Origin of the sequence: Erysipelothrix aquatica (assembly GCF_009828825.1) — a bacterium.
Classification (GTDB): domain Bacteria; phylum Bacillota_I; class Bacilli_A; order Erysipelotrichales; family Erysipelotrichaceae; genus Erysipelothrix; species Erysipelothrix aquatica_A.
In genome coordinates this window covers 346030-461372 of sequence record NZ_WTTA01000001.1, presented here as the reverse complement: position 1 = coordinate 461372, position 115343 = coordinate 346030, and the positions used below count along the sequence as shown (strand labels likewise).

The window sequence follows — 115343 nt, the reverse complement described above, 5'->3', positions numbered from 1 at the left end:
CGTTGCCTCTAAACAATAACGGTCGACTCATCGACAAATTTTGGTTAAAATTCGAAGATGGTATCGTCGTTGATTTTGATGCCGAACAAGGCAAAGAGGCACTCGAAGGTCTTCTCAATACAGATGAAAATAGCCGACGTATTGGTGAAATTGCATTAGTGTCTTTCGATTCACCAATTTCAAATCTAAAAACATTGTTCTACAATACTCTGTTTGATGAAAATGCATCGTGCCATATTGCTCTTGGAAAAGGATATCCGCTAATAGAGAATGGTGGAAGCATGAGTCGTGACGAACTTCTCGAACGAGGCATTAATCAATCTCTCATTCACGTGGACTTTATGTTTGGTAGTGAGGATATGCATGCAGAAGGAACAACATTTGATGGAAATACCGTTACAATCATCAAAGAAGGAAATATTGTTCTGTAGTCTTTAGGCTTGTATTTTAAAAAGAGTCGAGTATAATAATACTATAAATCGATGATAAGGACATGAATGTAAAAGCGTTGAACCAGAGAGTGAAGTGGTCGCTGAAAACTTCTCGTAGACATTTGCATTTACAACCTTTGAGTGAATTTTCGAAAAAATTCCGTAGCTGGCGTTAACAGATAAAGTGCACTATTACAGTGAATGAAGGTGGTACCGCGTTAACACGTCCTTTTAGGGTTTGTTACCGTGGTACTTTTTTATTAGAAAGAGAAGGAAAGTACAATGATTAATATTAAAGAAAATCCAGAATTAAATGTTCTGAATCACTCATCCGCACACTTACTTGCGCATGCCGTGAAACGTCTTTATCCAGAAGCAAAATTTTGGGTAGGTCCAGTAATTGAAGATGGCTTTTACTACGACATGGATTTGGGAGATGTCAAATTAACAGAAGACGATTTACCGAAAATTGAGTCGATGATGCGTAAAATTGCTAAAGAAGACAAACGAATAACACGTATTGAGCTTTCAAAAGCAGAGGCAATGGAAGAGTTCAAAGATGATTCCTATAAACTTGATATCATTTCAAATTTAGATGAAAACGAAACAATTTCAGCATACCGTCAAGCAGAATTTATCGATCTTTGCCGTGGTCCTCATGTTGAGACAACGAAAAAAATGAAATATTTTAAACTTCTCAAGGTATCCGGTGCATACTGGAAAGGCGATGCAAATAATAAAATGTTGCAACGTGTTTATGGAATTACATTTGAAACACAAGAAGATCTCGACAATTACCTAAACTGGCTTGAAGAAGCAAAACTTAGAGACCATAAAAAACTTGGAAAAGAACTTGGCTTATTTATGATGAGTGAGTACGGTCCTGGGTTCCCATTCTGGTTACCAAATGGAATGAAATTACGACAAGCCCTGGATGCTTATTACCAACAAGCTCATACACGTCGTGGTTATGTCTTTACACAAACACCGACAATGTTAAACAAGGACCTATGGGAAGTTTCTGGACACTGGCAAAATTACCGGGAAAACATGTATACTTCGTCAATTGATGATCGTGATTTCGCAATCAAGCCAATGAATTGTCCAGGTGGTATGTTAGTTTATAAAAATGATTTACATTCATACCGTGATCTTCCGATTCGCCTTGCCGAGATGGGGACTGTGCATCGTCATGAAGCGAGTGGAGCACTCAATGGATTATTCCGTGTTCGTATGTTTACGCAAGATGATGCTCACTTATTTATGACGCCTGCGCAATTACAAGACGAAATTATTGAAATCTTAGACTTTATTGAAGAAATCTATTCTGTCTTTGGATTAACATATTCCATTGAACTCTCAACACGTCCAGAAGATAAATATATTGGATCTATCGAAGATTGGGATCGTTCTGAGAAGATTCTTGAAGAAGCATGTATTGCAGCTGGTAAAGAATTCAAAATCAATCCTGGTGATGGGGCATTCTATGGACCCAAACTAGACTTTAAGGTTCGAGACTCGTTAAACCGTATTTGGCAATGTGGAACAGTTCAGTTGGATACAAATCTACCAGAACGCTTTGATCTAACATATGTTGCGGAAGATGGTTCGAAACAACGACCAATCATGCTTCACCGTGCTATATTTGGTTCAATCGAGCGTTTCATTGGAATTCTTATTGAACACTTTGCTGGAGCATTTCCATTATGGTTAGCACCAAAACAAGTCGAAATTATTCCTGTTAATACAGAATTCCACATGGAATATGCAAATGAAGTCAAAGAAATCTTAGAAGCACAAGGTATTCGTGTTTCGGTTGATGGACGAAACGAAAAACTTGGCTATCGCTTGCGTGAAGCTCAAATGCATAAAATTCCAATGCAAGTAATTATTGGTGATAAAGAAATAGAGGAACGCTCGGTCAATGTTCGCCGTTTTGGTGAACGTGCTCAGAATCCATTCAGTCTTGAAGACTTTGTTACTCTTGTTAACGAAGAAGTAAAATCAAAATACATTCATACAATTAACAAGGAAGCGTAAAAGAATCCCTGCTTAGGCAGGGATTCTTTTTATTTGAATAATATGTGAAATTATTTTCGTTGCCACACATACCTAATAAACATAGAAACAATACGTTTGAAAGGTAAGAAGTGTAATTTAAGAATTGTAGAAAAAAACCTTTAAATAGTACATATTTCCGATTTCTGAACTTCATATAAATATCACATGAAATAAAATGAAAATAACTCTAATAACATTTAATTATACTATGTTCTAAATCATATTACCACAACAATCAATGATAGCGATTTCAATGCACTCTAGAGTGCGTTTGTTTGACTTGATTTTAGGCATAATATTGCTTATTATTGTCTTACAAGGAGAACTTGTACGGAGGATAACAATGAAGAAATTCTGGACTATAGCATTAGTCGCATTAATGGTATTTGGACTGACAGCTTGTGCTTCGCCTGAAAAGGAGCAAGAAACAGGCAAAGAAGGTACCGGTGGTGAAATTGCTTTAATCACAGACGTTGGAACGATCGATGACGGATCATTCAACCAAGGATCATGGGAAGGTGTCCAATCGTATGTTAAAGAACATAACGAAGCAAACAAGGACAAACAAATCTCAGCAACTTATTACCGACCATCAACAGCTAATGATGATGAGTACTACAATACAATTAGTAAAGCTATCAAAGATGGAAAAGCTAAAGTGATTGTAACACCTGGATTCCTATTTAATAATGCAGTATTTAGAGCACAGAAAGATTTCCCTGATGTAAACTTTATCTTCGTGGATAGCTTACCTCAAGAAAATGGTGACTCTGAGCCAGTTATTGGAAGCAATACAAACTCATTGCTATATGATGAACATGAGTCAGGATTCTTTGCAGGATATGCAGCAGTTAAAGATGGCATGACTAAACTTGGATTTATTGGTGGATACCGAGTACCAGCAGTTGAAAAATATGGTATTGGTTATCTATATGGAGCAGATGCAGCAGCTAAAGAGTTAGGCGTTGACGTTGAAGTCCGTTACAACTACGCAAATACATTTGAGCCAAAACCAGAAGTTCAAACACTTGCAGCTGGATGGTATGCAGCTGGTACTGAAGTAATCTTCGCATCAGCGGGTGGTGCAGGAAACTCAGTGTTTGCAGCCGCACAAGCAGCAAACAAGAAATCTATTGGTGTTGACAAAGATCAAAGCGCTGACAGTGAAACAATCATTACATCAGCAGTTAAGCAGTTACAAGGATCTGTTCACGCAGCATTGAAAAATCACTACGAAGGTAAATTCGAAGGTGGTAAGGCAACAACTTATGGAATCGCAAATGATTCAGTAGGTTTGCCAGACAAATTTGATCGTTTCGAGACATTTACAAAAGCAGATTATGATAAAATCTACGCAGATTTCAAAGCAGACAAAGATGGAATACGTTCATCAATTCCTACAACACATGCTAATGATTTCAGCGACTTGAAATTAGAAAAAGTTAAAATTGTCTAAACCAACTAGTAATTAGAAAAGCCCCTTCGTTGGGGCTTTTTCTGTTTAAAATTCATTGAAGGAGTGAAACCGATGAATCATATCGTCGAAATGAAAGAAATAACTAAAGTATTTCCTGGCATCATTGCGAATGATCAAGTTACATTAAATATTCGCGAAGGTGAAATTCACGCACTACTAGGGGAAAATGGTGCGGGAAAATCTACGTTGATGTCAATCCTTTTTGGTATGTATCAACCAGATGGCGGAGAGATAATTGTTCGTGGAGTGCCTACGAAAATTTCAAATCCGCATGAAGCGACGGCACTTAAAATAGGGATGGTGCATCAACACTTCAAACTTGTTGATACGTTTACAGTTACAGAAAATATTATCCTTGGTGTTGAACAAACATCAAAAGGTGTAGTAGATAAAAAAGAAGCACGTCAAGCAATTGTTGAGCTTAGTGAACGTTATGGGCTGAATGTAAATCCAGATGCAAAAATTAGAGATATTTCTGTAGGAATGCAGCAACGTGTCGAAATACTTAAACTGCTTTATCGCGAAAGTGATGTCATGATATTTGATGAACCGACAGCTGTACTAACGCCTCAAGAAATTGATGAACTGATGCAAATTATGTTGCAACTTCAAAAAGAAGGTAAGTCACTCGTTTTCATTACGCATAAACTAGGTGAGATAAAAAAAGTAGCGAACCGTTGTACTGTTTTACGTAAAGGTAAGTATATTGGAACTGTCGATGTTAAAGATGTTTCAATTGAAGAAATGTCAGAAATGATGGTTGGACGCAAGGTTGATCTTACAATCGACAAAGCACCTGCAAAACTTGGTGATGTTGTGCTATCTGTTAATGGCTTGTCCATTGATTCCACCCACGGTGGTCATGACGCAATCAAAAATATTAGCTTTGATTTACGACGTGGTGAAGTGGTAAGTATTGCAGGGATTGAAGGAAATGGCCAGCATGAACTTGTTTATGCTTTAGCAGGCCTCTTGCCAATTAAATCGGGTGTCATTATGCTTGGTGACAATGATATTACCAATAAGTCGATTCGTTACCGCAATACTCATGGACTTTCACATATTCCTGAAGACCGTCACCGTGATGGACTCGTATTAGAATATAACTTGGCAGACAATATTGTATTGAAGTCATATTTTGAAGACCGTTTCTCAAAAAATGGTTTTATGAAGTATGACGCCATTGATGTATATTCAAAAGAAATGATCGAGAAATTTGATATTCGAAGTTCAAAAGGACCTCATACAACTGTCCGAAGCATGTCAGGTGGTAATCAACAAAAAGCTATCTTAGCCCGCGAGATTGATATGGGTAGTGATGTATTAATGGCAGTACAACCAACACGGGGCCTTGATGTTGGTGCGATTGAATATATTCATAGACAACTTGTTGCACAGCGTGATGCAGGAAAATCCGTACTTCTTGTATCCTATGAGCTATCTGAAATAATGAATGTAAGTGATCGAATTCTTGTAATGCATAATGGTGAATTAGTAGGAGAGTTTACTCCAGATTCCGTAACACAGCAAGAATTAGGACTTTACATGGCTGGAGCGAAACGAGGAAATACTGATGAGTAAAATCAAAAACTATTTTAAAAACGAACAATCCCACAACTTAATTGCTTCTTTACTAGCAGTAGCAATTGGACTCGTTTTTGGATTTATCGTTATTTTAGCGATTAAACCACAATTTGTCTTAAGCGCATTTGCGTTAATCTTAAAAGGTGGGTTACATGATGGACTTCGTGGAATTGGTAATGTGCTCTTTAACGCAACACCAATTATCATGACGGGTTTATCTGTTGGATTTGCATTTAGAACGGGACTCTTTAATATCGGGGTAACGGGACAATTTACAGTTGGTGCCTTTACTGCAATTTATGTCGGTGTTAACTGGACTTTCTTACCTCCAGGATTCGGCTGGATTGTAGGAATTGTTTTAGGTGCTCTTGCTGGAGCTATATGGGGACTTGTAGTTGGTGCTTTAAAAGCCTATCGAAATGTTAACGAAGTTATTTCGTCAATTATGATGAACTATATTGCAGTTTATTTGGTTAATTTTTTGATTATGCGTACAGCATTTGATGCGCAATACAGTCGTACATTACCGCCTAAAAATGCATACTTGCCAAGAATGGGGTTGGATGCAATCTTCCCAAATTCATCATTGAATATTGGTATCATTATTGCAATAATTAGTGCTATAGTTTTGTATATCGTGCTCGAAAAAACAACATTTGGGTATGAACTTCGTGCTGTTGGATTTAACCGACATGCAAGCCGCTATGCTGGAATTAATGAGACACGAAGTATCATCTTATCAATGATGATTGCTGGTGGTCTAGCTGGTCTTGGTGGAGCGTTGATGTATCTATCTGATGTTGGAATCTATATGACAACCTTATATGGATTACTCAAAGAAGGATTTGATGGAATTGCTGTTGCCTTGTTGGGTCAAAACAATCCAATAGGTATAATCTTCTCAGGTCTCTTTATCTCTCAAATTACATATGGAGGTAATAACTTACAATTATTCCGCCTAGAGCCCGAGATCATCCAAGTCATCACATCCGCAATTATCTATATTTCTGCATTGACTGTATTCTTGCGAGGTGTTATCGGAAAGCTAACACGTGATAAAAAATCAGGAGGTAAAGAATCATGACAATGGCATATTTTGTATTTCAACAAATGCTTTATGTAGCGATTCCGTTACTCATGGTATCACTGGGTGGACTCTTTTCAGAACGCAGTGGTGTTGTAAACATTGCCTTGGAAGGAATCATGGTATTTGGTGCCTTCTTTGGAATCTTAACACTATTCATGTTACAAGGAATGTTTGCACCGCAACTTCTGTTTGTAATTGGAATGCTCGCAGCGATTCTAGCAGGAATGGCAATTGCTGCAGTACATGCATTTGCATCTATCAACATGAAGGCGGATCAAACTATTTCGGGTACCGCGATCAATATGTTCGCACCTGCTTTTGCAGTTGTTATGGCGCGATTGGTTTACTCTGTTAAAGAAATTCCATTTAAAAATGTGTTCTTAATTCGAAAAGTTCCATTGTTAGGAGATATTCCTGTCATTGGGGACTTATTCTTCAAAAATGCGTATATTACAACATATCTCGGACTCATTATTCTGATTGTGGTTGTATTCGTAATGTACAAAACACGTTTTGGATTACGTTTGCGTGCGGCGGGTGAAAACCCTAATGCACTGGATGCGGCGGGAGTAAATGTCTACAAAATTCGTTGGGCAGCTGTATTAATCTCTGGTGCATTGGGTGGACTTGGTGGATTTGCGATTATGATTCCAGTAAGTACTTCATTCTCTGGAACTGTGAGTGGTTATGGGTTCTTAGCACTTGCAATCTTAATTTTTGGACAATGGAAACCGATACCGGTATTCATTTCATCAATATTCTTTGCATTAACCCTTACAATCTCAAATGTATACTCTGCAATTCCATTCTTTACAAATTTAAATATTCCTGAACAATTCTTCAAGATGTTCCCGTATATTGCAACCTTAATTGTCTTATGGTTCTCTTCGAAAACTCAAGCAGCTCCAAAAGCTCTTGGGGATCCATACGATCAAGGAAAACGTTAAACGCTTCGAAAGAAGCGTTTTTCTATTGTATGTTTGTTTTATTTAAACCTCAACATATATAACTTCTATCACAATTTAACTAAACACATACCTATAATGTAAGTGCTATCATTAATTTGGGCAAAGGCTCTAGATGGAGGGAATATGAAAAAAATAATGATTGGTCTATGGTCATTGGTATTAGTTTTAACGTTATGTGCTAACAACCCGCAAATTGTTAGTGCGTCAAATGATACCAATCTAGATTGGATAAGTTTATTAAGTCCGCAAGGGGTGATTGAGGAGAGAATACAAGATGAAACACGCTATATTCAGTTGTCATCTCATGAAGCAAATAATAATAGTGATAAGTCCGCCTTTTTTACGAAAAAGAATGGCTGGAAGATGAATGGAAAAGAAGTCGGAACTTCACTTACTTTTATTCCACTATCCAATCCACAAAAAACACGGCTAAATATTATGTTGTTTTTTAAAGACTTCAATAATTACATTTCTATTGGATATAATGCAAGTGGATGGTTTTGGCAATATGCAGTCGATGGTCAAGGAACGTATGGTAACCTCGGCGGAACATTACCACTTCAAAATGAATCCTACAGCCTTGATATTACATTTAAAGATAATAAGTTTATTTTGAAAGGAACTCAATCTGAAGGAGAACAAACCGTTATTAGTGATTATATGTTTGATGCAGGAATAGTCGATGCTTTAGCTTCATATCAAGATATAGCGATTAGATTGGGGCAATTTGGAAGTGAGTCTTCGAGTATTATGATTAAATCAACAGATCAAACCGATATTCCTAAAGAGATTATTCGTGAACCTCGCGAAACTGTGGATATATATGATGATTATGAATTTAAGTTGGACTTCGAATCAGAATCACTTGGTGAAACGAATGTCCTCTTTCCGATGCTGGGAGATGTTAAGCAAGAAATCGTCACCACCGAGTCAGGCCAGGCACTAAAGATTAATTTTGATAGCACATCAGGAAAACAAATTGCAACGTTTGAACGAGTTGCACTTATGGATAATTACACAATTGAAGCTGATATGACTGTTAAAGGAAAAGCGAATCGATTTGGTTTTGCGATGCGTGCCGTAGACTCTAAAACGTTTGCAACTGTTTCAACTGGAGATGAAACGAATCTCTTTTTTAGTGAGCATTTCGGATCGAAGTCGAGTTATTCTGGAATGGCCGAAGGACCACGTATCGAAGAGGGAAAAACCTTTAAATTATCTGCCAAAGTATCCGATTCAACGTTAGCTCTCTCTGTTGACGGCAAAGAAGTATTTTCAAACATTATGGGAAATATTCATTCCAACGCGGCGGAAATTGGAATCTTTAAAGACCGTGGAACCTTGGAGGTGTTGCTCGATAATGTTGTGATCCGGCATATTCCGCAGCAACGTCCAACAGATCCAATTGAAGGTGGTTCACTCACTACAATAAAGTCTGATGCAATGACAGTCACCATTGACGAAGCATTTCCACGTGTTGTTAAGTATGAACTTAATAATGGTATCATAATGCATGGCCAACCTAGCATTCTAAATACATTGGTGCTTAATGGGATTGACGTAATTCCTGAGGTTTCGATGAAGCGTCTGGCGGAAAATCAGGTTGAGTATCTCATGAAGGTACGAGATGAAGCTCACAAGCTAAATGTCGATCTTACTGCAGTACTTAGCGTGGTCGGGGAGAGCGTTACATTTGAAGTAACAAAAATTCAAAATAATAATCCGACTCCGTACACTAACGAGACAACGGTGCGGACGATTGAAATCCCCAACCACAGTCTAGTATCTGTTCGTAGCAATGAAACGAATGCACAGCTCATGGCGACACGAATGTCGACTGATACTACTGTTTCGGGAGATACGCTTGTTCCAGTAGATTCACAATTACGAAGATACAATCAACCACTTATGTATGGATTCATTTCTAATGGTGAAATTGCGGCTGGAATCTACTCAAATTCACAGTATTCAGCGGGTGGTGGTTCCAATGACTTTACTCGCGTAAATGCACGTGTTCAAGAATATCTGAGTTATAACTCAATGGGACTGCAAAGTTCGCCATGGTATTATCATCGCGATGTGATGTATGACGATGATACTTTAGAATTGCCAGTGGTTAAGGTAGTGCTTAGCGAAGATCGAAATAATGATCAAGCAGTAAACTGGCAAGATGCAGCAATCGCTTATCGAGACATCATGTATGTTGCTAAGGGAGCAGAAGATGTCCCTGATTTAGTTGCATATCGTATTGCAATGAATTTTGGTTCGCACGCACAAAATCCATTTTTAACGACACTGGATGGTATTAAAAAAATCGGACTTCACACAGATGGCCTCGGTCAATCGATTCTACTCAAAGGATACGGTAGTGAAGGACATGATTCGGGTCACCTAGATTATGCGAATATTGGAAGCAGAATTGGTGGTGTCGCGGAGTTTAGAAAACTACTTGATCGATCTGTAGACTATGGAGCTCGTATTGGAATACACGTAAATGCGAGTGAAACGTATCCAGAATCTAAATACTTTTCTGAATCATTACTAAGAAAAAATGTGGATGGTTCATACAATTATGGTTGGAATTGGATTGATCAAGGGATTAATATTGATGCCGCTAAAGATCTTGCAGGTTACCGTCGTGAACGATTTGAAGAACTAGGAAATGTTCTAGGTCCCAACAACAATTTAGATTTTATTTATGTTGATGTTTGGGGTAATGGACAATCCGGTGATAATAGTGCCTGGACAAGCCATCAGTTAGCAAAGGAAATTAATGATCAAGGATGGCGTCTAGGTGGTGAATGGGGATATGCCTTTGAACCAGATACGACATTCTCACACTGGGCTGCTGATTTGACCTATGGCGGTTATAAATTAAAAGGTATTAACAGTAATGTTGCGCGATTCATTTATAATCATCAAAAAGACGTGTGGATTGCTGATTATCCTGCTTATACCGGAGCAGCTATTGCGCCACTGCTTGGGGGTTACGATATGAAGGATTTCGAAGGATGGCAAGGGCGAAATGATTACAACGGTTACATTGTTAATCTTTTTGAGAACAATGTCCCAACTAAGTTTGTCCAACATTTTACAGTGAATCAATGGGTCAATGGTGAAGCGGTTACGATGACTAATCAAGATGGATTATCCTATGAATGGATTCCAGAAATGAAAGTAACGCTAATTGATGCGATGAACAACGTACTAAAAATCGAACGGGGTTCAAATGATTTTAAAAATGACTATGATGGATATACTCATCGTACAATGACATTGAATGATAAAGTCGTATTAAATGGCGAGACGTACCTAATTCCTTGGTCATGGGACGCAACGGGTAAGACACTTTCTAATGCCGATGAAAAACTGTATCACTTTAATAAAACTGGCGGAAAAACTGAGTGGGAACTTCCTTCAAATTGGAATGTAAGTTCGGTGATGTACTACAGACTCACAGAGACAGGGAAAGAATTGGTTTCTGAAATTCCGGTAGTTAACGGGAAGGTGACACTGACTGCCGAGGCTAATATGCCATATTCTGTTTATCGTGGCACTCAAAAGCAAGCCGAGATGACTTATGGTGAAGGAGCTCATGTCGTTGACCCAGGGTTCAATTCACAAAATCTTGATGCATGGACGCAAAAAGGCGACACTGATTCAATAACAATTGAAAAATCACAGGCTTCGAATGATATGCTTGTGATGCGAGATAATGATTCACTTTCGTCGGTATCACAAGTTCTCACTGATCTTACCCCTGGTGCAGATTATGTAGCATATGTTGGAGTCGATAATCGTAGTGATGCGAAAGCAACACTTTCAATTATCACAGAAGAAGATCGAAAAGAAGCGTATACCTATCGCTCCATTGCTGAAAATTATGTCAAGGCCTACGAGCACAATACGAAGTCCTCAACTGTGGAGGGCACAAGTTACTTTCAAAATATGTTTGTCTTCTTCAAAGCCCCTCAAACTGGGGACGTAACGCTTCAATTAACTCGTGAACCTGGGAGTGGTACGACATACTTTGATGGTGTCCGAATAACGGAAAATGAGGGAAATCCATTTGATGAAGCAGGTAACTTTTTCAATGATTTTGAGAATAATGCTCAGGGTATCTATCCGTTTGTCGTTAGCGATATCGAAGGTGTTGAAGATAACCGAACTCATTTATCAGAGAAGCATGATCCGTACACCCAACGCGGGTGGAATAATAAGCGGATTAGTGATGTAATCGAAGGAGACTGGTCACTTAAAACAAATGGATTAACCGGTCGTCAACGACGCGTATATCAAACGATTCCACAGATGGTGCGTTTCGAGCCTGGACAAAAATACACGGTATCGTTCGACTACGAGATGGGTTCAGACTATACTTATGCAGTGATGATTGGTGATGGACTCATCAGTAATCACGAACAGATGCTTGAAATGGTATCAACCAGAGATAAAGAGGGTCCTCAAAGAATGGAATTTGAGATTACGGGATCTGAGACGGGGCAGACATGGTTTGCTATTTATTCGACAGCTACGAAGGCAGATGTCGAAGATGCATCGAATAAAGACATCAACTTCCGTGGGTATAATGATTTCATTTTAGACAATATATCTATAATTAATCAAAGCAATATAACTCCACCATTAACAGAGTATAGTATCGCGCGCCTACGGACGCTCATTGCACAATTTGAAGCACTTGAAGTGTACAAATATACGGTAGATTCTTACACACTTTTGGAAACAAGAGTTAAGCAGGGTGTTGCGCTACTAGCACTAATTGATGAACGTGGCTTATCGAATAAGCCTTCACAAAGTGAAATTGACAGCATTATTATGGAAATTGAACGTGGTTTTGAAAAACTTGAACTACGAGATTTCATTAATCCTATCGATCCTCTAGAACCCGTGAACCCGACGGATCCATCCAATCCAGAACTTAAACCAGAAGGATCCACAAATCAAGAGAACTCAAGCCTTCCTGCTACAGGTGTTGCTACAAATTCAATGGTATTTATATTTGGAAGCATGATGAGTGTACTGGGGATCGTGCTTTGCTTCATTAAATTTGAACGGCGATCTAATCGTAAATAAAAAAAACGCTTCTTCTGAAGCGTTTTTTTTGCGGGTTAGTAACTATCTAGTTTGGTTGAAATGTATCCTTATATTTTCTAGGACTCATACCGATTTCTTTCTTAAAAAACTGAGAAAAGTAGGACGGGCTCGAGAAACCTACAATAGCTGAAATTTGTGATATTGAATAATCAGTGCTCTCAAGCAAACGTTTTGCTTCCGTGATCCGTTTGTTAAGGACGAAATCGATAGGTGACATACCCGAATGTTTTTTAAAGATATGTGAAATATAGTACTTATTTAGAAACGTTAGTTCAGCAAGCTTATCCAGCGTGATTGAATCTCTAAAATTCTTATTGATGTAATTTTCAATGAAGATGCAATCGTTGTTGACGTCTTCACGATTGACAACAACTGTGAGATTCAAGATGGTTCGACGTACAATACTTATAATGAGACTTTTGAGGTGAAGATCTACAATCATTTCGTGATAAGGTTCTTTAAGTCGAGTTTCTGTGACTAAGGATTTTAAAAAGTAGAGAACTTCGTGTTTGTATTCGTAATAGTTATGGACGGAAAAACCGTCATTTTCATACTCAGAAACAAACTCAATGCCATCAATGGCTACAACAATATATTCTAAGGGATCATGCGAATCTGAAAATTCAGTATGTAGGATATTGGGGTTAACAAGGACGAGATCATCCTCGCGAACATTAATCGTAGTGTTATCTTGAAAAATGAAACGACCAGTTCCACGAATTACGTAAAATAGTTCGGTGAAAGCATGGGAGTGCAGTGTTGAATGCCAATCGGCATCAAATTTTGAATGATGAATAGAACGTAAGTGAATCGTATTAATATGATTCATAAGCGATGTGTGGGTCATTGGTCAATCCTCCTAAAATAAGTATACGCTTTCACGATGCAAACACAAAGTGCTTTTTTCACAACATGCATGCCATAACCATAAAAATACCCAATCTTAATGAGATTGGGTATTTCCTTTTATTTATTTTCGTTAATGTCATGGAGTAAGGACAATTTCAAATCATAAAGTTTTTGCGATAAATCCACGTAATACTGGTGCGGATAATGCAGACGCTTTACTTCATCCCACATTGTTTCTAGTTCTCGTTTCGAGTAGACAGCAATATCATCCAAATGAGGGAGTGTATAAACACACTTACCATTCACGAAGATTGGAACTTGAAGTTCTCGTACTTGATAATTCGTTAAGGTCTTTTTCTTCCAAGGTGCTACCGGATCGAAGATTGTTATTTCATCTGTTGGGATGATCTCATCGGCAAGGGCTACATAGTCGGCGAGTGCTTTTTCACTTGCATTATCATAAAAACGGTAGAGTCGTTTATGACCTGGATTTGTGATTTTTTCTATATTTTCTGAAACTTTAATTTTGGGAATGATAGCCCCATCACGTTCCTGTGCAACAAGTTTGTATACACCACCAAGGACTGGTTCAGATTTGGATGTAATTAAGTTTTCGCCAACTCCGAATTGATCAATTGCTGCGCCTTGATAAATTAAGTCATCAATTAAGTATTCATCAAGCGAGTTCGAAGCCATAATCTTGCAATCCTGAAGTCCACTTGCATCGAGCATACGGCGTGCTTCCTTTGATAAATATGCTAAGTCTCCAGAGTCAAGACGAATTGCCTTAAGGCGGTATCCATTTGGTTCTAGATATTCTTTAGCAACTTTGATTGCATTAGGAATACCAGATTTCAAGGTGTCATAGGTATCGACTAAGAAGACAGAGTTGTCGGGATTGTTGCGAGCATATGTCATAAATGCATCCAGTTCATTATCATGAAGTTGGATAAAAGAATGGGCCATTGTTCCTGCAACATATGCACCATATTTATGACCGGCTAGCGTGTGTGATGTTCCAACTGCACCCGCAATAATCGCTGCACGTGCACCATCAAGTGAGGCGTCAAATCCATGAGCACGACGTGCACCAAATTCGAGAACCGTGCGTCCACGAGCCGCATTAACAATACGACTTGCCTTCGTTGTTACTAAGGTTGAATAGTTTATTGAAAGTAACAATATCGTCTCAATGAGTTGCGCTTCGATGACTGTACCGCGAACTGTTACAAGTGGTTCGTTTTGGAAGACGACAGTACCATCCTCGACGGCCCAAACATCGATGTTAAGGTCCATATTAAGTAAGTAATCCAAGAACTCCGGATCATCAAACCCTTGTGTTTTTAAATAATCAATATGTTCTTGTCGGAATTTAAAATTGTTGATGGCTTCAATGAGTTTCGATAAACCATTGAAAATCAAATAACCTCCTTTATTGGGAATTTTTCGTGTGAACATGTCAAAATAGACAATTTCCTCATGACGTTTTTCTTTAAAATATGTATACGCCATTGAAAACTCGTAGAGGTCTGTTAAGAAAACAGAATCTTTAGGTTGAATCATGATGTCACCATGCTTTCTATTTAATTGTGATTGATGTACAATTATAGCATTATTGTATCATTTTTAGGAGCGTATAACATGATTGAACACACTAATCTGGCAAATAATATTCACATCACTAAGATTTATGAACCAAAATTTAAAGAGGTATTGATTAATTTGAAAGTAGTTTTCGAATTAAATGATCAACAAAACACCGTCGCAAACATTTTAAGTAGAATGATGAACGACCGCACTACTGCGACACCTACGAAAGAAGAGTTGCAAAAACGTTTGGACTTTATGTATGGTACAAAAACAAGTAGCAATACATATACTGCTGGTAAGTATCAAGTCATCGACATTGCCGTTAAAAGTATTCATGCGAAGTTTACAGATGAAGCTGTACAGCAAGCACAAGTTGACCTTTTAGCAGATATGTTTTATGAAGTGCTTATCAATGAAGAGACGGTAAACGAAGCCAAAGATGGTCTTCGTTTGCATCATGCTCGCATAAAAGAAAGCAGCGCTCATTATGCGCAACAACAAGCATTTTTGAATGCTGCACTCGATTCACTATTTTCGGTTAACTCATTTGGGACACTCGAAGCAATCGAAACGGTCACAGTTGACATGGTGAAAGCTTTTCACCAAACGCTCGTTGAAGAAGCGTTTAAGTCCATTTATATTGTTGGAGATCTTCACGACATGGATGTCTCACGTTTTAATCAAGGATTTTCAAACAAAATAGAAAACCCACTTATTTATCCCGAAATCACAGAAAAAATGATGACCCAGCATCATGCAGGTGGTCAGACCGAAATCGTCTCATTGTATGCTATAGACATTGATCCATACCATGATTTGTATGCGGCGTATTTAGTATTTGTTGCATACCTTGGACAATTGCCGTCATCACTGCTGTTCCAAAATATCCGGGAAAAACATAGTTTGGCGTATTCAATTTATGCGTCACGTCAACTTTTTGATGGTGTCATGATTGTTGCGACAGGTATCAACGATCGTAATCTTGACAAGACACTAACTCTCATTCAGGAACAATTTGAAATCATGAAGCAGGAATCACTGGATATCCAACCTGCGATTCAATACCTTAATTTAGGTTTAGAGGGTACTACAGAAAATCTTAAACGGATTGCAGACCGTCAATTTAGAAATGAATTATTAGGTGTCGACGAAAGTATTGAGGCACTACAAGAGAAAATAGCAAATGTAACAGTTGAACAGGTGAAAGAAGTTATTGATCACTTGAGTGCGCCATTTACGTATGCGTATCGTGCTCAGACGGAAGGAGACAATAATCATGAAGAAAATTGACAACAGCTTTAATGAATCAGTTTCGACATTTGTAACCGAAAGTGGGTTGTATACCTATATTATCCATCACCCTGGATTTAAACGCTCTGCGGCTGTATATGGTACGCCTTTTGGAGCACTAAATATACAACAATGTAAGGATGGCGAAATTATAGAACACAAGAAAGGTGTCCAGCATTTCTTGGAACATAAATTGTTTGAAGATGAAGCTGGGGACATTCTGTCTCAATTCGCAGCGATGGGAGCAAGTGGAAATGCATTTACATCCTATGAACAAACATTTTATTACTTCGGTCATAATGGTGCGATAGAAGCGCCGCTTTCCTTGCTGTTAGACTTCGTAAGTTCTTTTACAGTGACTGCAGACAGTGTTGAAAAGGAAAAAGGAATTATCGTTGAAGAAATGAAAATGTATGAACAACGACCAATAACGCGCCTTATCAACGAAACCTATCGGAATGCATTACATCAATTTCCATTTATCTATGACATCGTTGGAACGGAAGAGAGTATTAATGCAACGACTCTAGATGATCTTCGTAAGGCCTATGACCTAAACTATAACGATAGCCGGATGGTTCTGGCTATTGTTACTCCAGAAGATCCTGAGATTGTCAAAGAAATTGTTGAACGAAAAACTAAGAACCATATTAAAGTTGAAAGTCAGGTAGAAGATATTTACCCTGATGAACCACTTGAGGTAAAGCACACACGTCGCGAAATTTTCGAAAATGTAGAAACACCTAAAATGAGCTTATCGTTTAAGCTGCCATATACAGGAACAAGTCTTCAAAAAGAAGAGTTTCTATTCGATATGCTCTTAGAAATGAATTTTTCAGAATTGAACCCACATTATCAATCATGGTTAGACGAAGGTGCGATATCACACTCATTTGCATATGGAACTGAGGTTCAAAATGCCTTTGTTTTGATTACTTTTTTTAACGAAGGTACCGAATACGCACGTTTTGAAGAAATAATTAATGCCCAGATGGCACACCTTATTGCAGATCAAGAACAGTTTGATCAACTGAAAAAAAGATACTATGGTGAGATGGTTATGTCGTTATCGAATGCAGATGATTTAGCCGTCAATGTTGCCAGAGAACATTTCCAAGAAATGCACTATTTTAGCTTCCTAAGAATGGTTCAAGGACTTGCATTTGAGGATATTCTTGAAATAAAAACTAAGGTCAAAACCGACAATTCAAGTTTCTTGTTAATGTCCCAAAATCAATAAAAATGGCATTGCCATTGGATCAAAAGCAGTGAGTTTCACTGCTTTTTTGGTGTTTGCAAATCAAAAAAGATTTCTTTAGTCTAAGCGAAAAGGAGGTGACTTATGAATGTTGTCCAAACAGTCGGGTATTTACACCGACTCCCCGAAAAAGCCGTAAACAACACAGTACAAAACTATGCAGACTTTGAACTTGAAGTGACTTCGAATTTTCGACAATCTGATGGAACGTTTTTAAACACAATTCTTCCAATGCGAATTTGGAAGGGTGGATGTCTAGAAATTCTCGATCATGCGAAAATAAACGATATCATGTCTGTGAAAGGACGGCTTGAATTCATCAATGGTGAAATGATGATAATTGCCGAACATATCGAGTACTTACGTCCCAAGTAGTATCTTTACGAAGGTTTTTTTTGTATAATAATGTATAGGTGATAAAATGAAAAACTATTTAGAAATGATGCGTTTTGTTCGAGATTATGGACAAGACCGCGGTGATCGTACCGGAACGGGAACACGTAGTGTTTTTGGCTATCAAATGCGCTTTGATTTACAAGAAGGATTTCCGCTCCTCACAACGAAGAAAGTTCACTTTGCTTCTGTTGCGAAAGAGTTGCTTTGGTTTATTAGTGGTGACACCAATATTCAGTGGCTTGTTCAGAACAATGTACGAATTTGGAATGAATGGCCGTATCAAAAATTCTTAGCGTCTGAGTCCTATAATGGTGAGACCATGGTTGAATTCATTGAGCGAATTAAAACTGATGATGCTTTTGCGAAACAGTTTGGCGATTTAGGACCTGTCTATGGTAAACAATGGCGTGATTTTAATGGGGTTGATCAATTGAATAATGTTATTGAACAAATCAAACACAATCCCAATTCACGCCGCATCATTTTAAGTGCGTGGAACCCTGAATTCATTGAAGAGATGGCGTTGCCACCGTGTCATGCGTTTCTACAATTTTATGTTTCAGAAGACAAAAAGTTGTCACTTCAATTGTATCAACGAAGTGCAGATATCTTTTTAGGTGTTCCATTTAACATTGCATCCTATGCATTATTAGTACATATGATTGCGAAGGTGTGTGATCTCCAAGTTGGTGAATTTGTTCATTCATTTGGAGATGCACATATCTATGCCGATCATTTCGATGCCGTAGAAACCCAATTGGCAAGAGACGTTCGTACGCTACCACAATTAGTGATTCATGGTAATCAGACATCAATCGATGACTTCTCCTATGAAGATTTCGAGATCGTAGGTTATGACCCGCATCCGCTGATAAAAGCGAAGGTTAGCGTTTAATGTACATTATTATCGCTGCCGTCAATCAAAAAAATACGCTAGGGCTAGATGGTAGTATGCCTTGGCATAACAAAGAAGATTTGCAACACTTCAGAAATACGACGTTGCATCAAAAACTTATTATGGGTCGCAAGACATATGAAGGACTCCCTAAGAAACTCGATAAACGTGATATTTACGTCGTGACTCGTGACACAACCTATCCGAATGCGATTCATGATTTACAAGATTTCTTGAAAGCTCATCAAGAAGACAAAGAAACTTATTTTATTGCAGGTGGTGGTGAAATTTATCTCCAAAGTATGGCATTTGCTAATAAATTAATCATTTCTAAAATTGATAATGAAGTTGAAGGCGATACCTTTTTCCCAGCGATTGACTTAGAAATGTTTGCTTTAACTGAAACAAAACATTTTGAGACTTTTGAATTAAATATATACGAGAGGAAACAATAATTATGAGAATGGTCGATATCATTGAAAAGAAACGAGATGGCTTAACGCTAACGCAAGAAGAAATCAAATTTTGGATTGAAGGTGTTACAAATAATACAATACCAGAATATCAAACAAGTGCTTTATTAATGGCAATTGTTCTAAAGGGAATGAATGTTGAAGAAACAACTGTACTTACCGAAGCGATGCTTCACAGTGGTGATATTATTGACTTAACAGCAATTGCTGGAAAAAAAGTAGACAAACATTCAACCGGTGGTGTAGGTGATAAAACTACGATTATTTTGAGCCCGTTAGTTGCCGCTGCAGGCGCAAAAGTTGCGAAAATGAGTGGACGTGGTTTAGGTCATACTGGAGGTACGCTTGATAAACTCGAAGCAATTCCTGGATACAACATCTCTTTAACATCAGACTCATTTATCAAACAAGTAAATGACATCAATGTTGCGGTTGTGGGGCAAACTGGAAATCTAGTCTATGCAGACAAAGTGCTTTATAGTTTGCGTGACGTAACAGGAACAGTTAATGCTTTGCCATTAATTGCATCATCAATTATGTCAAAGAAATTAGCTGGTGGCGCGGATTGTATTCTTCTTGATGTTAAGTATGGCGAAGGTGCCTTTATGAAAACTGTGGAAGATGCACGCCAACTTGCTGAAACAATGATTCAAATTGGTCAAAACTTAGGTCGTGAAGTAAATGCGATGCTAACGAACATGAATCAGCCACTTGGAAATGCAATTGGAAATGCATTGGAAGTTCGCGAAGCTGTGGAAACACTGAAAAACAATGGTCCCAAAGACCTTGAGGAACTTTGCCTCGTTGCGGCCGGATACATGTTATTCCAAGCACAATTTGTAGATTCACCAGAAAAAGGATACGATATGGCTTTGGAAACACTAAGAAGTGGCAAAGCTTACGAGGTATTCCTAAGATGGATTGCTGCTCAAGGTGGTGATATTTCAGTCTTTGAAGATCTTGATACCTTCACACATGCAACTTATTCAAAAGAAGTTGTTGCAAATAAAGAAGGATATCTCCATGATTTGAAAGCTATGGAGCTTGGCCTTGTATCCATGCATCTTGGTGCGGGTCGTCAGACGAAAGAAGACACAATTGACTACAAAGCTGGAATTATGCTTTCTCAAGACGTTGGAAATAAAATTAAAGTCGGGGATGTTCTTGCAACACTATATAGTGAACACGAAATTCTTGAATCGCATGTACAGGATGCAGTAGCATGCTTTGAAATCGATAACAATACAATCGAAAAACCAGAATTAATCGCTGCAATCTTATAACAACGAAATAATAATGAAATGGAGTCACTCATGAACTTTGAAGTTACACTCGAACAATTCAATGGTCCTTTGGATCTCATGCTATACTTGATCAAGGATAAGAAACTTGACCTTTTTGATTTAAATATCCTTGAACTTGCAAATCAATACATCACGTTTATTAACCAAGCACAAGAACAAAAACTTGAAGTTGCGAGCGAGTACATGAGTGAGTTAGCGGGGCTTATTGAATACAAAAGTAAACGCTTATTGCCTCGCGACAAATCAGAATTGGATGCGAATGCTGTAGACGATGCAGAAACCGATTTAGTACGCCGATTAGTTGAATATCAACGTTATAAAGATGTCAGTATAGAACTGGCACAACGATATGAAGAGCGATCGAAGCAATTCTCTAAACCTGTTTCTGCGGGTCTCTTCAAACAGTTGCGTCAAGAACTTAACGACACCATTACTTACGAACAGACACCGTATGACTTAATGAGTGCAATGACAAAAGTCTTGGAGCGGTTTAAAATTGCAAATCCACAAGATGTTTCAATTGAAAGAGTTGAACTCTCGGTTGATGATGTGATTGAGGATTTACGTCGTAAATTTACAAACGATAAAGTGTACAAATTGGAAACACTCTTACAAGAGTCCTATTCACTTCAACATTTACTTGTAAGTTTTTTAGCAGTACTGGATATGCTGCGCATGGGAGAACTCAGAGTAAACTTCCAAGGTGATGATGTCTTTTTAAGAGGAGGAATATAAATGGAAAATCTCGGAATAATCGAGGGGATTCTCTTTGCATTTGGTGATGAAGGCGTAGATCGTGAACAATTAATGCTTGCGATGAACCTTGATGCAGAACAACTCGAACAATTAATACAAAATTATAAAGAAAGCTTAGATGCTCAATCACGCGGACTTGAACTTGTCGAATTTGGTGGATTGCTAAAACTTGTTACCAAAGAAGCGCTTCACGAAGTGATTACGGATATGTTGGAATTCAAGAAAAATCGCCAATTATCACAAGCAGCTCTTGAAACCTTAGCAATCGTTGCGTACAAACAGCCGATCACACGAGTTGAAATCGAAGAAATTCGCGGCGTCAATTCGGATATGATGATGCGTCGTTTAGAAGCCCTAGATCTTGTGAAAGAATCGGGCCGCGCTGAAACGCCGGGAAGACCGATTCTCTATGAAATTACAGACTCATTTATGGATGTCTTTAAGCTTACATCCCTAAAAGAACTACCAGAAATAAAACTAGAAATGTTGGATGAAACTCATGAACTCTTCAAATCAAGCAATTAGATTACAAAAATTTATCGCCCAAGCTGGTGTTGCATCACGTCGTAAAGCCGAAGAATTGATTGCACAGGGTAGGGTTAGCCTTAATGGCAAAAAAGTTACTGAAATGGGAATCCATGTTGTTCCGGGCGATGAAGTCCGTGTTAACGGCAAATTAATCGGCTTAGAAGCTCAAAAGGTTTATTATCTTTTAAACAAACCAAAGGGGATTGTGTCGACGGCCAAAGATGAAAAAAACCGTACGAATGTTACCGACTTTGTACCGGATCATCAGCGTGTTTTCCCTGTTGGTCGTTTAGACCGTGAGACAACCGGCGCATTGATTCTAACTAATGACGGTGAATTTGCGAATTTTATGACGCATCCTCGTTATGACATGCCTAAAAAATATCGTGTAAGTGTTGATGGAAAATTAACACGCGCAATATCAAGGCAGCTGGAATCTGGAGTTATGATTGATGGTGTTGAGTATAAAGGAATTGAGTTTGAAATGGTGACTTACGATTTAAAGAAAAATCGCAGTCAATTTACCGTAACCTTGCATGAAGGGAAAAACCGTCAAATTCGAAAGATGTTTGCTCACTTCAAGATACCGGTCCTAAAATTACATCGATATGCAATTGGATCGTTAGAACTTGAAGATATGAAAATTGGTATGTATCGAGAATTACGTCCATTCGAAGTCAAAAAACTATTATTAACAGCAAAGGGTGAGATTTAATGCAACAATTTTTTGTTGAAACGTTGAGTGCGCCATACCTTTCGCAAGACCAATGGAATCAATGCAAAAAGGTATTGAGAATGCGAAAAGGCGATCAGATCCGAATTGTCGACAATAATGGCCGTGGTATTCTTGCTGAATTCAACAACGATGACCTGACGGAAATTGTTGAAGTTGAATCACTCGAATGGAAACCAAAGAAACGTACACTAAGACTTATTGCATCATTAATACGAAGCGAACGGTTGGAATGGATGATTCAAAAAGCATGTGAATGTGGTGTCGATGAAATTGTTCTTTATAGTGCAGATCATGGCGTTGTTCGTGATTTTGGTAAACGTGCTGACCGAAAGTTAGAACGCCTCAATCTCATTGCTAAAGAAGCATCAGAACAATCGTATCGCCAACATGCTATAAAAGTTGTAAACCTAATTGGAAAACCAGAAATAAAAGAGTATTTATCAGATTTGAATGTCTTTGCAGATATCGGTGATCAACCGCACTTGTTAACGGTATTAACAGATGAGGTTTCGTCCGTTACTGCAATCGTTGGCCCTGAAGGTGGCTTTTCACTAAAAGAGCGCGATTATTTTAAAGACATAGGATTTAAAGAAGTGAGCTTGGGACATAATGTGTTGCGTGCAGAAACAGCGAGTCTCTATATTGCGAACATGCTTTCTGCTGCGGAGGTGATTTAATGGGACTACTTCAAAAATATCATAAGCAAAAACCAGTCAAAATGATGATTCGAAAATATGATTCATTGTCGAAACAATACGCCTTAAACTTGAAGGCTAAAGAACCCTATGATTATCTGAAATTATCATTGTTTGAAACGGCGTTAGCAAATAAAACTACGATTGAACAGACTTTCGAAGCAATTCGTTCAAAGAATCTTGATATGTGGGAGAACCTTTCCTTCAATGAGCGTAATTTTATCGTTAAATGCGACATTGCGACTCAGAAGGCAAAAATGAAGAAGTTCACTTTCGAAGAACAAGCAATTTACATCCCATTTTTCGACAAGTTACTCAATACGTTGTATGATCGTGAAACAGCAATTTTAGAATTACCTCAGTATTTTAAACTGTACAATGATTTTAATGCACGAATTCAATTAGATTTATATGGTTTTGAGCCTTATAAAGCGAATATGTCGTGTGCTCATTGCATTGCCAGTGACGCAACTACAATCGTGCTTTATGATAAAAAACAGGGAGTTTTTTATAGAATCTCTAATGATGAATTCAAACAGTATCCAATATTGCAAGGAATTCCAGTTGAACGTGAACTGTTGGAAACACTTGGACATGTTTTGCTTGAACAATCAAACACAAGTAAATTTTTGGATTTGTTAATCCAACACGAAATGATTTCAAAACGATGTGTTAAAAAAATTGAAAAATTGAAAAAGAAGGACAAGGAAATAGTGCTATGAAAAAACTCAGCGAACTCACAAATATAAAAAGTGATCGAATGATTGAAAAGTTGGTGCTTGATTCGCGTGACGTTGTTAATAACGGAATGTTTTTTTGTCTAGAAGGGTTGACGGTAGATGGTCACGACTATGTTGAAGGGGCTATTGCAAATGGTAATGTTGCCATTGTCCATTCAAAACCGCTTAAATATATAGATGGTATAGATTACATACAAGTTCCTGACGTAATGACAGAATTACATACGATAACGTCGCTTTTCTACGATAATCCATCCGAAAAACTTTATATCTATGGCATTACAGGTACTAATGGAAAAAGTACGACAATGAAGACTGTTCGCAACATTTTGGATCGCTTTGGCGTAAATGCCGGTTACATTGGAACCATTTCGGTGGAATATGGTGACCACAAATTCTCTCCTAGTTTAACAACTCCAGATATCGTAGAGTTGCAATCATACCTTCGTGATATGGTTGATGAGGGTGTTACAGAATTGTGTTTGGAAGTATCCAGTCAAGGTCTCGCTTTACGCCGCATTGAATCCATAAAATTCAATAATGCATCATTTACAAATCTTACACATGATCATTTAGATTACCACAAGACCATGGAAGATTATTTCTTAGCAAAAAAAATGTTGTTCGATAGTATGGGTCCAGAAACGTTTAACGTATTTAATACTGATGACGATTACAGTCAACGTCTGATTGCGATGAACTACCCTCACACGGTGACGTATGGCATTGAGAATCAAGCGGATTATATGGCCAAAGATATTGAATTATTTGACCGTTATACTCGCTTTACCTTGGTGCACCAAGGTGTAGAATATCCTGTCGAGACAAGTTTTGTTGCAATTTTTAATGTCTATAATATGCTAGGCGTTATCGCAATTTTGAATCAACGTGGTTATTCGATTGATACGATTATTCCAGAATTGAAGGACATCGAACATGTCGATGGTCGCCAGACAATTGTCGATGAGGGTCAAGACTTTAAAGTCTTTGTTGACTTTGGTCATGCACCAGACAGTATGAAGAATGTCTACGAATTTGTACGTACAGTGACACCTCCTGGTAATAAAATTATTACGGTTTTTGGCGCTGCAGGTGCACGTGATCATCTAAAACGCCCAATAATGGGAAAAGTAAGCTCCACTTTAACTGACCATGTTATAATAACAGAGCATGACAACCGCAATGAGGAAGTGGTTGACATTACTCAAGATATCATTTCCGGGATGCCCAATGATAATTATGAGTTTGTGCCAATCCGTTATGATGCCATTGAGAAGGCATTGAGAATGGCAAAACCTCATGATTCAGTGGTTCTCATTGGAAAAGGTGAAGAGAAATTCATTTATCGAGCATTCGGTAAAGAAAAATGGATGGGTGACGAAGTCGCTGCATCAGAAATTTTGAGGAAAATGAAAGAGGAGGAATAACCATGGAACTCAATCAATATATCGATCACACGCTTCTAAAACCAGAAGCAACACAATCACAGATTATTGCATTGTGCGAAGAAGCAAAACACTACAACTTTATGAGTGTATGTGTAAACCCTGTTAATGTTGCACTTGCTGCAAAAGAACTTGCAGGAACAGATGTTGACGTATGTACAGTTGTTGGTTTCCCGTTGGGTGCAACACCACTAGCTGTTAAAGCATTTGAAACAAAAACTGTATTAGAAGATGGTGCAACCGAAGTTGATATGGTCATTAACGTCGGTGCATTAAAAGAAGGACGTCTTGATTTCGTAGAAAATGAAATTCGTGAATTAAAGACAATTGTCGGCGATAAAGTATTAAAAGTAATCGTTGAATCATGCTTATTAACTGACGAAGAAATTGCAACGGTGTCACAACTTGTTGTTAATGCAGGTGCAGATTTTGTCAAGACATCAACAGGATTCAATAAAGCAGGAGCGACGATAAATGCAGTACGCATTATGCGTGAGACCGTCAAAGATAAAGCAGGTGTCAAAGCTTCTGGTGGTGTTCGTTCACTTGAAGAAATGAATGCAATGATTGAAGCAGGAGCATCTCGTATCGGATCATCATCAGGTGTTGCGATTATGGAAGGTCTAAAATCAGATAGTGACTACTAAAAACAAAAGATAGGGCAGCCGTCCTATTTTTTCTTGCCACGCAAATTTCGTCACTCTAAAAAGGGATTGATTTGTCGAAGAATTTGCATTTAGTATGCAAATTGAACATCGTAATATATGTATTATTTGGATAGAAATTGGCTTATAAATTAACCATTAGGCAAGAAATAAGAAAAACCCTTAAAAAATGGTAAAAAAAGTGAAATACCTTAAGAAAAGCGTTTCATTCTATGATTTATTATGTTAAAATGATTGAGCAGTCACAGGAAAGTGCTAAATTAATGCATATTAATATATTCATCAATCTATCTCATTCCTACAGATAAAAACTTATTTGTAACCGTGTCAGCTTGCATCAGAAGGGAGGTTAGTCATGTCGAGAATAGTAGTTAAAGAGAACGAAGGTTTGGATGATGCATTACGCAGATTTAAACGTCAAGTATCTCGTAATGGAACCCTTGCTGAGGCTCGTAAAAGAGAGTTTTATGTAAAACCAGGCGTCCGTCGTAAACTAAAATCAGAAGCGGCTCGTAAAGCGCGTCGTAAAAAACGTAAATAATTAATTAACTTGTATCCGAATAGTGATACAAGTTTTTTTTATGATATGATGTAAATAACAAGGAGGATTTCTTTTGACAACTCGAAATTTTGATTTATCGGATAGTAGTATTAGCCTACAGGATTTAGTAGGCGTGGAAAGTAAGACAGTACAAGCGGTTGAAAACCATTATAAAGTAAGAATTAATGAACGAAATAATACCTTAGAAATTTCAGGGGTTGAAGATGATGTAGAGCAAGCGGTTCGTTTTTTTGAGCTTGCGTCTGAGGTCATTAAACACTATAAGCGTATTGATGCTCAAGACTTGGACTACTTGTTTGTGCTTGTTGATAATCGTCAATCTGATCGATTTATAGAGGTTATGGACGATGTCTTGACTCGTACGTTTGCTGGTAAACCCATTCGTGCGAAAACACTTGGACAAAAACAATTGATAGACGGCATGAAGAAAAGGGATATGACGTTCGCAATTGGTCCTGCTGGAACTGGTAAAACATATTTGGCAGTTGCGTATGCAGCAGATCTTCTTAAAAAGAATGAAATTCAAAAAATTATTCTTACGCGTCCGGCCGTAGAAGCAGGAGAAAATCTTGGATTCCTTCCTGGTGACTTAAAAGAAAAAGTAGATCCGTACCTTCGTCCGTTGTATGATGCGTTGGATGATATGTTCTCAGCTGAACGAACGCAACGTTATATAGACAAAGGTATCATCGAAATTGCGCCGCTTGCGTATATGCGTGGTCGGACATTGGATGATGCAGTGGTCATTCTTGACGAAGCCCAAAATACTACTAAAGCTCAAATGATGATGTTCTTGTCACGACTTGGACGTAATTCAAAAATGATCATTACAGGTGATATTGACCAAATCGATTTGCCACGTAACGCCCAGTCGGGACTAAAAGTTGCGAAAGCATACTTGAGTGATATCCCAGAAATAGCATTTGTTAATTTATCGCATACGGATGTTGTGCGACATCCACTTGTCATAAAAATACTTAAGAAGTTTGCGGAAGGAGATCGCAATGAATCGGAAAATTCTAATAATCGAAGATGAGGAAGGCATTCGCCGACTCTTACGGTATGATTTACGTCAAATGGATTTTGAGGTAGAATCTGCGCGAGATGGTCGTGAAGGCTTACAAATGGCAAAGGAAACCAACTATGACGTCATTATTGTGGATTGGATGCTACCGTATCACTCTGGTGTTGAATTAGTTACGGAGTTTCGTAAACTTGGGATGGATTCCATTCTCATTATGTTAACAGCGAAAGATGAAGAGAGTGATATATTAGATGCATTTGAGGCGGGTGTGGATGATTATCTGACAAAGCCATTTTCGCCACGCGAACTGACTGCTCGAATCAAAGCTCATTTGCGTAGAGCAACAACATCATCGAAGAGTCATACTATTGAAGTTGGAAATATAACGGTCCTGTTAGATCAACATACTGTAAAAGTCAATGAAGATATTATTGAACTCACGAAGAAAGAGTTTGATTTATTAATCTATCTCTTGCAAAATGAGAATATTGTCCTATCGCGAGATCAAATTCTATCAGAAATATGGAATTATGATTATGATGGTGACACTCGCATTGTTGATGTTCATGTGTTTAAGTTGCGATCAAAACTAGAAGCATCGGATGTTAAAATAAATTCTTTGAGAGGGGTTGGATACGTTGCGAAACGTGAATCGAATTAATGTTATTATTTTCCTGTTTATTGCAGGGATAACCCTTTATTATCAGAACTTGATTTCGATAGTCGTCCTCATTATTGCTGCAATATGTATGCTTGCTGTGAACAATCTTAAGCAGAGTGATACTGTCCATAGTATTCGCAAGCACGCGGAAAAAGAAAAAAAAGAAGCGCATTATCGTGCAGATGATGCTACAGATAAGCTTGTTAAGTTGATTAATGCAATCCCATCACCGTTGGTCTATATTAACCAACGTGGTGATTTTGAGGTTAGCAACCAATACTTTGATCAAATGCTCGTATCACAAGCACAAAATGTCTATGATGTGAATATTGATTCGCCAATCCGTCAAACGCTTCTTGATGCCTTTCTCAATGAACAACAATTTGTGCGCCAATTCAGCTATAAGGACATCGATTATCAAGTCTTGTCAATTCCACTCTTGACTGAAACGCGACGTTATCATGGGTGTATGCTAATATTCCAAGATGTTACCCGTGTCGTTGAAGGTGAGAAGATGCAAAAACGATTTATTGCAGATGCTTCGCATGAACTTCGCACACCCATTACGTCGATTAAGGGGATGGTTGAGATTATGACACGACCAGACTTTGATGATGATCAAACGCGAACTGAGTTTTTGGATCAAACAAAAAAAGAGGTAGAGCGTCTTGACCGTATCGTTGAAGACTTGTTGCTACAATCCCGCCTACGTGCCAACCAAGTATATCTTGAGAAAACACATTTCAATTTGAAACAGTTTTTTGAAGGTTTGATTTATGATCGTCGTCAAGCGTTGCATCAACACAACATAGAAGTGCAGCTTAATTGTCCATCTGATTTAGAGATTTTTGCTGATCAGTTCCGAATGAGTCAAGTATTCTTGAACCTCTTCAATAATGCCATTAACTATGCTCATGGTGGATGCATTCGTATTGTCTGTACTGCCGAAGGCCGTCGCGTAAAGATTGATTTTTCAGATGATGGTGACGGTATCAGTGAAAATTTACTACCACATATCTTTGAACGCTTCTACCGTGGTGAAGATTCTCGTACCCGAGACACGGGAGGTAGTGGCTTAGGTCTTGCGATATCCAAATCAATCATAGAAGCCCATCGTGGTCAGTTAAGTGTCACAAGTAAAAAAGGAAACGGAACAACTTTCACAGTCAATATCTAGGAACTCATTTGAGTTCCTTTTCTTATGTATTAACAATTCTTCGCATTAATTAACGCACAATTAACAAAACGACAACTTTATTTTCATGAAGGGGGGGTAATATACATGTAGCAGGTTGATACTGCAGGAGGACACCATGAAAAAGCTATTAGTTAGTGCATTAGCTTTATTAGTATTAGTAGGATGTGGAGCACAAGGCTCAAAATCATCAGAATCAATTAAAGTTTATACTCGTGATGGATCGTCAGGAACTCGAGAAGCCTTTGAAAGCATTATTGGACTTGAATCACTCACAAGCAATAGTGCTGAAACAACTTCAAATGGAGATATGGCGAAACAAGTAAGTTCTAGCCCAGCTGGAATTGGTTATGTTTCATTAACAACAGACTTTGAAGCAAATGAATTAACACCAGTTTCATACGAAGGCGTTAATCCAACTGTGGAAACGGTTAACAACGGAACTTATAAGTTAGCACGTCCATTTAGTTTTGTAACACGTGCTGCTGGTGATTTCGGTTCACAAGAGAAAGAGCAACTTGTTGCTGCATTCCTTGATTACCTTGTAAATTCAACAGAAGGACGACAAGTCGTGTTAGCGGCTGGTGGAATTGTTGATGTCGGTGCTGGAAAACCTTGGTCTGAACTCAAAGCAAACCATCCAATCGTTGATCAAGATAACAGTGGTATCACGCTTAAAACAGGGGGATCAACATCAGTTGATAAAACAATCACTGCTGCAGTTCAATCTTTCATTCCGATGGCAGGCAATTTCAAATTTGAGCCAAACCATACAGGTTCAGGAGATGGCTTCAAACGTACACTCGGTGGTGAAAAAGACGGTGCAAACGCAATCGATATTGGTTTCGCATCCCGTGCATTTAAATCCGAAGAAACAGTAGCATCAGGCTTAATGTCTGGAGAATATGCAAAAGATGCAGTCGTTGTTGTTGTTCCAGTAAAGAACGACGCAATCAAAGATCTTACAGCAGCTCAGCTCGTGGAAATCTTTAGTGGGAACGCTAAAACATGGGCAGACATTAAGTAAGCTTAGCAATCGCTAAGCTTTTTGTCAGTAATTGAAATGTAAAAGAAAAGAAGGGTTAGATTATGAATACTCAGTGGTCCGAATCATATCAAAAACGAAAAAAGATAATCGATTTGATATTCCGTTCATTATTTAAAATTGCAGGCATTTTAGCTGCGTCGATGATTGTTTTTATTTTCATCTTTATTTTCCAAAAAGGAATTTCTGTGTTCTTGCCAACTTACGGCGATTCACAGGTTAATTTTTGGTCATTTATATCAGGCTTTACATGGCGTAATGATAAACAAATCTATGGTGTCTTGTTTATCGTTATCAATACGCTCATAACAGCATTCTTTGCGATGCTGATAGCATTCCCAGTATCAGTCTTAACAGCGCTCTTTATTGTAAAAATTGCTCCCAAAGCATTAGGCTCGATTTTAACAACCGTTATTGAGCTACTAGCTGCGATTCCGTCGGTAGTCTACGGGGTTTTCGCGTCTGGGGTTATCGTTTCTTGGGTTGACAACGTCGCGCAAGTGTTTGGTTATTCAACGTTTGGTGGTCGCTCAATGCTTGCTGTTGTTATTTTGTTAGCGATAATGGTTATCCCAACAATGACATCTCTTTCGATAGTTGCAATTAAAGCTGTAAAACCAGAGCTTGAATTAGGGTCGCTTGCACTTGGCGCTTCTAAAACACAAACAAACTTTAAAGTAGTCCTTACAAGTGCTAAGTCCGGTATTTTTGCAGGGCTCATCTTAGGACTAGCACGAGCATTTGGTGAAGCGACCGCGGTATCCATGGTTGCGGGTAATAAAGCCATGGGACCAACTTGGAATCCATTTGATATTACACGTACACTCACATCAACAATGCTCTCAGGTTTAAAAGAAACGACGGGTGTTGATTATGATATTCGCTTCTCGGTCGGAATTGTGCTGATGGTTACGATTCTTCTGTCAAACCTCATCATTCATATCGTTAAGAAGAAAGTGGGGGCAGAAGGACAATGACACAATCGCGTAAAATTAAAGATGGGATTGCTAATTTCTTTACCTATCTTGCATCATCTGCAACATTCTTAATTCTCATTGCAATTTTTGCTTTTGTTATTGCAACTGGTAAAGATACCCTGAGCATGGAAATGTTACGGAATGACTATTGGTCACAAAACTACCTCGTAGAATGGACAGACCAAACACAACAAACATTTACAAAACCTGATCATTTGGGCGACGATGTCGTTTATAGTACGAAATATGGTATTGGTTTTACAAATGAGATCAATCATGAAAAACAACGTCTGATTCGTGTATCATACATCGATGATGACTCAGTGTTTAATCAATCGGTCAACGCAACCAAAGGTCCGAGTTATGGAGAAAGTCTGACAGTATCCATTGGTGACCAAATTGAAAAAATTGAAGGTGTTAACGCAACAGGAACCACAATTCTAATGGGAACAACCTTTGCCGATAAAGCTGAATCGATGGTTATGAAACTTGATTCTACTGAGTCGCTTACATCTCTGTACTACAAAACACCCGGTGGTGGAATTTGGGGATCACTCATCGCAACCTTAATGCTCATTGGTATCTCATTGCTTTTTGCACTTCCAATTGGAATTTTTGCAGCAATCTATTTGACGGAAATTGCCCAGCCTTCAAAATTCAATAGTTTTATTGAACGTTGTATTGAAATGCTGGCTGGTGTTCCGAGTATCATTTTCGGGTTAATGGGAATTGTTGTCTTGTACCCAATTACTGCATTTTTCAATATTAGTGGTTTAAGTATCCTACTTGGTGGTATGACTATGTCTGTAATGCTTTTACCGGTCATTATCCGATCGGTTCAAGAATCGCTCATAGTTGTACCGCGAGATTATCGCTCTGCTTCACTATCCCTAGGCGCAAGCCAAACGCAAACAATCTTTAGAGTCATTCTGCCATCGGCACTGCCTGGAATTCTCTCGGCAATTTTACTTGCTGTAAGTCGTATTATTGGAGAATCCGCTGCACTTATTTACACCATGGGTACATTTATTAATGATGCACCACGTGTGGGTGAGGGTGCTACGACCCTAGCGGTCCACATTTGGTCTGTAATGAGTCATGAACAACCGAATTTTGAATTAGCAAGTGCCATCTCTATTATTATTCTTGCTTTAGTACTTGTTTTAAATTTATCAGTAAAACTTATGAGTCGTCGACTCAATAAGAAGTTAGGAGCTTAAGATGAATAGTTTTCACGTAACAGACCTTGATTTGTTTTATGGCGATAATCATGCCCTCAAGAGTCTAAGTATTGATATTAAAAAACAAAAGGTAACCGCATTTATTGGACCATCAGGTTGTGGGAAATCAACGTTTTTACGCACATTTAATCGTATGAACGATCTTATTCCCAATGCGCGCATTGAAGGGACCATCGAATTTGATGGAGCAAACATTTATGCGCCCAAAACAGATGTTGTTGAATTGCGAACAAAGGTTGGGATGGTTTTCCAACATCCAAACCCGTTCCCAATGAGTATCTATGATAATGTCGCATACGGATTACGGGTTCAAGGGATTAAAGACCGTAAAATTCTTGACGAAGTTGTTAAGGAATCATTGCAAAAAGCGGCACTTTACGATGAAGTTAAAGATCGTTTAAATCAGTCAGCACTTCGTCTCTCTGGGGGTCAACAACAGCGTCTTTGCATCGCACGTGCGATTGCACTCAAACCTGAAGTTATTTTGATGGATGAGCCAACATCGGCATTAGATCCAATTGCTACTGCAAAAATTGAAGAACTTATAGTAGAATTAAAGAAAGACTTTACAATTGTGATCGTTACGCACTCAATGCAACAAGCAGCACGTATTAGTGATATGACAGCATTCTTCTTATTAGGGGAAATTGTAGAGTATGATGAAACGAAGAAATTATTCCATACGCCTAAAGATAAACGTACGGAAGACTATATTACGGGTCGATTCGGATAGGGAGGTCCACAATGAGAATTGAAGACAAAATGATTGATTTCGAAAGCGAATTGCTAGAAATGGCATCACGTGTCCGTAAATCAATGTCACAGGCAATTGAAGCATTAAACACACACGATAAAGAACTTGCGTTACATGTTATTGAACGTGATGATCAAGTCAATTACTACGACGAAAGCATTAACGACTCAGCAATCCAAACATTATCGTTAATGCAACCGGTCGCACGCGATCTACGTTTGCTCGTAGGTGGTATTAAAATTGCGACTGATCTTGAGCGCATCGGTGATTATGCGAAAAATATAGGTCGATTTGTGATTAAAAGCAATGTCGACAAGGAATTTCTTAATGAAGAAATTACAGAATTAGGTAATATTTTCCTTGATAATTTCGATAATGTTATTGAAGCCTTGAAAGCACTGAATGTAAAACAAGCATACGCAGCTGCAGAGTTGGATGATAACCTTGACGAAGCATTCGCAAAAGTTATGATGAAATTTGTTGATATTGCGGAAAAAGAAGGCCGTTTCCCAATTGAGACGACAGGAATTCTAAGAAATATTGAACGTGCTGGTGATCATGCTAAGAATATCTGTGAGCAGATAATCTATATCGCCAAGGGTCAACACGTTGATTTTGGATAAAAACTACCGGATGGTAGTTTTTTTCTCACCTTCGAGCAAATATCGGTTCTAATTTAAGTTGGAGGTATAAGACAAGAAGTATGTAAATGATGATATTGACCCTAGATACAATGAATTTCGTACTCGCCAACACTTGGTAAGATGTTAATGGTGGGAAGATATCGTCTGTAAAATATACATCTTGTCTTAAGTAAGGGTATCGGCGCCGAATTAAACCACTTAACCAGTAGCATTTACTACTGGTTTTTTATATAATGAACATACTAAAAACAATTGGAAAAGATAACATCTTAAAGTGTCAAATAGACATTTTCAGTGGGTGTTATCTTGTTTCAATGTGTTTTAGCCTGTGATATAATAGATTAGGATGTGATAATTATGCAAATAAACTATATTAATAACAGTTCAGAAGCGTCATGGCGAGCCTATCAAAAATATTTAAAGCCAATTCTGAAAGAAACGTTACGTTTAACAGGGAATCAAGAACAGGTGAGTGTTAACGTCGTGTTGGTTGACGATGCTGAAATTCATACATACAACAAGGATTTTCGTGATATTGATAGACCAACCGATGTGCTGAGTTTTGAAGATGGAGAAACTGAAGATGGAATCTTCCAAATGGGAGACATTATCATTAGTGTTGATGCAATTCGACGTCAAGCAACAGACTATGAACATACACTCAAAAGAGAGTTCTGCTTTTTAGTTGCACACGGCTATCTACATTTACTCGGATATGACCATCATACTCCTGAGGAAGAGAAAGAAATGTTTGGGCTTCAAAAGGAGATACTCAATGACATCGCTCCAAAAAACGATTAAGCGCGGGGCATCAAAATTTGGTGCGGCATTCGCTGGAATAAAAGCTGGGCTTTTATATGATCGAAGCATTTTGCTTCAAGTCGTTCTTGGTGTAATTACTGTCATTGTTTTTACACTTCTTGATATAAGTACAGTGGAGTGGTTGTTTGTAATTAGTGCGATTTTCATTGTCTTAATTACAGAGTTTTTGAATTCCGCAGTGGAAGATTTATGTGACTTGCTCATTCAAAGTTACAATTTACATGTAAAGGAAATAAAAGATATTGCAGCAGCGGCAGTACTTCTAGCAGCAATATACGCAATTATAGTGGCCAGTGTTATTCTGGCGGGGAGAATCTTATGAAAGAAGAATTGATTGAATTAGCATTTGGTGCAATGGAAAATGCATATGCGCCATATTCCAATTACCATGTTGGATCATGCATTCGTACGCGTGATGGGCAAACATTCATTGGTGCAAACATTGAAAATGCTTCGTATGGAGCAACGAACTGTGGCGAGCGATCTGCCGTATTTGCATGTTACTCACATGGTTATCGTGCAGATGATATTGTAGGGATTGCGATTGTAACCGATGGCGATATACTTGCGGGCCCATGTGGAATATGTCGTCAAGTACTTTCGGAACTTCTTCATGAAGATACGCCAATTTATCTGTCAAACCGTAAAGAAACACAGACAACGAATATGCAAAATTTATTGCCGATGATGTTTGGAAAGAAGGACCTTAAATAGTGAGTTTTAAATCAGGATTTATATCTATTATTGGACGACCTAATGCAGGGAAATCCACATTAATTAATCAACTGGTAAAACAAAAAATTGCAATTGTTTCCGAGAAAGCACAAACGACACGCGATGCAATTATTGGGGTACTAACAGAAGAAGAATATCAACTTGTATTTATTGATACACCTGGAATTCATAAACCAAAGCACGAATTAGGATCACGCATGAATCGCGCATCATACGCTCACTTTAAAGGTGTTGATGTAATTTACTATATCATCGATGGGACCGAGCCTTTTGGTAAAGGTGATCAGTTCGTTATGGATAAATTGGCGACAGTTAAACTTCCTAAATTCCTTATCATCAACAAAGTTGATGCGATGAGTGAAAATGACTTGATTGCGAAAATCAACCAATTTTCTGAATTTGGGTTCACTGAAATTATTCCGATTTCTGCGAAAGAAAACAATAATGTCGACAAGCTGTTAGAAGTCACACTTGAATATACGGAAGAAGGGGTTATGTATTACCCTAAAGACCAAGTAAGTGCCTATCCTGAACAATTTATTTACGCAGAAATTATTCGTGAAAAAATCTTACAATTAACTGAAGAAGAAATTCCACATTCAGTTGCTGTAACGATTGAACGTATTGTGAAGAAAAAGAATTCGACACTTATTAATGCGGTAATTCTTGTTGATCGAATGTCTCAGAAAGGAATAATCATTGGAAAACAAGGGTCAATGATTAAAGAAATTGGATTGCGTGCTCGTGAAGAGTTAGAAACAATTATCGGCGAAAGTGTCTATTTAGAGACATTTGTTCGTGTTGAGAAAAACTGGCGAAACCGCAGTCGAATGCTAAATCAATTAGGTTATATCGAAACTGAGTATGAGTAACCAATCGAGTGATATTGGTTTTGTATTAAGTACGACACCATATAGAGAATTTGACTGTATGGTGCATTTTCTTGGGGAAAAGTCAGGTTTGATCAGACTTGTTGTTCCAGGATACTATAAACCCACTTCAAAACAAGGAAGTTTGGGGTTAGAATTTTCAAAAGTAAACTATCGGTTTAACTTTAAAGAAAACAGTTTAAATCGAGTCAGAACGGGAGAACTCTTAGAGAGTCATCACCAATTACGACAAAATTTTAAGTGGTTACTGCAAATGTCTTTGATTTGTGAGATAATCATTCGGACCTATGATCCAAGTCATCATGACATTTTCTATGCAAGAATGGATAAAATTATGGGAAGTGACACGACGCAGACGCAGATAATTTTAGCAATCACTGAAATAATTAGGCTCCAGGGAGTTTCTCCCAATGTCGATGCGTGTGTCCGATGTGGGGATACGGGAATTAATACATTCTCCATTGATTACGGGGGTTTTCTGTGTGCTAAGCACAGTCCGTCGACACATAAAGATTCAAAAATGGTATTGGTTGCATTAAAAGGTCTGTTTGATAATCAAGATGTTGAAGCATATCTCAATTCATTTGATACTACGCCACTATTGGAGAGACTTGTGCGCTATTTAGAATATCATTCTGATATGACATTAAATAGTTGGCAACTCATGTTAAATGTTTAAATATTGAAAGGTGATATTATGAAGAATAAGAATTTTGAAACAGTCGTTAACCATGTACGAACTTCGGGATTTGTTTTCCAAGGAAGTGAAATTTATGGTGGTTTAGCAAATACATGGGACTTTGGACCATTAGGAGTTGAACTCAAAGAAAATGTAAAGAAATTATGGTGGGAGTCCTTTGTTTCACGCAATCCTTATAACGTTGGAATCCAATCTGCGATTCTAATGAATCCGCAGGTTTGGAAAGCAAGTGGCCACTTAGATACATTCAATGATCCACTCATGGATTGTCGCATCTGTAATACACGTCACCGTGCAGATAAACTAATCGAAGAATTTAGTGATGTAGAAATAAATGCGGGAATTATGACTTTGGAAGAAATGGAAAACTATATCGAAACACATAAAGTTCCATGTCCAAAATGTGGTGGACACGATTTCACGAAGATTCGTCAGTTTAATTTAATGTTTAAAACATTCCAAGGCGTTATCGAAGATAGTTCAAATGCTATCTATTTACGTCCGGAAACTGCGCAAGGAATGTTTGTAAACTATCGAAATGTTCAACGCTCAATGCGTAAAAAATTACCATTCGGTATTGCTCAAATTGGTAAATCTTTTAGAAATGAAATCACACCAGGTCAGTTTATTTTCCGTACACGTGAGTTTGAACAAATGGAACTTGAATTCTTTGTTAAACCAGGTGAAGATATTAAATGGTATGAGCACTGGCAAAAATTTGCAATGGATTGGTTGGTAAGTCTTGGTATAGATCGTGATAATTTACGAATTCGCGAGCATGATGCTGAAGAATTATCACACTACTCGGTAGCAACTTCAGATATCGAATACCGTTACCCATGGGGCTTTGATGAGCTTTGGGGTATTGCTGATAGAACTGACTTTGACCTTAAACAGCACCAAGAACACTCAAAAGTAAGCATGGAGTATCATGATCCTGAAACCAACGAAAAGTATATTCCTTATACTGTTGAGCCATCATTAGGAGTGGAACGCTTGATGCTGGCACTTATGTGTGAAGCATACGATGAAGAAACGCTTGAAAATGACGATACACGAATTGTTATGCATTTCCATCCTAAAGTTGCACCAACTCAAGTAACAGTATTGCCACTTTCAAAAAAATTAGGTGAAAAAGCGACTGAAGTGATGCATGAATTAATTGGCGATTTCGCATGTGACTATGATGAAACTGGAAGTATTGGAAAACGCTACCGTCGTCAGGATGCAGTTGGAACACCATACTGTATTACAGTTGACTTTGACTCTTTAGAAGATAACCAAGTTACAATTCGTTTCCGTGATTCGATGGAACAAAAACGTGTTACGATTGATGAAGCTAAATCAATCATGAAACAAGAAATTTACGGGTGATGTAAATGCGGCGAATGCCAGAAGAACTCATCAACGATATCCGCTCAAAGAGTGATATCGTTGATACAATTTCACAGTATATGACGCTGACGAAAAAGGGCAAAAACTATTGGGGAGTTTGTCCTTTTCATGATGACCACGATCCATCGATGTCGGTTTCTCCCGATCGTCAAATTTACAAATGCTTTGTATGTGGTGCAGCAGGTAATGTGTTTTCATTTATAGAAAACTTTGAACATATTACCTTTATTGAATCAGTGACACGGGTTGCGAGTCGCCTTAACATAGACGTCTCAGAGTACCAAACGGTCAATGTTGTACCGAAGGACCCCGAAAAAGAAAAGCTTTATGAGGCACTCAAAGAGGCGCAACAATTTACTGCATTACAATTATCAACTAAAGATGGTAAAGAAGCACACGAAAAGTTGCAACAAAGAGGGTATACTCAAGCTACGATTGACCGGTTCGGCATCGGTGTAGCACTTGGTAATAATCAAATATACAATTATCTATCCGCTAAAGGATTTGACGATGAATTATTGATTAAAGCAGACCTTATCCGAATGACAGATGATGGTTTTAGAGATGTTTTTTACAATCGGATTATGTTCCCTTTGCACGATCCATATGGGAAAACAATTGGGTTTAGTGCTCGAGCTTTGCATGATTCAAATTCCGTCAAATACATCAATACGTCCGAAACTGAAGTGTATACCAAGGGAAATATGGTCTATAACTTTCATAATGCGAAGGAATATGCGCGAAAAGAAGGATATTTAATCATTACTGAAGGGGTAACAGATGCGATTTCATTTAGTACCATAGGCGTTGAGAATGTCGTGTCCCTATTAGGAGTAGCTTGTACTCCACAGCAGATTAGAATCTTGAAACAAGCAACTAACGACATCGTGTTAGCGTTTGACGGGGACCGTGCCGGTCTTGAAGCGACATTTGCCATTGGACAGAAGTTAAGAGATGCGCAATGTACAGTGTCAATATGGTATAATGATACAGGTATGGACCCAGATGATGCGATACGAAATCTTGGTCCGGAAAAAGTGAAAAGCGGTCTGGTAGACCGCATTGGTTGGCTTGATTTTCTAATTAGTTATGCAATTGGAAATTATGGTCTCGAATCATTTGAAAATCGTAAGCGTATTGTAGAATTTATGCTCGAACATTTACGGACCGAAGATGAATTGACCCAAAGTTACTACACGAAGAAAACTGCAGATATGACGAATTTTGAAGTAAGTGTTTTAAATCAACAATTACAAGCAAAAGTTCAAGCACCAATCCATCGACAGACACCCCTAGTTGTTCAGAGTAAAGACTATAAAGTACTGATACCTGAGCGCGCTATCTTAAAGCAAATGTTGGAGTCGAAAGAAGCAGCATACCAATACCGTGACCAACTTGGATTTTTGGTCAATGATATCGCAACTGATTTTGCATTAATTATTCTTGATTTGTATCGTAAAAACGATGCAATTGAAATCGCTGATATCTTATCACATGATATTCAAGAAAATATGAGACAATTTGCAATAGAAATCGATTCGAGTGATGTTGTTGGTGACTACGATGTTCGCAGTCTCGAACAGAACATAGCGCTAATTCGCACTGAATTGAGTCGCCTTGGGATTCGAGGGCTAAAAGATGAAGGCCGGAAGCAACTTCAACTTGATGAGCAACAAAGGCTACTTGAAGCTGCAATACGATTAAAAAGAGAGAATAATAATCAAGGAGGAGAGAATTAGTATGACACGTAAAAAAATGAAAACACTTGATGAAGTAAAAGAGTTTTTTATCAAAGAAAATGAAAAACAAGGTGCCTTACTGAATGCTGTTGTTGAAAAATCGACAAGTCATTTATCACTAAGTGACGAAGATAACGAGGAATTGTTCCAATGGTTTAGCGATAACGATATTCGTTTAGTAGATGAAATCGGTGAAGCAGAAATTTCTGAAGAAATGATCGAAGACGATGATGAAATTGCTGAAGAGTATCTTGGTGAGGATGGCGAAGATGGCGAAGGGCCATTCGACGATTCAATGAACAAAGTTGACCTCAGCTCCTATGAAAATGAATTAACAAGTGCCAACATGGTTCGTATTAATGATCCAGTTAAAATGTATCTCAAAGAGATAGGCCGCGTTAACTTACTCGATGCGAAAGATGAGCCAGAAATTGCACGTCGACTCCAAGAAGGGGAAGAAGCACGGGTTCTCATTATAAATATTTATCGCGAGCGCTATGCACCAGATGTAACCGATGAAGAATTTGATGAATTATTAACGACTATTAAAATTGAAGAAATATTTGAAATCCTGAAAGAACATTTTGTTGATGATGAAGCAAACCTTGCTTATATCGAAAACTGTGAAACTACTTATTATGACGGGCTCGAAGCACGCCGTATTTTGATTTCAGCAAACTTACGTCTTGTCGTATCGATTGCTAAAAAATACGTTGGTCGTGGTATGTTGTTCCTTGACTTAATTCAAGAAGGAAACATGGGGCTTGTTAAGGCTGTTGAAAAATTTGACTATACAAAAGGCTTTAAGTTCTCAACATACGCAACATGGTGGATTCGCCAAGCAATCACACGTGCGATTGCTGACCAAGCGCGTACTATTCGTATCCCAGTTCACATGGTGGAGACTATCAATAAATTAACACGGATTCAACGTTCATTAGTCCAAACATTAGGACGTGAACCAACAGCAGAAGAGATTGCCGCTGAAATGGAAAATATGACACCTGATAAAGTACGCGAGATTCAAAAAATTGCACTTGATCCGGTATCACTCGAAACCCCAATTGGTGAAGAAGATGATTCACATCTTGGTGATTTCATTGAAGATAAAGATGCGATGTCACCCGATGACTATGCAAATAATCAACTCTTAAAAGAAGAAATTAATATGGTTTTAGAGGGTCTTACTGAACGTGAAGAAAAAGTCTTGCGTCTTCGTTTTGGTCTTGAAGATGGCCGTACTCGTACGCTTGAAGAAGTGGGTAAAGAATTTAATGTCACACGCGAACGGATTCGTCAAATTGAGGCAAAAGCGCTTCGTAAATTGAAACATCCAACACGTTCAAAACGTCTTCGTGACTTTGTTGACAAACGATAATTTATGAAGTTATCGCAACGATTACAAAGACTATTAGATATGGTTCCTGAAGGATCACGAATGGCAGATATTGGGACTGATCATGGGTTACTCATGATCAAATGTCTTGAAGATGGCATTTGTGACTTTGCCTATGGACTCGATATTGCCCCGATGCCTTTGGATGCAGCACGTCAAAACGTCGTGAAATATCATTATGAAGATGTGACGGAGCTTGTTTTAAGCGATGGTCTCAAATCATTTAAAGGGCTTGCAAATTGCTATGTCGCTGCTGGTATGGGAGCGGAAACGATTTGGGAAATTATCAAAGATTATCCATTTAAGGATAACGATGTGATTTTGATACAGTCTAATACTAAAAATGCATGGTTTCGGGATATTGTGTCACAATCGGGGTTTACGATTGTCGACGAGGCGTTCCTAATGGAACGCGACATCCCAGTCTTTATGATGAAGCTCCAAAAGACCGGAATTGCTGTCAAACTAAGTTATGAGGAGATGACTCTCGGTCCAATTCTTATGAAGAATCTGGATACTGACTACAAGAAATATCTGATGGGACGTAAAGATCATCTAGATCGCATCAAGCAACATGATTCGACGCTTGAAGAAGAATTTCAATTATTAAACAAAATTGTATAGAAAGGAGTGTTAGTATGAATAATATCAATAAAGCACTAATTAAGAAAAATGGTTTTAAATCATTAACATCAGTTCAAGAAAAGGTGCTCGACCAAATCTCAAAAAAACGTGACTTGATTGTAAAATCGGACACGGGTACAGGGAAAACACATGCCTTTCTATTTGCGATTTTAGAACTTATTGAAGTAGATTTAGAACAAACACAAGCAGTAATACTCGCGCCGACACGCGAACTAGCAATGCAAATTTTCGAGTTTTCGAAAGATATCATGGAAATCGATGATCGATATACGATCGATTTAGCCATTGGAGGTATGGACAACTCACGTTTACGCAGTAAACTTGAAAAACAGCCCCATATTTTAATCACAACACCAGGTAAACTTTTAGATATACTATCTTGGAATGTTATTCGTATGGACTATATCAAAGCTTTTATTGTTGATGAGGCCGATATGATGCTGGACTATGGATTTATCGAAGAAGTAAACACTATTGCCTCACGAATTAAAGATGATGCGGTATTTATGTTATTTAGTGCGACAATTCCACAAGGATTACGTGCATTTATTAAAAAATATTTGAAAAATCCAATTGAAGTTGTTTCTGAGGAAGAAGTTTTAAAACCTCGAATTGAACATATTTTAATTAATCAACGTCATCGTGATATGAATGAGGCGGTTCTGGATGTTCTTGGAAGCATTAATCCATTACTTGCCATTGTATTTACAAATACAAAAACACAAGCAACTGAGATTGCTGCATATTTACGTGATTATGGTATTGATTGTGTTGAAATTCATGGTGATGTGAGTGACCGTGGACGTAAACAAGTTATTAGCCGAATTCATAGCAAAAAAGTTCGTTACATCGTTGCAACTGATTTGGCGGCTCGTGGTATCGATTTACCAGAGATTAGCCATGTTATTAATGCAGGATTGCCAACCCACGATTTGGACTTCTACACACACCGTACAGGCCGTACAGGCCGTAGTGGTCGTGAAGGGTTTGCGATTAGTATCGTTGGACCTAAAGATCAAAGTTCGGTCACACGTTTGATGAAAACCGGTGTGAACTTTGAATATAAACGGATTCGTGATGGTCAATTGGATGATGTCCGTCCTTGGTATAATATTCAGAAACGTACAAAACAACTTGATCCTGAAGTTGTTCAAATTCTAAACCGTAAAAACGTTAAAGTTAAACCGGGTTATAAGAAAAAACGAAAACGTGAAATTGAATCACTAATGCAAAAGAAACGTAGAGATATGATTCGAAATGAGATTCGTGAGCAAAAGAAAGAACGTGCTAAAGAACGCCAACGTGAACGTGAGACTTACGAAAATTCATAGGAGGTAGTTATGGATCGTCGAAGACAAAAAGATAAAGTCAAAAACTACAGTGGTAGTAGTGAACATTTGAAAAAAGATCTCAATATCAAAAAAGTCATCGATGTCCGTTTGCAGATATTTATGATTTTATTGGCGGCAATTGCCGGAGGTTTGATTTATCGTCTTTATACGATTCAAATTGTTCAAGCAGATCATTATGCAAACCTATATGAGAAATACCAAACACCACCACTTTACTCTCAAACAATGCGGGGCGAAATGGTGGACCGGAATGGTGTTAACTTAGTGTCAAATCAAGCTAAAAAAGTTATTGTCTATGACCGACCAAGGAATACATCTGCTGATGATCAATGGGATGTTGCAAAACTGTTTGCCAAAACTTTTAATATCAAACATTCATTGAATGAAGATGATAACAAAGTACTATGGCTAAGACTAAATGACTATGGTGAAGATTTAGTTACTGAAGAAGAATACAAGTCCTATACAAAAGGAAACATGAGCAAGGAAGAGTATGATGAACTTATAAAATCACGTATTACTCCGGATCATTTGAATACACTTACAGAAGAAGACAAAGCGACATTTGAAATCCAAGTAAAGATGAATAATGGTCAACTGGGTCAGTCGTCTATAGTATACGAAAATGCAACCAACGAACAGATTTCATATCTTGCTGAACATTCAAATGATTTTCCAGGGTTTAGCTATGATACAGAATGGGAACGTGTCTATAACGAAACGGTTGATATCAAGAATTTATACGGATCACTTGGAGATATTCCCGAACAAAAACTTGATTCCTACATTGCAAAAGGATATCAAGCAGATGATGAGGTCGGTGTTTCGGGACTCGAGTATCAATATGAAAACGAATTATCGGGTATTGATACACAGTATGAGTATCAGTCAGGAACAAAACAATTGCGTTCTGAAGGGCGCAAAGGTTATGGTTTAAAACTTGCCTTGGATACGGATCTACAGAAGTTCGTAGAAGCAGAGCTTACCAAAAGAATTACGGACGTTAATAAAGATCCACAACGTACAGCTATGGATCAAATGCACATGATTGTTTCAGACCCACGGACAGGAGATATTCTTGCAATTGCTGCTATGAAAGAAAATAATTCAAGTGGTGAGATGAAGTATTGGAATGATATTCAAAGTACAATGCTTTCAAATGGAACTTTTGCTGTCGGTTCGACTGTCAAACCGGCAACGGTGTATATGGGTCTATCCGAAGATGTAATTCAACCGAATGAATTAATTCTTGATGCACCGATGAATATCGGAGGACTCATTCGACATTCATGGAAAGATGGAATTGGCAATGTTGATGCACGTTCGGCGCTTCAGATGTCAAGTAACATCTACATGTTCAATGTCGCAATTCGCCTTGGTAATGCAACATACGTACCTGGAAGTTCATTAATTTTTCCAGATGGACCAGCAACATATGACTTAATGCGTTCATACTATTCACAATTTGGCTTAGGAGTTCCAACTAATGTTGACTTCCCACGTGAAGAAATTGGATACATTGGATCACGTGAAGCTGATAGTAAATTACTCGAACTTGCTATTGGTCAATATGATACCTATAACGTCATGGAATTGAATCAATTTGTTGCAACCATTGCAAATAATGGAACGAGAATGAAACCACGTCTCGCGACAGGCACGTTCAACCAAGATACCAAAGCAATGGTCAGTGAAAACACTCCTCAAGCATTGAGTACGCTTGATGATCTCGAATCGTTGCGTGTTGTTCAAGAGGGTATGAGACTTTATATTTCCTCTGGAGAAGGGTATGCATCTGGAAAAGAAAACTACAAATCAGCCGGTAAATCTGGAACAGCTCAAATTAGTTCTGATGGCATCGAATTACGAAATAGTACGTACATCGGATATGCTCCGTATGAACAACCAGAAATCGCAGTAAGCTGTATTGCACCGAAATCTGTAACTGAAGCACAAGCTACGCGACAAACAATCGCTAACGAATGTGGGTATGCAACGCATGCTGTTATGGATTACTATATGGCACGTAAATCACAATAATTTAGTATAGGCATTGCAAATAAAGTATGGTATAATGTCTAGGCTATGAGTAAATGGAGGTAATTATGAGAGCACAAGCTATTTTAAAATGCACAGAGTGTGGCGAAGAAAACTACTACACATCACGTAACAAAAAAGTCCAATTAGAGCGTATGGAAATCAATAAATATTGCCCACGTGATCGTAAACACACTTTACATAAAGAGAAAAAATAAGTCGTAAATCGACTTTTTTTCTATTATGAAAATAACAAAACAAGTAATGGGGTATGTTGAGACCAATACATACTATCTTGAGATTGACAATAAGGTAGTTGTAATTGATCCATGTATGGACCCGAAAAATAACGCTCAACGTTTATTAAAACCACTAGAAGGTAAAGAAGTCATTGCAATTTACCTTACGCACGGACATTTTGACCATATATCTGGTGTAGATGCAATTACTGAAATATATAAGTGTCCAGTCTTTGTATTTCATGAAGAAGCACACTATTTAACGAACCCCAATGTTAATCTCTCAAATCAAATGCCTGAATGTGTTGTTCTGACTTCAGATTTTGAGACGTTTTTTGAAGAGCCACAAACTGTCGGACCGTTTAGTTTTGATGTCATCAAAACTCCAGGCCATACAAGTGGTTCAGTGAGCTTTATTTTTGAAGAGGATGCTATTGTCGGTGATTTTATATTTAAAGGAACCATTGGACGTACAGATTTACCTACGGGAAGTATGGCGATGATGAACAACTCTTTAAAGATGTTTATTGAAATGTTTGAGGATGGGCAATTAAATCTTTATCCTGGACATGGGGATATCACTGATTTAGAAACCGAGACATTAAGCAATCCATTTATTCAAAAACTAAAATAGCCAAAAGGCTATTTTTTATTTTAGGTGAAATTAAGAAATATGTGTATTTAGAAGTATGACTAAAATAGAGATACAATTCGACCAACTTATTAAACAGTGTGTCCAACATCGAATCAGTGATATTCATATTTATGGGTCGGAATCACAACAAGAGATAGTTTTACGTAAGCATAAGCATATGATAAAGAAAGTAGATGACATTGATCCAAGAGCGTTATTTATCTATTTGAAGTTTATCGCAGGTTTTGATATTACAAACCCAAATCCGCAGACGAAGGTATTCCATTACTATATTGCTGAACAAGAACTTCAAATACGGTTTGCAGGCATTCACAATTCAAATAAATACAGTGGTGTTGCTCGAGTTTTAAACATTAATGATAGTAATCTTTGGACTGACTTATGTCCCTTTGAAACGATCCGTTGCAAAATTCATGAAATCATACAAAATAATTGCGGGATACTCTTGTTTGTTGGCCGAACTGGAAGTGGGAAATCAACGAGTATGTTTTATGCACTATCACAACTCAGGACTAAGCAAATTTATACTTTAGAGAATCCGGTCGAACGGATCAACGAACGGTGGATTCAAATCGATACAGAATGTGTTGGGACTCATCTAACGCAACTACTGCGACATGATCCTGACATTATTGTGCTTGGAGAACTAAGAACAGTTCTAGATATATCCGAGTTAATACGTGCAGGACTCAGTGGGCATATGATTGTCGCAACAATGCACGCATCAACGCTACAACAGGCATTACGAAGACTTGCTGATTTGGGGGCATGTGTGGAAGATTTACGTGAATTACTGGAAGGCGTTGTAGTACAGGAAATGAAGATGAATGCTAATGGAGAGGTGAACGTTGTCTTTGAAATGTTTGATAAAGAAAAAATTAGAGAAAATCTATGAACAACACCGATTGAAGATGCAGAGTGAAGAAATCTTGGAGTCTTTAAAAAACGGTATGAATGTTCAAGATATCAATACACAGTATGGGTGCGACTTTACTTCACTTGAGACACTCTATGAGTGCTTGGACGCAAAAGGCGAGGGCGTTGTTATAAATCCCTTTGTTAGTTTAAAATCTTATGTATTTTGGATTAAACTCAAGCAAAAAATTTACAACGAAATTGCGCAGAAAATAGCTTATCCAATTCTTCTTCATGTAGTGTGTCTTGTGATGATTAGCATTTACTCTAACCAGATAAAGTACCAAATAAGCGGTCTTTTGGAAGATAGTGCATTGGGTAGTACTGGTATCGAAAGTGTATCCAATCTATTTAAAATCATTTTAGTAATACACTGCATCGTGTTTGGAATAATTTCATGTTGTTATTTTAGTCTTCGTGTTTATCCAACACTGACTTTAATCTTAATTAACAAATTATCTCGGACATATCGACTTATGGGCACGATACGGATTATTAATATTTATAGTAATAGCACACTATTTGGAATCTCATTTCATGATACGTTTTCATTACTAAAAACTTCGAACTGTGAGATTTTAAAATGGTATGGGTATCACATTCTAGACAATTTAGAAGCTGGGAAAAGCATCCAAGAAATATTCTCGCATGAAATTTTTGACAAGGATTTAGGTAGATACTACGTGTTCAAACAAAATGTTTTAAAACAAAAAGAAGGGCTCGATTTCTACATGCGACACGCTACAAAGAAACTTAGTAGATGCTTTGGACACGTAATCATGACTTACAAACTGCTTGTATATGGTTTTGTGATATTAACGGTGTACGGATACTATCAAGTAATGTTGATTCCAATCAACTTGATGGAGGGATTATGAAAAAAGGATTTACATTGATAGAAATGGTCTTGGTTATGGCGGTTATTGTTGTGTTGTTATTGCTAACAATGCCTAATATTCAGCGAACATTGAATGTAATTAATGAAAAAGGATGCGATGCACAACTAAAAATAATCGATGCTGCTATTTTACAGTGGCAATTAAAACATGATGGAGTTCCTGTATCCATTCAAGATCTCGTAACAGATGAGTTTATAACAGAAAGGCAGACACGATGTTCTGATGGAAAAAATATTGAAATTGTTCACGGTCAAGCGACAATACAGTAATGGATTCACGATGATTGAATTATTAATTGTACTGAGTTTTGTTGTTTTTGTTACAACGATGGTCAGTCATCATCAAATTTTCAAGGAATTACCGTATGCAAACAAAGGGATTCTCACACATCAAGTTGAGGCGATGTACAAACTGAGACGTAGGTATGTTACTGCTGATATTTGGTTTAATGCTAACGGAAATGTAAATCATGCTGGAGATTTTGATTACAACAACAAAAAATGTACGATACAACTTGGTTTTGGACGGTATCGTTGTGTATAAAGGATACTTAATGCTTGAGCTTCTTTTGGCAATTTTGATACTTGGAGGTGTATTAAAGTTAATCGTCGATGTTTTCAAGCTGGCTTCACGTTAGTTGAGTGCATGATAGGTTTTACAGTGTGGGGACTCATCACCATTTTAATTCATCAAACCCTCATATTAATGGTAAAAATTCACCGTCCAACAATATACCCAATTTCAGTATTTAAACTACAGCTAACGCAACTCATAAACCGTTCAAGCAATGTTAATGTCGAGAATGGTATCTTATCTTTTTCTTTTGATGAGAAACAATTTGATATTTCATGCAAGGATTCTCGTGTAGTCAAAGAACCAGGATATGAAATTTTAATTGATGAGGTAACAACATGTCGAATTGATAGGAGTCTTATGAATGTGTGCACAAAAGATAAATGTGAAGCGATGTCAACGCGGCATGATTTTAATACATAGTCTTATATTTTTGACAGTTGTTTGTTTCTGGATTAAACGGGAAGTTTACATATCCAAAGAGTATTATGAAACCGTAAGCTACATGGAAAAGATTGAAAAGCGACTAAATATTGAAAGAGTAGTCTTTAATTTTTTTAGAAAAAATCCTGAAAGCACCGCATATGAGAATTATGGAAACCAACTTACTGCTGAAAAAATTGATGATAAAATCTACATAAATATAAATGGAGATATCCCATATAGATTAGAGTATGCTATAATGAAAGACGAAAGTTTCAAACTTTACATAACGGAGGAATAAATATGATTTCATCAAACGACTTACGTTCTGGAATGTCAATTTCACATGAAGGCAATCTTTATGTAGTTATTGATACATCACACAATAAAACAGCACAACGTCAAATGATTATTAAAGCAAAAGTACGTAATATGCGTACAGGTTCAGTAACTGAACTCAGCTTCATCGGAGGAGACAAGATTGAGCAAGCGCACGTTGAAAAACGACCTATGCAATATCTGTACGATGCTGGTGATATGATCGTGTTCATGGATAATGAAACATATGAACAAACAGAAATCGATAAAGCTCGACTTGAGTGGGAATTGAATTTTATGAAAGAAAATTCAGAAGTAACAGTTGTAGTTTATGAAAGTGAAATTCTAGGAGTTACACTTCCAGAAAAAATTGCGCTTACAATTACACAAGCAGAACCAGCAGTTAAAGGTGACACAGCTACTAACGCGCAAAAAAATGCAGTTCTTGAAACAGGATATGAAATCCGTGTTCCATTATTTATCAGCGAAGGTGAAGTTGTTGTCGTAAATACTTCTGATGGAAAATACTCAGGACGTGCATAATTAATTAAAAAAGACCTTTATTACACATAGATACAGGTCTTTTTTTATATTTGTAAAAAAAATATTAAAATCATTACATGAGAAAGAGTATAAGTGTAGACAAATAAGTGTTGAGTTCATATAATTACAATGTACTTCAGGGCAGGGTGAGATTCCCGACCGGCGGTAGACCCCGCGACCCATCAATGATGGTTGAATTGGTGAAATTCCAATGGCGACAGTATAGTCTGGATGAAAGAAGTTGTTTTTTCATGTCGCCTTGAGTCTTATTTTTTCACAAGGAGGACAAAAATGAAAAAATTAAGCACTCGAATTATGGTGAAGATATCAATACTTACAGCAATGTCGGTGATATTTTACTATTTTGAATTTAGGGTTATCCCTGGATCGCCATTAAAAGTTGATTTGAGCGATATACCAGTCTTAATTGGTGCATGGTTAATGGGACCACTTGCAGGTTTTATGATTGCGTTTTTGAAAAACTTAGTTCACTTTCTGACAATTTCAAGTGATGGAAATATTGCTGGAGAACTTGCAAACTTTGGATTTTCGGTATTACTCATGCTTCCGGCGGTGTTCATTAAAACCAATCATAGATTCAAGAATGGGATACTAATGATTATTTCTGTTGTCGGCGTTTCTCTCATTATGAACGTGTTCAACTACTATGTAACATTTCCTTTGTATGGGTTAGATCAATCGAATGCATGGGAAATACTAAATGCTGTTTACTTACCATTCAATATCGTTAAAGGTACCATACTTATGATCTTGTTTGTGCTTATCAAACCAACACTAAAAAGAATTCAATAGGACTCCGGTCCTTTTTTTTATGAATGCATGAAAAAATTTGTTATAATATATAAAGGTCATGAAGCAATTAAAATAACTTATGTAACTAATCCAATCATTAGTGACTTTTAATATGCTATAATTTATCAAAGGAGTGATACTGTCATGAAATCTCGCGTTCAAAAAAATCAAGCACTACATGAGGCATTGTCTTCAAATGCAGAGAGTGGAATTGAAAATTCAAATCTTTCACAATTTGCTAATCGATTAAATCAAATTGATGATCAGTTTAGAAAAATGGATGAAAACGAACCAAAAGTCGACCATGAACCAACTCGGGCGCGCCAACATATTCCAACACAAAGTGAACCAGTTGAACCCAACACATTTGACACATTTGAGAATACCTATTTAAAAGAATTTTTAAATGAAGTTAAAGAGTACAATGTTAAAAAAGGGTATCGTGATGAAGGCAATACACAGTCCAATATCTTTAAAGAACTTGATATTGATACCGAAACAATTCAAAAAATCAACCCAGATATTATGCAATCGGTTATCAATGAAATTGATCCAAGTCTAAAATCGGATACAAATGTGCTTGAAGAAACTCGTGTTTTCCGTGTTGAGTCACTTCAAGATGAACATAGTGTTCCAGATTTAGAAAAAACAATTTCAATGGCCGTTCATGAGATGGCGCAAGATGTTGATACTCCTGCGGATAATCAAGTGGCTAAAACACAAATTCAAGAACCTGAAGTGGAGCCTGCTGTCGAAGTATCTAGAGACGATTATGTTGATGTTGCACCAATTGATGAAGTTGTTGAATTGGATATCGATATGATAGACGATAAATATGAAGAGAGCCTCGATGAGGTTGGATCATTTAATTTTGACTCAGAAAAATTCAAGCGAGAATTATTAGACCAAACGCAAACGTTACAACACAAAATTATAGATCAAGAACGTCATATTGAGGAAATCAGTGATACGATGGTTAAAACGAATCGTATGATGAATGTTGTTATTTCACTTCTTGTCTTAGCAATTTTTGTTGTTATTATTTTAATATTGATTCAAAAAGTATAATTAGAGGTGAAAAAGTGATTAATATAGCAATTGATGGGCCGAGTGCATCGGGAAAAAGTACAATAGCAAAGCGGTTAGCAAAAGATTTAGGATACACACATATTGATACTGGTGCGATGTATCGTGCAGTAGCATTTGAGTGTATTAGACAAAACGTGGATCTCGAGGATGAAGTAGCTTGCTTTGAGGTTGCTATGAAAACAGAAATAGAACTTTCGCCAGAAGGTTCTATATTTGTGAATGGCGAAGACGTGAGTAATAATATTCGTACTGATGAAGTTTCTCAAGGTGCTTCAAAGGTATCGAAATTTGCAAGAATACGTGAGCTACTTGTTGCAAAACAACGTAAAATGGCTGAAAAGAAGGGATTTGTGATGGATGGTCGAGATATAACCTCCGTTGTACTCCCAGATGCTGAGATTAAAATTTTCCAAACTGCGGACGTTACTGTACGTGCTCAGCGAAGATTTGAAGAGTTAACAAAAAAAGGATTCGATGTAGAGTTCGATGCCTTATACAAAGAATTAGTGGATCGAGACTATCGTGATATGAATCGAGAAGAATCACCATTAATTAAAGTTGAAGATGCAATTGAAATTGATACAACCTATCTCAGTGTTGATGAAATTGTAGCGTTAATTAAGAAATATATAGAGAGTAGGTAGTAAAAATGATAGATGGAGTTGTTGCGATCGTTGGTCGCCCAAATGTAGGAAAATCCTCATTGTTCAACCGTATCATGGGTGAGCGATTATCAATCGTTCATGACGAAGCAGGAGTCACACGTGACCGATTATACGGAAAAGCAACATGGTTAACTAAAGATTTAAGATTTATTGATACAGGTGGAATTCAAATCGAGGGGCAAGCATTCGCTGACGAAATTCAAATGCAAGTCGATATCGCTATTGATGAAGCAGATGTAATTGTTTTTGTCGTAAGTGGAATGGAAGGTCTGACTAATGATGACCAGCATATTGCCCGTTTATTACGTGAAACGAACAAACCTGTTATTGTAGCTGTCAATAAAGTTGATGATATTCAATTTCAAGCAGATATTTATGAATTCTATGCACTTGGCTATGATGAGCCAATGGCAGTAAGTAGTTTGCATGGAATTGGTGTTGGGGACTTACTTGACACAATTATTCGAAAACTCCCTGAAAAAGGTCTGACAATGTATGAAGATGAATTAAAATTTTCAATTATTGGTCGTCCTAATGTTGGAAAAAGTTCACTTGTGAATGCAATGCTTAACCAAGAACGTGTAATTGTTTCTAATATTGAGGGAACAACTCGTGATGCAGTTGATACACCGTTTAGATTTCACGATAAAGATTATGTCGTTATTGATACAGCGGGAATTCGTAAGCGTGGTAAAGTATACGAAGACATTGAAAAGTATTCAGTCTTACGTGCGATGAGTGCCATAGAACGGTCAGATGTGGTTTTATTTGTATTGGACGGAGAGCAAGGAATTCGTGCCCAAGATAAGCACGTTGTTGGTTTTGCACACGATGCAGGAAAACCTATCATTATCGTCTATAACAAATGGGATACAGTCGATAAAGAGGAAACACTAATGGATGATGTGCGTAAACAAGTTGCTGGTGAATTCTTATATCTTTCATATGCACCGATTGCGTTCGTATCGGCTCTAACCAAAAAGCGTGTTCATACATTGCTACCTCTTATTGATCAAGCGTATGAAAATAGTAAACGCCGTATAGGAACAAGCGTGCTTAATGAAGTTATTCAAGATGCAATTCGTTTAACGCCACCTCCATCACACCATGGAAAACGTTTAAAAATTCTATATACATCACAGGTTGCTACAGCACCACCAACGTTTGTCGTGTTTGTAAATGATCCAGAGTTGTTACATTTCTCATACAAACGTTATCTAGAAAATGCTTTACGTCGTGCGTTTAACTTTGATGGTACGCCGATTCGTATTTTAGTCAGGAAGCGAGGAGCATAATGAAAATTGGGATTATTGGTTCAGGAAGTTGGGGAACCGCATTAGGACAAGTTCTTGCTGATAATCAACATGAAGTTCTCATCTGGGGGCGTAAGCTGGATGAAGTTGTTGATATACATTTGTACAGCCAAAACGAAACATATTTTCCAGGTATTAAATTGAATGAATCTTTGGATGCAACACAAGATTTTGAAGAAGTAGAAAATGCCGATGTCGTATTACTCGCAGTACCGACAAGTGCTGTTGAAGAAGTCGCGAAGCGTTTGAATGAAACATTAACGAGACCTGTCACAATTATTAATGTCGCCAAAGGGTTTCATCCTGAGACTCATGAGCTTTTAATTGATGTTATTGAACGAGTGGTTGATGCTGATAAGCGTCTTGGAGTTGTGAGTCTAATTGGCCCTTCCCATGCTGAGGAAGTTGTATTACGTGATTTGACAACAATTAATGCGGTATCTTTAAATCAAGATGCTGCAGAGCTTGTACAGAATCTTTTTTCAAACGATTATTTCCGTGTCTATACTAATAATGATGTGATTGGTGCACAGGTGGGTGTTGCAATCAAAAATATCATTGCGATAGCAAGTGGCTGCTTGCAAGGATTAGACTATGGGGATAATGCTCGTGCTGCTTTAATGACACGTGGTCTTGCAGAAATGACACGTTTTGGAGTTGCATTAGGTGGAGAAGCAGAGACTTTCTTAGGACTTTGTGGTGTTGGAGATTTGATTGTAACGGCTACAAGTCAACATTCACGAAATTTTCAAGCAGGGTTTATGATTGGAAAAAACAACTCTGCCCAAGCATTTTTTGACACAAATGACAAGACTGTAGAGGGTGTTTTTGCAGCTAAAGTTGTCCATAATATGGCGAAATCAATGAATGTATCGATGCCAATCACAGAAGAGGTCTATAAAGTCGTCTTTGAAGGCAAAGAACCAGTCACTGCTATTCGTGAATTAATGCAACGCGATTTAAAAGCAGAGTAGCTTTAACTTGTGTTTTAAGCAGTATAATGATATTATTTCAATATGAAATGGAGGTTTCAATATGAGTGAAACATACAACAAAAAGTTATTAGGGGAAGCAATTGCAACAAACCTAGACGTAAGTAAGAAACAAGCTAATGAGTTTATTGATGCATTCTTAGATGAAGTCAAAAAAGTCTTAGAAGAAAAAGGTACAGTTGATCTTGCAGGGTTCGGTAAATTTGAAGTTCGTCACCGCGCGGCACGTGATGGTTTCAATCCACAAACAAAAGAAAAGATCCGTATCGAAGCTTCATACAGTGTAGGGTTCAAACCTGCAAAAGCATTAAAAGACGCAGTTAAATAATAATTAATTGAGGAGCGATGCTCCTCTTTTATTAATAGAAATTTGGAGATTAATTTATGATGCCATATCTTTATTTTAATCCCATAGGTATGGGTTTTATTCTAATTGCTGCAATTTTATCATTAGTTGCACAAATGTTTGTAAAATCTAACTATAGCAAATATAGCAAAGTTAAAACTATGGGATCAATGACGGGTGCTGATGTAGCACGCCGTATACTTGAATTGAATAATATTACAGATGTTGAAGTGGTTCAATCAAAAGGTGGGGTCTTAAGTGACCATTATGATCCTACTAAGAAAATTGTAGCCCTTTCACCAGATGTATATAAAAACAATTCAATTGCTTCAGTGTCTGTTGCAGCCCATGAAGTCGGGCACGCTATTCAACATGCGGAAGCATACGCTTTTATCGGAATGAGAAACAAGTTATTGCCTTTGGCAATTACAGGTAACAGTATTTCAATGATTGCAATCATGATTGGGATTTTTGCGCAAGATACTACGATTTTCTATGTCGGAATTGGGGCCTTGTTATTGATGGCTGCATTCCAGCTGGTTACACTTCCAGTTGAATTTAACGCTTCTGCAAGAGCCTTGAAAATTTTAGATCAACAAGCAATTTTAACCCAAAATGAACTTCCTGGAGCTCGTAAAATGTTATCAGCAGCAGCATTAACATATGTTGCAGCCTTAGTAGCGACATTAATGTCGGTGTTAAGATACATCGCAATTTTTAATAGCAGAAAAGACTAGCATAAATATGCTAGTCTTTTTTTTATGATTAGGCGATTTGACAGCATATTTAAGAAAGAGGTGATGTGATGAAACGATTCCACAGTATCTTTATCATGTTAGTTTGTTGCATTTTTACTCAATGTAATTCGATGAGGGTTGTAGCGGAACGTCAGAGTTTTATGCATGAAGTGTCAAACATCCAATTGAATGAAACAGGGTTAGTCATCAAGGGGTGGGCATTAGTACGAAATCGAACTCACTTACTGAATGATAAAACACATTCATTTAAATTGGAATTAAGAGGGAATGCGCATTCAATATGGGAGTCAGGTGCGGTTGAAGACGTTTCTCTAACGGATTTGATGGAATATCGCGGTTATCCCAAGTGCAACTTTTTCGAAAAGTATAAAATGGATTGCAATTACGACTATGAGAATGTTGGGTTCAAATTTGAAGTTCCACTTTCAAAACTAAAAATTGACAATTACTCAATACGAATTCATATGAGTGTAGCAAGCACAGGCGAAAGTTTTTCGAGTCGAGTCAACTATCTAAACAAAAGTGACATTGTGCACAAATCTAAAATGTTATCTTATACACTAAATAGTGATTTTAGATTTCAAAATATTAAAATCATACATCCCACAGTGGTTGCTAGGGCTAAACCATATTTGAATTTTCAAACGCCAACTGTTCAGTATGAAAAATGCTCACAAAACTACGGAAGGGATAGCTTTTACATGCATAATACTTCTTTTAAGAAAATTAAGAGTGTACGGTCAAACGGTCTGGTAAAAGCAATCGAACTTGGTGTTCGTTTGGATAGATGTGATGGTTTGCGTAATCGTGTTGTAGAAGGCGATGAAAAGATAGCTTTCGTACAAAGTAATTTTGTATCGTACCCGCAAGATAAAGGCCTAACGTTGAGTGTAGTTTCACTTAAAAGTGATCCTGTAATCATAGCTCCTGATTTAACGGTGCTGCAGTATGACACGATTGATGTAATGCATGATGTAACTGCTAAAGGCTACGATAGAGAATCAGTGACGCATCAGGTTCAGCCAAGTCAATCATCAGTCAATACGCGCATACCCGGCAAACGAGAAATAAAGTATCGTTTTGATAATCATAGTGTCACTAGAACAATTTTAGTTCTCCCAATCAAGAAGAGATATCGCTATGTATCGAATGATAACATAAACCAACTTATCTTATGGAATCAAAAAGAATTTAAAGATGAGCTCCAAAAGTTGGTAAAATAAAAACTCAGCCGAAGCTGAGCTTTTGTTAAGCGTTTTCTTTATCAAGTGCGGCTTGAGCAAGAATGTTTAAGTAGTTCCAAGGGCGGTCAAAATGTGGTTGGAAGAAGAAATCAACATATGCAAGATCTTCGATCGTCATTTTGTTTTGAACTGCCAAGGATAATGTATTTGCGGATTGTGTTACGTCATATTTTGAAATAACTTGACCACCAACAATACGTCCAGTTCCTTTTTCCCAAACAAGTTTCATCATAACTTCTTCAGTTGTAGGCATAAATTCAGGACGGTAGTTATCTTTAACAACAACAGAATCAACTTCAAGACCGAAGTGTGGCGCTGAGTTTACAGTGACTCCAGTTGATCCAATGTTGTAACCAAATAAGTAAAGACCAGAAGTTCCTTGTGTGCCTCGGTATTTTACTTTGTTCTCGACGATGTTACGACCTACAAGTGATCCCATACGTACCGCATTTGTTGCAAGAGGGATGTATGCATTTTGTCCATTAGGATTGTAATGAACAGCAACATTATCACCAGCTGCAAAAATTTCTGGGCGGCTTGTTTGCATGTATTCGTTAACAATAACAGCACCATTTGGTAATGTATCTACTTTACCTTGGATTAATTCATTGCTTGGACGGAATCCAACACAAAGAATGACCATGTCTGCTTCGAATTCACCTTCTGATGTAACGACTTTATTAACTTTACCGTTTTCATCAGCTTTGAATTCTTGAACAACTTGATTCAATGCGATGTTTACGCCACGTTCTGTAAGGTCTGCTTCTAAAACGTCTGTAAACTCAGGATCAAGATATTTATTTAAAATACGATCAAGACCATCAACAAGTGTTACTTGTTTTCCTGATTCAACAAAAGCTTCGACGAGTTCGATTCCGATGTATCCACCACCGACAACAACGATTCGTTCAGCATCTTCTTTGCGAGCGATGATTTCTTGAGCTTGGTTGTAGTTTTTACATAACAAGATATTTTCAGATTGGATACCTGGGATTGGTGGCGTAATTGGCCATGATCCTGTTGTTAGCACCAATTTGTCATATGACTCAGTAAATGATTCATTTGTAAGCATATTTGTTACACTTACAGTTTTTGTGTCAACATCAATGTTGGTGACATTGTGTTCCATATGCACGTCTGCGCCAAGACCTTTTAATTCTTCTGGATTTGAGTAAAAAAGTTCTTCCGCTTTTTTAACAACGCCTCCAACATAGAGAGCAATTCCACATGATAAGAATGATACGTTATCATTTCTTTCGAAGACTTTAACTTCTGCTTGTGGTGCTTCTTTCAAAATTGCTTTAACTGCTGATGTACCCGCGTGTGTACATCCGATTACTACTACTTTCATACATAAACCTCCTATATGTACTTTTCAATTATACGTGAGCAAATTGAGAGAAGATATACTTTAAAAGTGAAAAGTAGTGAAAATCGTTGACAAAAATAACAAGCAAATCTATAATTGTGGTTGCAAAAGATTTGCAACTGGAGGGAATATGAAAAAAATACTGATCATCATAAGCTCTATGCTTATGTTAGCAGGGTGTTCAGCGGCACCACAAAGAGCGTCTTTGGATGTCGTTACAAGTTTCTACCCACTTGCAGATTTCGCTACACGAGTGGGTGGTGAGCATGTAAACGTCTATAATATTCTGCCGAGTGGTGCAGATGCTCACAGTTTTGAACCAACACCCAAAGATATGCAAAAAATCTCAGAAGCAGATTTGTTTATAGTTCATGGTCTTGGATTTGAAGCTTGGACAGATTCAGTGCTCAAGAGTGCGATTGTGAAAAATACGAAAGTATTAACAAGCGGTATGTATAGTGAAGTCATCGAACGTGAACAGATTCACAATGATAAAGGTGAAACGGGACATGAAAGTCATGACCATGATCACGATGACCACGATCATGGTCCGATGGATCCTCATACTTGGTTAGATCCGCTTAATGCACTCCGTCAGGTTGAGGCAATCAAGGAAACATTTATCGCTCTTGATCCAGCGCATGCTGAAGATTACACGGATAATTTTGAGATACTGAAAAAAGAGCTGGAAGACTTGGATAATGCCTACCGAACTGCATTAGATCCGTATGAAGGTAATACTATTGTTGTTGAGCATGAAGCTTTTGGTTATTTAGCACACGCATATGGATTAGAACAACGCGGCGTTATAAATGGACTTCTTAGTGAAGAACCGACACCTCGACGTCTTCAACAATCAATTGACTATATTAAGGAAAATAATATATCTGTATTATATGCGACGCCTTCTGGTTCTTCAAAAACACTAGGTGTCATCCAAAAAGAAACGGGTTCTCACATTTTGGAGCTCTATACCTTAGAAAGTTTGACCCGAACACAGATTGCGGAAGGGGAGAACTATACAACTATTATGTATAAAAACTTAGATTCGTTGAAGGAGGGATTATCTTATGGAAAATAGTCCAATAATAATGGTGCGTAATTTATCATTTTCGTATGATAAACGGTCCGTATTAAAAGATGTTAGTTTTGACATCAATCAAGGAGATTTCTTAGCGCTTGTTGGCGCAAATGGTTCGGGTAAGTCAACATTGATGAAGCTCATGTTGGGCCTTCTAACACCCCAACAAGGTTCAGTTGAAATATTTGGATCCAATATTTTGAATCTCAAAAATTTTGCGTCAATCGGATATGTCCCGCAAGGTGGTCTGGGTACAGTTTCTAACTTTCCAGCTACCGCTTTGGAGGTTGTATTATTACGAATCAAGGGGGGTAACTTTTTCAATTTTTCAAACAAAAAACGTAAAAAACAGGCGATGGATGCATTACGTCACGTTGGACTTGAATCAAAAGCGAATGATTTAATTTCAAATCTTTCAGGTGGTCAATTGCAACGTGTTCTTATTGCACGTGAACTCATGATGAATCCGGAAATTATGTTTCTTGATGAACCTACAAGTGGATTGGATAGTCAATCGATTGCGACACTTTTCGAATTGCTCCAACACATAAACAAAAAGCACAATATAACTATAGTAATGGTTACGCATCAATTGAATCAAGAGAAATTACCCATTAATCGTGTACTTACAGTATCTGATTATGATGTAAAGGAGATATAGAATGTTTCAGTATGAATTTATGAGAAATGCCTTTATTATTGGTGGCATTCTGGCAGTTGCTATTCCATTAATTGGGGTCGTCATTGTATTTAAACATATGTCGATGATCGGAGATGCATTGTCACATGTATCTTTGAGCGGTATTGCGTTAGGACTTATTTTAAATGTTAATCCATTAATAGGTGCGATTGTGATGGCTCTGATTGCGACATTAAGTATCCAAATTATTCAAAATCGTTTTGGGAAATACACTGAGTTAGCGATTGCAGTAATCATGTCTTTTGGGATTGGATTATCAGCAATTTTGATGGGATTTGTAGACAATCCGGCCAATTTTAACAGTTTCCTTTTTGGAAGTATCGTGGCGATAGGCGGAAGTGATAATATTTTGGCCATTATTCTATCAATTGTACTGATTATTGTATCCATATATTTCTATCGTCAATTCTTCTTTATCGCCTTTGACGAAACTTCTGCACATTTTTCAGGAATTAATGTCAAAAGAACAAACATAATCTTCTTAATTTTAACTGCTGTAACAGTTTCTGTCGCCTCTAGAATAGTTGGAGCGCTTATTGTTTCCTCTCTCATGGTAATTCCGACTGCAACAGCAATGCAAGTCGGAAGGAGCTATCGTCAAACAATGTACTATGCAATCCTATTCTCGCTGCTGTCGGTATGGGGTGGTCTTGCTGCATCGTACACATTCGATATTGCACCTGGAGGAACCATCGTTATGGTTGGTATTCTGATTCTACTTGCAGTCATCATTCCAACAGCTATAAAGCATCGACTTAAGTCATAATGGCTATGATATACTATAAATATAAGTGTAAATTACAGTATGATTTACACTTTTTTATTAGGAGGTTACCATGCGATTTTCAAGTATTTCACCGATCACGTTTAAGATTGCTGTGAAAGGCCATATCTTTAAGCGACATGCTCGCAATTTTTTTGATTCTAATCGTTATGCTAAAACATTTTCCGATGTATTGTTACCATATAAAATCTATAGTCATAAGTCATTAATAATGAGAAAGCTAGGAAATACTAACCTACAGCTCCAGTCTAATAAAAAAGTCAATCTAGGCATCGCTGCACCAAAAATCACGAATATTCTAATTCGTCCCCAAGAAACGTTTTCTTTTTGGAGTCTTGTTGGACCACAATCTTGGCGAAGAGGGTATCTTGAGGGTGTGACCATATCAAACGATCGGATATCTCAGGACTATGGTGGTGGCATGTGTCAATTCACCAATTTATTACATTGGATTGTCTTGCATACACCTTTAACAGTTACAGAATATCATTCACATGATCGTTTTGATTTGTTTCCGGATTATAAACGCCAAGTTCCTTTTGGAATTGGAACCTCCATTTATTACAATTACCTTGATTACTGTTTTAAAAACGAAACAGAAAATACATATCAATTATGCGTATGGTGTGATGATACGTATTTAAATGGTGAAATCTACTGTTCAAGTCCGCTCCCCATGAAATATCACATCCGATGTGAAAATGAGGTCTTTGTTATGGAGGACGGGGTTGTTTACCGAAAAAATGACATTTACCGGGTCATGAATGATAAAACTACAGGAATTCAATTAGAAAGAGAACTACTAAAAAGAAATCATGCACGGGTTATGTACGATTATGATTTAATTCCTGTACCTGTTGATGGGATGACTAATGAAGTTGCAAGTTAGGACATTATTTCTAATGCGTTAGATAAGTGGTAAACTAGGAAACATCCTTGATTAATACCAGTGAATTAGGTATAATTGATTCGATATAAATCGTTGAAGAGGAATAGTAATAACACCCCTTAATTTACAGAAACTTAGGATGATGAGACCTAGGAATTAAACTGTTGTGAATTCACCTTGAAGAGAAGCTAATCACTTCCGTGTTGTTTGCGTTAAAAACTTTAGAGATGTATACATTAGTATAAATCAGGATGGTACCGCGCTTGACGTTCCTGGACGTGTGGTACTTTTTTATATTTTAGGAGGAAGTTATGGACTTAAAAGAAATTATGGAAAAAGGTCTTGCAGCAATCGGACAGGCACATTCATTAGAAGCATTGAATGATGTACGTATCGAATATTTAAGCAAAAAAGGCCATCTAACCAAAGTAATGGGAACAATGAAGGATCTCTCAAATGATGAGAAACCGCTGTTTGGAAAGCGCGTCAACGAAGCTAAAGAAGCGATTGACTCAGCACTTAAAGCGAAACAGCAACAATTGGAATCGGCACGGTTAGACGAACAAATGAAAGCTGATGCAATTGACGTAACTATGCCTGGAACACTCTTTAATATTGGAACACAAAACCCAATCATTTCAATTCAACGAGAAATTGAAGAGCTATTCCGTGAAATGGGGTATCAAGTCGTTGAAGGGGATGAGGTTGAATTGGATCTCTACAACTTCGAACGTGCCAATATTCCTCAAGATCATCCTGCTCGTGAGATGCAAGACACTTTCTACATCGATGAGCATACGTTACTTCGTACGCATACCACAGCCATTCAAACACGCACCTTGGAAGCATATGCACCTCATGTTCCGTTAAAAGTAATTTGCCCTGGAAAAGTTTACCGACGTGATGATGATGACGCGACACACTCCCACCAATTTGTTCAAATTGAAGGACTTGTTGTCGGTCATGGTATTACACTGAGTGACTTAAAAGGAACTTTATCACTGTTTGCGAAGCGTATGTTTGGGGAGTCACGTGTGATTCGTTTCCGTCCGTCATATTTTCAGTTTACTGAACCTTCAGTTGAAGTTGATGTATCTTGTCATATTTGTGATGGCAAGGGCTGCAATGTCTGCAAGCAAACTGGTTGGATTGAGATTTTAGGTGCTGGGATGGTTCACCCCCAAGTATTGAAAGATGCTGGTTACACCGATGAAACCCTTACTGGATTTGCATTTGGTGCTGGTGTTGAACGTATTGCCATGCTCAAGTATGGAATCGAAGATATTCGATCATTCTATATTAACGATAAGCGCTTTATTGAGCAGTTTAAGCGATACGAGTAGGAGGAGTCTATGTTAGTTAGTCGAAAATTATTAGGAAGATATGTAGATATTAAAGGAATTACAACTCAAGAAATTGCAGATACCTTAACAAATGCTGGATTAGAAGTTGAAGGTGTCGATAGTTTACTGCAAGGAACAAAACTTGTAGTGGGTCATGTTCTTGAGTGTGAACCACATCCAGACAGTGATCATTTGAACGTCACTCAAGTTGATTTAGGGACTCATGTCGAGCAAATAGTCTGTGGTGCTTCGAATATTGCGAAGGGGCAATACGTTGTTGTTGCGACAGTGGGCGCAGAGCTTAAAAATTTGACCATCAAAGAAACTAAAATTCGGGGCGTTGAATCAAAAGGAATGATTTGCTCTTTATCGGAGTTAGGTGTTGCAGAAAAATTCCTCACAGACGAACAAAAAGAAGGCATCGTTGTTTTACCAGAAGCAAAACCAGGTAGTAACCCAGCAGAAGCATTGGGCTTGGACGATGAGATTATGGATGTGTCACAAACACCAAATCGCTCAGATTTCTTATCTATTTTTGCGATAGCACACGAAGTGAGTGCACTCTTTAAACGTCCATTGACATTACCAACTTTTGAGAATGCTGCATCTGATGGTGCACCAACAAATCTCAAAATCACATCATACACAGAGAAAAGTCCATTGTTCTTGGGTAAAGTTATCAATAAGATCACAATAGGCCAATCTCCAGACTGGATTCGTGAAGCACTAATTGGTTCAGGCATTAAGCCAATCAATAACGTTATTGATATTTCAAACCTTGTTATGTTAGAAACAGGTCAACCACTTCATTTCTATGACATTGATTTCTTAGCGAATCAAGATTTATCCGTCCGTGATGATATTGAAGGAAGTTACGAAGCCCTTGACGACAAAACCTACACATTGAACAAAGGTGACCTCGTTATTATGAATGGCGATACACCAGTTGGAATCGCCGGCATCATGGGACTTGGAAATTCAATGATTCAGGATAATTCACGCGGAATTGTGATTGAAGCTGCTCGTTTTAATCATGTTTCAGTACGAAAAACTGCAACTCGAATTGGTGTAAACACAGACGCTTCAGCACGTTTCACGAAAGCTATGGATCCTTTGTCGGCTCACCAGGCAATGGACCGCGCAGTTCAGCTCTTAATTGAATACGCTGATGCAACTGAAATTGAAGCGACAGTTCAATATGGATCTATTTCCTACGAACCAAAACAAGTATCCATTACAGTTGACCGTATCAATGCTTATCTTGGAACGCATTTAACGGAAGATGTTGTTATGGATGTATTCGAACGACTCTATTTCGCGCCGACGATTAAGGACGGTGTTATTACATGTACCGCACCTTCATTTAGAAATGATATCGAAATTGAAGTGGACCTAATCGAAGAAGTCATCCGCGTTGTTGGATATAATGTTCTTGAAGAAACATTACCGCTCATGGATTTGACGTTGGGTAACTTGACACCATTCCAAAGAAGTATTCGATTAATTGAATCAGTTATGTTAGGTTTTGGTGCGTATCAAACCAACACGTATACTTTAGTTGAAAAAGCGATGACTGAGGGATTCGAAAGTCTTGGAGAACCTGTTGGACTCATGAGTCCAATGAGCGATAAACGTGCATATTTGCGAACCCAATTATTCCCATCAATGCTGGAAGTAGTCGCTTATAACAATGCACATAAAGTAACTGATGGTCTATATTTCGAACATAGTGCAATTACAGCAAAAGACAAAACATCATACCGACTTGCAATAATTGGGCAAGGAAAAGTGTTCAGTGAAAACTGGACAAAGTCATCAGTGGATATTGATTTCTTTAACGTAAAAGGAATGTTGATGTCGTTACTTGATAAACTCGGCTTCAGCGAAAAACGTATCGGCTTTAATACAGATACTGTAGATACATCAGTTTTACATCCTTATAAATCTGCGGAAATTACCTTGAATCGACAACATCTTGGTGTGATTGGTCAGGTGCATCCAACTCTTGCAGATGAACATGACCTCAAAGATGTTATGTATGTTGAGATTGATTTGGACTTGCTTCTCAATCAAAAGCGTGGTCAAATTAAAGCCGCACCCATTGCGAAATATCCAATTGTTACACGAGATCTTGCAATTTTATGCGAGAAGTCTGTTAAAGTTAGCGACTTGAGTGCATCTATTGAGAAGGCATCCCGTCGTTACCTTGTTGGATTAAATGTATTTGATGTGTTTACATCTGAAAAACTTGGTGAAAAGCAATCCATTGCTTTTAAATTATCAATGGGCCAGAATCGTACTTTATCGGTTGAAGAAGTTCAAGAAGTAATGGATGCCATTACGCAAGAACTTGTATCAAAATATAATGTAGAAATTCGTTAACATAGACAATAGAGGAGGAAAATTTATGGGACGCGCATTTGAAGTTCGAAAAGCATCCATGGCGAAAACGAACGCAGCTAAAACAAAAGTTTATTCACGCTATGGAAAAGAGATTTATATGGCTGCGAAGGCAGGGGTTCCTGACCCGGAAATGAACGTTGGCTTGAAACGTATTATTGATGAAGCCCGTGCAAAACAAGTTCCTGCTGATGTCATTAAACGTGCTATTGAAAAAGCTAAAGGTGGATCAGAAGAGAGTTATCATGCTGTAACGTATGAAGGATTTGGACCTGGAGCTTCAACCTTTATTGTTGAATGTTTAACGGACAATGATAACCGTACTGTCAGTGAGGTGCGTAACTGCTTCACAAAATCCAAAGGAAAAATGGGCGTAAGTGGTAGTGTTATGCATGGTTATGACCATGTAGGAATTCTTTCATTTGAATACGATAACGACGAAGCGATCATGGAGGTCTTACTCGAAAATGATGTTGATCTTCAAGATATCGAACTGGAAGAAGGCTCTATTACAGTAACAGTAGATACTGCCAGCCTCCATAAAGCAAAAGAGGCAATCGAAACATTATTACCAGACGTGACGTTTGATCTTCTTGAAATTACATTCTTACCACATGAGTATGTTGGGGTTGATGAAGAAGATCAAGCCAATTTTGAAAAACTCATTAACATGCTTGATGAAGTCGAAGATGTTCAAAATGTCTTCCATAATGCGAAACTTTAAGATGAAAATTGTGTGGTAAATAATCACAACGCTTGAGACTTCTTAACAAATCCCTTATAATTTAAACATGAAAAGGGGGTATACATATGGAAAATATTGTAGATAAAGCAAAAGAACTTTTAGAAAAAACAAAAGATCAAGCAAGCGAAACCACCGACGAACTTAAAGATAAAGCCAGTGATGTAGCTGAAGATCTTAAAGAAAAAGCAGATGAACTAGCTGATAAAGCTGGTAAAACTGCTGAAAATCTAAAAGACAAAGCAGAAGATGTCGTTGAAGACATCAAAGAAAAATTCAATAAATAAAAAGACGCCATCAGGCGTCTTTTTATTTGTGAGTGTGTAAATGAAATCAGTGTGTGATATGATAGAGAAAACGGAGGTATTGTGATGTTCGACTATCTAAATGTTTCAGATGATGTTTCGCTATTTTATATGAAGCACTTGGTTCCAAATCCACGCGGAACTATTGTAATGTGTCACGGATTTACAAATCATAGTGGAGATTATGAACATTATATCAAAATGCTAAATGCCGAGAACTATTCAGTGTACAGTTATGATATGCGTGGTCATGGAAAAACATCTTCTGAACTGGGTGATCTTGATCATTATCAGACGTATGTCAATGATTTACATGTTATGGTTCGCATGGCTTTAAGAGAAAACCTACATATACCATTATTTACGCTTGGGTTTAGCATGGGTGGGTTGGTTTCTGCTATGTTTGGAGTTCAGTATCCCAATACGCTTAGTGGGCAACTTTTTCTAGGACCTGCAGTTGGTTATGTTGCTGCAGTCGAAGGGAATTTGAAGTATTTAACGTCTTTAGGTGGTAAAATTGCCCCGAATCTATGGGTTGAATTTAAGGGTGATACAATTAGTTTGAACGATCCGCGCAAAAAAGAAACCCTTGAAGATAACTTTGTTTTCACGAGCAAAAATCCATTGCAACGAAAATACTACACAATGCGATTTGTTAATACGGTATTTGTTGCAGCGCCTAATTATCTTCTAGACGTACTCCAAGATTATCGTTATCCATGTTTTATTATGCATGGTGCATTGGATAAAACAGTTCATTCAAATGTCGGCAAGCACTTTTATGATACGATTTCGTCAAAAGACAAGTCTTGGAAGTTGTATGAAGGCATGCATCATGTCCTCTATGATGAGCCTGATGGTGATACTGTAATTATGGATTCAATTGCGTGGCTCAACGCAAGGACATCTCCCCAAAAATAAAACTGTCAGTTATCTGACAGTTTTTTTCTTATAATTCTTCGAGTTTTTTAGGGAAGTGAGTGCGTCCCAAACGAATCATCCATTTGTAGCATAAAAATGCAAAGACAACGATCATTACTGTAATTAATGGTGCGGATATAATAAGCTCAGTATTTAAGATAATAAAGACGCTAATAATCGATAGCCCCATCATAACAAACATTGGGACAACAGCCATAAAGTTATTCTTAACGGCTTGTTGTTCGTTTTCCCAGTTCAGTTTCGGTGCGTATACGTCAGTTACCATTGCGATTGTATTCTCACAGACAGTAGCAAGTACTGCAGCAATCATATAACCTATAAATGATAAGACTGGGACCCTAACAATAATAAGTCCGACCACCCCGATTAGAAGTGGAACGATAACCATCGTTAATGTTCCAAGTAAGATTTTTGCTTGAAGTAGTGTTTCAAACGGAATCGGCATGACTGAGAAGCTAAGCATTGAGCGCCCTTCTCTAGAGAATGCAGTGGACGATATTGTTCCCATTGCACTCATGAAAAATGCGATTAAGAATCCTCCGACAAAGAAAATCATGAGGAGTTGCATACTATCAACTTGTTTGAAGAAGTCTGCAACCATTGGTAAACCACCCATCATTTCAACTAAACCGCCACTGAGCAATATTGGAAGGAACATAAAGAGAGGCATGATTAATACGACTAAAAAGTAATTCATCATGTATGTTGGTGTTCGCAAAATATTTTTAAAATCATATTCCAGTATAGCCCGACGTTGTGATTTTGAAATGCTTTCACTGTAGGTTTCGGAATGTGACATTTTACGTTTTTTAGCGGTACCTTCGCTAATACCGATAGCCCCTTTAAAATACATAAATTGTGTTAAGAAAATAATTGCTATCGTACTTACGATAGAAATAACAATTCCAATTAGAATGGACAATAAGGATGTATTCACGATACCTCGTGCTAAGAAATCGCTACTTGGGAAGATGCCACTCAAGAGATTAACAAGTGCGTTATCGCCAGATTGTAGCGATAGGAGCATTTGCTCGATATTAAAGGATGACTCTGGATCAGCAATTTGAATTGCGAATATAAAGAAGAAGACCATCGCAAATCCAATGAACATGGATATATAGGTAAATACATCTTTATTCTTAAAGAAAGGAATAAATGTAAAGAGAATAATAATGATTCCGACTGACAATGCAACCGGTAATAGTGGTAAGAAGAGATTCGCAAGGATGTAAAATGGAATGAAGGACCATCCCGGATTCACAACTACAAAGTATGCGATTCCAAAGGGAATCGTAAACATTGCCATTTGCTCAACCATAAGGATAAACGTTGTCATTAATTTTGCACTTACAATCTCAAGTGGTCGAATCGGCATAACGAGAAGCCGCTCTATGTCTTTAGAAAAATAGAATACAGTGGGTGTAAAGATGATTCCCATTAGTAATAGATAGACAGATACGCCAATAAATAATAATTGGATTGCTAGGCCAGGTTGACCGACTGCATTGAGTGCAGCAATTAGTTGGTATGAGAAGAATCCGACAATTCCGAAGATATACAGATAGAGAATTCCGAATAGGATTTTACGTCCCACAGAGGACATACGCTTGTTTTTCTTCTTTTTACGTTGACTGAGTCCAGATTGCATAATCTGATCGCGAGATGTTTTAAGGAGCACTCGAGTCAAGGTGATGATGCGACTTATCATTTGGTAAGCTCCAAGAAGATTTCTTCAAGTGAAAGTTCATCATACTGTGCTTTCAAGTCTTCAAGGATACCAGTATAGACGATTTTTCCATGATTAATGATTGCAATGCGATCACATAGTTTTTCTGCAACCTCTAGGACGTGTGTCGAAAAGAAGACTGACTTTTGTTGATTAGCGCGCTCACGCATTAATTGCTTGAGAACATATGAAGATTGAGGGTCGAGTCCTGTAAGTGGTTCATCTAAAATCAACAGGTATGGATCATGAATCAAGACACCCATAACCATCATCTTTTGACGCATTCCATGTGAATACGAATCAATGCGATCTCCGAGTGCTTCTTCCATTTTTAATAATTCAGAATAATGACGAATTCGTTCTTGACGTAACTGCGTATCGACTCCGTACATATCAGCGACAAAGTTTAAGTACTCAATGCCTTTCAATTTTAAGAAAGCATTTGGATCATCAGATACATATCCAAATTGTTGTTTTGCGTGGATGGGATCACTAAAGATATTGTAACCATTGATCTCGATATTCCCTGAATCCGGTGCGAGAATGCCTGTAAGCATCTTAATGGTTGTTGTTTTCCCCGCACCATTTGGTCCGATAAATCCAACAATTTCCCCTGGTTGGATTGTTAATGTTAAATCATCAACGGCTTTGTGGTCTCCGCTGTAAGTTTTTGAAACATTTTGAATAGCAATCATAAACTTCTCCTTTTAGTGTGTGACTACACTAACACAATAGCACGACAGCACAAAAAAAGCAACGAAATCGTTGCTTACATCCATGTTATTTTTCGTTCAGTATGGCTCATAATACGCTTGATATTTTCACGATGTCTAACAACGACAATGACGGAAATAATGACGCTAGCCAACGTTACACGAATATCAGGTTGTGTTAATGCAATAATCAATGCTCCAGCAGGAACCGCAATAATTGATGAGAGCGAAACAATCTTTGTAATATAAAGTAATAAGACAAAGATTGCGAGCGGTAATACAAAGTGCAACAACACATTATGTGTTATTAATATGGAAACACTTAAATAAAATCCCATAGCAGTTGAAACGGCTTTACCACCTTTGAAATTTGCGAAAACAGGGAAACAATGACCGATTGTTGCAAAGAATCCCGCAAATATCATCGCATCAGGTGCAATAAAATACGTAATCACCATTGCAATTGCAGCTTTCAATACATCGAAGATAATGACGAAAATCCCAGCTCTTTTACCTAACGTACGACCAGCATTGGTCCCGCCAAGATTTCCGGATCCGTGTTGGCGTATATCTGTTTTATAGAAAACTTTTCCAATAACTAATGCAAATGGAATCGACCCTAAGAGATAACCAATCAAGGATGCAATAAAATAATTCATATGTTCACCTCAAATTGTTTGAATACCAAATAATTATACACTATTTGGTAGTTTTGAAGCAAAAGAATTAGTGATAACTTCAATTCTTTGAAAAGCGTGTTATAATTACGCTTGAAAAGGAGTTGGGGTAACTTGAGTAAACAAGATTATTCAGCATCAAGTATTGAAATACTTGAGGGGCTTGAAGCCGTTCGTAAGCGTCCCGGGATGTATATCGGATCTACAGATCAACGTGGTCTACATCATTTAGTTTGGGAAATTATGGATAATGCGATAGACGAAGCGCTTAACGGTTATGGTAAGTCTATTAAAATAGTAATTGAAGATGATATGACACTTTCAGTACGTGATGAAGGACGTGGAATGCCGATTGAACTCCATAAAAGTGGAGTTAGTGCACTTCAGGTTATTTTTACAGTGTTGCATGCAGGTGGAAAATTTTCAGCTGAAGGAGGCTATAAAACGAGTGGAGGGCTTCACGGTGTTGGAGCATCTGTCGTTAATGCCTTAAGTGAAGAAGTAGAAGTCAAAGTGTACCGTAAAGACGGTACTTATAAAATGAATTTTAGTAATGGTGGTAAAGCTGCAACAGAACTTGAACAAATTTCTGAACGCGGGCCAATTGGAAGTTACGTCCGTTTCAAAGCGGATTCACTAATTTTTAAAAATAGTAAGTTTAATTTCGACACCATTTGCGAGCGTGTTCAAGAGAGCGCGTTTCTCTTACAAGGCATTCGTTTTACCGTTGTCGACGAACGTATCGATGAGACACGTGACTTTGAATACGAAGATGGACTCAATGCATTCATGGCATATATTCATGAAGATACTGAAGTCTTAAGTGAAGTTATTACCTTAACAGGAAAGTCTGAGTCCATTGATGTGAAAATTGCATTACAATACAACGAAGGATACAACGAAGATACCTATTCATATGTAAACTTAGTGCGCACTCATGACGGAGGAACCCACGTAGCAGGTTTTCGTAGTGGCTTTACCAAGGTTATTAATGAATATGCGCGTAAACACAATATTCTAAAAGAAAAAGATAAGAACTTCGAGGGTGGTGACATTCGAGAAGGTTTATCGACTATTATTTCAGTCGGAATTCCTGAAGATATTTTACAATTTGAGGGACAAACAAAAGGGAAGTTAGGGACACCAATTGCCCGGGTCGTCGTTGATTCAATCATCACCGAACAACTTCCATACTATTTGGATACACATCATGAAGAAGCCATGAAGATTATTCAAAAGATTCAAAAAGCGAGCCATGCGCGACAAGCAGCACGTAAAGCTCGTGAACAAGCCCGTTCAGGGAAGAAAAACCGCATCGAACGCTTGTTGTCGGGGAAACTTGCGAATGCTCAAACACGAAACAAGAATAAAAATGAACTTTTCCTTGTAGAGGGTGACTCTGCTGGTGGAAGTGCAAAACAAGGTCGTGACAGTAAGTTTCAGGCAATTCTACCATTACGTGGTAAAGTATTGAATACACAAAAAGCAAAGTTTGATGATATCTTGAAAAACGAAGAGTTGAACACGATTATTCATACAATTGGCGCAGGTGTTGGGAAAGAATTTGATGTTGATGACAGCAACTACCGTAAAATCATCATTATGACCGATGCGGATACCGATGGTGCGCACATTCAGGTGCTACTGTTAACCTTCTTCTTTAGACATATGCGCCCGCTTGTTGAAGCAGGGTATGTTTACATCGCTCAACCGCCATTGTATCGTGTAAAATCAGGAAAAAATCTCCATTACTGCTATAGTGATGAAGAACTTGATAACTACCGCGAAAAATATGGCAAAATTGAAATTCAACGTTATAAAGGACTTGGTGAAATGAACGCTGATCAACTATGGGAAACTACAATGGATCCTTCAACACGATCACTGATCCAAGTTCAAATCGACGACTTTTTAGCTGCTGACAAACGTGTGTCAGTTCTAATGGGTGATAAAGTTGATCCACGCCGTGACTGGATTGAAAAGAATGTCGCGTTTACATTGGAGGAGGAACAAAATGTCGCATGATACAATAATTCAATTGCCAATTGAAGACATCGTTGGTGAACGTTTTGGTCGTTATTCCAAGTACATTATTCAAGAACGCGCCCTTCCTGATGTTCGAGATGGGTTAAAACCTGTTCAACGTCGTATTTTGTACGCGATGCATCACGATCGAAATCATTTTGACAAAGCATATCGTAAGTCTGCGAAAACGGTTGGACTTGTAATTGGTAACTATCACCCTCATGGTGACAGTTCTGTTTATGATGCGATGGTGCGTATGTCACAGGAGTGGAAATACAATATGCCCTTGATCGATATGCAAGGGAATAATGGGAGTATTGATGATGACCCTGCGGCGGCGATGCGATATACCGAAGCACGTCTCAGTAAAATATCCCATTCGTTGTTAGAAAATATCGATGAAGATGTTGTTCCGTTTGTACTGAACTTTGATGATACCGAATGGGAACCGTCAGTATTGCCAGCTCGCTATCCAAACTTGTTGATCAATGGATCAACAGGAATTGCTGCAGGTTATGCAACGAATATTCCACCATTCAACTTAAAGGAAGTTATGGATGCGGCAATCTTCCGTTTACACAACCCTGAAAGTAACGTTGATGATATCATGACATTTATTCAAGGGCCAGATTTTCCTACTGGTGCTATCATCCAAGGAAAAGAGGGTATCCGTGATATCTTAACCAAAGGTCGTGGTCGTGTTGTCGTTCGTGCAAAAACAGAAATTGTCGAAAATAAGACCATGAAGCAAATTGTAATTACGGAACTACCGTATGAAGTTATTAAATCCAATGTTGTCAAAAAGATTGATGAACTTCGTTTTACGAAAGCAAATCAAGGGTTTGGAGATGTCATGGATGTGCGTGATGAATCCGACCGTAATGGATTGCGAATTGTTATTGATTGCAAACGTGATGCAGATGCAGAAAGTATTCTAAATCTCTTTTACAAACAGACAGAATTACAAGTTTATTACAATGCGAATATGGTTGCGATTGTTGATCAACGTCCGCAAGTCTGTGGTGTACTCGAAATTCTCGATGCGTATCTAGAATTTCGTCAAGAAATTGTCCTGAATCGAAGTAAGTACCGCTATGCACAAAAAGAAAAACGAATCCATATTCTCGAGGGACTCATGAAAGCAACATCGATATTAGATGAAATTATCGCAATTATTCGTGCTTCCAATAACCGCGGTGAGTCACGCGATAACATTATGGAAGCATTCGGTTTCACACATGAACAAGCAAGTGCAATCGTTGATCTACAACTCTACCGTTTATCATCAACTGATATCAATGCATTACGTGATGAATTTGCGAAACTTGCGAATGAAATGGATTATTTAGAGACAGTAATCAACCACAAAGAAATGTTAAACAGCCTCATCATTAAAGAATTCCAAGAAGTTCGTGACACATTTGAAGTGCCACGCCGTTCTGTTATTGAAAATGAAATTTCTAACCTGGAAGTTGACCATTTAAGTTTGATTTCAAATGAACAAGTAATGCTCACACTTACACGTAATGGATATCTCAAACGAGTATCACTTCGTTCTTATGGCTCCAGTCAGAAAGAAATCTTTGCACTTAACGAAGACGATCGTATGGTCTTGAGTAGTGAAGTTGAAACCACGGACTATCTTGTTTATACGACAACAAAGGGTCGATATGGTATCCTTCTTGTTCATGAAATTGAAGAAGCACGTTGGCGTGATATTGGATCACATATGACGCAATATATGAAACTTGATCCGGAAGAAAAGATAATTAGTGCATTTACGCTTAAATCATTTGATACACACATGTTTGTTGTAACCACGAGTGCACAAGGAATGATTAAGAAAACCGCAATATCTGATTTGGAAGTTAAGCGTACCAATAGACTTTATGACATCATGAAGCTGGGTAAAGATGATGTCCTCATCGATACTTCGATTGCCTACGAACATGACCATCTCATGATTGTAACGCGATTGGGTCAATTAATTCGCATTGATTTGGCCGATGTAAATCCAATTGGTGTTCGAGCTAAAGGTGTGATTGGAATTAAAGTTCGAGTAGGGGATCGTGCCGTAGCTGCAGGAATTTTCCATGACGAAACTGAAGTTGTGATAATGTCTGAACGCGGTCAATTCAAACGTATGAAACAAGATGAGATTCCAGTTCATAATCGTGCAACACTTGGCTCAAGTATTATGAAAACTGTGAAGAGTAATCCTCATTACGTCCAAGATGTTGTTATTGCTAAACTCCAAGATGATATTTTCATCTATAACGACCATCTCACAATTGTATTAGTAAAAGATGTTCCACTTATGGGTGTTGATGCAACATTCTCAAACGTAACCTCTGAAGCAGGTTTCACAATCTTGCATCCACGAATTCACGTTCCCGTTGTTGCAATCCCGCAAAATGCGGAAATAACGCATACTGAACCTTTGAAGTTTGATATATAATTCTGTATAATTGTTAGGTGATATAACCAAGCAAATACAACCAACATCTGGTGGTAATATCCGCCAGATGTTTCTTTTTAAGGAGGCTTTATGATCAATCGTTATTCAAGACCTGAAATGCGACGTTTATTTGAAGATTCGGCTCGTTTCAACGCATGGCTTGAAGTTGAGCTATGTGCTGCGGAAGCATTTTCTGAAATGGGAGTTATTCCGCGTGAAGATGTGAAAGTACTGCGTGAACAAGCGCGCTTTGATATCAACCGAATTTACGAAATTGAACAAGAAACACGACACGATGTGGTTGCATTTACACGTGCCGTTAGTGAGTCGCTCGGTGTTGAAAAACGGTGGATTCATTATGGATTAACAAGTACCGATGTTGTCGACACAGCGTATGGTTACATATATAAGCAAGCGAATGAAATTCTTGAGCAAGGAATCCTGACACTTCTTGAGTCATTAAGACTCCAAGCAATAAAATATAAGAATGTTCCAACAATTGGTCGTACCCATGGTGTTCATGCGGATATTACGAGTTTTGGCCTTAAGTTTGCATTATGGTATGACGAGATGAATCGTCAGCTTGATCGCTTTCGCCATGCTCGAAAAGATATCGAAGCAGGGAAAATATCTGGAGCAGTTGGAAACTTTGCCAATACGCCACCATTCGTTCAAGATTATGTGTGTGAAAAACTCGGCATTACATCCACGCATATCTCGACACAGGTGCTCCAACGTGATCGCCACGCTTATTACATGTCAACACTAGCACTTATTGCGACATCCATCGAAAAGATGGCGACCGAAATTCGTCACTTACAACGCACTGAAGTACGTGAGGCTGAAGAGTATTTTAATCCGGGTCAGAAGGGTTCATCCGCAATGCCGCATAAACGAAACCCAATTGGTAGCGAAAACATGAGTGGCTGTGCACGCGTAATTCGAGGCTATATGACGACCGCTTTTGAAAATGTTGCACTTTGGCATGAACGTGATATTTCACATTCAAGTGCAGAACGCATTATTTTCCCAGATGCAATAATGTTACTCGATTACATGCTTGTACGCTTTAACCGTATCGTTAGTAATCTTGTTGTCTATGAAGAAGTGATGATGAAGAACATTCATCTAACGCATGGTGTCATCTTCGCACAACGTGTGATGACGACACTCATTGAAATAGGAGGCATGAGTCGAGAAGGGGCATATGATTTTATTCAGCCACTCTCGATGCGCGCGTTCAATTCATCTGAACATTTCAAAAACGTCCTCTTAGAGGATAAAAGAATTTTAGATTACATGGATCTTCAAACATTGGAATCATGTTTCGATGTCGCGTACTTTTTACGCGAAGTCGACACAATATATGAAAGGGTAAATATAAATGGAAATTAAAAAATGCATGGGCTGTGGGAGCGAACTACAGATAACACATGCGGATCAACGTGGTTATGCGCGATCGATGGATCACGACTATTGTCAGTCATGCTTTAGGCTGAAACACTACCGTGATTTCAAACGGGTTAAAGCACGTGTTGATGATGGAGCAACACTCGAGTTTATCGATGGCTTCAAAGGTAATATTTTTTGGGTGTTGGATATCATGCACCTAAACCAAAGTATTCATACAGGATTATTGCGCTCACTCCGTGGTAAAAAAGTCGTGCTTGTCGTGAATAAACGCGATTTGCTACCAAAATCAGTATCAAATACTAAAATTGAGCATGCAATTATGCGTGCACTCCGTGATGAACCAGTTTCAGTAATGGAAATAGTCTATGTTTCTGCACTTAAACGTGAAACACTTGAACCGCTGCTGCCATATATCGAAAACGATGAAACGGCTTTTGTGGGTTGTGTGAATGCAGGTAAATCATCACTTCTTAACGCACTACTTGGAAATCAGAACTTATCGGTATCTCCTGTTGCATCTACAACCGCAGATGTTGTTCGAATTGAAACAGGGCTTGGAGATGTTATTGATACACCAGGATTAAGTAATGAGACAGAACTTGTTGATAAAATCTCTGATGATACACTAGTGTCATTGTCCCCGCAAAAAACTATTAAACCAACAGTTTTCCAAATATATGAAAAGCAAACGATTTTATTTGGTAATTTGGGAGCAATTACAATTACGCCAAAGACAACCGTCAACATCATTTCTTATTTACCACTAACCTTAAAACGAATTAAACCAGAACGTTTGGATGCAAACTTAGCCCTCGAACACGAGTTCATGATTGAAAATCCAGAATATCGTCTTCGTAACTGGCCACAGCTTGAGGACAAAATTGATATGGAAATCTATGACCTTGGCTTCATAAGCATTCAAGGCGAAACAGTGGCTGTTGAAACATACTTTGACAAGTCAGCTGTAATCACAATCAGAAAGGCAATGATTTAATGTTAAACAAAGATCAATTAAAAGAATTACGTCGTTTATCACACAACGAAAACGCAATCGTATCCGTAGGGAAGAATGGTATGACGCCAACACTTCTCGAAAGTTTTGAATCGGCATTACTTGCACACAACCTTGTTAAGGTATCGATTCAAAAAAACTCAGACATTACCAAAGAAGCACTCATCGAAGAAATTGAAGATCGTTTTGGTGCAACAACTGTCAGCAAAGTAGGACGTGTTGTTGTCTTCTACCGCTATAGCGTAAAAGGCCGTATTAAAGTTTGAGACATGTCATTTTATTTGGAGGGAGCTTTGATCCCATCCACTATGGCCATCTTGAGATAGCCAAAGCTGCTCTTGCATCACGTAATGCCGATGAGTTATGGTTTATTCCAACGAAACGAAGTCCGTTTAAAACTGACAGTACATCGTTTGACGATAGGAAACATATGATTGAGATGATGATTTTTGGGCATAAAAAAATGTCCGTAAATTCTGTCGAATCGATGTTGCCAGAACCTTCATATTCGATTGATACTGTCAATGAGTTAAAAAAACAGTACCCTAATTATACGTTTGATTGGTTGATTGGTTCAGACCAACTTCCAAGAATGCATGAATGGAAACAAATTGACGTGCTTAAAGACAGTGTGCAATTTATTGTATACAATCGAGGAACCGAACATCTAACAACCGATTATCCAATAATCTCTGGTAGCGTCTTTCCATACAGTTCGACGAAGATTCGCGAAGGGAAGTCGATGGCTACCAAACCATCAATATTGCGATACATGACGGAACAAAGTTTGTATATGCAAACACTAAACCGTGCAAATCTTACACCCTATCGGGCAGAACATGTGTTTCGAGTTGTCGCGTTAGCTCAAGAGTTAGCGCGTGCTCATAACATTGATTATGAAGCAGTTACTTTAGCTGCTTATGCACACGATTTAAAAAAAGAGACAGATAAAGAAGATTTAAAAATGACCATGCAAGCAAAAGCACCGCGGCACGAAGTGTTGCATCCAGCATTTTATCATGCATTTGCTGCAAAATACTTTCTCACACGGAAGTACTACATCAAAAACAAGCATGTTCTTCAGGCAATTGAAGGTCATGTCGATGGTCATAGTACGAATCCAGTGGGGATGATTCTATACATAGCAGACAAGTGTGAGCGTGGTCGTTTGTGGGACAGTGAACCCTTTATTGAGCTCGCAAAACAAGATTTACGAAAAGGATTCAAAGCGTTACGAAAGTATCAACGTGAATTTGAACAAGCGAAAGGAAGTTTAAAATGAAAGAATTAAAAGACTTAATTGTGACAACGTTAGATGAACGTAAAGCCAATGATATAAAAGTTGTCGATTTTGAAAATGGAAACCCATTGGTAGACTACTTTGTCATCGCAGATGCAGCAAGTCATCGCCAAATTAAGGCACTTGCAGACCATGTTGTCGATGCAATAGAAAAAGCAGGATATAAAATTAAAACAGTTGAGAGTGAGCGAGAATCATCATGGATTCTCATTGATGCATATGATGTGGTTGCACATATTTTCTTAACGGAAGATCGTGCTCACTATAATTTAGAGAAACTATATCAGGATCTTATTAAATGAAAAGCTACTACGATGCACTCTTCTATGATCCAAAAGGGGCAAAACGCTATTACGACTTTGTAAACAACCATGCAGTCGGACCGCGTGTCATTGAGTTTGCATGTGGAACTGGTGATATCATGAAGATGTTAAGCCCTGATTTTGAAGTTGTGGGTGTCGATATAGATCCTGAGATGATTGAAATTGCTCACCAAAAATATCCAGAGTTAAAAGACGTCACCACAGTTGGTGATTTCCTTGATTACACGCCTGAAACACCCTTCGACACAGCTTTCTGTATTGGCGATAGTACCAACTATATTCTAACACCGGAAGATCTCGAACGATTTATTGAAACAATGACTAACACTTCAAACCATTTAATCGTAGATTGTCATCATCCTCATAGACTTAATGAATTTGCGGATGATTATTATGAAGAAGGATCAACCGATGAATTTGATTATGCATATCAAATTGAAGTCAATGAAGAACACTTGGTTCATGTTATCAATTTCTTGGACGGGACGTTTGATGCTATTTACCAATGGGTTTTTGATCCGAAACTCTTAATTGATGGATTCGAAAAACGCGGTTATAAAGTAACTGTGTACACAGATTATATTCATAAAGGTTTCCTACCTGAAGGTGAAAAAATTGTCTTAGTTGCAACAAAGGAGACACTATGATTCTCATAATTGGTGCAATGATTGAAGAAGTGTCGGCACTGACACATAAAATGAAAAATGTTCATGAGCAGACAGTGCAAGGGGTTAATGTATGGGAAGGGTTGCTATCTGACCAAACAGTTACCGTTGCTTTGAGTGGTGTAGGAAAGGTTAATGCAGCGTATACTGCATCAGTCCTTATTCATGCTTTAAAACCTGAACTTGTCATCAACATCGGAAGTGCTGGAGGATTACAAAGAGGCCAAAATATTGGGGATATAGTTGTAGCTGAAAAGCTTCAGTATCATGATCTCGATATCGGACCTACAACCCATGAAGATCCTCGATTTATCTTCTATTCAGATGAAAAGCTGATGACGAAAGCTGCAGAAACACTTAAAACATTAGAAATGCCATACCATCAAGGTTTAATTGTTACTGGTGATCAATTTATTACGAAGCATCAGCCACAATTCAATGTTATCCAACAAGCATTTCCACACGCGATTTGTGTCGAGATGGAGGCGGCTGCGATTGCAGCAGTATGCGCACGTTCGAAAACACCGTTTATTGTTTTACGTAGCTTAAGTGATGTAACATTTATTGAAGGAAACGAAATATCCTTTGATGAATACCTACCGATTGCAAGTGCAAATTCCGCAAACATTTGCGAATTATTTGTTCAAAATCTATAATTAGAAACCTTCTGGTAATCGGGAGGTTTTTTTTATGATGTTTACTAATAATAGGTAATATTTCAAAAGGTAGGGTGGAAGTGAACTCTGTTGAGTGCGTATGTTATTTATTAGTGAAAGAAACATCATATTATTCTTTATGACAAACGTTAGGGATAAAATAACTTATAATGTATATATAAACGGGGGGGGGATTATGAAACGTGTAAAATCAATTGCTATGATTGCGTTAGCAATGCTTCTATACCTTGGTTCAATCTATCTGGCGATGGCTATAGATGCAACTCAAATATCTACAGAAACCACCAGTCAGGAGCAAATGTACACGGATGATAAGACAGAAGAAACGACAATTTCTACTAAAATGAAGAAGAAATCTCCATCCGCGATGAAATGACAGATGAACTTACTGATACCAATGCTGAAATTATAGAAGTTACTGATCCAGCATATAGTACAGATGATCTAATTGATGATGAATAAGATGGTATACCATCTCAATTAAATGAAGAACAATTAGTAAACTCTGTAACGGATTCAGCATAGCCTGTATCTGCTGAAGCGATGCAATATGATATCTCGCATATCCAAACCGTGGCAGCGTTGCAAGAAACAATCGTAAATGCTTAAAATGTGCAAACGATTAAACTTGCACCAACATTTGTTTCGGGGCCAATGTCAGTAGCAATTTCAGATGTCGGTTTTACCCTGGATGCTAATAATATAAACTGGACTGAAGTAAAAATAACGTTGATTGGAAACGGCAGCGGCCACACTACAGGATCTGATTCCGTTGATGTGAATGCGTACGAAAGCCAAGCACTTCTTACTGTAAAAGGTCCAGAAACACTTTTGAAAACAGGATATATGTTTATGGGTTGGAATACACAAAAAGACGGTACAGGAACAACGTATCGTGAAAGTTATCAAATAACGATTACAGACAACGTAACACTTTATGTCATTTGGACAAAAGAGGGTATCTCGAATACATATCGTGTAATGTATGATGACAATGGATATACAGATGGATCAGTGCCAGTTGGTACAAAACAGTATTTGGATGGTGATGTTGCTAAAATTTCGAGTCCAACGATGACGCGTAAAGGCTATACATTTGTCGATTGGAATACGCTAGCGGATGGTCAGGGTACAGCCTTTACAATAGGTCAAGAAGTTTCCATGCATGCTAACGGGAAAGTATTTGCTATCTGGAAACAGGATAAATTAGTCCTTCCTCCAACAGCTGTTACATCGCATCAAACTGGGTATATTATACTTGCTGATGGTGTCATGCTTCTTGTACTTACAACAAAAAGACGTAAAGTCAAAGCATAACGAAAAAAGGTACCTTCTAAGAGGGTACCTTTTTTCAATAAATAAACTTGCTTATGATTTATATAAGCCAGTCCAAAGTTTGTTGTTGAAGAACCATGTTCTTAATTCATCTACAGTCATTGGTTTTTTAGAATTAAACGAAATGCTTGATTCTACGTTAAGTTGATTTTTTGTTGTATCAAAGTTTGCATAAACAAACGCTGGATACGAATCGACACCAAATAAATTCTTAAGACGGGTTCCGGTCATATTCTCAGCACTACTAATATCAATTGAAACAATTTCCGGTGTTGGACGTTTCTCTTGTTCTTTAGCAAGTGGTGTCAGAATAGAATTAATTACATAATCGGAATCGGATTTACCATCACGAATTAAAAACACGTGATTACCAGGGTTTTCTTTTGAATATTTTGAAATGTCATCGATTGAAATAGATGTAGAAATTACAGAATCAACTGTGTCTACAGTACGCGTCATCGCTACTGTTTGACTACTAAATTGGTTATAAAGTCCAATGAATATCGCAACTATAGCAAACGCTGTAAATGCAACGAGTATTATTTTTTTAGCCATAATGTCTCCTCACTCACGAATTTACTTTACCACGCTTCACAGAAGAAAGCAAATTTCGACTTTCATAACCTTTTGTTTATTGTCAAATTACGCTATAATAGACAAGATAAGAATGGGGGTAACTATGTTCCTCAAGAAAATTGAAATGCAAGGATTTAAATCCTTTGCAGATAAAGTAGTCATAAATTTCGAGGATCCTGTAACGGGTGTGGTTGGTCCTAATGGTTGCGGTAAAAGTAACATTAGTGATGCGATACGATGGGTATTAGGTGAACAATCAGTAAAATCGATGCGTGGGTCAAGTATGACAGACGTTATTTTTAACGGTTCTGAGAACCGGAAAAAAGTAAATTTAGCTGAAGTAACGCTTGTGTTTGATAATGGTTCAAAACCATTAAACAGTGATTATGAAGAAGTTGAAGTCACACGACGCCTATACCGTGATACGCGTGAATCAGAGTATCTGATTAATAAGACAGCTGTGCGTCTTCGTGACATTCATGATTTGGTCATGGATACTGGGTTAGGACGAGATTCACTGTCCATTATCTCACAAGGAACAATTTCGTACTTTGCAGAAGCCAAACCACAAGAACGTCGTATGATATTCGAAGAGGCGGCAGGTGTTTCGAAATATAAGAAACGAAAAATTGAATCCATCAACAAGTTGGAGCGAACACGTGAAAACATGGAGCGGATGCAAGACATTGTTGATGAAGTTGAACGACAAGTGAATTCACTAAAACGTGCAGCTAAAAAAGCAGAACAATATCGCGATAAAAAAGAACTCCTACAAGCAGTAGAAGTTTCGGTATTGGTTAAAGAAATTCAAGAATTCACGGAAGCTAACGAAGTTATCAAACAAAATTTATTTAAAATTGATGCTGAACTTGCTTCACTCGAGACATCTGAAGGGGTTTACGAACACGAATTAGAATCCAAACGCCAAGCACTCCATGAATTGGATCGTGATGTTTCAAAAGCACAAGAAAACATGATGGCAGCGATTCGCGAAATCGGTCTCTTGGAAACGCGAAAAGTCGAAATTGAAGAGCGTCGTAAATATACGCTGGAAGTTGGAAATGCCCAAGAAAAAGCAAAAGAAATGCGAGCACAACTCAACGATGCAAAACTTGAATACGATGATCGTAAAGCACGCCATCAAGAATTGAGTGCAGAAGTTGAAATGTTGGTTGAAAACAGCTATGAACGAAATCGTAAACTTGCAGATCAACAACAAGATGTCGCTCGACTTACGACAGCAATTCAACAGTTAGAAAACCGACTTAACATTGTAAATTCGCGATTGGAACGACCTTATGAGTCAAATCATGGTGTTCAAGCAATTATGAATAACAAGAGTTCGCTATTTGGTATTCATGATGTCGTTGGTAATGTATTTACTGCAACTGAAAATTATGAAATTGCAATTACGACTGCGTTAGCAGGTTCCATGATGCACCTCGTAACGAATGATGACAAGGCAGCTGTTAATGCAATTAACTTCTTGAAAAAGAACAATGCTGGTCGTGCAACATTTATTCCGTTAACCGTTGCGAAGCCTCGCAGTGTTTCAGAGGATGCAATTACGGTTGCATCACACGTTGACGGCTATGCAGGCGTGGCTAGCGAATTTGTAACTAATGATGCGGTTTATGATCAGTTACGTGACAGTTTGCTTGGAAATGTGCTCGTCGTGAATACGATCGAAGCAGCTAACCGAATCGCAAAAATGTTGAACCACAACTATAAAATCGTAACTATGGACGGTGATGTGATTCACCGTGGTGGAACGATGACGGGTGGTAAAAACCGCAATAACAACACTTCTGTTATGACCCTAAAAAAAGATAAAGAAAATCTTGAACAAGAAATTATTCAAGATAAAGAAAAACTTATCTTAAGTGAAAATGCGATGCACGCATTAACGACAACGCATAAAAACGAAAGCGATATCCTAATGCAACGCCGTATTTCGCTAGCTCAATTAGAGCCACTCTTAGATGTTAAACGATCCAAATATGAACGATTAAAACAAGAGTATGAAGATTTAAATCCTGATGATGTCACAGAAGTTCCTGAAGGGGAAGGCGATGATATTGTCGCACAACTCAACAAAGCTTACATGGAACGTGACGAACTTACCACTAACATTGCATTGATGCGGGAACAGCGCCAAGGCATTAGTACTGAAATTCAACGAAAAGAAATTCTGTTACGCCAGTATCGTCAAGATTTAAATGGTCTCACACAAAAACGTCATCAATTAGCATTGGATATTACTAAAAACAATACACGTTTGGAAACAGGATTAGAGCGATTATCATCGGAATACCAAATGACGTATGACTATGCATTTGAAAACGTATATGACCAAGATGCTGCAATGAGTCGTGATGAAGTCCTTAAACTTCGTAATGAACTTACAGCGCTTGGGAATGTGAACCTTGAGGCACCTGAAGAATATGCGGAAACTAAAGAACGTTACGAATTCTATACGACGCAGCTTGAAGAACTTCATGGTGCTCGCGACAAGTTACTTGCTGTCATCGAGGAAATGGATACAATCATGGTCAAGCAATTCAAAGAAATGTTTGATAAAATTAACGAGGAGCTTCCAGCGGTCTTTAGTGCCCTATTTGGTGGAGGACGGGCTCGCTTAATTCTTGAAGATGAAAATGACTTGCTTAATACGGGGGTTGATATTGATGTACAGCCTCCAGGGAAATCAGTGCAGAATATTCGACTATTTTCTGGTGGTGAGAAATCACTGATTGCAATTTCAGTTCTATTTGCAATACTCAAAGCACGCCATGTGCCTCTTTGTATCTTTGATGAAGTCGAAGCAGCACTTGATTCCGCGAACGTTGAACGTTTTGCAAACTATATACGAAAATTTAGCGATGATACACAATTTATCGTAATAACACACCGCCCAGGAACTATGGCGCAAGCTGATGTCTTATATGGTGTGACGATGCCTACAAAAGGTGTTTCGTCAATGTTACGTGTCCGACTTGAAGAAGCAGTAGAAATGAAGGAGGCGAAAGCATAATGGGATTTTTTGACAAATTAAAACAATCGTTCTCTAAAAAAGAAGATAAAGAGTTATACAGTACGGGGCTAGATTCAACAAAGGCAACGTTTGGTACAAAACTCAAAGAAATGTTTACAGGAAAGCCAAAATTTGACGATGCATGGTATGATCATTTGCTTGCAGTTTTGATCCAATCGGACGTTTCATTAAAAAGTGCACAAAAAATAATCAAGGCATTTCGTAAAGAAGTTAAGCCTTCGATGACGCAAGAAGAGAGTTTAGAGACCCTAGCAGGGGTTATGATGCGCCAATATGGTGAAAATATCGAACCCTATGCACTTGAAGATGGTCGCTTAAATGCTATACTAGTTGTTGGTGTTAATGGGTCGGGCAAAACGACGACATGTGCCAAGCTTGCACACTACTATAAATCTGAAGGGAAACGGGTTCTCCTCGTTGGAGGCGATACCTTCAGAGCAGCCGGTAGTAATCAATTAAAAGTTTGGGCAGATGAAATCGGTGTCGATTTTATTGGGGGCGATGAAGGTCGTGATGCTGCGTCGGTTTATGTTGATGCAGCGCGTCATGCGAAAGCAGAAGCGTATGATGTTATGATCTGCGATAGCGCAGGCCGTCTTCAAAATAAAGTCAACTTAATGAAAGAGCTCGACAAAATGAAACGTGTTTTGGAACGTGAAGTTGGAGCAATCGATCATACATATCTTGTAATCGATGGAAATACAGGTCAAAACGGCCTTCTACAAGCGAAAACCTTCACCGAAGTTACGCCAATTGATTCATTAATTGTTACAAAACTCGATGGTTCACCAAAAGGTGGTGTTCTCCTAAGTATAAAGGATGAACTGGGTATCAAAGTAAGTCATATTGGATTGGGTGAAAAAATGGAAGATTTACGCCCATTTGATATTGAAGCATACCTCTATAACCTTGTGAGTGACAATGCCTGATGAATATTGAAAAAACAGTATTTTTAAATAAGCTGTTCGATTATTATGAGAAACTACTGACACAACGTCAACAGGAAGTCTTTCGATATTATTATCAAGATGATTTATCATATCAAGAGATTGCCGATATTCTCGGAATTAGTCGTGCAGCCGTGTTCGATAATCTAAATCGAACTTCAAAGTTATTGATCGAGTACGAAGAAAAACTCGGTGTAGCAAATGATTATCAGACGCTATTTGATAAACTCTATGCTCTAGAAAACAATGACGTCAATGCCATACTCGATACATTTATCAAAGGGAGGAAATTATGAGTAAAGTATTAGCAGTAAATGCCGGAAGTAGTTCATTAAAATTTCAATTATTGGAAATGCCAGAAGCTACAATTTTAGTAAACGGAATCGTTGAGCGTATTGGATTAAATGATTCAATCTTAACATTCAAATATGATGGAAAAAAAGAAACTGTTACAATGGATATTCCAGATCATCAACTTGCAGCTGACTTAGTCTTAAGTGGTCTTGTTGAGAAAAAAATTGTTGCTGATTTATCAGAAATTGAAGCAGCTGGACACCGTGTTGTTCACGGGGGAGAGTACTTCCAAGAATCAGTAATCTGTGACGAATATTCAATTTCTAAAGTTGAAGAGTTAGCAGATTTAGCGCCATTACATAACCCTGCAAACCTAATCGGATACCGTGCATTTAGTAAAGAATTACCAAATGCAACACATATCTTTGCATTTGATACAGCATTCCACCAAACAATGCCTGAAGAAGTATTTATGTATGCTTTACCATATGACTACTATACAGACCATAAAGTGCGTCGTTATGGTGCACACGGTGTTTCTCATGACTATGTTTCAAAACGTACTGCAGAACTTATGGGTCGTGATGAACAAGGATTACGTGTTATTACACTTCACTTAGGAAACGGTGCTTCTGTAAGTGCTGTAAAAGACGGTATTTGTGTAAACACATCAATGGGATTCACACCATTAGCAGGTCTTATCATGGGAACACGTACTGGTGATTTGGATCCAGCAATCGTGACATATCTTATGAGAAAAGAAAACATTTCAGCAGAAGAAGTCTTAAATATCTTCAACAAAAAATCAGGAATGGCTGGAATCAGTGGAATTTCCAGCGATGCACGTGATATCGAAAATGCAATTGAAGCAGGTCACGAGCGTGCAATCTTAACACGCAAAATGTATGCACAACGTGTACTTGAGTATGTTGGTGCATATGCGCTTCAAATGGGCGGTGTTGACGTAATTGCGTTCACAGCTGGTTTAGGTGAAAACGACAACGGTACACGTGCTGCAGTTCTTGATGTTATTAAAGAAGGACTCGGTATTGAGTACGATTCAGCACTTAATGATGCAACACATGGCGACGAAGTTCGTTTAAGTACAGATGCATCAAAAGTTGCGGTATGGGTTGTGCCAACAAATGAAGAATTGATGATTGCACAAGATGCATTCCGCATTCACAATGAAGGGTAGTCAAGAACTGCTTCAACTCATTGAAGCCTATGATACAATTGCTGTCTTTCGTCATGTAAATCCAGATGGTGATGCTTTGGGATCACAGGTTGGATTTGCAAAATGGGTGAAGCATAATTATCCTAATAAGACCGTTCATCTTTTAGGGTCAAATGACCATCATTACTCAATTTATCCAATGATGGATGACGTTGAATTATCGGGCGAATTTCTGTCAGTAGTAATTGACACCGCAAACCGTCCACGCATTGACGATGAGCGCTACACGTTAGGTAAACAACTTGTTAAGATTGATCACCATCCAGAAGTTGATCCATACGGTGACTTACAGATGGTAGATACATCACGTGGAAGTGCGTGTGAAATCGTAACAGATATTCTTCGTGGTTTTGACAAGTCATTCACTGAAGACATTGCGAATACACTATTAAGTGGAATTTTAACAGATACAATTCGTTTTTCAACGGAAGCGACATCTGGAAAAACGCTTGCATCAGCATCCTTTTTAATTGAACAAGGTGCAAATATTTCAAAATTGAATCAAGATCTCTTTACACAACCTCGCGCAGTCTTTGAACTTAAAAATAAGATTGCACAGTTTGTAGAAGTCAAAGAAGCACATTCTTTCATTGTCATGGATTCTGAACGTATTGCTGAAGTAGGTTCGACAAGTAAGCAAATTAAAGGATTTGTCAATGTAATGTCAGGTGTTCAAGAATTTGGTATTTGGGCAATCTTTACTCAAGATGAAGATGGTTCATATGAAGGTTCAATTCGCTCACGCGAGTACACAATTAATGATATTGCACAACAATTCGGAGGCGGTGGTCACCGATTGGCATCTGGCGTCAGCAAACTGACGAAAGAAAATGTATCTGAAATCATTGAAATACTTGCTAAACGAAGTATTGGAGAATAAGAAAAAGAACAGTTGCCTAAGGGCAACTGCTTTTTCACACTATAGAAGGGAAAGATTATGATGAATTGGTTTTTGGAACAACAACCTGTAATTCAAGCACTTCTTGCGACACTCTTCACATGGGGTGTTACAGCATTAGGTGCTGCCACTGTCTTCTTTTTCAAACGAATTCATAAAGGGGTTCTCAACGGAATGTTAGGGTTTGCGGCGGGGGTTATGATTGCCGCAAGCTTTTGGTCATTATTAGCACCAGCTATTGATATGGCTGAAGCTATTGATCAAAATGTCTTGCTCATTGTTGCGGGAGGTTTCTTATCGGGAGGAGCATTTTTATTTCTTGCAGATAAGATTTTACCCCACCTTCATTTAGGTCAGCCAACTGACGAAGCTGAAGGAATCAAAACACATTGGCAACGTTCTGTTTTACTTGTGATGGCGATTACACTTCATAATATTCCTGAAGGGCTCGCCGTAGGGGTTGCTTTTGGTGCTGCCGCTCAAGGGATGCCAAGTGCAACGATCGCTGGTGCGATTGCGCTTGCGATTGGTATTGGTCTTCAAAACTTTCCTGAAGGGGCTGCAGTTTCAATTCCTTTGCGTCGCGAGGGGATGTCACGGAGCAAAGCATTTATGTATGGACAAGCAAGTGGAATTGTTGAGCCGTTCGCAGGGATGATCGGTGCATACGCGGTAACTGTGATGCAACCCTTATTACCGTTTGCCTTATCATTTGCGGCAGGAGCAATGATTTACGTCGTTGTGGAAGAGTTAATACCAGAAGCCCATATCGGTAACGACAATATGCGTTCTGACATCGCAACCATAGGATGTATGATTGGGTTCACCATTATGATGCTGTTGGATGTTGGATTGGGATAAAAGACCATTTTTGTGGTCTTTTCTTTTGATGAGGGGTGCTGATCGTTGATTGTGTATTCTTGTTCGTTTAAAAAAATCCCAACATTGCGAATGTTTGTGGCGCAATGAAAGCCCTTTATCTTATTTAAAACGAAAGGGCAAAGGTGTATACTATATAGTATAAGTAAATTATTGGAGGCATTATGTTAACTGTAATAAACGAGTTTAAATTCAATGGGGAATATAAAAACCATAAGCCAGTTGGCGATGGTCATATTAATGACACGTATCTTGTTGACTTTGATACGAATCAATATGTTATTCAGCGCATCAATCATCAAATCTTTACCAATCCAGTTGGATTGATGGAAAATGTCGAACGTGTGACGCAGTATATCAAGCAAATTGTCATTGAAGAAGGCGGAAATCCCGAACGTGAAGTTCTTGAAATTATCCGCACACAAGCTGGGGCGTTATATACGCAAGATCCAAAAGGAAACTATTGGCGTGCTTACCAATATATCTCCAATGCTACATCTTTTAACTTGGTCGAAGATCCTGAAGTCTTCTATCAAAGCGGCGTTGCATTTGGTAAATTTCAATATCAACTCTCAGAATTTCCGGTTGAAACATTGCACTATACAATTGAAAAATTCCATCATACACCGTCACGCTACATAACTTTTGAAAAGACAATTGCACGTGATCCGCATAGTCGTGCCGCAGCAGTTCAAGAAGATATTAATTTCTATAAAGAGCGAGCTGATTTCATGAACATCCTATGGGATTTGCATGAAAAAGAGAAATGCCCCTTAAAGTGACGCACAATGACACAAAGCTAAATAACGTCATGATTGATAATGTGACAAAACAAGCGTTATGTGTTGTTGATCTGGATACCGTCATGCCAGGATTTGCAGTTGATGACTTTGGGGATGCCATTCGCTTTGGAGCCAGTACAGCTCTTGAAGATGAACAAGATCTGAATAAAGTAAACTTTAGTATTGAGTACTATGAAGCATTTACGAAAGGGTTCATCGAAGGTGGTAATGGATCATTTACGGATGTTGAGTTGGATCAGTTTGCAGTCGGTGCTAAAATGATGACATTAGAATGTGGCATGCGTTTCTTGACGGATTACATTGATGGCGATAATTATTTTAAAACAGATTACGATACCCACAATCTTGTACGCTCACGAACACAAATGAAACTGATTCAAGATATGGAAGCACAATGGGATGTGATGCATGCTGTTGTTAACAAATACAGATAAGGAGCAGTTAAAGACATGAGAATTTTAGTAACAGGTGGTGCTGGATATATTGGAAGCCACACAACAATAGAATTGATAGAACAAGGTCATGAAGTTGTAATTGTTGATGACTATTCTAATGCGAGTCCCATTGTTTTAGATCGTATCGAGGCTATCACAGGTCATAGACCGGGAATGTATAAAGTGAATATCACTGATAAAGCGGCCCTTAGTGCTGTGTTTGATGCTGAACAAGTAGATGCTGTAATTCATTTTGCTGCATTCAAAGCAGTTGGCGAATCGGTTTCTAAACCTCTCGAATACTACAAAAACAATATCTCGGGTACTTTGACATTGCTTGAAGTGATGCGTGACCATGATGTCAAAAACATTATCTTCAGCTCATCAGCAACAGTATATGGATCGCCAAAAACAAATCCAATCTTAGAAGACTTTGAATTGTCGACGACGAATCCATACGGTGCAACTAAATTGATGACAGAAGATATTCTCAAGGACCTCCAAAATTCAGATCCAGAGTGGAATGTCGTAATTCTGCGTTACTTTAATCCAATAGGAGCACATGCGTCGGGTACAATTGGTGAAGATCCTGCAGGAATCCCAAATAATTTGGTTCCTTACATCGCTCAAGTTGCTGTCGGTAAGCGTGAAAAATTATCAGTTTTTGGTGATGATTATGATACGCCAGATGGAACTGGTGTTCGTGATTACATCCACGTTGCTGACTTAGCGACAGGTCATGTGGCCGCACTTAAGCCAATTCGTGACCGTCAGGGCTATGTTGTCTACAACTTAGGGACTGGGAATGGCTATTCTGTGTTAGATGTTGTAAAGGCGTTTGAAAAGGCGTCAGGTCAAGCAGTACCGTATACAATCGAACCAAGACGCCCTGGAGACATTGCAACATGCTATGCAGACGCTCATAAAGCAAAAATAGAACTCGGATGGGAAGCAACCCGTGACATCAACACAATGTGCGAAGATACATGGCGTTGGCAAAGTAACAACCCGAATGGTTATGAAGGATAAAAAGAACGTATATACGTTCTTTTCTTTTCAAACATACGCTATAATAAAGGCAATGAGGTGACCCATGATACATTTAAACGTTCGGAGTTCGTATTCGTTACTGGCAGGATTGATGTCAGTGGAAACAATCGTCAAAAATGCTAAAGAAAATAACATGCAAGCTGTTGCTCTAACAGATTCGCATGTCCTTTTTGGTGCTTTGGAGTTTCAAAAAGCAGCCGAAAAAGCTGGTGTTAAGCCATTGTTTGGAATGGAAGTGACACTCTCGCACGAAGAAGAGACGTTTACATCGACATTGCTTGCGAAAAATAACTCCGGATATATTGGCTTGATGCATTTGAGTCACGCGTTAAGTCAAAAATCAGTGCTTACATTCGAAGAAATATTAGCATATGAGAAATCGTTGATAGTGATAGCACATTCGGAAGGTGGTCCGTTTGAAAAAGCATTATTGAACCAAAATTTAGATGAGGTTCAGCACCGTCTTAATGTTATGAAGCAAATGTTTACGCACCTATATATTGGGATATCACACCAAGAATCGAATTTCTTTCGAAAAACAAACTCGCAACTTATCGATATGGCCATTTTTAGCGATATTGAGCCCGTTGCTATGTCTAAAGTTTACTATGAACTTGAAGGTGATGAAGAAGCCTTTAGAGTTGTCCAAGCGATTGGTAAAGGGACGTATTTAGAAGATAAGACGTTGGTTTCATCACCCCATCGTAATTTCTATTCCCAAGAAGCGATGGCATCGATGTACGATACACGTTGTTTGGAAAATACACAAAAAATAGCGGATATGTGCACCGTCGATGTTTTTAGTATTAAAACATCATTACCCCATTTTGAGACAGGTCAAGCTGTTCGAAACGATGTGTACTTATCAAAACTTGCTGCTTTTGGTTTAAGTCGCCGTATTAAGCAACCAGTGAACAAAGTTTATGCAGATCGTCTCGAGTACGAATTATCGGTCATAAATGGTATGAACTTCACTGATTATTTTCTAATTGTTTACGATATCATCCGATACGCAAAAAAAGAAGGTATTTATGTTGGTCCGGGTCGCGGGAGTTCTGCAGGATCTTTGGTTGCTTATGCATTAGGAATTACCGAAGTTGATCCGATTGAATATGGTTTACTCTTTGAACGATTCTTGAATCCCGAAAGAATCTCGATGCCCGATATTGATATCGACTTTCCAGATGACAAGCGTCATCTTGTAATTCAGTATGTCCAAGAAAAATATGGCCACAACCATGTTGCGAACATTGTAACATTTGGGACATTACGAGCGCGTCAAGCGTTCCGTGATGTTGGTCGAGTGTTGCAAATTCCAATTCGCACTGTAGATACGGGTGCAAAGTTAATTAGTGCAAGTACGCTTCAAGAAAATTATGACAACGTTCCGAAATTTAGAACCTTTCTCAATAGCGATAAACACCTTATGCGTGTTTTTACAATTGCTTTAAAAGTAGAGGGTTTACTGCGACATGCTTCACAGCATGCAGCTGGGGTGGTTATGTCGCGCAAGCCACTTGACGATGTTGTGCCACTGCTCGCGTTTGATGAAGAGACGCATGTAACACAGTATGATATGACGTACTTAGAAGCTATCGGGCTTATCAAAATAGACTTTTTGGGGCTAAGAAACCTAACAATCATCGACAACATCGCACGTAAAATTAATGAAACGACCGCATTTAACATAATGAAAATTCCAATGGATGATGCAAAAACCTACCAACTGCTTTCGATTGCCGAAACTGTTGGAGTATTTCAATTAGAATCGGATGGAATGAAAGCATTGCTTAAAAAACTAAAGCCAAGCAAGTTTATGGACATTGTTGATACAATCGCGTTATATCGTCCAGGACCTATGGAAAACATTCCACTGTACCTTGCGTCTCGAAATGACCCGTCAAGTGTTAAATATTTACACCCGAAATTACGTGAAATTACTGAATCTACCTATGGAATTTTGATCTATCAAGAACAAATTATGCAGGTTGCGCAGATAATGGCAGGTTTCACACTTGGAAAAGCGGATATCTTACGAAAAGCGATGGGTAAGAAAAACGCAGCTGAACTCAATGCACTTCGGGAAGATTTTATTAACGGATGTCTTCGTGAAGGACATGATCGCGAACTTGCAAATGAAATTTATGATTTAATAGAAAAATTCGCAAATTACGGGTTCAATAAATCGCACTCTGTTGCGTATGGTTTGATTGCTTATCAACTCTCATATCTCAAAGCAAACTACCCACATCTCTTTTATACAGAACTCCTCTCGAGTGTTTTAGGAAGCGATGTAAAGACACGACAATATATTGACGAATGTCGTCGTCGCAATGTGAGTTTATTGAGTGTCAATTTAGATCATAGCCATAGTGTTTACACATTAGATGGTGTTAAAATTCGCATGCCATTCACTATCATTAAGGGAATCAGTGGAACAATTGCAGCAGAGATTGAAGCGGAACGTTCAGAGAATGGATCGTACAAATCATTTTATGATGCGGTGAGCCGATTAAATCTTGTTGGGGTTAAAAAAAGTCATTTTGAGATGTTGATTAAAGCGGGTGCGATGGATTACTTTGGTGCGAATCGTGAGTCCATGCTCGCATCATTAGAAGAAGCCATTCGCTATGCCAATATTATTAAAGTCGAAAAAGACGGGCGAAAACAACTCAACTTTTCACTAATTAGCGAACCCATATTTACGCAGGTTAATGAGAATGTTCGTGCGACTTTGGCGTATGAGCATGATTTATTAGGCTTTTACTTTTCAGACCATCCAACGAAATCCTTGAAAGTCAAACATGGCACGGATTCGCTTGTTCAACTCGAGCCACGTTACGAATACTATCGTGTGATTGGCATGATCGAAGCAGTCAAACAGCATCGCGCAAAGAACGGCAAAATGATGGCGTTCCTCCAAATTAGCGATGACACTGATAATAAAGATGTTGTTGTGTTCAATAATGTCTATGAAAAAATTAAAGACCAGCTTAAAGTTGGAGCGGTTGTTCTCATCAAAGTTCAGGTAAAAGAAACAGATTCAATTATTGTTCAAGATATGTTTACGTTTGAAAACTAGTACCCGTTTCGTGTATGATATAACTACAACTAAGAGGTGATACAGATGATTAAATTTTTAATTGTTGACGATGAAGTCAAAATTCGCGAAGTAGCAAAAGAATATGCAAAAGCATCTGGTTTGATTGCGGATGAAGCATCCGATGGTCAAGAAGCCATCGATAAAGTAAAAGAAGAAGATTATGATGTTGTTGTTTTGGACATCATGATGCCTAATCTTGATGGGTTTACCGCATGCCGAGAAATTAAAAAAATAAAAGATGTACCAATCATCATGCTTTCAGCACGCCAAGAAGAGTTTGATAAACTTCTTGGATTTGAGCTTGGAATTGACGACTATGTAACGAAACCATTTTCACCTCGTGAGCTCATGGCACGCATTAAAGCCGTAGCAGAACGATCAAAAGGAATGAAACACTCTGTCTATACTTTTGGCGGACTTGAAGTTGATATTACGGGCCGTAATTTGACGGTGGATGGTGAACGTATCAATGTTACACCTAAGGAATTCGACTTACTTGTGTTTCTCATTCAACACAAGGATCAAGCCTTATCTAGAGATGTACTATTAGATAAAGTATGGAACTATAATTATTATGGTGATTATCGTACCGTTGATACCCACATTAAAATGTTACGCCAGAACCTTGGTGTTTACAGAGATTATATTGTGACAGTACGCGGAACAGGTTATAAATTTGAAGTCATCAACTAAAAATATGGCATTTCGAGTCTGGTTGTACTTTTTAGTACTAACTGGACTTATGCTTTTATTTTTGTGGATGCTCCAGATTTCATTTATTGGACCCTATTATGAGCGAAACCGTGCGCAGACCATTCAAAAGAACGTTCTTGAAATTGAACGTCTTTTAATGCGTGAAGATTTCTATAATTCCGAAAAAGCAATGACGCAGATGTTAGCGAAAGAAAACATGTGTGCTGTCGTTTACAATGAACGCGGAATACGAATTATCAATGCGGATGCAGTTGGGACAAACTGTCATATCTCAAATCTCTCGTCAGATGCAGTCCAAGAATATATGAAGATGACTCAGAATTCACAATCCCATGACTTTTCAATTCGCTTCGATAGTGAAATTTTTGAACAAGGCATGTACTTTTATGGTAAAAATGCCAAGATTCAAGACAATGATTTCTATATTTTCATCAATACGCCCATCGAGTTGTTAGATTCGACGATATTTGTTCTTAAACGTCAATTTGGATTGGTTGCGCTCATGGTCTTCTCGTTTGCAACGATCGTGACGTTTATCTTGTCGCGACGGTTATCGCGACCGCTCGTTCAAATAACTGAAAATGCGCGTAAATTGGCGCATGGGGACCTAAGTGTTAAATTTAATGAAGATGAATACAGTGAAGTAAAAGAACTTTCCAAAACATTAAACTTTGCTACGCATGAATTCCGCAAGACCGACGAACTTCGTCGTGATCTTGTTGCGAATGTGAGCCACGATATTAAGACACCACTAACAATGATTAAAGCATATGCTGAGATGATTCAAGATATTTCGGGAGACGATCCTGAAATGCGTGAAAAACATCTGAGTGTTATCGTGGATGAGGTAAATCACTTAGAACGTTTAGTTAATGATATGCTCACGCTATCTAAATATGAATCACAAGTATTCGATATAAAAGAAACAACCTTTAAGCTGTATGATCAAGTTCTCGGAAGTGTCAACTTATTCCAAGGATTAGATATTAATTTTATAATTGATGTGGATCCAACATTGGAAGTGATTGCGGATGAAATTAAAATGGGGCAAGTGCTTTATAATTACATCAATAATGCAACCAAATATGTTGGTGATGATCGAATTATTGAAATTCACGCCCATGTTGACCCAAAAGAAGTCATCGTTTCAGTGAGCGATCATGGACCAGGAATTGGTGCAGATGTCATTAATCATGTCTGGGATCGGTACTATAAGATTGATAAAAATTATCAACGAACCGGAGGTAGTTCGGGTCTTGGTTTATCAATTGTACGCGCAATTTGTGAAGCAACAGGTTCTAAATATTGGGTAACGTCTGAGGTTGGGGAAGGTTCAACGTTTTTCTATACGTTAAAACCGGCGCAGTCTCCAATGCCCCAAGCACATGTAAAAAAACAAAAGAAACAACCACGATCAAAAAAATAAGTACAAGAGTCCAAATCGAAACGGGCTCTTTTTTTATAAAAGCCTTGCATTTCTAACAGAGTGTGTTACATTACTAATATAGTGTCACAAGAAACGAGGGGAAACAATGAAACTAACTTTTCATAAAGTAAATAAGTACTTTGGGGAAAAACATGTACTTAAAGATATTTCATTTACAGTCAAGTCAGGTCAAATTTTTGGCTATCTTGGTCGAAACGGAGCTGGGAAAACAACTTCATTAAGAATTTTAATGGATGTTTTTGCAGCAAGTGATGGGACCATCACGATGGATGATAAGCCATTTAAACCTGGCGATTATAAAATAGGTTATTTACCAGAAGAACGCGGTATGTATTCAAAGACACTCGTAAAAGATCAATTATTGTATTTTGCGATGCTTCGAGGAGCAACACGTCAACATGCCCAAGAATCAATTGAATATTGGTCCAAGAAATTTGGTGTAGACATTTATCTAAATAATAAACTTGAAACCTTATCAAAAGGAAATCAACAAAAGGTTCAAATCACACAAGCATTTCTTAATGAACCGGATATTCTGATTCTTGATGAACCATTTAGTGGGCTTGATCCTGTCAACTCACAGGTATTCCAAGACGCCCTTACTGAATATATTTCAGATGATCGGATTATTATATTCTCAAGTCATCAGATGTCTTATGTTGAAACATTTTGTGATGACATTGCGATCATAAATTTTGGACAGATTATCCTAAAAGGATCACTTGAAGCAATCAAACAAGAACGCGGAATGAATAAAGTGAAACTCGTCTTGAATACACCGAATGAAGCTTTTGAACAACTCTTAAATGCAAAGGGTGTTACTGTTGAGCATGACAATAAAACAATGATTCTAACATTGCCAGTGGCAATGACCCATCAAGAACTTCTTGAATTTACCATTAAAGAAGGTATGGTGATTACATTGTTCAGTGACTATACACCAAGTCTACATGATATTTTTGTTGATGTTGCGGGAGGGACTAATGCATGAAAAATCTAAGCACAGTATTTCGATTTGAATTTCTAGAAATGGCAAAGAAACGATCAACAATTATCTCCACGCTTGTCATTACGATGATTCTTGTGGCAATGACGTTTGTGCCAAGTCTTTTTCTCAATAAAGGTTCAAGTGATAATACAAGCACTACGACCGAACCAGAGACGTATGAGACACTTGGAGTTGTCGTAGACGACACGTCAATCCATGCACCAGTCTTCAAAGCATTACCGGGAATTCACGTTTATTCATCCGAAACAGCATTAAAAGAAGCGGTTGAAGATGAAACGGTGACAGATGGAATAATTATAAATGGTGATACAAGCTACTCAATGTTAACTTTGAAGAGCTCAATGTTTAATCAAAATCAACAAATTGTTGAAGCGATCATGACACAAAATGTCATCGATACTAACTTGGCTCAAAAAGGCATCGATCCTAATCAGGTGCGCGAAGCATCTACGGTATCACTAAGCAATAGTGTGCAAATTCTCGGAAAAGATGCATCCCAAAGTACATTTGTAGCGTTTGGTGTATTATTCGTCTTATACATGTTGATTCTCTTATACGGTCAATCGGTTGCGACATCCGTTGCACGTGAAAAAGATAGCCGTACGATGGAATTATTAATCACAAGTACAAAACCGAAAGTGTTGATTCTTGGGAAAGTGCTGGCGGTCGGGCTTATTGGAATCTTACAAGTTGTTGTCATGATTCTTGGATTGACTTTGGGATACATGATTAACAAAGGGAATTATCCAGAATTTATTACCGCAATGATTCAAGCATCAATTACCTGGGATGCTGCACTCATTTATGCTATCTTCTCAATTTCAGGTTATTTCTTATATCTATTTATCTTTGCTTCGCTTGGATCACTCGTAACAAAAGTCGAAGATGTTTCCTCGGCTGTTACACCAATAACGTTTGTATTTGTGATTGCTTATCTACTCGCATCATTTGCAATGGGAATGCCGGATGCCACAGTCATTAAGTTTGCGTCATATATTCCGTTTGTATCACTCTTTACAACACCGATTCGTTATATGATGACGACAGTTCCTGTCTATGAATTAGTAGCGTCTTTAGTGCTAATGCTTGGTGTTACGGTGGCGATTGCGAATCTTTCCATTTATATCTACCGTAAAGGGTCGTTAAACTATGGAAACCGTATGAAATTCTCTGATATCCTCAAACAACGTAAATTTAAAGATTAGAGAAATATCAGCTACAATTACGACATAAAATATGCTAAAATAGTCGTTGTTATAAGAAAACGAAAAAAATGCTTAAAAAGTCGATGGATACTAGACATATGATAATTCATAGGCTATAATGTTAAGGCATAAAAAGGCGTAAGTTGCATGTCCGAAAGGCGTACAACCGCATATAGCTAAGGTTTAAGTGAGAAATCCACCTTAGGTGGCGAGTCTTATGGCAAATTGAAGGAGGTGTACTATGTACGCAATTATTGAAACAGGTGGAAAACAAATCCTCGTTGAGAAGGGACAAACTATCTTTGTTGAAAAGTTAGATGTTCAAGAAGGGGAAGAAGTTGTTTTTGAAACAGTTGTTGCTGTTAAAAACCGCACATTAAAAGTTGGTGCTCCTTATGTTAAAGGTGCTTCAGTTACAGCTAAAGTTGAAAAACAAGGAAAAGCTAAGAAGATTATTGTCTTCAAATACAAATCCAAAAAAGGTTCAACTCGTAAAAAACAAGGTCACCGTCAACCATACACACGTTTAGTTGTCGAAGACATTATCTCAGGATAATCAATGATTAAAGTATCCGTTTTAACAAAGGACAATCAGTTCCAGTCAATGGAAGTGAGTGGCCATGCGGGTTCCGGTGAACCAGGATTTGACTTGGTATGTGCTGGAGTAAGCAGTATTATGACTGGCGCACTTAATGGTTTTGATACTTTGGATAACACTGTTGACTTGACTATGACACAAGAACCACTTGTTAAAATTGAAATATTAAATCAATCTGATCTTAATCAAAAACTCTTTGAGTTTGTGTTGATTCAATTAAAAACAATTGAATTTGCACACCCAGAATATATTGAAATCAACGAAAAGGAGGTTATTTCATGAAATTCTTATTAGATATCCAATTATTTGCTTCTAAAAAGGGAGTAGGTTCAACAAAAAACGGTCGTGATTCACATTCAAAACGTCTTGGTTCAAAGGCTGCTGATGGACAAACCGTAACAGCTGGTACAATTCTTTACCGTCAACGTGGTACTAAGATTCATCCCGGTTCAAACGTTGGACGTGGTGGCGATGATACATTGTTCGCTAAAGTTGAAGGCGTTGTTAGATTTGAGCGTATTGGCAAAGGCCGTAAATGCGTTTCAGTTTACCCAGTTGCTTAAATTTTAAACCAAATCCCCTCTAAACCGGGGATTTTTAATTGAGAGGATGATATTATGTTTGTCGATCGCGTTAATATAAAAGTAATCGCAGGAGATGGTGGCGATGGTATGGCATCATTTCGTCGTGAGGCATTTGTGCCTCTTGGCGGACCATACGGTGGCGATGGTGGAAAAGGGGCAGATATTGTATTTGTTGCTGATTCCAATAAGTCTACATTGTTAGACCTTCGTTTTAATCGTGTCATCAAAGGGAAACATGGCCAAGCAGGTAAGAATAAAAAAATGCATGGACGTGCTGCGGAACCTGTCATCTTAAAAGTTCCGGTAGGAACAGTCGTTTACGATGACGCAAAAGGTGTTGTTATTGCGGATTTAACGGAACATGGACAACGTGAGATTATCGCTCATGGTGGACGTGGTGGCCGTGGAAACACCCGCTTCGCAACTGCCAATAATCCTGCACCGCATTATGCTGAAAAAGGCGAATTAGGTGAAGAATTAGAAATTACAATTGAATTAAAACTCTTAGCGGATGTCGGAATTATTGGTTTTCCTTCTGTTGGAAAATCAACACTCTTATCTGTTATAACACGTGCAAAACCTGAAGTTGCAGATTACCACTTTACAACAATCGTTCCTAACTTAGGAATTGCTTCCAGTCCTGACGGACGTTCTTTTGCAGTTGCGGATATGCCAGGATTAATTGAAGATGCCCATCTTGGAAAAGGTTTGGGTCATGTCTTTTTGAAACATATCGAGCGAACACGTGTTTTAGTACATGTTGTGGATATGGGTGCTGAAGATGGGCGTGATCCTGTTGAGGATTATCGTGTCATCAATGAAGAACTCGAAAAATATGATGCAACGCTTATGAATAAGCCAATGGTGGTTGTAGCGAATAAAATGGACTTAGAGGTTGCTTCTGGTAATCTTGAGCGTTTCAAAGCTGCATATCCAGAGGTTGAAGTCTTTGAACTAATTACGATGGTTGGTGATGGAATTGAATCACTCCTTTATCGTGTTGCAGATATTCTTGATGAGCATGTTGAAGAAGCTGTTGTTGAGCAAAGTAAAGCGGTTGTCTATAAATATGAAGCACCCCGCAGAAGCTTTGAAATCGAACGTATTAATGAAACAAAATGGCGTGTTAGCGGCGATAGTATCGACCGTATGTTCCGTCAATTTGATTTTGATTCAGAAGAATCGGCAGTTCAATTTGGTCTGTCCATGAAACGTTTAGGTGTTGACCAAGCACTTCGTGACGCTGGTGCACGGGATGGTGATGTTATTATTCTATCCGATGTACAGTTCATATTTGAAGAAGGCGAAGCCTACTAAAAGCAAACCCCGAGTGTCTCGGGGTTTTTTCATTATAATTCCATATCGTAATCAGTACTCAATGAAGGCTAAATATGGTAAAATATACATGGTGATAAAATGATCGCATATATATCAGGAACGGTCGTAAATCGGACCGAAGATGCAATAATTATTGATAATCAAGGAATTGGGTACTATATCTATTATGGTAGACCCGAAACAGTCGCACTAGATACACAAATGATTGTTCATACGTACCAACATGTACGCGAGGATGCAATCATTCTTTTTGGCTTTGAGAGTAGACAAGATCTTGCTGTGTTTACACAACTCATTAGCGTTAAGGGGGTTGGACCCAAAACAGGTCTGGCTATCTTATCGAAGGTATCGCCTCAGGATCTTGTTCTTGCGGTCGATCAAGAAGATTTAAAGTTCTTAAAAACCCTACCAGGTGTAGGGCCAAAAATGGCATCACAAATCTTACTAGATCTTAAAGGTAAGTTTGTTTCTACTGGTAGCGATGTACCAAAAACAGAAAAAATATCAACAAATATTGAAGAAGCAATGGATGCACTCATGACCTTAGGGTTCAAACGTGCTGAAGTTGGTTCTATTAAAAACGAACTCACGTTGCATGAGCAACAAGATGTGAATGCACTTATTAAGTACGGATTACAATTAATGAATGCTAGAAGGCGAGGATAAGGATGACACGAGTTGTTTCGGGAGAACCGATAGAAACTAACCAAGACTTCGAAGAAGCGTTACGTCCACATTCCTTGGAAGAATACATTGGACAACATGCCTTAAAAGAAAATCTTAGAATATTTATTGAAGCAGCACGCAATCGAAATGAAACAATTGATCATTTGCTTTTTTATGGACCTCCAGGTCTTGGAAAAACCACACTTGCTTATATCATTGCTCATGAGATGGAGACTGGCATTAAGGTTGCGAGCGGACCCAGTATTGAACGAAGTGGTGATCTTGCTGCAATATTATCAAGCTTAGACCCAGGAGATGTCCTCTTTATTGATGAAATTCACCGTCTCCCCAAAGTTGTAGAAGAAGTGCTCTATTCTGCAATGGAAGATTTCTCCATAGACCTTGTCGTTGGAAAGGATTCTTCAACCCGAAGTATTCAAATTGATTTACCACCGTTTACACTTGTGGGTGCCACGACGCGTGCAGGAGACCTTTCGAGTCCATTACGGGATCGATTTGGTATTATCTCAAAATTGGAATACTATTCGCAAGAAGAACTTGAGGATATCGTGACACGTACAGGTCGTGTAATGGAAACAGAAATTAAAGGTCTAGCAGTCTCTGAAGTAGCCAAACGTTCGCGCGGAACTCCACGGATTGCAAACCGTTTATTCCGTCGGGTTCGTGACTTTGCCCAAGTCCTAAATGATAATCTTATCGATTTAGAAATTACACAACATGCTCTTGATAAACTTAAAGTAGATAGTTTGGGTCTTGATGATGTTGACTTACGTTATCTTAGAGGAATTATTGAACGGTTTGATGGTGGACCTGTAGGAATTGAGGCATTAGCCGCATCAATCTCAGAAGAAACAATGACACTAGAGGACGTTTATGAACCTTATTTATTACAACTTGGATTTATTAATCGAACACCACGAGGCCGTGTCGCGACACCCAAAGCCTATGAGCATCTAAAAATCACGACACAAACTAGCCTTTTTGAACAGGAGTAATGTATGAAAATTTGTATTGTAACAGGCGGTAGTGGCGGACATATTTACCCTGCGATAACCTTTGCCGATTATGTAAAAAAGACAACTGATAATGAAATATTCTTTATTGGAAATGATCATAAAATGGAGTCGTGGATCGTACCAGATTCGGGTTATCCGTTCTATTCAATTCACAATTTAGGACTTCAAGGCAGTAAAATCGATCGTATCAAGGCAGTTTTCTCACAATACGGTGCGTATAAAGCAGCAAAGAAACATCTAAAAGTACTTAAACCTGATGTTGTGATCGCGTTTGGTGGTTATGTAAGTGCACCGGTTGCGTTTGCTGCAAGTAAACTTAAAATACCATTAGTATTGCATGAACAAAATGCATTTCCAGGTAAAGCGAATAAGATGGTTGCGGATAAGGCGCAAGCCATTATTACATGCTATCCTGAAGCATTTTCAGGCATGCCACAAGTTCATTATCTTGGAAATCCTCGCGCATCATTAGTGCATGAAACGATTGATTCAATACCTGAACAGACGCGTTTGAATTTGAAAACATCGTTACCTATTGTGCTGATTGTTATGGGATCTCAAGGTTCGACATCAATGAATGAGAAACTAAAAACCTTTGTCAAAAATTTTGATAATGATGCTTATCAAGTCATCGTAACGACTGGGCCACTACATATCGATTCATTTAAAGAGGCGGTTGGAGACGTTCATGAAAATATTCGAATCGAAGGATTTGTGGACCAAAAGGCCTTACTTCCAATCGTAGATTTAATTGTATGTCGCAGTGGTGCATCAACGATTGCAGAAATTCAATCGTTCGGCTTGGCATCGTTACTGATTCCAAGTCCACATGTTGCAAATAATCATCAGTATTACAATGCTAAATCGTTATTTGATCAAGATGCTTGTGATATGATGCAAGAAAATGAAATTACTGAAACAAATCTTAACGAACGTGTTGAATCACTTTTAGCCGATTCAGCACGACGCGAATCGTTAGGAAACAATGCACACAAGATGGCAATGCCAAATGCGGTGCGTGATATCACAGAACTGGTGACAAGGGTGGTGGACCAACAACGTGAGAAAAAACAAATTTGAACCAATTGAAGAGAATAACAGTGATGATTCACTAAAAAAAATCAAAGCAGATCTTGAACATAAAAAACGTGTGGAGAAGAAGCGAAAACGAAAACGATTTATGTCACGATTCTTTAGACTCTGCATAGTTTTGGCAATTATTGCTGGCATCTATGTGTTTGATCAAAGTCAGTATTCACGAATTCGCGAAATTCGAATTGAGGGCAACCATGTTGTTTCGGAAACGGAAATTCGCGAAGCAATGGGAATTAACGAAGGGGATCGAATGATTCTCAAGCTTCCTTTTCTGGTAGATCGTAAGACATCATCGATACCGGGAGTTGATAATACATCGAGTAAGATGTATTATACACAAGGAATCTTAACCGTAAATGTTACAGAAGATGCAGCGATAGGGTATGAACCGACTGGAAATAGCAATTTTAGAATTTTATTTTCAAATGGAGAAGTGAAAGAAATATCAAAGGATTCATTATCTTCAATAGTAGGACTTCCAGTTTTCGTTGGTTTTGATGAGAACACGCTTTCAAAGCAGTTATTAAACGCTTTTGGAGCATTGGATTCAGGAATTCTCAACGCAATATCTGAAGTACACATTGGTCAGGTTCAGTATGATCCAAGTGTGATGACACTGGTCATGAATAACAATTATACTGTTTTTATTAAGACAGAAACTTTACCTCAAATGAAGAGTTATGCTAGTATAGTAAGTGCTAATCAAACTGATGATCGTTGTATCATCATAAATGAACACGGGCCGACATCGGACTCGGTGATAGCAAGTATTGTACCGTGTACACCATAAAACAAAAAACCAAACCTATATAAACACAGAGGAGGAGAAGAATATGGCAATCGAGAAAACAAATGAATTTGGAAAGATTTCAGTTTCGAATGATGCAATTGCGATGCTAGCCGGAGGTGTCATAACAGAAAGTTATGGTGTCGTTGGAATGGCTTCTCAACAAGTATTTAAAGATGGACTTGCTGAGTTACTCAAAGGGGAAAATTACTCAAAAGGTGTAATCGTACGTAAAAGCGATGCAGGTTACGATTTGGATGTTTACATTATTGTCAGTTATAATGTAAAAATCTCAGAAGTAGTTTTAGAAGTTCAAAAGAAAGCGAAGTATATGCTTGAAAAGTCATTGCAACAAGAGTTCAACTCAATCAATGTCTTTGTTCAAGGGATCAAGGTAGTGAAATAATGAAAACAATAAATGGTGATATCTTTTTAAAGATGCTTCAAAGTGGAGCAAACAATCTAACAAATAAATACAACGAAATTAATGCACTGAATGTTTTCCCTGTTCCAGATGGTGATACAGGTACAAACATGAACTTGACATTTACAAGCGGATTAAATGATGCGAAGAAAGTGATGACATCAAACATTGGTGAACTTTCAAAAACATTATCTCGTGGACTTTTAATGGGAGCTCGTGGAAACTCAGGAGTTATCCTTTCTCAAATTTTCCGTGGGTTTGCCCAAGCTGTTGAAGGAAAAATGGAAGTTAATGTTAATGAATTGGCAGATGCCTTTGTTAACGGAAAAGTTGTGGCGTATAAAGCCGTTATGCGTCCAGTTGAGGGTACAATTTTAACTGTGCTTCGTGAAAGTGCTGATGCTACACGTAAATTTGTTGATGAAAATCCAGAGATTGATGTAATCGAATTTTTCGAGGTGTTAGTGCGTGAAGCAAATATATCGCTTGATAATACACCAGAATTATTACCAGTTCTCAAAGAGGTTGGTGTTGTTGATAGTGGTGGTAAAGGTTATACAACAGTATTAGAAGGTTTCCTTTCAGAATTAAAAGGTGTTTCAATTGACCTTATTGAAGGTGCAAATGATATCGAAGCAGCTCAAACTGATTTTGAACATGATGAATTTGGTTACTGTACAGAATTCATTATTAAAGTTGACGAAACATCGACTGATCGTTACAACGAAGACAAGTTACGTTCACAATTGGAAGCAATTGGAAATTCACTCGTTGTTGTGACGGATGAAGACATCGTTAAAGTTCACGTCCATACATTAACGCCTGGTAACGCGTTAAATATCGGACAAAAATATGGTGAATTTGTTAAGTTAAAAATTGAAAACATGACTGAGCAACACAACACAATTTTAGATGCTGAATCAAAAGCAAAAGAAATTGCACACAGCAAATATGCAATCGTTTCTGTAGCTGCGGGAGCTGGTGTTGAAGCGATGTTTAAAGAGTTACGTGCTGAACACATCATAAGCGGTGGTCAAACAATGAATCCATCGACAGAAGACTTCATTGCAAAAATTGAAAGTATTAATGCAGATCACATTTTCATCTTGCCAAATAACTCAAACATTATAATGGCAGCTAAACAAGCTCAAGATATTCTTGAGGACAAAGACATTCATGTACTTGAAACAAAAACAATTCCGCAAGGTCTTGCAGCATGTGTAATGTTTAATCCAGATGTTGATGTACAAGAAAACCTTGAAGAAATGCTTGAAGCAATTTCAAATACAAAAACAGGTCAAGTAACCTATGCGATTAAAGATACAATGTTTGAATCTCTTGAAATTAAAGCAAATGATTTCATGGGAATTCTCGAAAAAGATATTGTGGTTACAGGTACAGAACGTATCGGTGTAACTCAATCTTTAATCGACAAACTTATTACAGAAGAAAACGAATTGGTAACATTAATCACAGGTGAAGGTGTTGCTGAAGAAGAAGTAGAAACTGTTGTAGCACATATTGAATCAAATTATGATGTCGAAGTTGAAGTCATTGACGGACAACAACCAGTTTACTCATACATTATTGGAGTTGAATAAGAGCGATTTTCGCTCTTTTCTCTTATATGAAATTAACTGATAAGCAAAATCGAATCATCGAAACTTTTGATTATTCTTCACCTGAGCAGTTTCTAAATCATTATCCTTACCGTTACGATTCGTATGAAACAAAGTCAATTGATGAATGGGTTGTAGGTGAAACTGTTGTATTTGAAGGAAAACTTGCATCTGGTTTTAGAACAGTGCGCTTCAAAGGAAATCAAAGTGTCACAAACTTCCAGGTATTCTCAAACGATACGTTAATTAAAGTGTCCATTTTCAATCGTCCTTTTTTGCGAGATTATCACTATAAAGAAGGAATCGTCGTTATAGGAACGGTACAAAGTGATCATAAGGTGATGGCAAAAACCGTGACCAATAAGCCCCTTGAGGAGACTTTGGGATTAAAACCGAGCTATCCATTAAAAGCGGGAATAAAAAATTATGAAGTTGAAAGATTGATTAAGAAAATTTTAGAATCAATACGAATTGAAGAAACGGTTCCAGCAATTTATAAAGACACCTACCGACTTCAATCGAAGCAACAGGCACTACAGTGGATTCATAGACCACAAACCAAGGAGCAACTTATGGCTGCACTTCGTACACTAAAGTATGAAGAGTTTTTGCGCTACCATTTATCAGTCGCGCTGAATCAATCGGGTTTTTCATTTGGAATCGCAAAGGCAATCTCTAATGATGTGTTGACGTCGTACTTAAATCAACTGCCATATGACTTAACAAAAAGTCAAAATGATGCGCTGTCTGAGATCTTGAATGATATTCGAAGTGATCAACAAATGCACCGATTATTGCAAGGGGATGTTGGGTCTGGAAAAACGGTCGTTGCATTTTTAAGTGCAATTTCAGCTATTAAGGCAGGCTATCAAGTTGTTTTTATGGTGCCTACGGAAATTTTAATGAACCAACATCTTGCGTCTTTCAAGTCACTGTTTCCTGACATTTCAGTAGTGGGTCTCTCTCAAAATACTGAAGAACGAAAAAATTGTTTAGAAAGAATAATGGCCGGATCGGTGTCTTTTGTAATTGGGACACACGCAGTGCTCACCGAAGATGTCATTTTTAACAATCTTGGATACGTGATTATTGACGAGCAACATCGTTTTGGTGTGCGCCAACGACAAACTCTTATTGACAAAGGGACGATGGTAGATGTTTTGATGATGTCAGCGACGCCAATTCCTCGAACATTAGCAAATAGTTTGTATTTCGATTTGAGTGTATCTACAATTTCAGGTTATCCAAGCCATCGGAAGTTGACTGAAACATTTGTGATTAAAGAAAACTCTTTGAGAACTATTCTTGACGATTTGAATCATGTTTTAGATGAAGGTGAACAAATTTATGTGGTATGTGCTGCGATCGAAGAAGGGGAACGTCCAAATGTAAAAAATGTTCACGACATCTACAAGAATTTGAGTCAAGTCTTTAAAGGGCGTCATGTTGGGATGCTTCATGGTAAAATGACCAGTTTCGAAAAAGATACTGTGATGGCGGCTTTCAATGCAGGACACATTGATATTCTTGTGACAACCACTGTAATTGAAGTGGGTGTGGATGTCCATAATGCGAATACGATGGTAATTTATAATGCAGAACAGTTTGGATTGGCTACATTACACCAACTGCGAGGTCGTGTAGGTCGTGGTCGTATTCAAGGCCGTTGTTTCTTGCTTAGCAGCTCTGATACTGATATTGCGGAAGCACGATTGAATGCCTTGGCATCATCGCATGACGGTTTCGAATTATCGATGATGGATATGCGTATGCGTGGAATTGGTGATGCATTGGGCTTTCGACAGTCGGGAGTTCCTAACTTTATTCTGGGTGACATTGAAAAAGATGAAAAAATATTATACCAGGCAAAAATTGATGCGAAGCATATTTCCGAGGATAAAGAGAACCCAGAGTATAAAGCAATCATAAATTCGGTCTTATCACAAGACTATTTTAAGACAACTTAATCGTGTATAATAAACACAGGTGATAAACATGACACAATGGGATTTATTGGATTCGTTAGGAATCCCTTATAACAATAAAAAATTAATAGAACATGCTTTCGTGCATTCATCATATGTGAATGAAGCACCGGTTGCGCTTGAAGATAACGAACGTCTTGAATTTATGGGTGATGCTGTATTACAGATTACAGTTTCAGAACGTCTTTTCAAACACCCGGACTATTTCAGTGAAGGTGATATGACACTTTATCGTGCCAAACTTGTTTGTGAAGAAGCGTTAGCTGATTACAGTCGACTTTTAAAATTAAATGACTATCTTTTACTGGGTACAGGTGAAGAACGTAATGGTGGCCGTCAACGTCAGTCTATAATTGCTGATTTGTTTGAAAGTTTTATCGGTGCTGTCTATCTCGATAGTGGGATTGACAGTGTTAATAAAATACTGGATGTTGTCCTTAAAGAAGTCTTTGAAGATCTCCAGTCGTTAAGCATTACGGATTACAAAACGAAACTGCAAGAATTTATTCAAGCGGATTCCCGTAAGTCAGTAAGCTATGATGTCATTAATATTACGGGTCCTTCCAATGCTCCTGAGTTCGAAGTTGTCGTAAAATTGGATGACCTTATCTTTGGTCTTGGTAAAGGAACGAGTAAGAAAAAAGCAGAACAACAAGCTGCTAAAGATGCATTTCAAAAACTTGTAAAATAATAAAGGAGTGACGGTACGTGCAACAGTTATTAAATACAATCAAAATTAATAAAGACTATCTTCCATTTTATGAAGATGCAAGCGTCGAGTCAGTCCGTTATAATCAATCAGAAAAGGTACTCGAGTTAATCCTCAAGGTAAACAGTGTGTTACCTTTTTCTGTCTTTGAGGACTTCGTACGTAAATTACAACTTAACACCAAATCTAAGGCAAATGTGACGGTGATTGCGCAATCAATGACGATTACTGCTTTAGATATGAATCGTTATGTGAACCTTGTCGCATCACGCTTGGCATTACGTGCCATAAAAGATGCGCACTATACACTTGATGATACCAATCTCACAATTATTTGCGATAATGAATCACATCGTTTAGATGCTGACCGTCAATTGGACGCACTTATAGAAGGTCTGAAAGCTTTTGGAATTCATTGTGATGTTTTAACGCAAGTTCGTGTGGATAATCTTGAAAAAGAAATCGTAGTAATGCCACAAATGAAACGTCCAGATGATCATCAAGAGCGCAAGACCGTATCGCGTCAGCCGCGTCGTGGTGGTAAGGATTATAATACCGTTGCGATGGAAATCTTAACGGATGAAGCACATAATGTGGCCGTTACAGGGGAAATCTTCGAAGTAGAAGTTCGCGAAACCCGTACTGGAAACTTCATTGTTAAGTATTACATTTCAGATGGTAAAGCTGCGATTGTGATTACAGACTTTGCTAAAACTGAAGATGAAATTATCAAAAAAGGAAAATGTATCAAAGTTTACGGAAATTACATCTTTGAACCACGATTTGAAAAAGATTATGTTTTCAAAATGGATCGTTATGAAGAGGTTGGCGATATCTTTAAGCGCTTTGATACAGCTCACGAAAAGCGCGTTGAATTCCATCTCCATACCAAATTTTCCGAGATGGATGGAATCAGTGATGCATCGGAATATATGAAACAGGCTTTTGAATGGGGTCATCCTGGAATGATTATTACTGACCACACAGCTGTTCAGTCCTTTCCTAAGGCATATGGTGCTTTAAAACGAATGCGTAAAGACTATCCTGATCATGATTTCAAACTGGGTTATGGTGTGGAAATGAATCTTGTTGATCAGGACTTAAAGATTGTGAGTCATGCTCAAGGTCAACCACTTCATAGTGGTGATTATGTTGCTTTTGACTTGGAGACAACTGGGTTATCCAACTACTTTGACCATATCATTGAATTTGGAGCTGTTCGGATTCGAAATGGGAAAGTAGTCGAGAATTTCCAAACGTTCGTGAAACCACCGATTCCGATTCGACCATTTATCACAGAACTTACGAGTATTTCTAATGATGATGTTAAAAATGCAAAGCCGATTGAAACAGCAATAGATGATATTTTAAATTTTATGGGTGATGATCCTTTAATTGCACACAATGCTCAGTTTGATATTGATTTTCTACAAGAAACGTTGCGAAAACTTGGCCGTAAGCCGCTTCAAAATGCTGTCATTGACACGCTTGATTTAGCCCGTGCGATGTATGATAACCGCCGTTCGTATCGTTTGGGTGCGATTGCACGTTTACTCAGAATTTCTTACGATGAGAGTGTCGCTCACCGCGCTGATTATGATGCGGAAGTGTTAAGTCTTGTCTTCTTGGAAATGATTCGTGATTCTCGTTTATCTGGCTTCCAAGTCATTGATGATCTACAAACTTTGAGTGATGAAAATGGTTATTCAAAAGTTCGTAAACATCATGCGAATGTTATTGCGAAAAATGAAGCCGGTATTAAAAGTCTTTATGAGTTGATTTCAATCTCACATACCAAAAATCTTGCGTTCTTTGGGAATACATCTAAAGGAGATGCTGTCATGGCTGAACCACGGATTATTAGAGAAGAACTGGTTGCACGCCGTGAAAACTTACTAATTGGTGCAGGATGTACCTCATCGGAAGTTTTTGAAGTCGCAATGAACAAGAGCCAAGAAGCGTTGGATAAAACAATCGACTTCTATGACTATATTGAGATTATGCCCTTGGATTACTACGGTCCACAAATATACATGGGACAGATTGAAAATGAAAAACGGTTAGAAGCAATTCTTAATCGCATAATCGAGACCGCAACGCGTCTTAACAAACCAATTATTGCGGTAGGGAATGCGCACTATAACCACCCTAAAGAGAAAGTTATTCGTGATGTTTACATTCATTCTCAAGGAATTGGTGGTTCAAGACACCCATTGTTCATGTTTAATGAACAAAAACGAATGAATTTTGTAGCTCCCGATATGCATTTTAAATCAACCGATGAAATGCTCGCCGCGTTTGCTTGGTTGGGAGACCAAAAAGCCTATGATTTCGTTATTAAAAATCCAGTAAAACTTTTGGAATCCATAGACGATGTGGCACCAAAAAAAGGAGAGCTCTTCACACCAAAATTGGATAATTCCGATAAACTCTTAGAAGATATCGTTTATGAAAATGCGCATCGTATTTATGGAGACCCACTACCTGAGGTCGTAAGTTCACGAATTGAACGCGAACTTAAATCTATTTTTGGAAACGGATTTGGGGTTATTTACTATATTTCCCATCTTCTTGTAAAAAAATCTTTAGATGATGGTTATTTGGTGGGGTCACGGGGTTCGGTTGGATCGTCGCTCGTAGCGACTCTTGCGGAAATCACGGAAGTTAACCCATTACCGCCTCACTATATTTGCTTGAACTGTCACCACCAAGAGTTTTTTACGGATGGGAGTGTCTCAAGTGGCTACGATTTACCAGCGAAAGTGTGCCCAAGTTGTGGGGAACCATTAGTTGGTGATGGCCAAGATATCCCGTTTGAAACGTTCCTTGGGTTTGAGGGGGATAAGGTTCCTGATATTGACCTAAACTTTTCTGGTGAATATCAAGAACATGCTCATAACTATACAAAAGAGATATTCGGTGAAGCCTATGTTTATCGTGCCGGAACCATTTCCACTGTTGCACAGAAAACCGCTTTTGGGTATGTGCTTGGCTACAATGAGAGTATGAATATTACCGATTCAACGAATGCATGGAATACTTATCTTGCATATGGTGCTGAGGGTGTCAAACGAACGACTGGACAACATCCAGGTGGAATCATCGTTGTTCCAGATTACATGGACGTTCACGACTTTACTCCGATCCAATATCCAGCAAACAATCCTGAGTCATCGTGGTATACAACTCATTTTGAGTTCCATGATATTGACGACAACGTTTTAAAACTTGATATTCTCGGACACGTAGATCCGACTGCTATGAAGATGCTCGAACGCATTACCGGAATTGACGTTAAAACAGTTCCAATGAACGATGTTCCGACGTTATCACTCTTTAATAGTACGGAGGCACTCCATGTCGATGAACGAAACTATCACGAGATTACGGGTGGACTTGGACTTCCTGAGTTTGGAACACCGTTTGTTCGCGGTATGCTTGAAGCGACTAAACCGGATAAGTTTTCAGATTTAGTTCGTATATCTGGACTTTCTCATGGTACAGATGTTTGGCGTACAAATGCGGAAGACTTAATCAAAGATAAGGGCATGACACTTGATGAAGTTATTGGATGTCGCGATGATATTATGGTTTATCTTATGCATGCTGGATTACCAGCGAAAGAAGCTTTCGATATTATGGAAAGTGTTCGTAAAGGAAAAGGGTTGCGTGAGAACTGGATTGAATCCATGCGCAAGAATAATGTTCCGGAATGGTATATTGATTCATGTTTAAAAATCAAGTACATGTTCCCGAAAGCCCATGCTGTAGCTTATGTTATGATGGCGAACCGTGTTGCATGGTTCAAAGTTCACCACCCAAGAGCTTACTATTGCTCATACTTTACGCTACGTGTTAATGCGCATGAGATTGAAACACAAACCACGAACATTGAAACAGTCCAAAGTCGCATTAACAATATCAATACGCGTTTGAAAAATTTTGAAACTAAAAATCAAGTTACGATCAAAGAGAAGAACTTGATTGACACGTTAGAAGTTACCTTAGAGTTAATGAGTCGTGGCTATA

111 protein-coding genes, 1 riboswitch and 1 other annotated feature (2 of these 113 only partly in view) are annotated in these 115343 nt (G+C 38.1%); of the genes, 104 read left to right on the top strand and 7 right to left on the bottom strand.

The annotated features are described in order from the left end of the window. From GVV22_RS02270 to GVV22_RS02240, 7 genes are all read left to right on the top strand, one after another. Positions 1–431: the end of an aminopeptidase gene (locus tag GVV22_RS02270; protein WP_159648562.1), read on the top strand. 796 nt of this gene lie to the left of the window's left edge; 431 of the gene's 1227 nt are visible here — the last part of the coding sequence; the start codon falls outside the window, past its left edge; the stop codon is at positions 429–431. A gap of 282 nt (positions 432–713) precedes the next feature. Next, positions 714–2471, top strand: a complete 1758-nt coding sequence (thrS, locus tag GVV22_RS02265; RefSeq protein ID WP_159648561.1) for a threonine--tRNA ligase — start codon at positions 714–716, stop codon at positions 2469–2471. A 364-nt stretch (positions 2472–2835) separates the two neighbouring features. Beyond that, positions 2836–3948, top strand: a complete 1113-nt coding sequence (locus GVV22_RS02260) for a BMP family lipoprotein (protein WP_159636633.1) — start codon at positions 2836–2838, stop codon at positions 3946–3948. Positions 3949–4020: 72 nt separating this feature from the next. Next, on the top strand, positions 4021–5550 hold the full coding sequence (locus GVV22_RS02255; protein WP_159648560.1) for an ABC transporter ATP-binding protein: 1530 nt from the start codon (positions 4021–4023) through the stop codon (positions 5548–5550). Continuing rightward, complete coding sequence (locus GVV22_RS02250) at positions 5543–6637, top strand: ABC transporter permease (RefSeq protein WP_159648559.1); 1095 nt, start codon at positions 5543–5545, stop codon at positions 6635–6637. Before GVV22_RS02255 ends, GVV22_RS02250 begins: the two co-directional genes overlap by 8 nt. Further along, complete coding sequence (locus tag GVV22_RS02245) at positions 6634–7587, top strand: ABC transporter permease (protein WP_159648558.1); 954 nt, start codon at positions 6634–6636, stop codon at positions 7585–7587. Before GVV22_RS02250 ends, GVV22_RS02245 begins: the two co-directional genes overlap by 4 nt. Positions 7588–7731: 144 nt before the next feature. Then, the gene (locus tag GVV22_RS02240; protein ID WP_159648557.1) at positions 7732–12702 is read left to right on the top strand and encodes an endo-alpha-N-acetylgalactosaminidase family protein; all 4971 of its coding nucleotides are present in this window, start codon (positions 7732–7734) and stop codon (positions 12700–12702) included. 46 nt (positions 12703–12748) lie between these two features. Here the strand turns inward: GVV22_RS02240 and GVV22_RS02235 are convergent, their stop codons facing one another. Together GVV22_RS02235 and GVV22_RS02230 are read right to left on the bottom strand one after the other, a co-directional pair. Continuing rightward, entirely contained in the window at positions 12749–13570 is an 822-nt protein-coding gene (locus GVV22_RS02235; RefSeq protein ID WP_159648556.1) for a helix-turn-helix transcriptional regulator, read from the bottom strand. Between the two features lie 119 nt (positions 13571–13689). Beyond that, entirely contained in the window at positions 13690–15135 is a 1446-nt protein-coding gene (locus tag GVV22_RS02230; protein ID WP_159648555.1) for a nicotinate phosphoribosyltransferase, read from the bottom strand. Between the two features lie 78 nt (positions 15136–15213). Between GVV22_RS02230 and GVV22_RS02225 the strand changes: the two genes are divergently transcribed. The 50 genes from GVV22_RS02225 (at position 15214) to GVV22_RS01980 (ending at position 57921) form a co-directional block, all read left to right on the top strand. Then, positions 15214–16452: a M16 family metallopeptidase gene (locus GVV22_RS02225; protein WP_159648554.1), complete on the top strand. Its 1239-nt coding sequence runs from the start codon at positions 15214–15216 to the stop codon at positions 16450–16452. Next, complete coding sequence (yfmH, locus tag GVV22_RS02220) at positions 16439–17692, top strand: EF-P 5-aminopentanol modification-associated protein YfmH (RefSeq protein WP_159648553.1); 1254 nt, start codon at positions 16439–16441, stop codon at positions 17690–17692. Before GVV22_RS02225 ends, yfmH begins: the two co-directional genes overlap by 14 nt. A 102-nt stretch (positions 17693–17794) precedes the next feature. Beyond that, entirely contained in the window at positions 17795–18085 is a 291-nt protein-coding gene (locus GVV22_RS02215; RefSeq protein WP_159648552.1) for a hypothetical protein, read from the top strand. Between the two features lie 46 nt (positions 18086–18131). Next, the gene (gene thyA / locus GVV22_RS02210; protein ID WP_159648551.1) at positions 18132–19001 is read left to right on the top strand and encodes a thymidylate synthase; all 870 of its coding nucleotides are present in this window, start codon (positions 18132–18134) and stop codon (positions 18999–19001) included. Continuing rightward, entirely contained in the window at positions 19001–19456 is a 456-nt protein-coding gene (locus tag GVV22_RS02205) for a dihydrofolate reductase (protein ID WP_159648550.1), read from the top strand. Before thyA ends, GVV22_RS02205 begins: the two co-directional genes overlap by 1 nt. Before the next feature lie 2 nt (positions 19457–19458). Beyond that, a complete protein-coding gene (locus tag GVV22_RS02200) occupies positions 19459–20757 on the top strand; it encodes a pyrimidine-nucleoside phosphorylase (protein WP_159648549.1) in 1299 nt (432 codons plus the stop codon). A gap of 30 nt (positions 20758–20787) precedes the next feature. Next, positions 20788–21513 carry a segregation and condensation protein A gene (locus GVV22_RS02195; protein WP_159641428.1) on the top strand — a complete coding sequence of 242 codons (726 nt, stop codon included), beginning with the start codon at positions 20788–20790 and terminating at the stop codon, positions 21511–21513. Next, positions 21514–22059, top strand: coding sequence for an SMC-Scp complex subunit ScpB (gene scpB / locus GVV22_RS02190; protein ID WP_159648548.1), 546 nt, complete (start codon positions 21514–21516; stop codon positions 22057–22059). Further along, positions 22034–22777: a pseudouridine synthase gene (locus GVV22_RS02185; protein WP_159648547.1), complete on the top strand. Its 744-nt coding sequence runs from the start codon at positions 22034–22036 to the stop codon at positions 22775–22777. Before scpB ends, GVV22_RS02185 begins: the two co-directional genes overlap by 26 nt. Beyond that, on the top strand, positions 22777–23475 hold the full coding sequence (locus GVV22_RS02180) for an RsmE family RNA methyltransferase (RefSeq protein WP_159648546.1): 699 nt from the start codon (positions 22777–22779) through the stop codon (positions 23473–23475). The genes GVV22_RS02185 and GVV22_RS02180 overlap by 1 nt, the downstream gene beginning before the upstream one ends. Further along, entirely contained in the window at positions 23475–24215 is a 741-nt protein-coding gene (locus tag GVV22_RS02175) for a hypothetical protein (RefSeq protein ID WP_159648545.1), read from the top strand. The genes GVV22_RS02180 and GVV22_RS02175 overlap by 1 nt, the downstream gene beginning before the upstream one ends. Next, the gene (locus GVV22_RS02170) at positions 24212–25660 is read left to right on the top strand and encodes a UDP-N-acetylmuramoyl-L-alanyl-D-glutamate--2,6-diaminopimelate ligase (RefSeq protein WP_159648544.1); all 1449 of its coding nucleotides are present in this window, start codon (positions 24212–24214) and stop codon (positions 25658–25660) included. The genes GVV22_RS02175 and GVV22_RS02170 overlap by 4 nt, the downstream gene beginning before the upstream one ends. 2 nt (positions 25661–25662) lie before the next feature. Continuing rightward, positions 25663–26325 (top strand): deoxyribose-phosphate aldolase, encoded by a 663-nt coding sequence (deoC, locus tag GVV22_RS02165; RefSeq protein WP_159648543.1) that lies wholly within the window; start codon positions 25663–25665, stop codon positions 26323–26325. A 373-nt stretch (positions 26326–26698) separates the two neighbouring features. Beyond that, complete coding sequence (gene rpsU, locus GVV22_RS02160) at positions 26699–26884, top strand: 30S ribosomal protein S21 (protein WP_159636479.1); 186 nt, start codon at positions 26699–26701, stop codon at positions 26882–26884. A 73-nt stretch (positions 26885–26957) separates the two neighbouring features. Next, on the top strand, positions 26958–27941 hold the full coding sequence (locus tag GVV22_RS02155) for a PhoH family protein (RefSeq protein WP_159648542.1): 984 nt from the start codon (positions 26958–26960) through the stop codon (positions 27939–27941). Further along, a complete protein-coding gene (locus GVV22_RS02150) occupies positions 27910–28590 on the top strand; it encodes a response regulator transcription factor (protein ID WP_159641422.1) in 681 nt (226 codons plus the stop codon). The genes GVV22_RS02155 and GVV22_RS02150 overlap by 32 nt, the downstream gene beginning before the upstream one ends. After that, the gene (locus tag GVV22_RS02145; RefSeq protein WP_236261907.1) at positions 28577–29767 is read left to right on the top strand and encodes a sensor histidine kinase; all 1191 of its coding nucleotides are present in this window, start codon (positions 28577–28579) and stop codon (positions 29765–29767) included. The genes GVV22_RS02150 and GVV22_RS02145 overlap by 14 nt, the downstream gene beginning before the upstream one ends. A 136-nt stretch (positions 29768–29903) precedes the next feature. Then, positions 29904–30812, top strand: a complete 909-nt coding sequence (locus GVV22_RS02140; protein WP_159641420.1) for a substrate-binding domain-containing protein — start codon at positions 29904–29906, stop codon at positions 30810–30812. Positions 30813–30874: 62 nt separating this feature from the next. Beyond that, the gene (pstC, locus tag GVV22_RS02135; RefSeq protein ID WP_159636469.1) at positions 30875–31807 is read left to right on the top strand and encodes a phosphate ABC transporter permease subunit PstC; all 933 of its coding nucleotides are present in this window, start codon (positions 30875–30877) and stop codon (positions 31805–31807) included. Beyond that, positions 31804–33027, top strand: a complete 1224-nt coding sequence (pstA, locus tag GVV22_RS02130; protein ID WP_159648540.1) for a phosphate ABC transporter permease PstA — start codon at positions 31804–31806, stop codon at positions 33025–33027. Before pstC ends, pstA begins: the two co-directional genes overlap by 4 nt. Position 33028: 1 nt before the next feature. After that, a complete protein-coding gene (gene pstB / locus GVV22_RS02125; protein ID WP_159648539.1) occupies positions 33029–33781 on the top strand; it encodes a phosphate ABC transporter ATP-binding protein PstB in 753 nt (250 codons plus the stop codon). An 11-nt stretch (positions 33782–33792) separates the two neighbouring features. Then, a complete protein-coding gene (gene phoU, locus GVV22_RS02120) occupies positions 33793–34425 on the top strand; it encodes a phosphate signaling complex protein PhoU (RefSeq protein WP_159648538.1) in 633 nt (210 codons plus the stop codon). Between the two features lie 378 nt (positions 34426–34803). Further along, entirely contained in the window at positions 34804–35247 is a 444-nt protein-coding gene (ybeY, locus tag GVV22_RS02115) for an rRNA maturation RNase YbeY (protein ID WP_159648537.1), read from the top strand. Beyond that, a complete protein-coding gene (locus GVV22_RS02110) occupies positions 35222–35590 on the top strand; it encodes a diacylglycerol kinase (RefSeq protein ID WP_159648536.1) in 369 nt (122 codons plus the stop codon). The genes ybeY and GVV22_RS02110 overlap by 26 nt, the downstream gene beginning before the upstream one ends. Then, positions 35587–35982 carry a cytidine deaminase gene (cdd, locus tag GVV22_RS02105; RefSeq protein WP_159641416.1) on the top strand — a complete coding sequence of 132 codons (396 nt, stop codon included), beginning with the start codon at positions 35587–35589 and terminating at the stop codon, positions 35980–35982. Before GVV22_RS02110 ends, cdd begins: the two co-directional genes overlap by 4 nt. Beyond that, complete coding sequence (gene era / locus GVV22_RS02100) at positions 35982–36875, top strand: GTPase Era (RefSeq protein ID WP_159648535.1); 894 nt, start codon at positions 35982–35984, stop codon at positions 36873–36875. Before cdd ends, era begins: the two co-directional genes overlap by 1 nt. Beyond that, positions 36868–37572, top strand: a complete 705-nt coding sequence (recO, locus tag GVV22_RS02095) for a DNA repair protein RecO (RefSeq protein WP_159648534.1) — start codon at positions 36868–36870, stop codon at positions 37570–37572. Before era ends, recO begins: the two co-directional genes overlap by 8 nt. A gap of 18 nt (positions 37573–37590) precedes the next feature. Beyond that, positions 37591–38967 (top strand): glycine--tRNA ligase, encoded by a 1377-nt coding sequence (locus GVV22_RS02090; RefSeq protein WP_159636450.1) that lies wholly within the window; start codon positions 37591–37593, stop codon positions 38965–38967. Between the two features lie 5 nt (positions 38968–38972). Beyond that, positions 38973–40727, top strand: a complete 1755-nt coding sequence (dnaG, locus tag GVV22_RS02085; RefSeq protein WP_159648533.1) for a DNA primase — start codon at positions 38973–38975, stop codon at positions 40725–40727. A gap of 295 nt (positions 40728–41022) precedes the next feature. Next, complete coding sequence (gene rpoD / locus GVV22_RS02080; protein WP_370456906.1) at positions 41023–42105, top strand: RNA polymerase sigma factor RpoD; 1083 nt, start codon at positions 41023–41025, stop codon at positions 42103–42105. A 3-nt stretch (positions 42106–42108) separates the two neighbouring features. Beyond that, on the top strand, positions 42109–42747 hold the full coding sequence (locus tag GVV22_RS02075; RefSeq protein ID WP_159648532.1) for a tRNA (adenine(22)-N(1))-methyltransferase: 639 nt from the start codon (positions 42109–42111) through the stop codon (positions 42745–42747). A gap of 14 nt (positions 42748–42761) precedes the next feature. After that, positions 42762–44099 carry a DEAD/DEAH box helicase gene (locus GVV22_RS02070; RefSeq protein WP_159648531.1) on the top strand — a complete coding sequence of 446 codons (1338 nt, stop codon included), beginning with the start codon at positions 42762–42764 and terminating at the stop codon, positions 44097–44099. Between the two features lie 9 nt (positions 44100–44108). After that, positions 44109–46160, top strand: coding sequence for a peptidoglycan D,D-transpeptidase FtsI family protein (locus GVV22_RS02065; protein ID WP_159648530.1), 2052 nt, complete (start codon positions 44109–44111; stop codon positions 46158–46160). 65 nt (positions 46161–46225) lie between these two features. Continuing rightward, entirely contained in the window at positions 46226–46375 is a 150-nt protein-coding gene (gene rpmG / locus GVV22_RS02060) for a 50S ribosomal protein L33 (protein ID WP_159636437.1), read from the top strand. A gap of 25 nt (positions 46376–46400) precedes the next feature. Beyond that, a complete protein-coding gene (locus GVV22_RS02055; RefSeq protein ID WP_159648529.1) occupies positions 46401–47030 on the top strand; it encodes an MBL fold metallo-hydrolase in 630 nt (209 codons plus the stop codon). Positions 47031–47085: 55 nt separating this feature from the next. Beyond that, positions 47086–47946, top strand: a complete 861-nt coding sequence (locus GVV22_RS02050; protein WP_159648528.1) for an ATPase, T2SS/T4P/T4SS family — start codon at positions 47086–47088, stop codon at positions 47944–47946. Continuing rightward, positions 47906–48844, top strand: coding sequence for a hypothetical protein (locus GVV22_RS02045; protein WP_236261906.1), 939 nt, complete (start codon positions 47906–47908; stop codon positions 48842–48844). Before GVV22_RS02050 ends, GVV22_RS02045 begins: the two co-directional genes overlap by 41 nt. Further along, positions 48841–49134 carry a competence type IV pilus major pilin ComGC gene (comGC, locus tag GVV22_RS02040; protein ID WP_159648526.1) on the top strand — a complete coding sequence of 98 codons (294 nt, stop codon included), beginning with the start codon at positions 48841–48843 and terminating at the stop codon, positions 49132–49134. The genes GVV22_RS02045 and comGC overlap by 4 nt, the downstream gene beginning before the upstream one ends. Further along, positions 49088–49408, top strand: a complete 321-nt coding sequence (locus tag GVV22_RS02035; protein WP_159648525.1) for a prepilin-type N-terminal cleavage/methylation domain-containing protein — start codon at positions 49088–49090, stop codon at positions 49406–49408. Before comGC ends, GVV22_RS02035 begins: the two co-directional genes overlap by 47 nt. Positions 49409–49510: 102 nt before the next feature. After that, positions 49511–49861, top strand: a complete 351-nt coding sequence (locus GVV22_RS02030) for a hypothetical protein (protein WP_159648524.1) — start codon at positions 49511–49513, stop codon at positions 49859–49861. A gap of 82 nt (positions 49862–49943) precedes the next feature. Continuing rightward, entirely contained in the window at positions 49944–50162 is a 219-nt protein-coding gene (locus GVV22_RS02025; protein WP_159648523.1) for a hypothetical protein, read from the top strand. Positions 50163–50164: 2 nt separating this feature from the next. Further along, positions 50165–50722 (top strand): elongation factor P, encoded by a 558-nt coding sequence (gene efp, locus GVV22_RS02020; RefSeq protein WP_159648522.1) that lies wholly within the window; start codon positions 50165–50167, stop codon positions 50720–50722. A 128-nt stretch (positions 50723–50850) separates the two neighbouring features. Beyond that, positions 50851–50969, top strand: a riboswitch (FMN riboswitch). Positions 50970–51013: 44 nt separating this feature from the next. Further along, positions 51014–51535 carry an ECF transporter S component gene (locus GVV22_RS02015; RefSeq protein WP_159648521.1) on the top strand — a complete coding sequence of 174 codons (522 nt, stop codon included), beginning with the start codon at positions 51014–51016 and terminating at the stop codon, positions 51533–51535. A 144-nt stretch (positions 51536–51679) separates the two neighbouring features. After that, entirely contained in the window at positions 51680–52603 is a 924-nt protein-coding gene (locus GVV22_RS02010) for a hypothetical protein (RefSeq protein ID WP_159648520.1), read from the top strand. A 14-nt stretch (positions 52604–52617) separates the two neighbouring features. Next, a complete protein-coding gene (gene cmk, locus GVV22_RS02005) occupies positions 52618–53268 on the top strand; it encodes a (d)CMP kinase (protein WP_159648519.1) in 651 nt (216 codons plus the stop codon). A gap of 5 nt (positions 53269–53273) precedes the next feature. Further along, positions 53274–54584, top strand: coding sequence for a ribosome biogenesis GTPase Der (gene der / locus GVV22_RS02000; protein ID WP_159648518.1), 1311 nt, complete (start codon positions 53274–53276; stop codon positions 54582–54584). Continuing rightward, positions 54584–55576 carry an NAD(P)H-dependent glycerol-3-phosphate dehydrogenase gene (locus GVV22_RS01995; protein WP_159648517.1) on the top strand — a complete coding sequence of 331 codons (993 nt, stop codon included), beginning with the start codon at positions 54584–54586 and terminating at the stop codon, positions 55574–55576. Before der ends, GVV22_RS01995 begins: the two co-directional genes overlap by 1 nt. Positions 55577–55637: 61 nt before the next feature. Continuing rightward, positions 55638–55922, top strand: coding sequence for an HU family DNA-binding protein (locus GVV22_RS01990; protein WP_159636411.1), 285 nt, complete (start codon positions 55638–55640; stop codon positions 55920–55922). Positions 55923–55978: 56 nt separating this feature from the next. Further along, on the top strand, positions 55979–56677 hold the full coding sequence (locus GVV22_RS01985) for a zinc metallopeptidase (RefSeq protein ID WP_236261905.1): 699 nt from the start codon (positions 55979–55981) through the stop codon (positions 56675–56677). A gap of 68 nt (positions 56678–56745) precedes the next feature. Beyond that, positions 56746–57921: a hypothetical protein gene (locus GVV22_RS01980; protein ID WP_159648516.1), complete on the top strand. Its 1176-nt coding sequence runs from the start codon at positions 56746–56748 to the stop codon at positions 57919–57921. 25 nt (positions 57922–57946) lie between these two features. Here the strand turns inward: GVV22_RS01980 and GVV22_RS01975 are convergent, their stop codons facing one another. After that, entirely contained in the window at positions 57947–59293 is a 1347-nt protein-coding gene (locus GVV22_RS01975; RefSeq protein WP_159641396.1) for an FAD-dependent oxidoreductase, read from the bottom strand. 148 nt (positions 59294–59441) lie between these two features. On the opposite strand from GVV22_RS01975, the gene GVV22_RS01970 reads away from it, so the two are divergent. The 9 genes from GVV22_RS01970 to GVV22_RS01930 all read left to right on the top strand — a co-directional run bounded on the left by GVV22_RS01970 (position 59442) and on the right by GVV22_RS01930 (position 68476). Then, positions 59442–60392, top strand: a complete 951-nt coding sequence (locus GVV22_RS01970; RefSeq protein ID WP_159648515.1) for a metal ABC transporter substrate-binding protein — start codon at positions 59442–59444, stop codon at positions 60390–60392. After that, the gene (locus tag GVV22_RS01965; RefSeq protein ID WP_159648514.1) at positions 60382–61053 is read left to right on the top strand and encodes a metal ABC transporter ATP-binding protein; all 672 of its coding nucleotides are present in this window, start codon (positions 60382–60384) and stop codon (positions 61051–61053) included. The genes GVV22_RS01970 and GVV22_RS01965 overlap by 11 nt, the downstream gene beginning before the upstream one ends. A gap of 1 nt (position 61054) precedes the next feature. Further along, complete coding sequence (locus tag GVV22_RS01960; protein WP_159648513.1) at positions 61055–61858, top strand: metal ABC transporter permease; 804 nt, start codon at positions 61055–61057, stop codon at positions 61856–61858. 70 nt (positions 61859–61928) lie between these two features. Further along, positions 61929–62765, top strand: a complete 837-nt coding sequence (locus GVV22_RS01955; RefSeq protein ID WP_159648512.1) for a VanW family protein — start codon at positions 61929–61931, stop codon at positions 62763–62765. Positions 62766–63076: 311 nt separating this feature from the next. Further along, entirely contained in the window at positions 63077–64108 is a 1032-nt protein-coding gene (gene pheS, locus GVV22_RS01950; protein ID WP_159648511.1) for a phenylalanine--tRNA ligase subunit alpha, read from the top strand. Between the two features lie 9 nt (positions 64109–64117). Next, a complete protein-coding gene (gene pheT / locus GVV22_RS01945; protein ID WP_159648510.1) occupies positions 64118–66490 on the top strand; it encodes a phenylalanine--tRNA ligase subunit beta in 2373 nt (790 codons plus the stop codon). Between the two features lie 25 nt (positions 66491–66515). Beyond that, positions 66516–67232, top strand: coding sequence for a YebC/PmpR family DNA-binding transcriptional regulator (locus tag GVV22_RS01940; RefSeq protein ID WP_159648509.1), 717 nt, complete (start codon positions 66516–66518; stop codon positions 67230–67232). Positions 67233–67318: 86 nt separating this feature from the next. Next, positions 67319–67537, top strand: a complete 219-nt coding sequence (locus GVV22_RS01935; RefSeq protein WP_159645915.1) for a YtxH domain-containing protein — start codon at positions 67319–67321, stop codon at positions 67535–67537. Positions 67538–67621: 84 nt separating this feature from the next. Next, positions 67622–68476, top strand: a complete 855-nt coding sequence (locus tag GVV22_RS01930) for an alpha/beta fold hydrolase (protein WP_159648508.1) — start codon at positions 67622–67624, stop codon at positions 68474–68476. Positions 68477–68504: 28 nt separating this feature from the next. On the opposite strand, the gene GVV22_RS01925 is transcribed toward GVV22_RS01930, so the two are convergent. From GVV22_RS01925 to plsY, 3 genes are all read right to left on the bottom strand, one after another. After that, positions 68505–70205, bottom strand: a complete 1701-nt coding sequence (locus GVV22_RS01925) for a hypothetical protein (RefSeq protein ID WP_159648507.1) — start codon at positions 70203–70205, stop codon at positions 68505–68507. Beyond that, positions 70202–70918: an ABC transporter ATP-binding protein gene (locus tag GVV22_RS01920; RefSeq protein ID WP_159641387.1), complete on the bottom strand. Its 717-nt coding sequence runs from the start codon at positions 70916–70918 to the stop codon at positions 70202–70204. Before GVV22_RS01920 ends, GVV22_RS01925 begins: the two co-directional genes overlap by 4 nt. Positions 70919–70992: 74 nt before the next feature. Next, positions 70993–71595: a glycerol-3-phosphate 1-O-acyltransferase PlsY gene (gene plsY, locus GVV22_RS01915; RefSeq protein WP_159648506.1), complete on the bottom strand. Its 603-nt coding sequence runs from the start codon at positions 71593–71595 to the stop codon at positions 70993–70995. Positions 71596–71727: 132 nt separating this feature from the next. Between plsY and parE the strand changes: the two genes are divergently transcribed. The 11 genes from parE (at position 71728) to GVV22_RS01860 (ending at position 82803) form a co-directional block, all read left to right on the top strand. Next, positions 71728–73638: a DNA topoisomerase IV subunit B gene (gene parE / locus GVV22_RS01910; protein ID WP_159648505.1), complete on the top strand. Its 1911-nt coding sequence runs from the start codon at positions 71728–71730 to the stop codon at positions 73636–73638. After that, positions 73628–76096, top strand: a complete 2469-nt coding sequence (gene parC, locus GVV22_RS01905) for a DNA topoisomerase IV subunit A (RefSeq protein ID WP_159648504.1) — start codon at positions 73628–73630, stop codon at positions 76094–76096. The genes parE and parC overlap by 11 nt, the downstream gene beginning before the upstream one ends. 90 nt (positions 76097–76186) lie before the next feature. Continuing rightward, entirely contained in the window at positions 76187–77491 is a 1305-nt protein-coding gene (gene purB, locus GVV22_RS01900) for an adenylosuccinate lyase (protein WP_159648503.1), read from the top strand. Continuing rightward, positions 77481–78503: a GTPase RsgA gene (rsgA, locus tag GVV22_RS01895; RefSeq protein ID WP_159648502.1), complete on the top strand. Its 1023-nt coding sequence runs from the start codon at positions 77481–77483 to the stop codon at positions 78501–78503. The genes purB and rsgA overlap by 11 nt, the downstream gene beginning before the upstream one ends. Further along, entirely contained in the window at positions 78503–78787 is a 285-nt protein-coding gene (locus GVV22_RS01890; RefSeq protein ID WP_159636377.1) for a YhbY family RNA-binding protein, read from the top strand. Before rsgA ends, GVV22_RS01890 begins: the two co-directional genes overlap by 1 nt. After that, positions 78784–79803: a nicotinate (nicotinamide) nucleotide adenylyltransferase gene (gene nadD, locus GVV22_RS01885; protein WP_159648501.1), complete on the top strand. Its 1020-nt coding sequence runs from the start codon at positions 78784–78786 to the stop codon at positions 79801–79803. Before GVV22_RS01890 ends, nadD begins: the two co-directional genes overlap by 4 nt. Then, positions 79800–80123 carry a ribosome silencing factor gene (gene rsfS / locus GVV22_RS01880; protein ID WP_159648500.1) on the top strand — a complete coding sequence of 108 codons (324 nt, stop codon included), beginning with the start codon at positions 79800–79802 and terminating at the stop codon, positions 80121–80123. Before nadD ends, rsfS begins: the two co-directional genes overlap by 4 nt. Next, the gene (locus tag GVV22_RS01875; protein WP_159648499.1) at positions 80120–80791 is read left to right on the top strand and encodes a class I SAM-dependent methyltransferase; all 672 of its coding nucleotides are present in this window, start codon (positions 80120–80122) and stop codon (positions 80789–80791) included. Before rsfS ends, GVV22_RS01875 begins: the two co-directional genes overlap by 4 nt. Further along, positions 80788–81465 carry a 5'-methylthioadenosine/adenosylhomocysteine nucleosidase gene (locus GVV22_RS01870; protein WP_159648498.1) on the top strand — a complete coding sequence of 226 codons (678 nt, stop codon included), beginning with the start codon at positions 80788–80790 and terminating at the stop codon, positions 81463–81465. Before GVV22_RS01875 ends, GVV22_RS01870 begins: the two co-directional genes overlap by 4 nt. Positions 81466–81661: 196 nt before the next feature. Next, positions 81662–81862 carry a hypothetical protein gene (locus GVV22_RS01865; RefSeq protein WP_159648497.1) on the top strand — a complete coding sequence of 67 codons (201 nt, stop codon included), beginning with the start codon at positions 81662–81664 and terminating at the stop codon, positions 81860–81862. 236 nt (positions 81863–82098) lie between these two features. Continuing rightward, a complete protein-coding gene (locus GVV22_RS01860; RefSeq protein ID WP_159648496.1) occupies positions 82099–82803 on the top strand; it encodes an InlB B-repeat-containing protein in 705 nt (234 codons plus the stop codon). Between the two features lie 51 nt (positions 82804–82854). On the opposite strand, the gene GVV22_RS01855 is transcribed toward GVV22_RS01860, so the two are convergent. Continuing rightward, positions 82855–83376, bottom strand: a complete 522-nt coding sequence (locus GVV22_RS01855) for a hypothetical protein (protein WP_159636365.1) — start codon at positions 83374–83376, stop codon at positions 82855–82857. A 124-nt stretch (positions 83377–83500) separates the two neighbouring features. Here GVV22_RS01855 and GVV22_RS01850 point away from each other — a divergent pair, with 124 nt between their 5' ends. The 27 genes from GVV22_RS01850 to GVV22_RS01725 all read left to right on the top strand — a co-directional run. Continuing rightward, a complete protein-coding gene (locus GVV22_RS01850) occupies positions 83501–86431 on the top strand; it encodes a chromosome segregation protein SMC (protein ID WP_159648495.1) in 2931 nt (976 codons plus the stop codon). Continuing rightward, positions 86431–87381 carry a signal recognition particle-docking protein FtsY gene (gene ftsY, locus GVV22_RS01845; RefSeq protein WP_159641362.1) on the top strand — a complete coding sequence of 317 codons (951 nt, stop codon included), beginning with the start codon at positions 86431–86433 and terminating at the stop codon, positions 87379–87381. Before GVV22_RS01850 ends, ftsY begins: the two co-directional genes overlap by 1 nt. Beyond that, on the top strand, positions 87381–87695 hold the full coding sequence (gene ylxM / locus GVV22_RS01840) for a YlxM family DNA-binding protein (protein ID WP_236261740.1): 315 nt from the start codon (positions 87381–87383) through the stop codon (positions 87693–87695). The genes ftsY and ylxM overlap by 1 nt, the downstream gene beginning before the upstream one ends. Then, entirely contained in the window at positions 87692–88891 is a 1200-nt protein-coding gene (locus GVV22_RS01835) for an acetate/propionate family kinase (RefSeq protein WP_159648494.1), read from the top strand. The genes ylxM and GVV22_RS01835 overlap by 4 nt, the downstream gene beginning before the upstream one ends. Continuing rightward, positions 88881–89810: a DHH family phosphoesterase gene (locus GVV22_RS01830; protein WP_159648493.1), complete on the top strand. Its 930-nt coding sequence runs from the start codon at positions 88881–88883 to the stop codon at positions 89808–89810. Before GVV22_RS01835 ends, GVV22_RS01830 begins: the two co-directional genes overlap by 11 nt. Positions 89811–89867: 57 nt before the next feature. Then, positions 89868–90689, top strand: a complete 822-nt coding sequence (locus GVV22_RS01825) for a ZIP family metal transporter (protein ID WP_201290679.1) — start codon at positions 89868–89870, stop codon at positions 90687–90689. Positions 90690–90871: 182 nt separating this feature from the next. Then, on the top strand, positions 90872–91489 hold the full coding sequence (locus GVV22_RS11035; RefSeq protein ID WP_236261904.1) for a hypothetical protein: 618 nt from the start codon (positions 90872–90874) through the stop codon (positions 91487–91489). Next, positions 91486–91944, top strand: a complete 459-nt coding sequence (locus GVV22_RS11030; protein WP_236261903.1) for a phosphotransferase — start codon at positions 91486–91488, stop codon at positions 91942–91944. The genes GVV22_RS11035 and GVV22_RS11030 overlap by 4 nt, the downstream gene beginning before the upstream one ends. Before the next feature lie 15 nt (positions 91945–91959). Next, positions 91960–92973 (top strand): UDP-glucose 4-epimerase GalE, encoded by a 1014-nt coding sequence (gene galE / locus GVV22_RS01815; protein ID WP_159648492.1) that lies wholly within the window; start codon positions 91960–91962, stop codon positions 92971–92973. A 64-nt stretch (positions 92974–93037) separates the two neighbouring features. Continuing rightward, a complete protein-coding gene (gene dnaE, locus GVV22_RS01810; protein ID WP_159648491.1) occupies positions 93038–96076 on the top strand; it encodes a DNA polymerase III subunit alpha in 3039 nt (1012 codons plus the stop codon). Positions 96077–96121: 45 nt separating this feature from the next. Continuing rightward, positions 96122–96790: a response regulator transcription factor gene (locus tag GVV22_RS01805; RefSeq protein WP_159648490.1), complete on the top strand. Its 669-nt coding sequence runs from the start codon at positions 96122–96124 to the stop codon at positions 96788–96790. Continuing rightward, positions 96774–98237 (top strand): sensor histidine kinase, encoded by a 1464-nt coding sequence (locus GVV22_RS01800; RefSeq protein ID WP_236261902.1) that lies wholly within the window; start codon positions 96774–96776, stop codon positions 98235–98237. The genes GVV22_RS01805 and GVV22_RS01800 overlap by 17 nt, the downstream gene beginning before the upstream one ends. A 106-nt stretch (positions 98238–98343) precedes the next feature. Further along, on the top strand, positions 98344–99249 hold the full coding sequence (locus GVV22_RS01795; protein ID WP_159648488.1) for an ABC transporter ATP-binding protein: 906 nt from the start codon (positions 98344–98346) through the stop codon (positions 99247–99249). Continuing rightward, positions 99246–100472 carry an ABC transporter permease gene (locus tag GVV22_RS01790; RefSeq protein WP_159648487.1) on the top strand — a complete coding sequence of 409 codons (1227 nt, stop codon included), beginning with the start codon at positions 99246–99248 and terminating at the stop codon, positions 100470–100472. The genes GVV22_RS01795 and GVV22_RS01790 overlap by 4 nt, the downstream gene beginning before the upstream one ends. Positions 100473–100626: 154 nt before the next feature. Then, positions 100627–100698: a sequence feature (ribosomal protein L21 leader region), on the top strand. 15 nt (positions 100699–100713) lie between these two features. Further along, entirely contained in the window at positions 100714–101028 is a 315-nt protein-coding gene (gene rplU, locus GVV22_RS01785) for a 50S ribosomal protein L21 (protein WP_159636345.1), read from the top strand. Positions 101029–101031: 3 nt separating this feature from the next. Next, positions 101032–101352, top strand: coding sequence for a ribosomal-processing cysteine protease Prp (locus GVV22_RS01780; RefSeq protein ID WP_159648486.1), 321 nt, complete (start codon positions 101032–101034; stop codon positions 101350–101352). Further along, positions 101349–101633, top strand: coding sequence for a 50S ribosomal protein L27 (gene rpmA, locus GVV22_RS01775; RefSeq protein WP_159636341.1), 285 nt, complete (start codon positions 101349–101351; stop codon positions 101631–101633). Before GVV22_RS01780 ends, rpmA begins: the two co-directional genes overlap by 4 nt. Before the next feature lie 54 nt (positions 101634–101687). Continuing rightward, complete coding sequence (gene obgE, locus GVV22_RS01770; protein ID WP_159648485.1) at positions 101688–102971, top strand: GTPase ObgE; 1284 nt, start codon at positions 101688–101690, stop codon at positions 102969–102971. Positions 102972–103070: 99 nt separating this feature from the next. Further along, positions 103071–103658 (top strand): Holliday junction branch migration protein RuvA, encoded by a 588-nt coding sequence (ruvA, locus tag GVV22_RS01765; protein WP_159648484.1) that lies wholly within the window; start codon positions 103071–103073, stop codon positions 103656–103658. Positions 103659–103660: 2 nt separating this feature from the next. After that, positions 103661–104674 carry a Holliday junction branch migration DNA helicase RuvB gene (gene ruvB / locus GVV22_RS01760; RefSeq protein ID WP_159636335.1) on the top strand — a complete coding sequence of 338 codons (1014 nt, stop codon included), beginning with the start codon at positions 103661–103663 and terminating at the stop codon, positions 104672–104674. 3 nt (positions 104675–104677) lie between these two features. Next, complete coding sequence (murG, locus tag GVV22_RS01755) at positions 104678–105775, top strand: undecaprenyldiphospho-muramoylpentapeptide beta-N-acetylglucosaminyltransferase (RefSeq protein WP_159648483.1); 1098 nt, start codon at positions 104678–104680, stop codon at positions 105773–105775. Next, complete coding sequence (locus tag GVV22_RS01750; protein ID WP_159648482.1) at positions 105756–106580, top strand: cell division protein FtsQ/DivIB; 825 nt, start codon at positions 105756–105758, stop codon at positions 106578–106580. Before murG ends, GVV22_RS01750 begins: the two co-directional genes overlap by 20 nt. A 43-nt stretch (positions 106581–106623) precedes the next feature. Further along, complete coding sequence (locus GVV22_RS01745) at positions 106624–106983, top strand: Asp23/Gls24 family envelope stress response protein (RefSeq protein ID WP_159648481.1); 360 nt, start codon at positions 106624–106626, stop codon at positions 106981–106983. Beyond that, the gene (locus GVV22_RS01740; RefSeq protein WP_159648480.1) at positions 106983–108602 is read left to right on the top strand and encodes a DAK2 domain-containing protein; all 1620 of its coding nucleotides are present in this window, start codon (positions 106983–106985) and stop codon (positions 108600–108602) included. Before GVV22_RS01745 ends, GVV22_RS01740 begins: the two co-directional genes overlap by 1 nt. Before the next feature lie 26 nt (positions 108603–108628). Beyond that, the gene (locus tag GVV22_RS01735) at positions 108629–110587 is read left to right on the top strand and encodes an ATP-dependent DNA helicase RecG (RefSeq protein WP_159648479.1); all 1959 of its coding nucleotides are present in this window, start codon (positions 108629–108631) and stop codon (positions 110585–110587) included. A 28-nt stretch (positions 110588–110615) separates the two neighbouring features. Continuing rightward, positions 110616–111296, top strand: coding sequence for a ribonuclease III (gene rnc, locus GVV22_RS01730; protein WP_159636323.1), 681 nt, complete (start codon positions 110616–110618; stop codon positions 111294–111296). Positions 111297–111313: 17 nt separating this feature from the next. Further along, positions 111314–115343, top strand: partial view of a PolC-type DNA polymerase III gene (locus tag GVV22_RS01725; RefSeq protein WP_159648478.1) — the 5' portion only. The gene runs 272 nt beyond the window's last position; the window shows 4030 of its 4302 coding nt (coding positions 1–4030); its start codon is at positions 111314–111316; its stop codon lies off the right edge, out of view.

Bases quoted from the DNA above. Each gene is read 5' to 3' on its own strand.
- thrS (WP_159648561.1), top strand. From the start codon at position 714: ATGATTAATATTAAAGAAAATCCAGAATTAAATGTTCTGAATCACTCA.
- GVV22_RS02260 (WP_159636633.1), top strand. From the start codon at position 2,836: ATGAAGAAATTCTGGACTATAGCATTAGTCGCATTAATGGTATTTGGA.
- GVV22_RS02255 (WP_159648560.1), top strand. From the start codon at position 4,021: ATGAATCATATCGTCGAAATGAAAGAAATAACTAAAGTATTTCCTGGC.
- GVV22_RS02250 (WP_159648559.1), top strand. From the start codon at position 5,543: ATGAGTAAAATCAAAAACTATTTTAAAAACGAACAATCCCACAACTTA.
- GVV22_RS02245 (WP_159648558.1), top strand. From the start codon at position 6,634: ATGACAATGGCATATTTTGTATTTCAACAAATGCTTTATGTAGCGATT.
- GVV22_RS02240 (WP_159648557.1), top strand. From the start codon at position 7,732: ATGAAAAAAATAATGATTGGTCTATGGTCATTGGTATTAGTTTTAACG.
- GVV22_RS02235 (WP_159648556.1), bottom strand. From the start codon at position 13,570: ATGACCCACACATCGCTTATGAATCATATTAATACGATTCACTTACGT.
- GVV22_RS02230 (WP_159648555.1), bottom strand. From the start codon at position 15,135: ATGATTCAACCTAAAGATTCTGTTTTCTTAACAGACCTCTACGAGTTT.
- GVV22_RS02225 (WP_159648554.1), top strand. From the start codon at position 15,214: ATGATTGAACACACTAATCTGGCAAATAATATTCACATCACTAAGATT.
- yfmH (WP_159648553.1), top strand. From the start codon at position 16,439: ATGAAGAAAATTGACAACAGCTTTAATGAATCAGTTTCGACATTTGTA.
- GVV22_RS02215 (WP_159648552.1), top strand. From the start codon at position 17,795: ATGAATGTTGTCCAAACAGTCGGGTATTTACACCGACTCCCCGAAAAA.
- thyA (WP_159648551.1), top strand. From the start codon at position 18,132: ATGAAAAACTATTTAGAAATGATGCGTTTTGTTCGAGATTATGGACAA.
- GVV22_RS02205 (WP_159648550.1), top strand. From the start codon at position 19,001: ATGTACATTATTATCGCTGCCGTCAATCAAAAAAATACGCTAGGGCTA.
- GVV22_RS02200 (WP_159648549.1), top strand. From the start codon at position 19,459: ATGAGAATGGTCGATATCATTGAAAAGAAACGAGATGGCTTAACGCTA.
- GVV22_RS02195 (WP_159641428.1), top strand. From the start codon at position 20,788: ATGAACTTTGAAGTTACACTCGAACAATTCAATGGTCCTTTGGATCTC.
- scpB (WP_159648548.1), top strand. From the start codon at position 21,514: ATGGAAAATCTCGGAATAATCGAGGGGATTCTCTTTGCATTTGGTGAT.
- GVV22_RS02185 (WP_159648547.1), top strand. From the start codon at position 22,034: ATGAACTCTTCAAATCAAGCAATTAGATTACAAAAATTTATCGCCCAA.
- GVV22_RS02180 (WP_159648546.1), top strand. From the start codon at position 22,777: ATGCAACAATTTTTTGTTGAAACGTTGAGTGCGCCATACCTTTCGCAA.
- GVV22_RS02175 (WP_159648545.1), top strand. From the start codon at position 23,475: ATGGGACTACTTCAAAAATATCATAAGCAAAAACCAGTCAAAATGATG.
- GVV22_RS02170 (WP_159648544.1), top strand. From the start codon at position 24,212: ATGAAAAAACTCAGCGAACTCACAAATATAAAAAGTGATCGAATGATT.
- deoC (WP_159648543.1), top strand. From the start codon at position 25,663: ATGGAACTCAATCAATATATCGATCACACGCTTCTAAAACCAGAAGCA.
- rpsU (WP_159636479.1), top strand. From the start codon at position 26,699: ATGTCGAGAATAGTAGTTAAAGAGAACGAAGGTTTGGATGATGCATTA.
- GVV22_RS02150 (WP_159641422.1), top strand. From the start codon at position 27,910: ATGAATCGGAAAATTCTAATAATCGAAGATGAGGAAGGCATTCGCCGA.
- GVV22_RS02140 (WP_159641420.1), top strand. From the start codon at position 29,904: ATGAAAAAGCTATTAGTTAGTGCATTAGCTTTATTAGTATTAGTAGGA.
- pstC (WP_159636469.1), top strand. From the start codon at position 30,875: ATGAATACTCAGTGGTCCGAATCATATCAAAAACGAAAAAAGATAATC.
- pstA (WP_159648540.1), top strand. From the start codon at position 31,804: ATGACACAATCGCGTAAAATTAAAGATGGGATTGCTAATTTCTTTACC.
- pstB (WP_159648539.1), top strand. From the start codon at position 33,029: ATGAATAGTTTTCACGTAACAGACCTTGATTTGTTTTATGGCGATAAT.
- phoU (WP_159648538.1), top strand. From the start codon at position 33,793: ATGAGAATTGAAGACAAAATGATTGATTTCGAAAGCGAATTGCTAGAA.
- ybeY (WP_159648537.1), top strand. From the start codon at position 34,804: ATGCAAATAAACTATATTAATAACAGTTCAGAAGCGTCATGGCGAGCC.
- GVV22_RS02110 (WP_159648536.1), top strand. From the start codon at position 35,222: ATGACATCGCTCCAAAAAACGATTAAGCGCGGGGCATCAAAATTTGGT.
- cdd (WP_159641416.1), top strand. From the start codon at position 35,587: ATGAAAGAAGAATTGATTGAATTAGCATTTGGTGCAATGGAAAATGCA.
- recO (WP_159648534.1), top strand. From the start codon at position 36,868: ATGAGTAACCAATCGAGTGATATTGGTTTTGTATTAAGTACGACACCA.
- GVV22_RS02090 (WP_159636450.1), top strand. From the start codon at position 37,591: ATGAAGAATAAGAATTTTGAAACAGTCGTTAACCATGTACGAACTTCG.
- dnaG (WP_159648533.1), top strand. From the start codon at position 38,973: ATGCGGCGAATGCCAGAAGAACTCATCAACGATATCCGCTCAAAGAGT.
- rpoD (WP_370456906.1), top strand. From the start codon at position 41,023: ATGAACAAAGTTGACCTCAGCTCCTATGAAAATGAATTAACAAGTGCC.
- GVV22_RS02075 (WP_159648532.1), top strand. From the start codon at position 42,109: ATGAAGTTATCGCAACGATTACAAAGACTATTAGATATGGTTCCTGAA.
- GVV22_RS02070 (WP_159648531.1), top strand. From the start codon at position 42,762: ATGAATAATATCAATAAAGCACTAATTAAGAAAAATGGTTTTAAATCA.
- GVV22_RS02065 (WP_159648530.1), top strand. From the start codon at position 44,109: ATGGATCGTCGAAGACAAAAAGATAAAGTCAAAAACTACAGTGGTAGT.
- rpmG (WP_159636437.1), top strand. From the start codon at position 46,226: ATGAGAGCACAAGCTATTTTAAAATGCACAGAGTGTGGCGAAGAAAAC.
- GVV22_RS02055 (WP_159648529.1), top strand. From the start codon at position 46,401: ATGAAAATAACAAAACAAGTAATGGGGTATGTTGAGACCAATACATAC.
- GVV22_RS02050 (WP_159648528.1), top strand. From the start codon at position 47,086: ATGACTAAAATAGAGATACAATTCGACCAACTTATTAAACAGTGTGTC.
- comGC (WP_159648526.1), top strand. From the start codon at position 48,841: ATGAAAAAAGGATTTACATTGATAGAAATGGTCTTGGTTATGGCGGTT.
- GVV22_RS02035 (WP_159648525.1), top strand. From the start codon at position 49,088: ATGGAAAAAATATTGAAATTGTTCACGGTCAAGCGACAATACAGTAAT.
- GVV22_RS02030 (WP_159648524.1), top strand. From the start codon at position 49,511: ATGATAGGTTTTACAGTGTGGGGACTCATCACCATTTTAATTCATCAA.
- GVV22_RS02025 (WP_159648523.1), top strand. From the start codon at position 49,944: ATGGAAAAGATTGAAAAGCGACTAAATATTGAAAGAGTAGTCTTTAAT.
- efp (WP_159648522.1), top strand. From the start codon at position 50,165: ATGATTTCATCAAACGACTTACGTTCTGGAATGTCAATTTCACATGAA.
- GVV22_RS02015 (WP_159648521.1), top strand. From the start codon at position 51,014: ATGAAAAAATTAAGCACTCGAATTATGGTGAAGATATCAATACTTACA.
- GVV22_RS02010 (WP_159648520.1), top strand. From the start codon at position 51,680: ATGAAATCTCGCGTTCAAAAAAATCAAGCACTACATGAGGCATTGTCT.
- der (WP_159648518.1), top strand. From the start codon at position 53,274: ATGATAGATGGAGTTGTTGCGATCGTTGGTCGCCCAAATGTAGGAAAA.
- GVV22_RS01995 (WP_159648517.1), top strand. From the start codon at position 54,584: ATGAAAATTGGGATTATTGGTTCAGGAAGTTGGGGAACCGCATTAGGA.
- GVV22_RS01990 (WP_159636411.1), top strand. From the start codon at position 55,638: ATGAGTGAAACATACAACAAAAAGTTATTAGGGGAAGCAATTGCAACA.
- GVV22_RS01985 (WP_236261905.1), top strand. From the start codon at position 55,979: ATGATGCCATATCTTTATTTTAATCCCATAGGTATGGGTTTTATTCTA.
- GVV22_RS01980 (WP_159648516.1), top strand. From the start codon at position 56,746: ATGAAACGATTCCACAGTATCTTTATCATGTTAGTTTGTTGCATTTTT.
- GVV22_RS01975 (WP_159641396.1), bottom strand. From the start codon at position 59,293: ATGAAAGTAGTAGTAATCGGATGTACACACGCGGGTACATCAGCAGTT.
- GVV22_RS01970 (WP_159648515.1), top strand. From the start codon at position 59,442: ATGAAAAAAATACTGATCATCATAAGCTCTATGCTTATGTTAGCAGGG.
- GVV22_RS01965 (WP_159648514.1), top strand. From the start codon at position 60,382: ATGGAAAATAGTCCAATAATAATGGTGCGTAATTTATCATTTTCGTAT.
- GVV22_RS01960 (WP_159648513.1), top strand. From the start codon at position 61,055: ATGTTTCAGTATGAATTTATGAGAAATGCCTTTATTATTGGTGGCATT.
- GVV22_RS01955 (WP_159648512.1), top strand. From the start codon at position 61,929: ATGCGATTTTCAAGTATTTCACCGATCACGTTTAAGATTGCTGTGAAA.
- pheS (WP_159648511.1), top strand. From the start codon at position 63,077: ATGGACTTAAAAGAAATTATGGAAAAAGGTCTTGCAGCAATCGGACAG.
- pheT (WP_159648510.1), top strand. From the start codon at position 64,118: ATGTTAGTTAGTCGAAAATTATTAGGAAGATATGTAGATATTAAAGGA.
- GVV22_RS01940 (WP_159648509.1), top strand. From the start codon at position 66,516: ATGGGACGCGCATTTGAAGTTCGAAAAGCATCCATGGCGAAAACGAAC.
- GVV22_RS01935 (WP_159645915.1), top strand. From the start codon at position 67,319: ATGGAAAATATTGTAGATAAAGCAAAAGAACTTTTAGAAAAAACAAAA.
- GVV22_RS01930 (WP_159648508.1), top strand. From the start codon at position 67,622: ATGTTCGACTATCTAAATGTTTCAGATGATGTTTCGCTATTTTATATG.
- GVV22_RS01925 (WP_159648507.1), bottom strand. From the start codon at position 70,205: ATGATAAGTCGCATCATCACCTTGACTCGAGTGCTCCTTAAAACATCT.
- GVV22_RS01920 (WP_159641387.1), bottom strand. From the start codon at position 70,918: ATGATTGCTATTCAAAATGTTTCAAAAACTTACAGCGGAGACCACAAA.
- plsY (WP_159648506.1), bottom strand. From the start codon at position 71,595: ATGAATTATTTTATTGCATCCTTGATTGGTTATCTCTTAGGGTCGATT.
- parC (WP_159648504.1), top strand. From the start codon at position 73,628: ATGTCGCATGATACAATAATTCAATTGCCAATTGAAGACATCGTTGGT.
- purB (WP_159648503.1), top strand. From the start codon at position 76,187: ATGATCAATCGTTATTCAAGACCTGAAATGCGACGTTTATTTGAAGAT.
- rsgA (WP_159648502.1), top strand. From the start codon at position 77,481: ATGGAAATTAAAAAATGCATGGGCTGTGGGAGCGAACTACAGATAACA.
- GVV22_RS01890 (WP_159636377.1), top strand. From the start codon at position 78,503: ATGTTAAACAAAGATCAATTAAAAGAATTACGTCGTTTATCACACAAC.
- rsfS (WP_159648500.1), top strand. From the start codon at position 79,800: ATGAAAGAATTAAAAGACTTAATTGTGACAACGTTAGATGAACGTAAA.
- GVV22_RS01875 (WP_159648499.1), top strand. From the start codon at position 80,120: ATGAAAAGCTACTACGATGCACTCTTCTATGATCCAAAAGGGGCAAAA.
- GVV22_RS01870 (WP_159648498.1), top strand. From the start codon at position 80,788: ATGATTCTCATAATTGGTGCAATGATTGAAGAAGTGTCGGCACTGACA.
- GVV22_RS01865 (WP_159648497.1), top strand. From the start codon at position 81,662: ATGAAACGTGTAAAATCAATTGCTATGATTGCGTTAGCAATGCTTCTA.
- GVV22_RS01855 (WP_159636365.1), bottom strand. From the start codon at position 83,376: ATGGCTAAAAAAATAATACTCGTTGCATTTACAGCGTTTGCTATAGTT.
- GVV22_RS01850 (WP_159648495.1), top strand. From the start codon at position 83,501: ATGTTCCTCAAGAAAATTGAAATGCAAGGATTTAAATCCTTTGCAGAT.
- ftsY (WP_159641362.1), top strand. From the start codon at position 86,431: ATGGGATTTTTTGACAAATTAAAACAATCGTTCTCTAAAAAAGAAGAT.
- ylxM (WP_236261740.1), top strand. From the start codon at position 87,381: ATGAATATTGAAAAAACAGTATTTTTAAATAAGCTGTTCGATTATTAT.
- GVV22_RS01835 (WP_159648494.1), top strand. From the start codon at position 87,692: ATGAGTAAAGTATTAGCAGTAAATGCCGGAAGTAGTTCATTAAAATTT.
- GVV22_RS01830 (WP_159648493.1), top strand. From the start codon at position 88,881: ATGAAGGGTAGTCAAGAACTGCTTCAACTCATTGAAGCCTATGATACA.
- GVV22_RS01825 (WP_201290679.1), top strand. From the start codon at position 89,868: ATGATGAATTGGTTTTTGGAACAACAACCTGTAATTCAAGCACTTCTT.
- GVV22_RS11035 (WP_236261904.1), top strand. From the start codon at position 90,872: ATGTTAACTGTAATAAACGAGTTTAAATTCAATGGGGAATATAAAAAC.
- galE (WP_159648492.1), top strand. From the start codon at position 91,960: ATGAGAATTTTAGTAACAGGTGGTGCTGGATATATTGGAAGCCACACA.
- dnaE (WP_159648491.1), top strand. From the start codon at position 93,038: ATGATACATTTAAACGTTCGGAGTTCGTATTCGTTACTGGCAGGATTG.
- GVV22_RS01805 (WP_159648490.1), top strand. From the start codon at position 96,122: ATGATTAAATTTTTAATTGTTGACGATGAAGTCAAAATTCGCGAAGTA.
- GVV22_RS01795 (WP_159648488.1), top strand. From the start codon at position 98,344: ATGAAACTAACTTTTCATAAAGTAAATAAGTACTTTGGGGAAAAACAT.
- GVV22_RS01790 (WP_159648487.1), top strand. From the start codon at position 99,246: ATGAAAAATCTAAGCACAGTATTTCGATTTGAATTTCTAGAAATGGCA.
- rplU (WP_159636345.1), top strand. From the start codon at position 100,714: ATGTACGCAATTATTGAAACAGGTGGAAAACAAATCCTCGTTGAGAAG.
- GVV22_RS01780 (WP_159648486.1), top strand. From the start codon at position 101,032: ATGATTAAAGTATCCGTTTTAACAAAGGACAATCAGTTCCAGTCAATG.
- rpmA (WP_159636341.1), top strand. From the start codon at position 101,349: ATGAAATTCTTATTAGATATCCAATTATTTGCTTCTAAAAAGGGAGTA.
- obgE (WP_159648485.1), top strand. From the start codon at position 101,688: ATGTTTGTCGATCGCGTTAATATAAAAGTAATCGCAGGAGATGGTGGC.
- ruvA (WP_159648484.1), top strand. From the start codon at position 103,071: ATGATCGCATATATATCAGGAACGGTCGTAAATCGGACCGAAGATGCA.
- ruvB (WP_159636335.1), top strand. From the start codon at position 103,661: ATGACACGAGTTGTTTCGGGAGAACCGATAGAAACTAACCAAGACTTC.
- murG (WP_159648483.1), top strand. From the start codon at position 104,678: ATGAAAATTTGTATTGTAACAGGCGGTAGTGGCGGACATATTTACCCT.
- GVV22_RS01745 (WP_159648481.1), top strand. From the start codon at position 106,624: ATGGCAATCGAGAAAACAAATGAATTTGGAAAGATTTCAGTTTCGAAT.
- GVV22_RS01740 (WP_159648480.1), top strand. From the start codon at position 106,983: ATGAAAACAATAAATGGTGATATCTTTTTAAAGATGCTTCAAAGTGGA.
- GVV22_RS01735 (WP_159648479.1), top strand. From the start codon at position 108,629: ATGAAATTAACTGATAAGCAAAATCGAATCATCGAAACTTTTGATTAT.
- rnc (WP_159636323.1), top strand. From the start codon at position 110,616: ATGACACAATGGGATTTATTGGATTCGTTAGGAATCCCTTATAACAAT.